General features: G+C 69.3%; 99 protein-coding genes and 1 riboswitch (1 of these 100 running past the window's edge). Of the genes, 42 read left to right on the top strand and 57 right to left on the bottom strand.

Annotated elements, in window-relative coordinates; genetic code table 11:
• Nucleotides 1-74: 74 nt before the first annotated feature.
• Both AC1C2S_RS13720 and AC1C2S_RS13715 read right to left on the bottom strand, forming a co-directional pair.
• Nucleotides 75-257 carry a YegP family protein gene (locus AC1C2S_RS13720; protein ID WP_495353072.1) on the bottom strand — a complete coding sequence of 61 codons (183 nt, stop codon included), beginning with the start codon at nt 255-257 and terminating at the stop codon, nt 75-77.
• A 171-nt stretch (nt 258-428) separates the two neighbouring features.
• Nucleotides 429-1,469: an LLM class F420-dependent oxidoreductase gene (locus AC1C2S_RS13715; protein ID WP_495353071.1), complete on the bottom strand. Its 1,041-nt coding sequence runs from the start codon at nt 1,467-1,469 to the stop codon at nt 429-431.
• Nucleotides 1,470-1,704: 235 nt separating this feature from the next.
• Between AC1C2S_RS13715 and AC1C2S_RS13710 the strand changes: the two genes are divergently transcribed.
• The 8 genes from AC1C2S_RS13710 (at nt 1,705) to AC1C2S_RS13675 (ending at nt 8,184) form a co-directional block, all read left to right on the top strand.
• The gene (locus AC1C2S_RS13710) at nt 1,705-2,883 is read left to right on the top strand and encodes a MarP family serine protease (protein ID WP_495353070.1); all 1,179 of its coding nucleotides are present in this window, start codon (nt 1,705-1,707) and stop codon (nt 2,881-2,883) included.
• Nucleotides 2,884-3,125: 242 nt separating this feature from the next.
• On the top strand, nt 3,126-3,533 hold the full coding sequence (locus tag AC1C2S_RS13705; RefSeq protein WP_495353069.1) for a hypothetical protein: 408 nt from the start codon (nt 3,126-3,128) through the stop codon (nt 3,531-3,533).
• Nucleotides 3,530-4,177 (top strand): transcriptional regulator, encoded by a 648-nt coding sequence (locus tag AC1C2S_RS13700; protein ID WP_495353068.1) that lies wholly within the window; start codon nt 3,530-3,532, stop codon nt 4,175-4,177. The genes AC1C2S_RS13705 and AC1C2S_RS13700 overlap by 4 nt, the downstream gene beginning before the upstream one ends.
• Nucleotides 4,177-4,782 (top strand): histidine phosphatase family protein, encoded by a 606-nt coding sequence (locus tag AC1C2S_RS13695; protein WP_495353067.1) that lies wholly within the window; start codon nt 4,177-4,179, stop codon nt 4,780-4,782. Before AC1C2S_RS13700 ends, AC1C2S_RS13695 begins: the two co-directional genes overlap by 1 nt.
• Nucleotides 4,779-5,999 carry a PEP/pyruvate-binding domain-containing protein gene (locus tag AC1C2S_RS13690; RefSeq protein WP_495353066.1) on the top strand — a complete coding sequence of 407 codons (1,221 nt, stop codon included), beginning with the start codon at nt 4,779-4,781 and terminating at the stop codon, nt 5,997-5,999. Before AC1C2S_RS13695 ends, AC1C2S_RS13690 begins: the two co-directional genes overlap by 4 nt.
• Before the next feature lie 119 nt (nt 6,000-6,118).
• Nucleotides 6,119-6,781 carry a tyrosine-type recombinase/integrase gene (locus tag AC1C2S_RS13685; RefSeq protein ID WP_495353065.1) on the top strand — a complete coding sequence of 221 codons (663 nt, stop codon included), beginning with the start codon at nt 6,119-6,121 and terminating at the stop codon, nt 6,779-6,781.
• Nucleotides 6,782-7,228: 447 nt separating this feature from the next.
• Complete coding sequence (locus AC1C2S_RS13680; protein ID WP_495353064.1) at nt 7,229-7,852, top strand: hypothetical protein; 624 nt, start codon at nt 7,229-7,231, stop codon at nt 7,850-7,852.
• Entirely contained in the window at nt 7,852-8,184 is a 333-nt protein-coding gene (locus AC1C2S_RS13675; RefSeq protein WP_495353063.1) for a DUF6262 family protein, read from the top strand. Before AC1C2S_RS13680 ends, AC1C2S_RS13675 begins: the two co-directional genes overlap by 1 nt.
• A 216-nt stretch (nt 8,185-8,400) precedes the next feature.
• Here AC1C2S_RS13675 and AC1C2S_RS13670 read toward each other — a convergent pair whose 3' ends face one another.
• Nucleotides 8,401-9,216: an ABC transporter permease gene (locus AC1C2S_RS13670; RefSeq protein ID WP_495353062.1), complete on the bottom strand. Its 816-nt coding sequence runs from the start codon at nt 9,214-9,216 to the stop codon at nt 8,401-8,403.
• Nucleotides 9,213-10,157: an ATP-binding cassette domain-containing protein gene (locus tag AC1C2S_RS13665; protein WP_495353061.1), complete on the bottom strand. Its 945-nt coding sequence runs from the start codon at nt 10,155-10,157 to the stop codon at nt 9,213-9,215. Before AC1C2S_RS13665 ends, AC1C2S_RS13670 begins: the two co-directional genes overlap by 4 nt.
• An 88-nt stretch (nt 10,158-10,245) precedes the next feature.
• On the opposite strand from AC1C2S_RS13665, the gene AC1C2S_RS13660 reads away from it, so the two are divergent.
• Nucleotides 10,246-10,989, top strand: coding sequence for a TetR/AcrR family transcriptional regulator (locus AC1C2S_RS13660; RefSeq protein WP_495353060.1), 744 nt, complete (start codon nt 10,246-10,248; stop codon nt 10,987-10,989).
• 768 nt (nt 10,990-11,757) lie between these two features.
• Here AC1C2S_RS13660 and AC1C2S_RS13655 read toward each other — a convergent pair.
• Together AC1C2S_RS13655 and AC1C2S_RS13650 are read right to left on the bottom strand one after the other, a co-directional pair.
• On the bottom strand, nt 11,758-12,690 hold the full coding sequence (locus tag AC1C2S_RS13655; protein ID WP_495353059.1) for an aldose 1-epimerase family protein: 933 nt from the start codon (nt 12,688-12,690) through the stop codon (nt 11,758-11,760).
• Nucleotides 12,687-13,532 (bottom strand): DeoR/GlpR family DNA-binding transcription regulator, encoded by an 846-nt coding sequence (locus AC1C2S_RS13650; RefSeq protein WP_495353058.1) that lies wholly within the window; start codon nt 13,530-13,532, stop codon nt 12,687-12,689. Before AC1C2S_RS13650 ends, AC1C2S_RS13655 begins: the two co-directional genes overlap by 4 nt.
• Nucleotides 13,533-13,672: 140 nt before the next feature.
• Between AC1C2S_RS13650 and galT the strand changes: the two genes are divergently transcribed.
• Together galT and galK are read left to right on the top strand one after the other, a co-directional pair.
• Nucleotides 13,673-14,779 (top strand): galactose-1-phosphate uridylyltransferase, encoded by a 1,107-nt coding sequence (gene galT, locus AC1C2S_RS13645; protein ID WP_495353256.1) that lies wholly within the window; start codon nt 13,673-13,675, stop codon nt 14,777-14,779.
• Complete coding sequence (gene galK / locus AC1C2S_RS13640) at nt 14,776-15,924, top strand: galactokinase (RefSeq protein WP_495353057.1); 1,149 nt, start codon at nt 14,776-14,778, stop codon at nt 15,922-15,924. Before galT ends, galK begins: the two co-directional genes overlap by 4 nt.
• A 52-nt stretch (nt 15,925-15,976) precedes the next feature.
• On the opposite strand, the gene AC1C2S_RS13635 is transcribed toward galK, so the two are convergent.
• Together AC1C2S_RS13635 and AC1C2S_RS13630 are read right to left on the bottom strand one after the other, a co-directional pair.
• Entirely contained in the window at nt 15,977-16,531 is a 555-nt protein-coding gene (locus AC1C2S_RS13635) for a helix-turn-helix domain-containing protein (protein ID WP_495353255.1), read from the bottom strand.
• Nucleotides 16,532-17,213: 682 nt separating this feature from the next.
• A complete protein-coding gene (locus AC1C2S_RS13630) occupies nt 17,214-17,846 on the bottom strand; it encodes a YbaK/EbsC family protein (RefSeq protein ID WP_495353056.1) in 633 nt (210 codons plus the stop codon).
• Nucleotides 17,847-18,045: 199 nt separating this feature from the next.
• On the opposite strand from AC1C2S_RS13630, the gene AC1C2S_RS13625 reads away from it, so the two are divergent.
• From AC1C2S_RS13625 to AC1C2S_RS13615, 3 genes are all read left to right on the top strand, one after another.
• Nucleotides 18,046-18,528 (top strand): hypothetical protein, encoded by a 483-nt coding sequence (locus AC1C2S_RS13625; protein ID WP_495353055.1) that lies wholly within the window; start codon nt 18,046-18,048, stop codon nt 18,526-18,528.
• Nucleotides 18,529-18,592: 64 nt separating this feature from the next.
• Nucleotides 18,593-19,906: an APC family permease gene (locus AC1C2S_RS13620; RefSeq protein WP_495353054.1), complete on the top strand. Its 1,314-nt coding sequence runs from the start codon at nt 18,593-18,595 to the stop codon at nt 19,904-19,906.
• A gap of 4 nt (nt 19,907-19,910) precedes the next feature.
• Nucleotides 19,911-20,447, top strand: coding sequence for a gamma carbonic anhydrase family protein (locus AC1C2S_RS13615; protein WP_495353053.1), 537 nt, complete (start codon nt 19,911-19,913; stop codon nt 20,445-20,447).
• A 40-nt stretch (nt 20,448-20,487) separates the two neighbouring features.
• On the opposite strand, the gene AC1C2S_RS13610 is transcribed toward AC1C2S_RS13615, so the two are convergent.
• The 6 genes from AC1C2S_RS13610 to AC1C2S_RS13585 all read right to left on the bottom strand — a co-directional run bounded on the left by AC1C2S_RS13610 (nt 20,488) and on the right by AC1C2S_RS13585 (nt 27,600).
• Entirely contained in the window at nt 20,488-21,801 is a 1,314-nt protein-coding gene (locus AC1C2S_RS13610) for a DUF6716 putative glycosyltransferase (RefSeq protein ID WP_495353052.1), read from the bottom strand.
• A gap of 11 nt (nt 21,802-21,812) precedes the next feature.
• Nucleotides 21,813-22,691 carry an N-acetylneuraminate synthase family protein gene (locus AC1C2S_RS13605; RefSeq protein WP_495353051.1) on the bottom strand — a complete coding sequence of 293 codons (879 nt, stop codon included), beginning with the start codon at nt 22,689-22,691 and terminating at the stop codon, nt 21,813-21,815.
• Nucleotides 22,688-24,034 carry a cytidylyltransferase domain-containing protein gene (locus AC1C2S_RS13600; RefSeq protein WP_495353050.1) on the bottom strand — a complete coding sequence of 449 codons (1,347 nt, stop codon included), beginning with the start codon at nt 24,032-24,034 and terminating at the stop codon, nt 22,688-22,690. Before AC1C2S_RS13600 ends, AC1C2S_RS13605 begins: the two co-directional genes overlap by 4 nt.
• Nucleotides 24,035-24,106: 72 nt before the next feature.
• On the bottom strand, nt 24,107-24,991 hold the full coding sequence (locus AC1C2S_RS13595) for a bifunctional methylenetetrahydrofolate dehydrogenase/methenyltetrahydrofolate cyclohydrolase (RefSeq protein ID WP_495353049.1): 885 nt from the start codon (nt 24,989-24,991) through the stop codon (nt 24,107-24,109).
• Nucleotides 24,992-25,000: 9 nt separating this feature from the next.
• The gene (gene glyA, locus AC1C2S_RS13590; protein ID WP_495353048.1) at nt 25,001-26,275 is read right to left on the bottom strand and encodes a serine hydroxymethyltransferase; all 1,275 of its coding nucleotides are present in this window, start codon (nt 26,273-26,275) and stop codon (nt 25,001-25,003) included.
• 67 nt (nt 26,276-26,342) lie between these two features.
• Nucleotides 26,343-26,423, bottom strand: a riboswitch (ZMP/ZTP riboswitch).
• A gap of 31 nt (nt 26,424-26,454) precedes the next feature.
• The gene (locus AC1C2S_RS13585) at nt 26,455-27,600 is read right to left on the bottom strand and encodes a hypothetical protein (protein WP_495353047.1); all 1,146 of its coding nucleotides are present in this window, start codon (nt 27,598-27,600) and stop codon (nt 26,455-26,457) included.
• Between the two features lie 97 nt (nt 27,601-27,697).
• On the opposite strand from AC1C2S_RS13585, the gene AC1C2S_RS13580 reads away from it, so the two are divergent.
• Together AC1C2S_RS13580 and AC1C2S_RS13575 are read left to right on the top strand one after the other, a co-directional pair.
• A complete protein-coding gene (locus AC1C2S_RS13580) occupies nt 27,698-29,437 on the top strand; it encodes a beta-N-acetylhexosaminidase (RefSeq protein ID WP_495353046.1) in 1,740 nt (579 codons plus the stop codon).
• 274 nt (nt 29,438-29,711) lie between these two features.
• Nucleotides 29,712-30,542, top strand: a complete 831-nt coding sequence (locus tag AC1C2S_RS13575; RefSeq protein ID WP_495353045.1) for an endonuclease domain-containing protein — start codon at nt 29,712-29,714, stop codon at nt 30,540-30,542.
• A 198-nt stretch (nt 30,543-30,740) separates the two neighbouring features.
• Here the strand turns inward: AC1C2S_RS13575 and AC1C2S_RS13570 are convergent, their stop codons facing one another.
• The 3 genes from AC1C2S_RS13570 to AC1C2S_RS13560 all read right to left on the bottom strand — a co-directional run bounded on the left by AC1C2S_RS13570 (nt 30,741) and on the right by AC1C2S_RS13560 (nt 33,953).
• Nucleotides 30,741-31,649 (bottom strand): carbohydrate ABC transporter permease, encoded by a 909-nt coding sequence (locus AC1C2S_RS13570; protein WP_495353044.1) that lies wholly within the window; start codon nt 31,647-31,649, stop codon nt 30,741-30,743.
• 2 nt (nt 31,650-31,651) lie between these two features.
• The gene (locus AC1C2S_RS13565) at nt 31,652-32,644 is read right to left on the bottom strand and encodes a carbohydrate ABC transporter permease (protein WP_495353043.1); all 993 of its coding nucleotides are present in this window, start codon (nt 32,642-32,644) and stop codon (nt 31,652-31,654) included.
• A gap of 64 nt (nt 32,645-32,708) precedes the next feature.
• Nucleotides 32,709-33,953: an extracellular solute-binding protein gene (locus tag AC1C2S_RS13560; RefSeq protein WP_495353042.1), complete on the bottom strand. Its 1,245-nt coding sequence runs from the start codon at nt 33,951-33,953 to the stop codon at nt 32,709-32,711.
• A 440-nt stretch (nt 33,954-34,393) separates the two neighbouring features.
• Between AC1C2S_RS13560 and AC1C2S_RS13555 the strand changes: the two genes are divergently transcribed.
• From AC1C2S_RS13555 to AC1C2S_RS13515, 9 genes are all read left to right on the top strand, one after another.
• Complete coding sequence (locus AC1C2S_RS13555; protein ID WP_495353254.1) at nt 34,394-35,263, top strand: SIS domain-containing protein; 870 nt, start codon at nt 34,394-34,396, stop codon at nt 35,261-35,263.
• On the top strand, nt 35,263-36,258 hold the full coding sequence (locus tag AC1C2S_RS13550; protein ID WP_495353253.1) for an ROK family protein: 996 nt from the start codon (nt 35,263-35,265) through the stop codon (nt 36,256-36,258). Before AC1C2S_RS13555 ends, AC1C2S_RS13550 begins: the two co-directional genes overlap by 1 nt.
• Nucleotides 36,255-37,220, top strand: a complete 966-nt coding sequence (locus tag AC1C2S_RS13545) for a 1-phosphofructokinase family hexose kinase (RefSeq protein WP_495353041.1) — start codon at nt 36,255-36,257, stop codon at nt 37,218-37,220. The genes AC1C2S_RS13550 and AC1C2S_RS13545 overlap by 4 nt, the downstream gene beginning before the upstream one ends.
• On the top strand, nt 37,217-38,065 hold the full coding sequence (locus tag AC1C2S_RS13540) for a class II fructose-bisphosphate aldolase (RefSeq protein ID WP_495353040.1): 849 nt from the start codon (nt 37,217-37,219) through the stop codon (nt 38,063-38,065). Before AC1C2S_RS13545 ends, AC1C2S_RS13540 begins: the two co-directional genes overlap by 4 nt.
• 67 nt (nt 38,066-38,132) lie before the next feature.
• A complete protein-coding gene (locus AC1C2S_RS13535; RefSeq protein WP_495353039.1) occupies nt 38,133-38,918 on the top strand; it encodes a DeoR/GlpR family DNA-binding transcription regulator in 786 nt (261 codons plus the stop codon).
• The gene (gene nagA / locus AC1C2S_RS13530; RefSeq protein WP_495353038.1) at nt 38,919-40,079 is read left to right on the top strand and encodes an N-acetylglucosamine-6-phosphate deacetylase; all 1,161 of its coding nucleotides are present in this window, start codon (nt 38,919-38,921) and stop codon (nt 40,077-40,079) included.
• A 380-nt stretch (nt 40,080-40,459) separates the two neighbouring features.
• Nucleotides 40,460-42,367 carry a sigma-70 family RNA polymerase sigma factor gene (locus AC1C2S_RS13525; protein WP_495353037.1) on the top strand — a complete coding sequence of 636 codons (1,908 nt, stop codon included), beginning with the start codon at nt 40,460-40,462 and terminating at the stop codon, nt 42,365-42,367.
• Between the two features lie 9 nt (nt 42,368-42,376).
• Nucleotides 42,377-43,249: a formyltetrahydrofolate deformylase gene (gene purU / locus AC1C2S_RS13520; RefSeq protein ID WP_495353036.1), complete on the top strand. Its 873-nt coding sequence runs from the start codon at nt 42,377-42,379 to the stop codon at nt 43,247-43,249.
• Between the two features lie 23 nt (nt 43,250-43,272).
• On the top strand, nt 43,273-43,641 hold the full coding sequence (locus AC1C2S_RS13515; RefSeq protein WP_495353035.1) for a YrdB family protein: 369 nt from the start codon (nt 43,273-43,275) through the stop codon (nt 43,639-43,641).
• Nucleotides 43,642-43,721: 80 nt separating this feature from the next.
• On the opposite strand, the gene AC1C2S_RS13510 is transcribed toward AC1C2S_RS13515, so the two are convergent.
• Nucleotides 43,722-44,777, bottom strand: coding sequence for a hypothetical protein (locus tag AC1C2S_RS13510; protein WP_495353034.1), 1,056 nt, complete (start codon nt 44,775-44,777; stop codon nt 43,722-43,724).
• A 101-nt stretch (nt 44,778-44,878) separates the two neighbouring features.
• On the opposite strand from AC1C2S_RS13510, the gene AC1C2S_RS13505 reads away from it, so the two are divergent.
• Nucleotides 44,879-45,469: a TetR/AcrR family transcriptional regulator gene (locus tag AC1C2S_RS13505; RefSeq protein WP_495353033.1), complete on the top strand. Its 591-nt coding sequence runs from the start codon at nt 44,879-44,881 to the stop codon at nt 45,467-45,469.
• Between the two features lie 56 nt (nt 45,470-45,525).
• Here AC1C2S_RS13505 and nagB read toward each other — a convergent pair whose 3' ends face one another.
• The 9 genes from nagB to AC1C2S_RS13460 all read right to left on the bottom strand — a co-directional run bounded on the left by nagB (nt 45,526) and on the right by AC1C2S_RS13460 (nt 56,815).
• On the bottom strand, nt 45,526-46,311 hold the full coding sequence (gene nagB / locus AC1C2S_RS13500; RefSeq protein ID WP_495353032.1) for a glucosamine-6-phosphate deaminase: 786 nt from the start codon (nt 46,309-46,311) through the stop codon (nt 45,526-45,528).
• Complete coding sequence (locus AC1C2S_RS13495; protein WP_495353031.1) at nt 46,290-47,222, bottom strand: ROK family protein; 933 nt, start codon at nt 47,220-47,222, stop codon at nt 46,290-46,292. The genes nagB and AC1C2S_RS13495 overlap by 22 nt, the downstream gene beginning before the upstream one ends.
• The gene (locus AC1C2S_RS13490; RefSeq protein WP_495353030.1) at nt 47,219-48,754 is read right to left on the bottom strand and encodes a glycoside hydrolase family 3 protein; all 1,536 of its coding nucleotides are present in this window, start codon (nt 48,752-48,754) and stop codon (nt 47,219-47,221) included. The genes AC1C2S_RS13495 and AC1C2S_RS13490 overlap by 4 nt, the downstream gene beginning before the upstream one ends.
• Nucleotides 48,751-49,635, bottom strand: a complete 885-nt coding sequence (locus AC1C2S_RS13485) for a carbohydrate ABC transporter permease (RefSeq protein WP_495353252.1) — start codon at nt 49,633-49,635, stop codon at nt 48,751-48,753. The genes AC1C2S_RS13490 and AC1C2S_RS13485 overlap by 4 nt, the downstream gene beginning before the upstream one ends.
• Before the next feature lie 71 nt (nt 49,636-49,706).
• A complete protein-coding gene (locus tag AC1C2S_RS13480; RefSeq protein WP_495353029.1) occupies nt 49,707-50,696 on the bottom strand; it encodes a carbohydrate ABC transporter permease in 990 nt (329 codons plus the stop codon).
• A 144-nt stretch (nt 50,697-50,840) separates the two neighbouring features.
• The gene (locus AC1C2S_RS13475; protein ID WP_495353028.1) at nt 50,841-52,085 is read right to left on the bottom strand and encodes an extracellular solute-binding protein; all 1,245 of its coding nucleotides are present in this window, start codon (nt 52,083-52,085) and stop codon (nt 50,841-50,843) included.
• 68 nt (nt 52,086-52,153) lie between these two features.
• On the bottom strand, nt 52,154-53,392 hold the full coding sequence (locus tag AC1C2S_RS13470; protein WP_495353027.1) for an ROK family transcriptional regulator: 1,239 nt from the start codon (nt 53,390-53,392) through the stop codon (nt 52,154-52,156).
• A 72-nt stretch (nt 53,393-53,464) separates the two neighbouring features.
• Nucleotides 53,465-55,342 (bottom strand): heavy metal translocating P-type ATPase, encoded by a 1,878-nt coding sequence (locus AC1C2S_RS13465; RefSeq protein ID WP_495353026.1) that lies wholly within the window; start codon nt 55,340-55,342, stop codon nt 53,465-53,467.
• Nucleotides 55,343-55,597: 255 nt separating this feature from the next.
• Nucleotides 55,598-56,815, bottom strand: a complete 1,218-nt coding sequence (locus AC1C2S_RS13460; RefSeq protein ID WP_495353025.1) for an NADP-dependent isocitrate dehydrogenase — start codon at nt 56,813-56,815, stop codon at nt 55,598-55,600.
• Nucleotides 56,816-57,095: 280 nt separating this feature from the next.
• On the opposite strand from AC1C2S_RS13460, the gene AC1C2S_RS13455 reads away from it, so the two are divergent.
• Both AC1C2S_RS13455 and AC1C2S_RS13450 read left to right on the top strand, forming a co-directional pair.
• Entirely contained in the window at nt 57,096-57,548 is a 453-nt protein-coding gene (locus AC1C2S_RS13455; protein WP_495353024.1) for a GNAT family N-acetyltransferase, read from the top strand.
• Complete coding sequence (locus AC1C2S_RS13450; RefSeq protein WP_495353023.1) at nt 57,517-57,912, top strand: MGMT family protein; 396 nt, start codon at nt 57,517-57,519, stop codon at nt 57,910-57,912. Before AC1C2S_RS13455 ends, AC1C2S_RS13450 begins: the two co-directional genes overlap by 32 nt.
• Here the strand turns inward: AC1C2S_RS13450 and AC1C2S_RS13445 are convergent, their stop codons facing one another.
• The gene (locus tag AC1C2S_RS13445) at nt 57,913-58,542 is read right to left on the bottom strand and encodes a TetR/AcrR family transcriptional regulator (protein ID WP_495353022.1); all 630 of its coding nucleotides are present in this window, start codon (nt 58,540-58,542) and stop codon (nt 57,913-57,915) included. It abuts the gene before it with no gap.
• A 58-nt stretch (nt 58,543-58,600) separates the two neighbouring features.
• On the opposite strand from AC1C2S_RS13445, the gene AC1C2S_RS13440 reads away from it, so the two are divergent.
• Entirely contained in the window at nt 58,601-59,329 is a 729-nt protein-coding gene (locus AC1C2S_RS13440) for an SDR family oxidoreductase (protein ID WP_495353021.1), read from the top strand.
• Nucleotides 59,330-59,338: 9 nt separating this feature from the next.
• On the opposite strand, the gene AC1C2S_RS13435 is transcribed toward AC1C2S_RS13440, so the two are convergent.
• Both AC1C2S_RS13435 and AC1C2S_RS13430 read right to left on the bottom strand, forming a co-directional pair.
• The gene (locus AC1C2S_RS13435; RefSeq protein ID WP_495353020.1) at nt 59,339-61,129 is read right to left on the bottom strand and encodes a sensor histidine kinase; all 1,791 of its coding nucleotides are present in this window, start codon (nt 61,127-61,129) and stop codon (nt 59,339-59,341) included.
• Nucleotides 61,129-61,794: a LuxR C-terminal-related transcriptional regulator gene (locus AC1C2S_RS13430; protein ID WP_495353019.1), complete on the bottom strand. Its 666-nt coding sequence runs from the start codon at nt 61,792-61,794 to the stop codon at nt 61,129-61,131. Before AC1C2S_RS13430 ends, AC1C2S_RS13435 begins: the two co-directional genes overlap by 1 nt.
• 281 nt (nt 61,795-62,075) lie before the next feature.
• Here AC1C2S_RS13430 and AC1C2S_RS13425 point away from each other — a divergent pair, with 281 nt between their 5' ends.
• The gene (locus AC1C2S_RS13425; protein WP_495353018.1) at nt 62,076-63,302 is read left to right on the top strand and encodes a type III PLP-dependent enzyme domain-containing protein; all 1,227 of its coding nucleotides are present in this window, start codon (nt 62,076-62,078) and stop codon (nt 63,300-63,302) included.
• 87 nt (nt 63,303-63,389) lie between these two features.
• Here the strand turns inward: AC1C2S_RS13425 and AC1C2S_RS13420 are convergent, their stop codons facing one another.
• Nucleotides 63,390-65,195, bottom strand: a complete 1,806-nt coding sequence (locus AC1C2S_RS13420; protein ID WP_495353017.1) for an ABC transporter ATP-binding protein — start codon at nt 65,193-65,195, stop codon at nt 63,390-63,392.
• Nucleotides 65,192-67,090, bottom strand: a complete 1,899-nt coding sequence (locus AC1C2S_RS13415) for an ABC transporter ATP-binding protein (RefSeq protein WP_495353016.1) — start codon at nt 67,088-67,090, stop codon at nt 65,192-65,194. The genes AC1C2S_RS13420 and AC1C2S_RS13415 overlap by 4 nt, the downstream gene beginning before the upstream one ends.
• 447 nt (nt 67,091-67,537) lie before the next feature.
• Between AC1C2S_RS13415 and AC1C2S_RS13410 the strand changes: the two genes are divergently transcribed.
• Genes AC1C2S_RS13410 through AC1C2S_RS13395 form a run of 4 tightly spaced genes read left to right on the top strand, consistent with a single transcriptional unit; the run spans nt 67,538 to nt 75,237 of the window.
• Nucleotides 67,538-70,579: a hypothetical protein gene (locus tag AC1C2S_RS13410; RefSeq protein ID WP_495353015.1), complete on the top strand. Its 3,042-nt coding sequence runs from the start codon at nt 67,538-67,540 to the stop codon at nt 70,577-70,579.
• On the top strand, nt 70,576-73,335 hold the full coding sequence (locus tag AC1C2S_RS13405) for an FtsX-like permease family protein (protein ID WP_495353014.1): 2,760 nt from the start codon (nt 70,576-70,578) through the stop codon (nt 73,333-73,335). The genes AC1C2S_RS13410 and AC1C2S_RS13405 overlap by 4 nt, the downstream gene beginning before the upstream one ends.
• 4 nt (nt 73,336-73,339) lie before the next feature.
• On the top strand, nt 73,340-74,542 hold the full coding sequence (locus tag AC1C2S_RS13400; RefSeq protein ID WP_495353013.1) for an ABC transporter ATP-binding protein: 1,203 nt from the start codon (nt 73,340-73,342) through the stop codon (nt 74,540-74,542).
• Nucleotides 74,539-75,237, top strand: coding sequence for an ABC transporter ATP-binding protein (locus AC1C2S_RS13395; RefSeq protein WP_495353012.1), 699 nt, complete (start codon nt 74,539-74,541; stop codon nt 75,235-75,237). Before AC1C2S_RS13400 ends, AC1C2S_RS13395 begins: the two co-directional genes overlap by 4 nt.
• Here AC1C2S_RS13395 and ddaH read toward each other — a convergent pair.
• The 9 genes from ddaH to AC1C2S_RS13350 form a co-directional block, all read right to left on the bottom strand.
• The gene (ddaH, locus tag AC1C2S_RS13390; protein ID WP_495353011.1) at nt 75,209-76,462 is read right to left on the bottom strand and encodes a dimethylargininase; all 1,254 of its coding nucleotides are present in this window, start codon (nt 76,460-76,462) and stop codon (nt 75,209-75,211) included. The genes AC1C2S_RS13395 and ddaH overlap by 29 nt on opposite strands.
• 64 nt (nt 76,463-76,526) lie before the next feature.
• Nucleotides 76,527-77,621 carry a Glu/Leu/Phe/Val dehydrogenase family protein gene (locus tag AC1C2S_RS13385; RefSeq protein WP_495353010.1) on the bottom strand — a complete coding sequence of 365 codons (1,095 nt, stop codon included), beginning with the start codon at nt 77,619-77,621 and terminating at the stop codon, nt 76,527-76,529.
• 217 nt (nt 77,622-77,838) lie between these two features.
• A complete protein-coding gene (purH, locus tag AC1C2S_RS13380) occupies nt 77,839-79,470 on the bottom strand; it encodes a bifunctional phosphoribosylaminoimidazolecarboxamide formyltransferase/IMP cyclohydrolase (protein ID WP_495353009.1) in 1,632 nt (543 codons plus the stop codon).
• Nucleotides 79,467-80,060 carry a phosphoribosylglycinamide formyltransferase gene (purN, locus tag AC1C2S_RS13375; RefSeq protein WP_495353008.1) on the bottom strand — a complete coding sequence of 198 codons (594 nt, stop codon included), beginning with the start codon at nt 80,058-80,060 and terminating at the stop codon, nt 79,467-79,469. Before purN ends, purH begins: the two co-directional genes overlap by 4 nt.
• Nucleotides 80,061-80,069: 9 nt before the next feature.
• Entirely contained in the window at nt 80,070-80,216 is a 147-nt protein-coding gene (locus tag AC1C2S_RS13370; protein ID WP_495353007.1) for a hypothetical protein, read from the bottom strand.
• A gap of 45 nt (nt 80,217-80,261) precedes the next feature.
• Nucleotides 80,262-81,809 (bottom strand): APC family permease, encoded by a 1,548-nt coding sequence (locus AC1C2S_RS13365; RefSeq protein ID WP_495353006.1) that lies wholly within the window; start codon nt 81,807-81,809, stop codon nt 80,262-80,264.
• Between the two features lie 68 nt (nt 81,810-81,877).
• Nucleotides 81,878-83,155, bottom strand: a complete 1,278-nt coding sequence (locus tag AC1C2S_RS13360) for a cell division protein PerM (RefSeq protein WP_495353005.1) — start codon at nt 83,153-83,155, stop codon at nt 81,878-81,880.
• Nucleotides 83,156-83,187: 32 nt separating this feature from the next.
• The gene (locus AC1C2S_RS13355; protein WP_495353004.1) at nt 83,188-84,711 is read right to left on the bottom strand and encodes a hypothetical protein; all 1,524 of its coding nucleotides are present in this window, start codon (nt 84,709-84,711) and stop codon (nt 83,188-83,190) included.
• 52 nt (nt 84,712-84,763) lie between these two features.
• The gene (locus AC1C2S_RS13350) at nt 84,764-85,351 is read right to left on the bottom strand and encodes a hypothetical protein (protein ID WP_495353003.1); all 588 of its coding nucleotides are present in this window, start codon (nt 85,349-85,351) and stop codon (nt 84,764-84,766) included.
• A gap of 414 nt (nt 85,352-85,765) precedes the next feature.
• On the opposite strand from AC1C2S_RS13350, the gene AC1C2S_RS13345 reads away from it, so the two are divergent.
• From AC1C2S_RS13345 to AC1C2S_RS13335, 3 genes are all read left to right on the top strand, one after another.
• Nucleotides 85,766-88,831 (top strand): glycoside hydrolase family 3 C-terminal domain-containing protein, encoded by a 3,066-nt coding sequence (locus tag AC1C2S_RS13345; protein ID WP_495353002.1) that lies wholly within the window; start codon nt 85,766-85,768, stop codon nt 88,829-88,831.
• A 75-nt stretch (nt 88,832-88,906) separates the two neighbouring features.
• Nucleotides 88,907-90,013 carry a glycoside hydrolase family 30 protein gene (locus AC1C2S_RS13340; protein WP_495353001.1) on the top strand — a complete coding sequence of 369 codons (1,107 nt, stop codon included), beginning with the start codon at nt 88,907-88,909 and terminating at the stop codon, nt 90,011-90,013.
• The gene (locus AC1C2S_RS13335; protein ID WP_495353000.1) at nt 90,010-90,486 is read left to right on the top strand and encodes a glycoside hydrolase family 30 beta sandwich domain-containing protein; all 477 of its coding nucleotides are present in this window, start codon (nt 90,010-90,012) and stop codon (nt 90,484-90,486) included. Before AC1C2S_RS13340 ends, AC1C2S_RS13335 begins: the two co-directional genes overlap by 4 nt.
• A 117-nt stretch (nt 90,487-90,603) precedes the next feature.
• On the opposite strand, the gene sucD is transcribed toward AC1C2S_RS13335, so the two are convergent.
• The 5 genes from sucD to AC1C2S_RS13310 form a co-directional block, all read right to left on the bottom strand.
• Nucleotides 90,604-91,506 (bottom strand): succinate--CoA ligase subunit alpha, encoded by a 903-nt coding sequence (gene sucD, locus AC1C2S_RS13330; protein ID WP_495352999.1) that lies wholly within the window; start codon nt 91,504-91,506, stop codon nt 90,604-90,606.
• A gap of 15 nt (nt 91,507-91,521) precedes the next feature.
• On the bottom strand, nt 91,522-92,688 hold the full coding sequence (gene sucC, locus AC1C2S_RS13325) for an ADP-forming succinate--CoA ligase subunit beta (RefSeq protein WP_495352998.1): 1,167 nt from the start codon (nt 92,686-92,688) through the stop codon (nt 91,522-91,524).
• Nucleotides 92,689-92,931: 243 nt separating this feature from the next.
• Complete coding sequence (locus AC1C2S_RS13320) at nt 92,932-93,474, bottom strand: NUDIX domain-containing protein (RefSeq protein WP_495352997.1); 543 nt, start codon at nt 93,472-93,474, stop codon at nt 92,932-92,934.
• On the bottom strand, nt 93,471-94,586 hold the full coding sequence (locus tag AC1C2S_RS13315; RefSeq protein WP_495352996.1) for an FUSC family protein: 1,116 nt from the start codon (nt 94,584-94,586) through the stop codon (nt 93,471-93,473). Before AC1C2S_RS13315 ends, AC1C2S_RS13320 begins: the two co-directional genes overlap by 4 nt.
• 2 nt (nt 94,587-94,588) lie before the next feature.
• Nucleotides 94,589-97,057: an ATP-dependent helicase gene (locus AC1C2S_RS13310; protein WP_495352995.1), complete on the bottom strand. Its 2,469-nt coding sequence runs from the start codon at nt 97,055-97,057 to the stop codon at nt 94,589-94,591.
• A gap of 147 nt (nt 97,058-97,204) precedes the next feature.
• Here AC1C2S_RS13310 and AC1C2S_RS13305 point away from each other — a divergent pair, with 147 nt between their 5' ends.
• Together AC1C2S_RS13305 and AC1C2S_RS13300 are read left to right on the top strand one after the other, a co-directional pair.
• Entirely contained in the window at nt 97,205-98,596 is a 1,392-nt protein-coding gene (locus tag AC1C2S_RS13305) for an MFS transporter (RefSeq protein WP_495352994.1), read from the top strand.
• Nucleotides 98,593-99,417: a ChbG/HpnK family deacetylase gene (locus AC1C2S_RS13300; RefSeq protein ID WP_495352993.1), complete on the top strand. Its 825-nt coding sequence runs from the start codon at nt 98,593-98,595 to the stop codon at nt 99,415-99,417. Before AC1C2S_RS13305 ends, AC1C2S_RS13300 begins: the two co-directional genes overlap by 4 nt.
• A gap of 4 nt (nt 99,418-99,421) precedes the next feature.
• Here AC1C2S_RS13300 and AC1C2S_RS13295 read toward each other — a convergent pair whose 3' ends face one another.
• Nucleotides 99,422-100,471, bottom strand: coding sequence for a glycerophosphodiester phosphodiesterase family protein (locus AC1C2S_RS13295; RefSeq protein WP_495352992.1), 1,050 nt, complete (start codon nt 100,469-100,471; stop codon nt 99,422-99,424).
• Nucleotides 100,472-100,627: 156 nt separating this feature from the next.
• Here AC1C2S_RS13295 and AC1C2S_RS13290 point away from each other — a divergent pair, with 156 nt between their 5' ends.
• Nucleotides 100,628-101,440: a Bax inhibitor-1/YccA family protein gene (locus tag AC1C2S_RS13290; protein WP_495352991.1), complete on the top strand. Its 813-nt coding sequence runs from the start codon at nt 100,628-100,630 to the stop codon at nt 101,438-101,440.
• 70 nt (nt 101,441-101,510) lie between these two features.
• Here the strand turns inward: AC1C2S_RS13290 and AC1C2S_RS13285 are convergent, their stop codons facing one another.
• Nucleotides 101,511-102,587, bottom strand: coding sequence for an FAD-dependent monooxygenase (locus AC1C2S_RS13285; RefSeq protein ID WP_495352990.1), 1,077 nt, complete (start codon nt 102,585-102,587; stop codon nt 101,511-101,513).
• 66 nt (nt 102,588-102,653) lie between these two features.
• On the opposite strand from AC1C2S_RS13285, the gene AC1C2S_RS13280 reads away from it, so the two are divergent.
• Nucleotides 102,654-103,190 carry a TetR/AcrR family transcriptional regulator gene (locus AC1C2S_RS13280; protein ID WP_495352989.1) on the top strand — a complete coding sequence of 179 codons (537 nt, stop codon included), beginning with the start codon at nt 102,654-102,656 and terminating at the stop codon, nt 103,188-103,190.
• A 60-nt stretch (nt 103,191-103,250) separates the two neighbouring features.
• On the opposite strand, the gene AC1C2S_RS13275 is transcribed toward AC1C2S_RS13280, so the two are convergent.
• The 8 genes from AC1C2S_RS13275 to AC1C2S_RS13240 all read right to left on the bottom strand — a co-directional run bounded on the left by AC1C2S_RS13275 (nt 103,251) and on the right by AC1C2S_RS13240 (nt 112,130).
• Nucleotides 103,251-103,700, bottom strand: coding sequence for an SRPBCC family protein (locus AC1C2S_RS13275; RefSeq protein ID WP_495352988.1), 450 nt, complete (start codon nt 103,698-103,700; stop codon nt 103,251-103,253).
• A gap of 52 nt (nt 103,701-103,752) precedes the next feature.
• On the bottom strand, nt 103,753-105,357 hold the full coding sequence (guaA, locus tag AC1C2S_RS13270; protein ID WP_495352987.1) for a glutamine-hydrolyzing GMP synthase: 1,605 nt from the start codon (nt 105,355-105,357) through the stop codon (nt 103,753-103,755).
• On the bottom strand, nt 105,354-105,872 hold the full coding sequence (locus AC1C2S_RS13265; RefSeq protein ID WP_495352986.1) for a DUF3817 domain-containing protein: 519 nt from the start codon (nt 105,870-105,872) through the stop codon (nt 105,354-105,356). Before AC1C2S_RS13265 ends, guaA begins: the two co-directional genes overlap by 4 nt.
• 9 nt (nt 105,873-105,881) lie before the next feature.
• Nucleotides 105,882-106,670 carry an SURF1 family cytochrome oxidase biogenesis protein gene (locus AC1C2S_RS13260; RefSeq protein ID WP_495352985.1) on the bottom strand — a complete coding sequence of 263 codons (789 nt, stop codon included), beginning with the start codon at nt 106,668-106,670 and terminating at the stop codon, nt 105,882-105,884.
• A gap of 11 nt (nt 106,671-106,681) precedes the next feature.
• On the bottom strand, nt 106,682-107,197 hold the full coding sequence (locus AC1C2S_RS13255; RefSeq protein ID WP_495352984.1) for a cation:proton antiporter regulatory subunit: 516 nt from the start codon (nt 107,195-107,197) through the stop codon (nt 106,682-106,684).
• 158 nt (nt 107,198-107,355) lie between these two features.
• On the bottom strand, nt 107,356-109,101 hold the full coding sequence (locus AC1C2S_RS13250; RefSeq protein WP_495352983.1) for a glycerol-3-phosphate dehydrogenase/oxidase: 1,746 nt from the start codon (nt 109,099-109,101) through the stop codon (nt 107,356-107,358).
• Between the two features lie 140 nt (nt 109,102-109,241).
• Nucleotides 109,242-110,366: a GuaB3 family IMP dehydrogenase-related protein gene (locus AC1C2S_RS13245; RefSeq protein ID WP_495352982.1), complete on the bottom strand. Its 1,125-nt coding sequence runs from the start codon at nt 110,364-110,366 to the stop codon at nt 109,242-109,244.
• Nucleotides 110,367-110,429: 63 nt separating this feature from the next.
• The gene (locus tag AC1C2S_RS13240; RefSeq protein ID WP_495352981.1) at nt 110,430-112,130 is read right to left on the bottom strand and encodes an ABC-F family ATP-binding cassette domain-containing protein; all 1,701 of its coding nucleotides are present in this window, start codon (nt 112,128-112,130) and stop codon (nt 110,430-110,432) included.
• Between the two features lie 128 nt (nt 112,131-112,258).
• Here AC1C2S_RS13240 and AC1C2S_RS13235 point away from each other — a divergent pair, with 128 nt between their 5' ends.
• On the top strand, nt 112,259-113,416 hold the full coding sequence (locus tag AC1C2S_RS13235) for a MalY/PatB family protein (protein ID WP_495352980.1): 1,158 nt from the start codon (nt 112,259-112,261) through the stop codon (nt 113,414-113,416).
• A 97-nt stretch (nt 113,417-113,513) separates the two neighbouring features.
• Here AC1C2S_RS13235 and guaB read toward each other — a convergent pair whose 3' ends face one another.
• Nucleotides 113,514-114,961: the 3' portion of an IMP dehydrogenase gene (guaB, locus tag AC1C2S_RS13230; protein WP_495352979.1), read on the bottom strand. It continues 55 nt past the right edge of the window; only the last 1,448 of its 1,503 coding nucleotides appear in the window; the start codon falls outside the window, past its right edge — the gene reads right to left on this strand; it ends in the stop codon at nt 113,514-113,516.

Here is a 114,961-nt window from a genome sequence, read left to right as displayed (position 1 = left end):
AGCGTCATTGTTCATACCGATGACACCCCCTCACTCTCGCGACGCTCCTGGCACCGCCTCGGCGGGCGTTCGAACTACTCGGCCTGGTCGACGAGCGGTACAGCGGGCGCGTTCCTGCGCACCGACTCGATGCCGCTCTTCGCGGCCGCCTTCGTCGTGCGGGCTTCGGATGCCGCCATCGTCTGACCGTTGCCGGTCTTCAGTCGGAACCTGAATCGCCCGCTCGCATCCTCGTAGAGTCCGAACGTTCCCGCCACGGCGGCTCCTCCCCAGGTGTCCCTTGCGCCCACGTCTTCGTGAGCACAATTTCACGGTAGACCTGCAGCGGCGCCCCGCGCCAGAGGCAGTCGGGAGTTGCCTCGGGCAATGTTCATGCACGAGGCATCCGCTCGCTCACCTGCAGGCGAGCGGATGTCGCGACAACAGGCTCAGCCGACGATCGAGCGGAACCCCGACATCAACGCCACCCGCTCGTCCGAAGTGCGGGCGAGTGGGGTCACGGCGAGCGTCGTGACCCCAGCTTCCGCGAACGCAGCCACCCGTTCGGCGACGTGCGACGCAGGGCCGATGAGGGAGACGGCACGCACGAGCTCGTCGGGCACGGCGGCGATCGCCTCGTCTTTGCGCCCCTCGAGATACAGGTTCTGGATCAGGGCCGCCTCGGCCTCGAAGCCGTAGTTCGAGATCAGCTCGTTGTAGAAGTTCTTGCCCCGAGCGCCCATGCCGCCCACGTAGAGCGCGAGTTGGGGCTTGACGAGCTGCAGCACCTGCTCGGGGTGGTCGGTGATCGCGAGCGCGGGGCTCGCGAAGATGTCGAGCGGTGCGAGCTCGGGCCCACGCTTGGCGGTGCCCGCGGCGAGCGCGTCGCCCCACACCCCGGCGGCACGCTCGGGGTGGAAGAACATCGGCAGCCAACCGTCGGCGATCTCGGCCGTCTGCTCGACCGATTTGAGGCCGAGCGAGGCGATCGTGATCGGGATGCGCTCGCGCACCGGGTGGTTGATGAGCTTCAGCGGTTTGCCGAGGCCCGTGCCCTCGCCTTCGGGCAGCGGGATGCGGTAGCGACGCCCATCGTGCACGACGGGCTCGCGGCGCCACACCATGCGGCAGATCTCGACGAGTTCGCGGGTGCGGCCGAGCGGCGCGTCGTAGGGCACGCCGTGGAATCCTTCGATGACCTGCGGGCCGGATGCCCCGATGCCGAGCTCGAACCGGCCGTCGGAGACGTAGTCGAGGCCGGCGGCGGTCATCGCCGTGAGCGTGGGCGTGCGCGTGTACAGCTGCAGGATGCCTGAGGCGAGCGTGATGGTCGACGTGCGGGCGGCGAGGAAGCCGAGCTGGCTGACCGCGTCGAACGAGTAGGCCTCGGGCACGGCGATCAGGTCGACGCCCGCTCGTTCGAGCTCGAGGACCTCGTCGGCGACCTCACGGAAGCCGCCCGCGTAATTCAGGAACATGCCGACGCGCATCCGAACTCCTCATCGTGTGGTGGGCCCGGCCGATCGGCCGCGGCACTCAGACCCTAACCGAGGTGCCGCGTCGACGCGGCATCCGTTGTCGCAGGTCGACTCTGCGGCGATGACGACGATCGGTTCGGTCGTGGGTTGCGGAGAACCCGCCCTGCCGTGTGCGCGCCTTCAGCACTCTCAGAGACGGATGCCGCAGGCTGGAGATCCCCGCCCGCCGCCGACGAATGGAGCCACAGTGGTCTGGAGCATCCTGCTCGACATCGCGCTCGTGCTCGTCTTCATCGGTGCCGTCGTGAACGGGTCGCGCGCGGGCCTGCTGCGCACGGCCGCCGGACTCATCGGGCTCGTCGCCGGCGGCATCGCCGCGTACTTCGTCATGCCGTGGATCGCCGGTGTCGTCGCCTGGCCCGAGTGGCGGGCACCCGCGGCGATCGCGGTCGCCATCGTGCTGCTCAGCCTCGGTGCGTGGCTCGGCGCGGTCGCGGGCCGAGCCCTCCGGCACGGAGCACGGGCAGTGAAGCTGGGGGTGCTCGACCGAGTCCTCGGTGCTCTCGGCAACCTGCTCGTCACGGCGTTCGTCGTCGCACTCGTCGCTTCAGGGGTCTCGGCGATGGGTGTCCCCGTGCTCTCCCCCGCGGTGGCCGGATCGCGGGTGCTGCAGACCCTCGACGCCGTCACACCGGCACCGACCCGCACACTCCTCGCCGAGATCCGCACCGCCGCGCTCGGCGAGGGCATCCCCTGGCTCGTCGACGTGCTCGACGGCCCGACGGAGAGCCCGGCACTGCCCACGTTCGAGGTCGACGATGCCGAGCTCGCCCGCGCCGCGGCATCCGTGGTGCGCGTCACCGGCAGCGCGTTCCAGTGCGGCTCGACCCTCTCGGGCAGCGGCTTCGTGGTCGCATCCGACCGCATCGTGACGAACGCCCACGTCGTTGCCGGCGTCACCGAGCCGATCGTCGAGGCACCGGGCCAGCCCGCGCTTCCCGGACGGGTCGTGGCCTACGACGACACGAACGACCTCGCGCTCATCGCCGTCGACGGACTCGCGACGCCGCCCCTCGCGCTCGCAACGGCAACACCGGGCCAAGAGGTCGCCGTCGCCGGCTACCCCTTCGGCGGGCCGTTCGAGTTGCGCCCGGCGAACGTCATGGCGAGTGGGCCACTCACGATCTCGGTCGCCGACGGCACCTCGACGCGCGACGTGATGACGCTCGCCGCCGACGTGGACCACGGAAATTCGGGCGGGCCGGTGCTCACGGGAGACGGCGCCGTGGGCGGGGTCGTCTTCGCGAAATCGGAGGCCGTCGACAACGTCGGATTCGCGATTCCCACATCGACGCTCGCTCCACTCGCGAGCGACGCGCCGAATCTCAGCAGGGCTGTGGACTCGGGTTCCTGCGTCGCCGGGTGAGGCCCGTGCCTTCTCGGCCGCGGGCGAAGAGCGCTCGCGCCGTTCGATGAGGGAAGCGGGCGGCCCGCAACGATCGTTATCTAGAGTCCTGGAGCGCAACCGCAGGCTATGACCTTCGGTTCCGTGTCGTGGACGGGTGTCCAGCTCGGGGTCTGGACTGAACAGGGTGCTCTGACCGATGAAGGTCCTCAGATATCAACAGGCTGTTGACAACGTGATGTTGGTGCTGTCAGGGTTGCTGCATGGTTCCTGCTGTTCCGAATGAATTTGATGAGTTGAACGAGCTGGACTCGGCGCGGCGACAGCTGTGCGAGTCCGGTGCCGACGGGTTGCCTCCGCTCCCGTGGCTGCCACCGGGGGCCATGCCCGACGATGTGACCCTGCTGCGGTTTGCCATGTGGCGAGCGAACTCGACTGTCGGGGAAGCTTCTCACGACGATCTTCGAGCCGCGTTGAAGCTGCTGGAGTCGGCACGAGCTGACCTCGATGCCCTCGAATCAGGTTTGATGCTGATCGCGAGGGCAGAGGGATTGACCTGGCCCGACATCGCCAAGCAATTGGGAGTGAAGTCTCCGCAGGCGGCCCAGCAACGCTTCCAGCGGGTGTCGACTCGCGCCCAGGCCGGCGACGTCGTGGAGCAACCAGAATGACAGCTGAACGATCCGATACGACGTGGCAGTCCCGTGACGAGTTGCTGGTGCTTCACGCGGTCCGCCTCGCCGGGTTCGCGGACACTGAGGCGGTCGCTGACCGCGTCGACCTGCCAGCCAACATCGTCCGTGACACTCTCCGCGTCCTCGAAGGGCAGCACCTGATTGAGCGCATGGCGTTCGCTGACTCCGGTGGCTGGATTCTCACGGAAGCGGGCAAGAGTCGCGACGGCGAACTGCTACAGGAAGAACTTGAGGCATCCGGAGCGCGACCCGTCCTCCAAGCCACGGCTGAGGACTTCGAGGGCAGCGTCAATCCCCGCCTCGTCCGGGCGGTGACCGACTGGCAGCTTCACTCTTCCGCTGACCGGACGGACCGCAGTGTGGAGGTGTTGCGGGAGCTGACGGACTTAGCCGATGCTCTCAGCGACCTCATAGCTGAACTGGATGCCCGGCTTCCGCGATTCAGCCGGTACCCGCGGCAGTTCTCGGCGGCCTTGGAGAAGGCTCGCGCGGGTGACCATCAGTGGGTGGCAGGCGTGGGCCGGCTCTCTTGCCACATCGTGTGGGCAGAACTCCATGAGGATCTGTTGTCCAGTCTCGGTCACGACCGTTCCTCGGAACCACATGAAGGAGGACGGTGATGGCTGCTCGCACTGTTTATTTCGTGCGCCACGGGGCGGCCGACGCCTGGGGCCAGTTGACCGACGAGGGTCGGGAACAGTCCCGATTGATCGGCCAGCGACTCGCCCGGTTGCCCATCGACGTCGTGTGGCATTCCCCGCTGCCACGGGCGGTCGAGAGTGCCGAGATTATCGCAGCGGAGATGCGGCGCGTACTGGTCAACGAGGCCGCCGAACTCGTCGACCATGTCCCGTTCGTCCCTGACCGCGAAGACCTCTCACCCTCATGGGTGGGATTCTTCGACGGCTACGACCGCAGCGAAGCCGATGCCGGTCGAAGGACCGCAGACGGCCTGGCGGCACGGTTCGGCACGCCGAACACGCGGGCACAGCGCCCGACCCACGAGGTAGCCGTGACCCACGCGTACCCGATCGCCTGGATGGTGCGCGATGCACTCAGTGCCCCACCTGCCCGATGGATGTCGCTGGCCGGTGTCGCCAACACTGGGCTCACGGTGATCGAACACACCGACGGGGAACCCCCTGGCGTGGTGATGGTCAACGACATGTCTCACCTGCCCGCCGAACTGCGGTGGACAGGCTTTGCCGGCGGGAGACAGCTGTGAACATCGTGGACCTCGTCGACGCCGATCACTTGACTGCCGGTGGCAAAGCCGCCCCCTTGGCCGGGCTGACACGGGCTGGCTTCAAAGTACCTACCGGTTTCGTGGTGCCAGCAACCACCTACCGAGCCGCGGCCACGGCACTTGGCCTCACCGAACTCTCCACCGATCACGCCGAAGAGGCTCGATCACGAATCCTGCGCTCTCGCCTCCCGGACGGCGTTGTCGATGACGTCTCCCGGGCGTTGGAGCGCATCACCGACGGGGCACCGACTGACTACGTGGCCGTGCGTTCATCCTCGATCGCTGAAGACAACGCCCACGCATCTGCCGCAGGACAGCATGACAGCTTCCTTGTCCTGCGCGGAACCGAGCAGGTATGCCAGGCGATCCTGAAGTGCTGGGCCTCGCTGTGGACCGATCGCGCTGCCGCGTACCGAGCCCGCCAAGCCCGGCAGGCACCAGTCGACATGGCCGTGCTCGTCCAACGGTTCGTGGATGCCAGCGTCTCCGGGATCATGTTCACCGGCACTACCAGCGTGATCGAAGCCTCGTGGGGCATCGGAGAACGGCTCGTCGCCGGCCACGTCACTCCGGATTCCTGGCGCGTCAGAGACTCTGGCATCGTCGAGCGCCGACTAGGACTCAAGACCGAGCGCACCGACCGCTACGACGGGTATCTCGTCACTCGATCCACAGTGCCGACAGAGCAGAAGGAGCCCTGTCTCACGGACCGCGACGTTCTGCGCTTGCACGCCCTCGGCAAAGAGGTCTCCAGCACGTTGGGTGGTCCCAGAGACATCGAATGGGCCATCACGGATGACACGACGTGGGTCCTTCAAGCCCGACCCGTGACGGCAGTCGTCCCTGACTCCACAGCACCGTCCCTGACGGCCGCCGGCGATGTCACCATCACCGGAGTGCCAGCCAGTCCAGGAGTGGCCTCCGGTCCCGTCCGCCTGGTCCGCGGACCAGGCGACTTTCCTAAGGTCAAGCGCGGGGATGTGCTGGTCTGCCGCCACACCGATCCTGCGTGGACACCGCTGTTCACCATTGCATCGGCAGTGGTGACCGAAATAGGTGGAGTGCTCTCCCATGCAGCGATCGTCGCCAGGGAAGTCGGGATACCCGCCGTACTCTCAGTCCCACGAGCGCCCGAGCTCCTCAACCCTTCGTCCGTGGTCATCGTCAATGGCAACACCGGCCACATCTCGCTGTGAAGCGGCCCGCTCTCCTGAGCGCGTTCTACCAGCACGCCGCCCGCCACGGCATCGACCTCGGGGAGCTGCTCAGGACGTGGCAGCCTGCCGGAGGCCGTAGCTCGGGGTGGAAGCCGTTCTTGCACCACATCAGCAAGGGCAAACCGCAAGCGCGGCGGGCCATCGTGCTGAGTGCGCAACGCAAGCTCCCGCGCGTGCTCAGCGCCGTCGAGGTGCAGACGATCCTCGATGCCTGTGCCCATCTGCGCGATCGGTTCCTGTTCGCCGTGCTTTTCGACACCGGGATGCGGATCGGGGAAGCGCTAGGCCTGCGACATGAGGACATCGCCGCGGCCGAGTCCCAGATCACGGTCCAGCGCCGGGTCAATGACAACGGTGCCCGCTCCAAGTCACGCAACCCGCGGACGGTGCCGGTCAGCGCGGAACTGATCCGGCGCTACGCCGACTACCTGCACCTGGAGTACGGCGACCTGGACTCCGACTACGTCTTCGTGAACCTGTGGGGCCGACCCCATGGTCACCCGCTGACCTACACGGCGGTCTACGACCTGGTCACGCGTCTGCGCCGGCGCACCGGGATCGACTTCGATCCGCACTGGTACCGCCACACCGCCGCCACCCGGATGCTGCGCGACGGCGTGCCGATCGAGATCATCTCCAAGCTGCTCGGCCACGCCGACATCACCACCACTGCCGCCGTCTACGGGCACCTGAGCGCCGAGGACGCCCGCAGGGCGCTGGAGGAAGCGGGCTGGTTCACCGGCCGGGAGGTGCAGTTGTGAGCTCGCCCATCCCGCTGGTGCCGGACCAGTCATCGAGGACCGGCCGCGAGCGGCGCCGAACGTCCCGTCAGGCCAGCAGCTGGGACGCGGAGTACGGCAAGGACGTCTGGCAGCTGCGTGAGCTCGGCATCAAGGACAGGCGGCTCGCCCGGATCACCTTCGAGGACATCCCGCAGCCCTGGCTGAAGGCCTTGGCGAAACGTTGGGCCCGGTGGCGCCTGGCCACGGGACTCGGGGTGGTCAGCGTCTCCTCCGGCACACGGGCGATCACGCACTTCGGGCAGTTCCTCATGGACGCCGCCCCTTCCGTCCAGGGGCTGGCAGACCTGGACCGGGAGATGTTGGAGCGCTACCTCGCGCACCTGCACACCCGGTTCTCGGGCACCGTGACCCACCACATGCTGAAAGGAAGCCATCCGGCAACCGCGCGCGCTGAGCGAAACCGTGATGGCCCAGCTGGAGAACCCGGACAACCTCGCCAAGTGGAACAACCCCAGCTACGAGCTGATCCTGATGGGGTGCGGGCTACGCATCACCGACACCGTCCGCCTGCCGACCGACTGCATCGCCTACGACGGTGAGGGAGCGCCCTACCTGCGCTACCTCAACCACAAGATGAAACGCGAGGCCCTGGTGCCCATCGACGCCGACCTCGCCCAGGCCATCACCGCGCAGCGCCGCCGGCTCCAGGAGCGGTGGCCGGCTGGTACGCCCTGCTCTTCCCGTGAGTCACCGACAACGACGACGGCCGCGAGTCGGTCGGTGACGGGGCCTACCGAAAGGCGCTGCACCGGTGGCTCAAGCGCTGCGACGTCCAACGGCTTCTGCGGGCTGCCGGTCCAGCAGTCCTGCCCACACGCGAACCCGTGCCTGAGCTGCCCGATGTTCATCACCACCTCGGAGTTCCTGCCCGAGCACCGCCAGCATCGTCAGCAGGTCGTGCAGATCATCACCGCGGCCGAAGCCCGCGGTCAGCAAAGGCTGATCGAGATGAACCAGCACGTCCTGGGAAACCTCGACCAGATCATCACCACATTGGAGAACGACCAGGACGGCGAGGCAAGCACCTGATGCATGCCGATAACAGCCATCACCTGATCGCCGCCGCCCAACTGCGTCACGAGGCCACGCGCGCCAAAGCCACCCAGGCTCTTCGTGACCTCGACCGCGAAGGCGGGGCGGTCACCTTCCAGATCGTCGTGCAGAAAGCGCAAGTCTCACGTTCCTGGCTCTACACCCAGCCCGACATCTGCGCCGAGATCCGCCGACTCCGCGACCTCCAGCAAGGAGCCAGCGACGCACCGCTGCCCGCGTCGCAACGTTCCACCGATGCGTCCTTACGACGCCGCCTCGACCACGGCACGGTGACGAGGCCGAGCCGCTTGATGGACGGCTCAAGATAACCGCGTCCACCAGGAAGACTTCCGATCCGCTGAGTCTCGTGCTGGACGTCATGACCACGTCTGACCCGACTCTAGATAACGACGGTTTGTGAGCGTGGTCGGTACCGGTCGTTATTGAGTGTGCCGATGATGCTGCCGGTCGAATGTGCCCTTCTGAGTCAGGGCTAGCACCGTTTTGTTTTGATTGGTGATTGGGAACGGCGACCACTTGAGAGTTCAGCGACCTCTGCGCGTGTAGGCGCGGAGCGACAATGGGACGAAGATCACCAGCAGCGCGGTCGACCAGAGCAGGACAGCGGTCACCGGATGCGCGAGGGGCCATGCCATGTCTCCGGATGGCGCGCCCGGGTTGCCAAACAGTTCCCGTGATGCTGCGGTAAGCGCGCTCACCGGGTTCCAGTCCGCCAGAAAGCGGAGCCACCCCGGCATACCGCCGGTCGGGACGAACGCGTTCGACAGCATCGTGAACGGCAGGCCCAAGGGCACCATCGCGTCAGCAACCTGCTCGTTCTTCACCGATAGGCCCACGCAGACGCCTACCCAGCTCAGCGCGTACCGCATCAGGATCATCAGAAGGAATGCCTGGGCCGTGGGGATCAGGCCATGGTGCGGCTGCCAACCAACCAGCAGGCCCGCGACCACCATGATGGCCAGCATCAGCAGACCGATGAGCAAGTCGCCGCCGGTCTGCCCGAACGGTACTGCCAAGCGCGTCATCGGCATGGAGCGGAACCGGTCCATCACCCCGCGGGAGGCGTCGTTCGCCATCCGCGTCATGACCGCCGTCACCCCGGAGAAGGTCACCATAGCGAACAGCCCGGGCATGAGGTACTCGCGGTAGTTGCCGCCATTCGGCACCTGGATAGCACTGCCGAACACGTACCCGAACAGCACCACCATGATGGCCGGAAAGATTAGCGCAGCGATGAGCTCCGCGGGCTCCTGGCGCAGTCGCGCCAGCTCGCGGCCGATCAGGGTCAGCCCGTCAGAGAATGTCCAGCGCAGGCTCCGCAACGGGGTGTGGGTCGTCATTGTACGGATTCCTTTCGGTCCGTGAGGCGCAGGAACACCTCATCGAGGGTGGGGTGACGTAGCCGCACGTCGGCCGCGGCGATGTTGGCGCGGTGGAGCTCACGCACGATATCGGCGAGGCGCACCGAGCCGCCGGGCAAGGCGACACTGAGCCCGTCGGTGCCCGTCAACGTCGGTTCGCTCCCCGTCAGCGCGTTCAGTACGGCTGCTGCTGGACGTAGCGCGGCAGGATCTTCAACGACAACGTCGAGACGGTCCCCGATCACCGCCTTGAGCTCGTCGGGAGTGCCCGTGGCAATAACCTGTCCGTGGTCGACGATGGCGATGGCGTCGGCCAGCTGGTCGGCCTCCTCCAGATATTGCGTGGTCAGCAGCACCGTGGTGCCGTCGGCCACCAACTCGCGAACGCTGTCCCAGATCTCGCCACGGCTGCGCGGGTCCAGGCCAGTGGTCGGCTCGTCCAGGAAGAGTACCTCGGGGCGCAGGATGAGACAGGTGATCAGGTCGAGGCGACGACGCATGCCTCCGGAGTAGCCGGCAACCTGCCGATCGGCGGCGTCCGTCAGGCTGAACCGGTCGAGCAACTCGTCGGCCCGCCTGTGCGCCTCACGTCGAGACAGATGGTAGAGGCGCCCAAACATGCGCAGGTTGCTGCGGCCGGTGAGCTTCTCGTCCACGGCGGCGTATTGACCGGCGAGTCCGATCCTCGCGCGCACCTGGCCGGCGTCGCGGACTACGTCATAACCGGCGATGCGGGCGTGCCCCGAATCGGGATCTGACAAGGTCGCCAGAATGCGAACCGCGGTCGTCTTCCCTGCACCGTTGGGTCCCAGCACGCCGCAGACCGTTCCCCGCGGGACGCTCAGGTTCAGGCCCCGTAGGGCGTGGGTGTCGCCGAACGACTTGTGCAGTCCCTCGGCAAGCACGATGGGATCCGACATGATGATGCCCTCCAGCTGGGTACGGTGTACGCGGTTATGCGTTCACACTAGGCTAGTGGGTACAATGTACGCAAGCGAGAGGGGAATGGTGACCGACGCCGAGTATGTGAGCATCTGGATGCGGCCCGAACAGCCCGCCCGCGGACCCAAGCCGCTGTACAGCCGTGCGCAGATCACGGCGGCGGCCGTCCGGCTCGCCGACGCCGAGGGGCTCGAGGCCGCCACCATGCGGCGGATCGCCGCCGAGATCGGCGCCAGCGCGATGTCTCTCTACAGGTACGTCCCGAGCCGAGACGACCTGGTCCAGCTCATGACCGACCGGGTGTTGGGTGAGATCGACGTCACGGACATGCCCTCGGGCGACTGGCGCGTTGACCTGACCCGCTACGCCGACAGGCTGCGGGCCATGTGGTTGCGGCACCCATGGATCGCCACCACCCAACGGTCACTCCCCAGCTTGGGCCCCAAACAGCTGCTCTTGATTGAACGGCTGATGGGCGTGCTTGACCCTGTGGTCTCCATCGACGAGAACCTCAGCCTCATCGCCATGCTGAAAGGCTACGTCGAGGGCACGGTCCGCGAGGAGATCAGCTCGGCTGAAGAAATGCGTCGCAGCGCGCTCAGCGAGTCGGAGTGGATGGCACAGAGCTCCCGGTACGTCGACCTACTAATCGAGAGCGGGCGGTTCCCGATCTTCACCAAGATCGTGATGGAAGCCCGCCAGCCGCACATGAGCCGCGGTGATCAGTTCGCAAGCGGGCTCCAGCGCGTCCTCGACTGCATCGCCGCGGCCCTCCCATCAAACGACCACGGTGATGCAGCTCTCGGGTGAGAACGCGAGGATCAGCGAATCCAAGGTTTCACAATCGACCGGTTCTGAGCACGCTCTCAAACCGTCGTTTCTGGACACAGATCGAGACGGCCAGTCACCCGGCAGATATAACGAATGCGATCACCCCGCAGCTGACCCCAACGACGATCATCGCGACAATACCCGTGGCATGAATCCCGTGCCTACGTTGCGGGATCCGTGAACCGATCAAGAGTGTCGCCATCGCGACCAGCACCACCGCGACGGCACCGGCCAGGCTCCAAGCAGTCTGTACGGCGTAGTCCGGCACTGGTCGTGGAGGCATCACGGGCGGGAGAGCGAATCGCAGGTTGGCGAGCCAGAGGAGCAGTCCGCTGAGCAGCATTGCGATAATCGCAATCGCCCACGGCCAATGGATTGGCTTCTTACCGCGTTGCCAGCCCGTCCCTGCCATCCTGGACTCCCCCGTCACACCCTGAGAGAGATCATCCCCGATGTGTTCGAGAGGTCGGAACCAGCCGCCAAGGTCGTTATATAGAAGCGATGCGCGATCGATGACGAACAGAAACGAGGGCGACCCAACGTTTCGCTCAGAAATGACCGTTTGTGAATGCTGCCTGCCGAGTGGTCATAGCGCTGCCAAATCGAGAGCCAATGCTCACGATCGAACGTTGCCTGCCAGAACCCGGGTCCTCGACTTCGCGACCCTCCGTTGCAGGCACGACCGTGATCGGATGCACCCGAATCCCCTCGAAGCGGAAGATGCCTCGTCGAGAGAGAGGCCTGCGCCTATTCCGCCGTGAACCCCTCGAAACGGATGCCCCACGAGACCTGCCACTCCTCGCCCGGGTCAAGCCAACGCAGGCCCCGGCCCGAGTTGAACGCCTCGGCGGGCGCCGTCATCGGCTCGACGGCGATTGCGACATCGCCGTCTTCGCCCGGGAACTCACGCGAGGTGTACACCTGCACGTAGTCGAACTCGTCGTCGGCCCAGATCGAGACGCTGCGGCCGTCGGGCGCGGTGAGCGTGTGCAGCACCTGGCCGTCTTCGCTCGCGAGCTCGCCGAAGGCGTCGTCGAGGGAGACATCGCCGACCCTGCGGCCCTCACGGAAGTCCCACTCGGTGCCATCAACGGGCACCTCGCCCGTGGGCAGCAGCCGGTCGTCGACCTCGATGTGACTCGCGGCGTCGAGACGCAGGGTGAGGTCGGCTGTCGGCACGCCGCCGATCTTCAGGTAGGGATGGGTGCCGATCGCGACGGGCGCGGTGTCGGCGCCGAGGTTCTCGACGAAGTGCGTGACTCGCAGCCCGTCGGCCACGAGCTCGTAGTGCACAGCCGTGCCGAGCAGGAACGGATAGCCGAGCTGCGGATACACCGTCGCCGCAAGGGTCACGGAGTCGCGCTCGCGGGAGATCGGCTTGTATTCGGTGTAGCGCAGCAGGCCGTGGATGGCGTTGGCTCGCGCCGGCTCGGTGATCGCGAGCTGGTGCTCGACGCCCTCGTGGCTCCACCGCCCGTCGCGGATGCGGTTCGGCCACGGCACGAGCACGATGCCGGCGCCCATGGGCGGCGCCTGGTCTTCTGGGAACGACGGCACGAGATCGATGCCGTTGATGCTGAGGGTGCGGAGGCCTGCGGCGACGGCGGTGATCGTCGCGCGGATGTCCCCGCTCGACGTCGACGTCTCGAGGGCGAATTGCTCGCCCGTGGGAAGGGTCATGGATCCACTCTAGAGTCTCGTGAGCAGTGCACCGCGAGCCCCTCGTCCTCGAGCTCCGCGACGATCGCCTGCGGCGCAGCGGCATCCGTGACGAGCGCGTCGAAGGCATCGATGGGAGCGACCCTGCCGAGATGGACTTCGCCGAGCTTCGTCGCGTCGGCGACGACGACCGAGCGCGCAGCGGCTCTCATCATGAGCGCCTTCACCGCCGCCTCGGGCAGGTTCGCGTTGGTCACACCGTGCACGGGGTCGACGCCGTTGCAGCCGATGAAGGCCAGGTCGACGTGCACCTCATCGAGCATCGAGCCCGCGAGGGGGTGCACGAGCGAGTGCTGCTTCGGCCGCAGCGTGCCGCCGGTGACGACGACCGTGAAGCGCGGGATCTCGGCCTCGAGCTCGAGCGCGATCGAGAGCCCGTTCGTGAAGACGACGACGTCGTCGAGCTCGGTGCGGGCACGCAGAGCACGAGCGACCTGCAGCGTCGTCGTGCCGACGTCGAGGATGATGCTCTGTCCGCTCTTGACGAGTGAAGCCGCGAGCTCGCCGATGAGCCGCTTCGGAACCACGGATGCCTCGAGCGCCTCTTCGAAGCTCGGCTCTCGTTCGGGCCGCGCGGTCGCAAGCGGCGAGGAGACCGGCACGGCCCCGCCGTGCACGCGCCTGATGCCTCCCTGGCGTTCGAGCGCGTCGAGGTCCGCGCGGGCGGTGACGGTGGTGACGCCGAATGCGGCGCTGAGCTCTGCGACGCGCACGAAGCCGCGTTCGGCGACGAGAGCCAGCGCGAGCTCCCGCCGCCGTAGCGCGTCGGGCTGCCCGCTCGCGCGCGCCGTTGCATCAGTCATAGGGGAATCATGCGGCCTGCCGGGCTACTTTGCAATACGAAACCAAGTTGTTTGCGAAACGAAAGGCGCGTAGGGTGTGCCGCGTGACCGACTCGAACGACGTCGCCGGAGCGGCATCCGCCCCGCTCGTCGACCCCCGCATCGCTGTGACCACGACCAAGCTGGGCGACGGGCGCGAACTCATCTACTTCGATGACGCCGACTCGACACTGCCGCCCGGGCGCGGCGTCGACGAGCGGGTGCTCGACCCCCGCCCGGCGAACGCCGAGATGCGACAGGACCCGCTGACGGGCGAGTGGATCTCGATCGCCGCAGCCCGGCAGAACCGCGTCTTCCTGCCGCCCGCCGACCTCGACCCGCTCGCGCCGCAACGACCGGGCAACCCCTCGGAAATTCCGAGCAACTACGACGTCGCCGTCTTCGAGAACCGTTCGCCGTCATTCGGGCCGGCGCTCGGCGAAGCGGATTCCTCGAATACCGACGCCCTCGCCGATCTCCGGCGCGTCGGACTCGAGCGCACGCACCCCTCGATCGGCCGCTGCGAGGTCGTCTGCTTCAGCCCCGAGCACGAGGGATCGTTCGGCACACAGACGCGCTCCCGTGCGCGCACCGTGATCGAAGCGTGGGCGCAGCGCACCGCAGCCCTCTCGGCGCTGCCGGGCGTGCAGCAGGTGTTCCCGTTCGAGAACCGCGGGCGCGAGATCGGCGTGACGCTCGGTCACCCCCACGGCCAGATCTACTCGTACCCCTACGTGACGCCGCGCACCGAGCGACTGCTCGCCTCGATCGACGCCTACGGGCCCACGCTCTTCGCCGACCTGCTCGAACGCGAACGGAACGGACCGCGCGTCGTGCTCACGGGCGAGCACTGGACCGCCTTCGTGCCGTTCGCCGCCCGGTGGCCGATCGAGGTGCACCTCCTCCCCCACCGCCAGGTGCCCGATCTCGCTGAGACGAGCCTCGCCGAACGCGACGAACTCGCGTCGATCTACCTGCGGCTGTTGCGCGGAATCGACCTGCTCTACGACACGCCCACGCCGTACATCGCCGCGTGGCACCAGGCGCCGGTGCACGAACGACGCGACGACGTGCGACTCATGCTGCAACTGACGAGTCCGCGGCGAGCCGCTGACCGGCTCAAGTACCTCGCCGGGTCGGAAGCGGCGATGGGAGCATGGATCGGGGACGTCCCCCCGGAAGCCCAAGCAGAGGCGCTGCGCGCCGCGATCGGAAAGGCCGAAGTATGAGCGAGGCGGCACACGGGTTCGCAGAATGGTTCGGCCGGAGCCCTGCCGGCGTCTGGTCGGCGCCCGGGCGAGTCAACCTCATCGGCGAGCACACCGACTACAACGACGGATTCGTCTTCCCCTTCGCGATCGACCGGCGTACCGCAGTCGCCCTCGGCGACCGCGACGACCGTGTCATCCGCGTCGCCTCGACATTCTCGCCTGAGGCCGTCACCATCCACCTCGACGAGCTGACTCCAGACGCCGTCACCGGCTGGGCCGCATACCCGCTCGGCGTCGCATGGGCGCTCGGCGAATTCGGTGCCGACCTCGAACACGTGCGGGGCGTCGACCTCTACATGGCGTCCGACGTGCCGATCGGCGCAGGCCTGTCGTCTTCGGCCGCGATCGAATGCGCCGTCGCACTCGCTCTCGACGAGCACTGGGGTCTCGGCTTCGACCGGCCCACGCTCGCGAAGGTGGGCCGCCTCGCCGAGAACCGGGCGGTCGGCGCACCGACGGGCATCATGGACCAGTCGGCATCGCTGCTGGGTGAAGCCGACGCCGGAGTCTTCCTCGACTGCCGCAGCCTCGACGCCGACGTCATCCCGCTCGGCTTCGACGCCGACGGACTCTCGGTGCTCGTGATCGATACCCGAGTCGCGCACGAGCACTCCTCGGGCGGGTACGCCGCCCGCCGGGCGTCGTGCGAGGCCGGGGCCCGGGCGCTCGGGGTCGACTCTCTCAGGGACATCCGACCCGCCGACCTCGAACGAGCTGCCGAGCTGCTCGACGACGAAACCTTCCGCCGCGTGCGTCACGTTGTCACCGAGAACCAGCGCGTGCTCGACACCGTGCGCACGCTGCGCGAACACGGTCCCGGCGCGATCGGGCCGTTCCTCGACGCCTCCCACGTCTCGATGCGCGACGACTTCGAGATCTCGGTACCCGAACTCGACCTCGCCGTCGCGACCGCGCAGGCCACCGGGGCGATCGGCGCTCGGATGACCGGTGGCGGCTTCGGCGGCGCGACGATCGCGCTCATGGTCGACGCACTCGTGCCGGTCGTGACGCGCGAGGTGCTCGCGGCGTTCGCCGAACAGGGCTACCGCGAGCCGTCGTTGTTCACCGTGCATGCCGCCCAGGGCGCACGACGCGACGCCTGACCGCTCGAGGATCGGGCCGGGCTCCGGTGAACCGCGCCGGGGCGGTCATGTTTCAGCCTCCGCAACGGCACGCGCACTCGTCGACACAGCCGCGGCTTGCCCAGCACGGGTCGGGGCATTCGCACGTCATCTCGATGAGTGCCGCAGCATGCTGTGCCGAGCTTCGCACTCGCGTGTCGAGCCGCGTTCGATTGAGCGTCTCGAGCGAGCGTCGCGTCGGCTGGTCGTCGATCGAATGGACACCCGACATGGATCGCCGTCGATCACGCTCAGCACGCTGGTGGTACCACGCCGTGCGCCTCGTCTCGTCTCGATGAGCCGTGAGCCACGCCGATCGCGGGCGGTCGGCCATTGTCCTGACATCCAGATGCGTGGGCAGCCGCCGACCTGCGCGATCGCGAATCGCATCGGGATCGATCGCTCGAACCTCGGTGCCGTCTCCGTCCATCACGGCGATGCGCATGCCCGCGACGCCGAGGATGCGCTGCAGCAGTTCGAGATCGACACCGGACCGCGACGCCTCGATACGCGCGATCTGCGACTGATCGCGCCCGACCGCCGCCGCGAGCTCTCGTTGGCTCAGATCGCAGGCGCGGCGAACGCGCATCACCATGCCCGCCACATCGATCCCCGATCGAATGCCGGGCACTCTCCGTTCGCCATTAGATTCGCGATCGGATTCGCGGCCAGATTCGCGATCACCAGCCCTCTGACGACCCCCAGTCGATTCTCCGTTCATGCGCGCCTCCTGGGAAGGAGCATGGCAAACCCCACCGACATCGACACCCGCGCAATGTCACAGGCACCCTCCGGCGCCCGCCGGCAACTCCCCGGCGAGGGCAGCCCCGAAGTGCTCGACGCATCAGACCGGCCCGGTCCACAACGTTCACACGTTGATGCGCTGGACGCATCAACACCAGAACAGACCCACCACGCTCACACGTTCACACGTTGATGCGCTGGACGCATCAACACCAGAACAGACCCACCACGCTCACACGTTCACACGTTCACACGTTCACACGTTCACGCGTTGATGCGCTGGACGCATCAACACCAGAACTGCTGTGCCGAAGGCGCCGTGCTCGCGATGTCGTTGACCGGGGCGAGCCACGGAATGGAACGGAACGGAACGGAACGGAACGGCACGGCACGGCACGGCACGAAGATGTCAGCCACGCGACGGAAGTGCGCACAGTTGGCGTCGAGGCGGGATCGGCGCCGAGGCGGCGCTGAGGAGCAGCGGAGGCGGCGCCGAGGATCCGTGGAGGCGGCGAGAAGCAAGGACGCTACGCAGCGCCCGTGTCGGCCCCGCCCGTGTCCGCCGCGCCCGTGTCCGCCCCGCCCGTGGTCGCCCCGCCCGTGCCCGCCGCGCCGGTATCCCGCGCGCCCGTACTCGTCGCGCCTCCATCCACCGTGCCCCTCGCCTTCGCAGGCTCGACTGTTGGAGGCTCGACCGAACTCGGCGTGCCGCCCGTGATGCGCACCAGCTCGTCGAACGAGGTCGGGAACACGGTCTTCGCGTGGCCCGCTGCAGCCCAAACGACCGGGAACTCAGCGAGCTGCACATCGACGATCGTGCGCACCGGCGAGGGGTGGCCGAGCGGTGCGACTCCGCCGATCACCTGACCGGTCGCCTCTTTCACGGTCTCTTTCGAGGCACGACGGATGACGCCGCCGAGGGTCTCGCCGAGCCAGTCGGTGTCGACCCGGTGCGATCCGGAGGTCAGTACGAGGATCGGCTCCTCGTCGAGCGTGAAGACGAGCGAGTTCGCGATCTGACCGACGACGACGCCGAGGGCATCGGCGGCGAGCTGGGCGGTGGTGACCGCGTCGTCGAACCAGACGATCTCGGGTGCGAGCCCGTGCCCGGCGAGGGCTTCGGAGACACGGTCGACAGCGGGGTGCACGGGTGACGGCATGCGGATGATCCTAGCGACGACGCCCGGGCGGGTTGCCCCGGTTGCCCGGTTGGGAGCGGCACGGGACATCCGTTCGCCGGTGCATGAAACGTTCGCGGGCATATGAAAGCCGGATGAAAGCGCCCCACGGCAGGCTCGTCTCCGCAGTGAAGGGACTGCCACGACGGATGGGGCACCGATGGGGATTGGGATGATTGGGATGCAGTTGGCGGCGGCGATCGTCGCGGGCACGATGACGTTCGGGGCGCCGGTGCCGGACCCGCACCAGTTCGACGACCCATGCGAGATCACGGGGATCGACGTCTGCGAGATGGGTGCCCGAGAGACCGGTGAGCGTGCGAACTCACGGGCCACGGCGGTTGCGCGGGTCGGCAACCTCGCATTCGACGTCACGGCCGAGATCAGCCACACCGAGTCTCGCGAGGGCGTCGCCTACTCGGCGGCGCTCATCGCGGGCACGAGCCGGCTCGTGGTGCACGACCGCTCGGACGACGGTCACGACGCCCGGGCGGAGGTGGTCGTCGACGGCCACTTCCGCACCCGCTTCGTCAGCCCCCCGACCGACGGCGAGGTCACGATCGACCTGAACGAAGAACTCGGACTCGTGGACGGCAGCGCCGTCGCAATCCGCGTCTGCATCGAACAGCATGCCTGCTCGCCGTGGGCCCGTGGCACCACGTGACGAGGCCACGACCGACGCCCTGAGCGGCACCCTGCGGGTCACCGATATGCCCTAAAGTGCGAGCGTGAGCCAACCCTCCCTCGCCCGTCGACTCGGATTGGGCGACGCCGTCGCGATCGGACTCGCGGCGATGATCGGCGCCGGCGTCTTCGCCGCGTTCGCGCCCGCTGCACAGGCCGCGGGCGCGGGCCTCATGATCGGCTTGGCGATCGCAGCGTTCGTCGCCCTCGCCAACGCGGGTTCGACCGCGCAGCTCGCCGCCCGGTACCCGGAGTCGGGCGGTGCGTACCGCTACGGCCGAGAACGACTCGGCGAATGGCCCGGATTCCTCGCCGGGTGGAGCTTCGTGATCGGCAAGACCGCGAGCTGCGCAGCGATGGCCATCACCTTCGCCGCCTACCTCGCGCCTCTGGAATGGCAGCGTCCACTCGCGGTGCTCGCCGTGATCGCGATCGCCGCCCTGAACCTGCGTGGCATCACCCGCACCGCCCGGGCGGCGACCGTCATCGTCATCGCCGTGCTCGCCGTGCTCGTGCTCGTCATCACGGCCGGTGCGGCCGCGACCTTCAACGGCACGGGCGCGATCACGAACGAGCCGACGGTGTTCGGCACCGAACTGCTCGACCATGGATGGTTCGGCATCCTGCAATCGGCCGGACTGCTCTTCTTCGCGTTCGCAGGGTACGCGCGCATCGCGACCCTCGGTGAAGAAGTGCGGGAACCGGCACGCACCATCCCCCGGGCGATCGGCATCGCGCTCGGCATCGCCGTGGTCGTGTACGCCGCCGTCGGGGCGGTCGCCCTCGGCACCCTCGGGGCCGAGGGGCTCGCGGCATCCGTTGCCCCACTCGTCGACGTCGTCGGGGCCGCAGGCTGGCCGTGGGCGGCCCCGATCGTGCGCATCGGAGCCGCCGTCGCCGCGCTCGGGGCGCTGCTCGCACTCATCGCGGGCATCGGTCGCACTGCCCTCGCGATGGCGCGCGACGACGAGCTGCCGCGGGCGCTCGCCAGGGTGCATCCGCGTTTCCAGGTGCCGCACATCGCCGAGATCGCCGTCGCGCTCGTCGTCATCGTGCTCGTCGCCACCGTCGACCTCCGCGGGGCGATCGGGTTCTCCTCGTTCGGCGTGCTGCTCTACTACTTCGTCGCGAATGCCGCGGCGCTCACCCAGCCGAGACAGGAACGACGGGTACCGCGGGCCCTCTCGGTCGCGGGGGCGATCGGATGCCTCGTGCTCGTCGCGACCCTGCCGCTCGTCTCGATCGTGGCGGGCGTCGCCGTGCTCGCCGTCGGCGCTGCGTACCGGCTCATCGCGCGAGGTGCGCGAGGTGCGCGGTCACGCCGGGGCGGGTCGCCCGATCGCCCGCGCGTAGGCTGACGGCATGACTGCAGACCCCTCGGCTCGCATCCTGACCATCGCCGGGGTGCCGGCACCCGTGCTCGACGAGACCGCCTTCGTTGCAGCCGGCGCAGTCATCGTCGGCGACGTGCGGCTCGCCGCCGGTTCGAGCGTCTGGTACAACGCAGTGCTCCGCGCCGAGGCCGAACCGATCAGCCTCGGCGAAGACGCGAACCTGCAGGACGCGGTCGTCTGCCACGTCGATGCGGGCTACCCACTCACCATCGGACGCGGCGTCTCGGTCGGCCACGGCGCGGTGCTCCACGGCTGCATCGTCGAAGACGACTGTCTCATCGGCATGAGCGCGACAGTGCTCAACGGCGCCGTGATCGGCGCCGGATCCCTCGTCGCTGCCGGTGCCGTGGTACTCGAGGGCACGGTCGTGCCGCCGGGTTCACTCGTCGCAGGGGTGCCCGCGAAGGTGCGCCGCGAACTCAACGACGTCGAACGCACGGGCATCAAGCGCAACGCCGCGGCGTACCTCCGCCATGTCGAGGCGCACTCCGCGCCCGTCGACTGAACGCTCGGCGCCCCGAAGGGATTCACGCCTCGACGGCGGGTCACGCCTCGACGGGACCGGTCCGGAATTCGATGACGCGACGGCGCACCTTGCGCACACGACGCACCACCCACCGCGCCGGAATCGCGACGAGCATCGACAGGGCACCCACGATCGAACGATCGTGCTCACCGAGCATGCGCTTGCGCTCGAAAGCTCGACGCAGCGCACCGCCGGTCAGGTTGTGCGCCCGATCACGCGGGGCGAGGGCCGTCGCCGCACGACGCGCGAGGAGCGCGTCGAGGTGCTGCACCCAGTCGTCGTGCTCGCGCCCGTGGAAGTAGTTCTCCGCGAGCCACCCCGAATCGGGGTGACGGGTCGACCAGTCGGCGAGCGCTTCCGCGTTGCCGAACAGGCCGCTGCCCTCGAACACCGTGTTGATGAGCTTCGGCTCCACCCCGAACTCGCCGACGAGCAGCGCGGGCAGGCCCGCCGCGACGGCCTCGAGCACTGCCGTCGAACTCACCGTCACGAGACCCGCGGCACGCGTTAGCTGCGCCGACATCGGCCCGTCCTCCACGACGAGGTTCGGCGGCAGCGTGCCGCCGAGTTCGCGTCGCACCTCGGTGTCGGCGAGCAAATCGGCGTAGTCGAACGCTTCGGCGTGCGTCTGCGCCTCACCTCGACGCGCCCGCACCTTCACCACAACCCGACGCGAGGGGCGTCGCCGCGCGGCATCGGCGAGCCAGCCGAGCAGCCGCACCCGATCCTCGCGCTCAGCGGGCACCTTCGCCTGCGCCGCGAAGACGAGGTCGGTTCGGGATTCGTCGGCCGCGACATCCGCCAGCGCCTCATCGGGGAGGAACGGGAGCGTCGCCAGACCGAACTCGACCTCGACGCCGAGGCTCTCGGCGTTCGCACGGAACTCGCGCACCTCACGGCGGCTGTGCAGCACGATGAGATCGACCTGCTCGCGATACACGATCGCCTTCGGCTCGGCGGGGATCGTCAGTCCGGGGAAGCCGCTCACGAGCACCGGTCGATCGGGGCCCCTCCCCACGAGCGGGGCGACGACCCGCACCAGCGGTCCGCGCAGCGCGAGCAGTACGACCTCGGGGCGAGCAACTGCGAGGCGCGACTCCAACTCATCGAGGCGAAGGGTTTCCACTCCCTCCGGCGTGAACGTCGAGCCGGCGAGCGCGGCGCGCAACTGGCGGGCGCTCGGCTTCACGGGCGTCTGCAGCACGACGATTTCGGCCTGCCACGTCGCGGGCAGCCTCGACGCGAACGCGGCGCCCCACTTGACGTACGAATCCGAGTCGGCGACGACGAGCAGGCGTCGGCCCGGGCCAGGGCTCACAGGGCCGGCGCTCACAGGGCCGCCGCTCACAGGGCGGGCACGCGCCGGAGCTTCGCGCGCGGCGCCTCTTCGCCGGGGAAGACGCGCTTGACGCCGTCGCCCATCGCCTCGGCGATCACTCGGATGTCGCGCACGAGGTGCTCGAAGCCCGTCGGCTCGAGCGACGCCGCCTGGTCGGAGCCCCACATGGCGCGGTCGAGCGTGATGTGACGTTCGACGGCGACCGCGCCGAGCGTGACCGCGGCGAGCGAGATCTGCAGGCCGCGCTCGTGCCCCGAGTACCCGATCGGCACGTCCGCGTACCGCCCGCGCAATGTCTCGATCGTGCGCAGGTTCGCCTCTTCGGGCGGCATGGGGTAACTCGAGGTCGCGTGCATCATGACGAGCCGGTCGGTGCCGAGCGTCTCGACGGCGCGGTCGATCTCCTCGATCGTCGACATGCCCGTCGAGAGGATCACCGGCTTGCCGGTCAGCGCGATCGCCTCGAGCAGTGCAAGGTCGGTGACGGAGGCCGATGCGACCTTGTGCGCCACCACGTCGAGCCCCTCGAGGAACTCGACCGACGGCACATCCCACGGCGAGGCGAACCAGTCGATGCCGGCCCGCAGGGCGTAGGAGGCGATCTCGAGGTACTCGGCCTCGCCGAACTCGACGCGGCGACGGTAGTCGAGGTAGCTCATCGTGCCCCACGGCGTCTCACGCGGCACGTCGCGCATGTGCTCGGGGGTTGCGATCTCGGGCGTGCGCTTCTGGAATTTCACGGCCTGCGCGCCCGACTCGACGGCGACGTCGATGAGCCGCTTCGCGATCTCGACATCACCGTTGTGGTTCAGGCCGATCTCGCCGATCACGTAGACGGGGTACTCGGCGCCGACCATCGATCGGCCGATACGAACTGACGTCATGCGTGCACTCCTGAGGTGTCGAAGGTGGTCTCGGTGAGGATCTGTGGCGGTTCGCCGTCGGCGCTCGCTCCCGCTCTCGCGGCGAGCACGAGGTCGGCGAGCTCTCGCACGGCGCCGTGGCCGCCGCGCTGCCCGAGCACGTGCCGGGCGGCGTCGAGCACGGCAGGTGCGGCATCGGCGACGGCGATCGGCCAGCCGACCTCGGCGAGCGCGGGCAGGTCGCCGTGGTCGTTGCCGAGGTAGGCGATGCGATCGAGGCGGATGCCGCGGTGCTCCGCCCACTCGCGAAGCACCGAACCCTTCTCGGTGATGCCCTGCGCGCACTCGACCCCGAGTTTCTCGGCGCGACGCCCGACCACGGGGTTCTCCTCGGCGGAGAGGATGAGCACGGGGATGCCGGCGGCCCTGAGGCGCGCGACGCCGTGACCGTCGCTGCGGCTGACTCGCACCGATTCCCGTCCGAGCTGGTCGACCATGACAGTGTCGTCGGTGTGCACTCCGTCGAAGTCGGTGACGACCGCATCGACGTCGACGACGGGCGACGGATGCCGCGGCGCGCGGTCGATCGCCCGCGCCAGCGCATTCGCACGAGCCAGGTCGTCGGCATCGTCGATCTCGATGGCATGGTCGCCGCTGACGCGCTGGATTCCCACCCGTCCGAAGAAGCGGTGCCCACCTTCGATGAAACCTTCGGTGCGCATCACGTAGAACGCTCCGGTCTCCGCGTACTCCGGCTCACGGTCCTGTCGTCGCTCGCGACGGGCTGCATCGTGGTTGACGCCGACAGCCGTGCCGCCGGCCTCCTCGCGCCAGAGGAAGACGTGCGTCGGCGTCGCCGAGAACACGACATCGCGCTCACCCCCGGCGACCGTCTCGATCGCTGCATCGAGGTCGGCGGGGTCGATGAAGGGCGACGTGGCCTGGATGAACACCGTGATCGAGTCGGTGTCGGCGAGGTCCGCCGCGGCATCGAGCTCTCCGAGCGCGTGCAGCAGTGCGGACTCGCTCGTCGCCGTGCTGCCTGCCAGCTCGGCGGGCCGCACGATGATCTCGGCGCCCTCGACGCGCGCGGCCTCGGCGATCGCCTCGTCGTCGGTGGTGACGACGACACGTCCGATCCGTTCGGCGGCGAGCGCCGCGCGCACCGCGCGCGAGACGAGCGGTACGCCGCCCACTCGTGCGATGTTCTTGCCGGGCAGCCCGATCGACCCGCCCCGGGCGGGGATGATCGCCGTCGCGAGGGCGATCGCGGCATCCGTTCGCTCGGCGAACCGGTGCTTCAGGGCGACCGGATCGGCGACGGGGCCGTCGACCGGCGTTTCGGCGAGGGTGACTCGTGCCATGGGCGCGAAGCTACGCGCGCAATGCGGCCGCCCGGTGCACACGTGGTGAACACCGGGCGACCGGGAGGTCGACTACCGGTGCAGGCGCTGCTCCGCGGCCTTCACGACGTTCGCGAGGAGCATCGCGCGGGTCATCGGCCCGACACCGCCGGGATTCGGCGAGAGATGACCGGCGACCTCCGCCACGGCGGGGTCGACGTCGCCCGTGAGCTTGCCCTTGCCGGTGTCGTCGTCTTGCACCCGCGTGATGCCGACGTCGAGCACGGCCGCGCCGGGCTTCACCCAGTCGGCCTTCACGAGATGCGGCACCCCGACTGCCGCGACGACGATGTCGGCGCGGCGCACCTCGGCCGCCAGGTCTCGCGTACGCGAGTGCGTGAGCGTGACGGTCGCGTCGAGCCCCTTGCGGGTGAAGAGCAGTCCGAGCGGGCGCCCGACCGTGAGGCCACGGCCGATGACCGTGACATGCTGCCCTCGGATCGGCACGTCGTAGCGCCGCAGCATCTCGACGATGCCCGCGGGCGTGCACGGCAGCGGCGAGTGCAGCTCCCCCTCGATGCCGAGCACGAGCCGGCCGAGGTTCGTGGGGTGCAGCCCGTCGGCGTCTTTCTCGGGATCGATGAGCTCGAGCATCGCGTTCTCGTCGTGCCCGGCCGGCAGCGGCAGTTGCACGATGTAGCCGGTGACCTCGGATGCCGCGTTGAGGTCGCGAATCGCGGCGCGCACGTCAGCCGTGGTGGCCGAGGCCGGCAGGTCGACCCTGATGGATTCGATGCCCACCTCGGCGCAGTCGCGGTGCTTGCCCGCGACGTACGACCGCGATGCGGGGTCGTCACCGACGAGGAGAGTGCCGAGTCCCGGCACGACCCCGTGCGCTTTCAGCAGTTGGATGCGGGAAGCGAGTTCGGACTTGACGGCCGTCGCGGTGGCGACGCCGTCGAGCGTGATGGCGGTCATGGGATCCCCCTACTGTGCGAGGCCCGGGTACAGCGGGAACGCCGCCGTGAGGGCTTCGACACGGGAGCGGAGCGTCGCGACATCCGCTTCGCCCTGCAGTGCGAGCGCGATGAGGTCGGCGACCTCGGTGAACTCGGTGTCGCCGAAGCCGCGGGTCGCGAGCGCGGGCGTGCCGATGCGCAGGCCCGAGGTGACCATCGGCGGCCTCGGGTCGAAGGGCACCGCGTTGCGGTTGACGGTGATGAGCGCCTCGTGCAGGAGGTCTTCGGCCTGCTGGCCGTCGATCTTCGAGTTGCGGAGGTCGGCGAGCACGAGGTGCACGTCGGTGCCGCCCGTGAGCACGTCGATGCCGGCTGCCCGCGAGTCGTCGGCGGTCAGGCGCGCTGCGAGGATCTGCGCGCCGCGGATGGTGCGCTCCTGGCGGTCTTTGAACTCTTCGGATGCCGCGATCTTGAACGCCGTGGCCTTCGCCGCGATGACGTGCATGAGCGGGCCGCCCTGCTGGCCCGGGAAGACGTTCGAGTTCAGCTTCTTCGCGAGCTCCATGTCGCGCGCGACGATGAAGCCCGAACGCGGGCCGCCGATCGTCTTGTGCACCGTGGAGGAGACCACGTCGGCGTGGGGCACGGGCGACGGGTGCAGGCCCGCCGCGACGAGACCGGCGAAGTGCGCCATGTCGACCCAGAGCTTCGCGCCGACCTCGTCGGCGATCGCGCGGAACGCGGCGAAGTCGAGGTGACGGGGGTAGGCGGACCAGCCGGCGATGATGACCTGCGGCTTGTGCTCGAGGGCCTTGTCGCGCACGACGTTCATGTCGACGAGGAAGGTCTCGGGGTCGACGCCGTAGGACACGGCGTTGTACAGCTTGCCCGAGAAGTTGAGCTTCATGCCGTGCGTGAGGTGGCCGCCGTGCGAGAGCTCGAGGCCGAGGATGGTGTCTCCTGGAGTGGCGATCGCAGAGAGCACGGCCGCGTTGGCGGTCGCGCCGGAGTGCGGCTGCACGTTCGCGTACTCGGCGCCGAAGAGCGACTTCGCGCGTTCGATCGCGAGCGACTCGGCGATGTCGACGTACTCGCAGCCGCCGTAGTAGCGGCGACCGGGATACCCCTCGGCGTACTTGTTCGTGAGGACGCTGCCCTGGGACTGCAGCACAGAGACGGGAACGAAGTTCTCGCTCGCGATCATCTCGAGATAGTCGCGCTGGCGACCGAGCTCGAGCTCGAGAACCTCGGCGATCTCGGGGTCGACTTCGGACAGGGGGGCGTTGAAAACAGACTCGGCCAAGACTGGCTCCTTCATGACAAACGGACCTATTTGGGTGCTGCCTCGCGCGCGCCAGCGCCGAGGTATGCGTACCGGCCCAGGCGTTCGGTCGGTCCGTGCCAGTCGCTCCCCGATGGTATCCATCTCAACGCCAGTCGCGACCCTCGAAGCTTAGCAACGGATGCCCCGTGCCGACGTATTCAGCGCGACACGATCCACGTCGACACGAGCCACCACGCGATCACGCCGATGACGCCGGCGACGCTCGCCCAGCGGATGCCGCCCCGCAAACGCCGTCCGCCGGGGGCGATGACGGGCGCGGCGGGCGTCGCGAACAGCTGCGCCGCCTGCGGCGCGGGAGCAGCGGATGCCTCGGGCGCGGCGGCGACCGCGCGCTCGTCCGCATATCGCTGCGTCCGTGAGAGCACCTTCGTACCGACGGCGTCGGCGACGCGGAGCGCGCGACCCCATGCCGCGGAGTCGAGCGGGTCGATGGGGTTCGGGGAGTAGCAGAGCAGCCAGCGGTCGATGAGCTCCACATCCCACTTGCCGGCCTCGTCGATCAGCACGGCCATGAGATCGGGCGTGAAGATGTAGAGCGCGTCCCGTTCGTACTCATGCGGGGCGTAGAGGGTGAAGTGGCGGTCGAAGTCGCCCTCGAGGCTCAGCACCTGGCTGCGCTCGAACGCCGCCGGCAGGCCGCTGCCGAACACGCCGTTGTTTGCACGGGCGTTGAGCAGCATGTGCGGCACCGGGCGGTCGATGGCCACGGCGATGTACCCCCACCGCGAGGTGCGCTCGTTCTTCTCGCTACCGGTCGTGTACTCGTACGATCCGAGATCGACGAAGCGACCGCGAGCGGACTGCAGCCGGTCGTAGGTCGCCCGGTTGCGACCCCGCCCGAACACGACGCCGGGATAGTTCGGATTCGCGGTGCGAATCGCGTAGCTGAAACCGTTCGCCGCGGCGAAGCCCTCGAGCCGGAACCAGCGATGCCACTTGCTGCCTCGCCGCACCCGTCGCACGACGGCGTTGATGCCGACGGCGAGGGCGACGATCACGAACACCGGCGCGATCAACAGCACGATCGGGAGGTCATCACCCGAGCTCGCGGCGGAGAAGTACAGGCCGCCGAAGACGATGCCGAGGATCGTGAAGACGACGACGACCATGATCACGGCGAAGACGGCGACGACCGTCGACGTGCCCGCCGTCGCATACGGCGACCCGGGCGCCTTCGCGGCCTGCTGGAACGCCTGCAGTGCAGCAGGGTCGATGGGGGCTTCGAGCGCGCGGAAGTCGACCTGGTCGACCGCGACCGGGAGCGCTGGCAGAGTGGTCGTCATTCGTCTCCGTTCCGGGCCCGAGCGTATCGCCGCCCGCCGACGAATCGTGCCACTATGTGGGAGTTAGGGCTCTTTACCTCCAGACGAGTGAGGACGCATGCACCGACGCAGCAGCTCCACCCGAATCGACCGCGGCGAGCGTGGCAGCCGCCGCATCGGCCACGCCATCGCCGGCCGACCGATGAAATCGGGCCGCGCTCACCTGATCGCCGCAGGCCTCGTCACCATCGCACTCGCCCTCGGCGGCTGCACCCCCGACCCGCAGCACGACGGAGGCCCCGTGTCCGGCGTCATTCCGGCCCTGGCCGAACTCGAACTCACCGGCGGCTCGCCCTTCACACTGACCGAGGAGTCCCGCTTCGTCGCGACCGGCGATGCCGCAGCCGTCGCCGAGACGTTCGCCGCGCGAGCGCGCATCGCCACGGGATTCGACCTGCCGGTCGTCGAGGGCGACGCCGCGGCATCCCTTCGACAGGCTCAGGACGGCGCCGACATCGCCCTCGTGATCGACGCCGACGCTGACGCCGACGCCGAGTCGTACTCGCTCACGAGCGGCGCCGATGGCGTCCGCATCGCGGCGCCCGGCCCGGCCGGACTCTTCTGGGGCACGCAGACGCTGCGACAGTTGCTGCCGGCCGAGATCGAGCGAGCGGATGCCTCGCGTGCGCCCTCTGGCGGATGGATCGTGCCCGCGGCATCCGTCACCGATGCCCCTCGCTTCGCCTACCGCAGCTCCGTGCTCGATGTCGTGCGCCACTTCTTCCCCGTCGAAGACGTGCTCGACCACATCGATCGCATCGCGCTGCTGAAGCTCAATGTGCTGCACCTGCATCTCACCGACGACCAGGGCTGGCGCATCCAGATCGATTCATGGCCCGAGCTCACCGGCATCGGCGCGTCGACCTCGGTCGGGGGCGACGGCAGCGGCTTCTACACGAAGGCCGACTACGCACGCATCGTCGACTACGCGGCCGAGCGCTTCGTGACGATCGTGCCAGAGATCGATCTGCCCGGGCACACGAACGCCGCGCTCAGCGCCTACCCGGAGCTCAACTGCGACGGAGTCGCGCCGAAGCCCTACGAGGGCATCGAGGTCGGGTTCTCGTCACTCTGCGCCTCGCCCGAGCGCGCAGCGGCGACCGACCGGTTCCTGGCCGACGTCACCCGCGAGGTCGCCGAGATGACACCCGGGCCATGGCTGCACGTCGGCGGTGACGAACCGCACGCGACGTCGCCCGAGGACTACCTCGATCTCGTCGCGCGGATCACCGCGGCGGGCGCCGCCACCGGCAAGACGGTGATCGCATACCACGAGATGGGCGTCTCGACCGAGTTGCCGCCGGGCACGGTGGGCCAGTACTGGGACTTCACCGAGCCGCGCGAGAACACCGCAGAACTCACGACCTCGTTCGTGGAGCAGGGCGGCGAAGTCATCCTCATGCCGGCCGACGTCACCTACCTCGACATGATGTACCCCGACGACCCCGAGGGTCCGCTCGGCGGCTCGCTCGGCACCCGGTGGGCCGACGGCCCGACGACGCTCGAAGAGGCGTACGCGTGGGAGCCGACGTCGACGATTCCGGGCCTCGACGAGGCCGACATCCTCGGCATCGCGGCACCGATCTGGACCGAGACGACAGCGACCACCGCCGAGCTCGAGTTCATGGTGTTCCCCCGCATCACCGCAATCGCCGAGATCGCGTGGTCGCCGGCGCCCGCCGACGGCGGCGCGCGCGACCAGGCGGACTTCCACGCCAGACTCGCGTGGCTCGGCACGCACCTCGATGCACTCGGCGTCTCGTACCACCGGGTCGGCGGGGTGCCCTGGGTCGAGTGACGCGCCGGGTGCGCCCAGACCGTGAGCCGCGGCATCCGCCCTGAAGCATCGCGTTCATCCGCGACATCGGCCCCCCGGTGGTGCCACGCATTCGTCTCACGCAGTTCAGGCGATAGGCCGCTGCTCAGGACGAAAGCGACGATTCCCACCTGAGCAGCGGCCTATCGCCTGAGCTGCGGGCCACCCCTCCTCCACCACAGCCCCCGGAGACCCGTTCTCCACGAACGATCGAACGCCGGCATGGCCTCCCGCGCGGGCCACCGATCCTGTCGGAATGAACATCACAGAATGGGTCACGAGTAGTGGCGGCATCCGTCACGTCGACGATGCCCTTCGCGCCGGGTTCACCCGATATGCAATCCGGGCAGCGATCACCGCAGGTGGCATTCGCCGAGTCCGTCGATGGCTTGCCACGGGGGATGCGCCCCCGCTCCTCGCGCGGGCGGCAGCGGTGAGTGGTCAGCTCGCCTGCGTCACGGCGGCAACCCATCACGGACTCTGGACCCTCGACGACGGACGCGCCCACCTCGCAGTCCCGCACGGCGCGTCGCGATTCGATGCGGGTGGCGCGATCGTGCACTGGAACTCCGGTCCGGTCGCGCCGCACCGCTACGAACTCGTCGAGCCGGTGGTCAGCGCTCTCGTGCACATCGCCGATTGCCGGCCACTCGACCACGCGCTTGCGACGTGGGAGTCTGCGATCCGCGGCGGCGTCGTCACACCGGAGATGCTCCATCAGCTGCCACTCCGGAGCGCGGCCGCCAAGCGTGCTCGACGTGGTGCCTCGCTGCTGTCGGACTCGGGAATCGAGACGATTCCTCGCACCCGACTGCAGCGGGTCGGGATTGCGGTGCAGCAGCAGGTGGTCATCGACGGCCACCCGGTCGATGGGCTGATCGGCGAGCGACTCGTGTACCAGATCGACGGATACGAGTTCCATCGGTCAGCTGAGCGACGCCGACGCGACATCGCCCAGGACCGTCGCTTGATGCTCATGGGCTACACGGTGTTCCGATACGACTACAAGCAGATTCTCTTCGAGTGGGACATGGTGGAGTCGGAGCTCCGGCACGCGGTTGCAGTGGGACTCCATCTGGCGGCGTGAGCCGGGACGCGGGCGACTCCGACTCACTCGTTCGGACGGGGTCGCACCGTCGATTCAGGCGATAGGTGGCAGCTCAGGCAGAAATCAGCGATTTCCGCCTGAATAGCGGCCTATTGCCTGAGCGGCGAGCGAGAGGCGAGCGGATGCCGCGAGGCCGGATGCCGCCGGGTTCGGTGACCCCGCGGCATCCGCTCGGCGCTACTTGACGCTGCCTGCGGTGAGGCCGCCGACGAGGCGCTTCTCGATGATCATGAAGAGGATCACGACGGGCACGATCGCGACGATCGAGACCCCGAACACGTACTGCCATGACGTCTCGTACTGGCCGACGAACTTCGTGAGGGCGACTGAGAGCGGCTGATTGCCGGCCGTCGAGAGGATCACGAGCGAGGCCGCGAACTCGTTCCAGCACGCGACGAAGGTGAACACGATCGCAGTCACGATGCCGGGCCAGACGAGCGGGAGGCTGATCGTGAAGAGCACTCGCAGCCGCCCGGCGCCGTCGATCTGAGCGGCCTCGTCGACCTCTTTGGGCACGCCGGCGAAGAACGAGTGCATGATCCACACGGCGAACGAGAGGTTGAACGCCGCATTGATGAAGATCATCGCCGCCCACGTGTCGATCAGGTCGAACGCGAGGAACTGGCGGAAGAGCCCTGAGGTGAGCACCGCGGGCTGCAGCATCTGCGTGACGATCACGAGGAAGAGGAACACCATGCGGCCGGGGAACTTGAACCGCGCGGTGTAATACGCCGCGGGCATCGCGACGAGCAGCACGAGCAGCGTCGCGACTCCCGCGATGATGATCGTCGAGATGAGGTTCTGCACGAGCGGCGTCTCGGGGGTCGACCACATGTTGATGTAGTTCTCCCAGTGCCACTCCGTCGGGAAGTAGGTGGGTTCGACCGAGCGGATCTGCGCCTTCGTCTTGACCGAGCCGAAGAACATGATCGTGTACGGCAGCACGAAGATGAGCAGCACGATGAGCCCGGCCAGCATGCGCCAGATCAGCTTGCCGAGCGGCACCTGGTCTTCGGTGTAGCGGCGCTTCCGAGCGGATGCCGCGGGCGGGGCGATCGCCTCGAACGCGGGTGCGGTGACGGCCATGCTCAGACCTCTTTCATGGGCTTGACCACGCGCACGTAGATCGCGACGATCACGATGACGATGATGAAGGCGACGACGGAGAGCGCGCTCGCGACGTCGACCTTGTGCTGGTTCTGGATGTACTTGAAGATCATCGTCATGATCGTGTCGGCGTCGTAGCCCGGGATCGACCCGGTCATCACCTTCAGGATCGGCAGCGAGTTGAACACGTTGATGATGTTGATGAGCACCGCGACCGAGAGGGCGCCGCGCAGTTGCGGCAGTACGACGCCCCAATACGTGCGAACCGGCCCTGCTCCGTCCATCTTCGCGGCCTCGAGCACGTCGCCTGGCACCGTCTGGAGTCCGGCGAGGATCGTGTACGTCGTGAACGGCAGCGACACGAACACCGCGACGACGATCGACCAGGCGAAGGCCGTCTCGGGGTTGCGGGTCCACCCGTAGCCCTCGGGCGTGTCGACGAGCCCCACGTCGACGAGGAAGGTGTTGATGATGCCAAAGTACGGCTCCAGACCGTAGTAGACGACCATCGTCGTCATGACGACGGATGCCGCCCACGGGATGATCACCGCCAGGCGCACGATGCGCCGGCCCGGGAACGCCTTGTTCAGCAGCTGGGCGAGGACGAGCGAGATGAGCACGGTGGCCGCGACGACCACCACGACCCAGACGATCGTGCGGCCGAAGATCGGCCAGAAATAGGGGAAGGAGAAGACCTCGACGTAGTTGTCGAAGCCGACCGAGCCCTTGTCGATCCCCGAGATCGAGATGTCGCGGGTCGAGTTGAAGAACATGACGACGGCCGGGAACAGCACGACGCCGAAGATGAGGATGAGGGCAGGGCCGATCCACGGGAGCGAGGCGAGGAACTGCCGCCCGCCTCGGTGGGGCTTGACCTGTTCGGCCCGCCCACTGGGCGCAGCCTGCCCGCCGGGGCGGGGGCGGCCGGTGGCCGCCCCCGCGGGGATCGATGACGTCTCGGGTGTCGTGCTCATGGTTCGGCGGTCACCGATCCCTCCGGATGTTGCGAAACGGACGTGCTGGTCGGCCCGGGCGGGATCAGCCCGCGTCGACCTGCGCCTGGATCTCCGTCAATACCTCTTGGGCGGGCTTCGTCTGCAGCTGCCCGAAGAGCGCCTTGAACGCGGCATCCGCGGCCGACCACTTGGGGTTGGTCGTCGGGTAGAACTGCGCGTCGGGCAGCACCTCGAGGAACGGCGCGAGCGCCTCTTCGGAGGCGAGCGCTTCGGCTCCCGACTTCGTGACGGGAAGGAAGCCCTCGGCCTGCACCCACGGCACGTACACGTCGGAGGTGTAGAAGTAGTCGAAGAACTTCGTGATCGCGTCTTGCTTGTCGTCGTCGTTCTGGAAGGCCATGAGCTGGTCCATGACGCCGACCGTCATCGGGCTGCCGTCTTGGGTCGGGATGGGCACGATCGAGTAGTCGAGTTCGGGGTTGTTCTTCTCGATCTGGCCCACGGTCGGCGGGAGGCCGACCTGCATGCCGATCTTGCCCTGGATGAAGATGTCCATGAGCGGCGAACGGTCGGTCGAGCCCGGGTCGGCCTGGGTGGCGCCCGCGTCGATCATCTTCTTGATCTGATCGGCACCGGGCAGGTTCGCCGGGTCGTCGATGGTGATCTCGCTCGCGTCGCCGAAGGTGCCGCCGCCGCCCCAGAGCCACACGGCTGCTTCGGCCTGCGCCTCTTCGGATCCGAGGGGCATGCCGTAGCCGGCGATGCCGCCGCCGAGGGCCGAGACCTTCGTCGCAGCGTCGAGCAGTTCGTCCCAGTTGGTGGGGGGCGCGGTGACGCCGGCCTGCTCGAGCAGGGCGTTGTTCACGAAGAGAGCACGTGCCGAGGCGATGAGGGGCAACGCGTACGCGGTGCCGTCGACCTCGGCGTTGGCGATGAACGAGTCCTGGAAATCGCTGAACGTGTCGGGCGAGACGACGTCTTCAGCCGGGTACAGCAGCTCGTCGGCTGCGAAGCCGGCGAAGGGGCCGCCGTTGTAGATGTCGGGTGCCTCACCGCCCTGGATCTTCGTGGCGATGACCGTCTCGAGGTTGTCCCACGACTGCACCTCGAGGTTGACGGTGATGTCGGTGTTCTCCGCTTGGAATCCCTTGATCACGTCTTCCCAGAGACCCTGGGTGTTGTCGGAGTAGCTGGGCACGAGCAGGTCGATCGTGGTCGTGCCGCCGGCTTCGTCACCCGACCCGCCGCCGAAGCCGCAGGATGCGAGCGTGAGCGATGCCGTGGCGGCGAGCGCGACGGCCGCGCCGAGGCGCAGAGACTTCTTCATTGGATGCTTCCTCACTGTGGTGGATGGTGCACCAGCGCCCGTGGAGAGAGCCTCGCGCGACAGTGCGTGTGTTCCGGAACCGCACTTGACGACCATGGCTGAGTGCTATTTCCTGAACGTTTCGGCGAGCAAACAATCACGTCCGTTCACTCGACGCACGAAATCTATGTCGGATGCCTCGGGCCCGTCAAGACGCGCAACAGATTCGTTATGAGATTTTGTTCAGATCCCTGACAAACTCCGATGCCCACACGGAGCCGCTCGAATCGAGCGCTCGAGTGATCGTTGGACACATGTTGCAATCATCTGCGATCATTGAGTGTCATGCCGCCGCGGGGTTGCCACGGCGGCCGTCGCACACCCGTCTGGAGCCCCACGTGACCGACCAACCGACCACCGCACACACGACCGGCGAAGCTGTTCCCGCCGCCGCTGAACACATGTCCGCCGAGCTGGCCTCGCAGCCCGAGACCTGGGCGCGCGCAGCCGAACTCCGCGCCGAGCAGTCGCTCCTGCCGGCCCGCGGCGCCCGCATCGCGGTCGTGGGCTGCGGCACGTCCTGGTTCATCGCGCAGTCCTATGCGTGGTTGCGCGAAGCCGGCGGCCACGGCGAGACCGACGCATTCGCGGCATCCGAAGCCTTCGTCGACCGCGGCTACGACGCGGTCGTCGCCCTCACCCGATCGGGCACGACCACCGAGGTGCGCCAGCTCGTCGAGGGGCTCCGCGGCCGCGTGCGCACCATCGGCGTCATCGGCGATGCCGCGTCACCGCTCGTCGACCTCGTCGACGAAGCCGTGACCCTCCCCTTCGCCGACGAGCGCTCGGTCGTGCAGACCCGGTTCGCGACGACCGCACTCGCCCTCTTCCGCGCCTCGCTCGGCGAAGACCTCACGGGCGCGATCGCCGATGCCGAGCGCGCCGTCGCCGAAGACCTCGCCCCCGAGCTGACCGACGCCGAGCAGTACACCTTCCTCGGTCGCGGCTGGTCGGTCGGCCTCGCCCACGAGGCGGCGCTCAAGATGCGGGAAGCCTCGCAGTCGTGGACCGAGTCGTACCCGTCGATGGAGTACCGCCACGGCCCGATCGCGATCGCAGCTCCGGGCCGGGTGACCTGGCAGTTCGGCGAGGCGCCCGATGGACTCGCCGGCGACGTCGCCGCAACCGGGGCGCACTTCGAAGCGGGCCGCCTCGACCCGATGGCCGAACTCGTGCGCGCACAGCGCGTCGCACTCGCCCGTGCCCGCGCGAAGGGCCTCGACCCCGACTCGCCTCGCAACCTCACCCGTTCCGTCATCCTCGACGCGTGATGAACGAGCACCCGTCTCACGACGCCTTCCCGCTCGGCCCGGGCGCGGCCGTGCTCGCGTTCGACGTGGGAGGCACCGACACCAAGTCGGCGCTCGTCGATGCCTCGGGCCGGGTGCTCGGACTCCGCCGCACGCCGACGCCGTTCGACCCGGCCGACGCCGACCCCGCCCGTGCGATCGTCGCCTCGATCGGCGTGCTCGCCCGTGAGCACCTGGCCGCGGCCCCCGGCATCGTTCCGGTGGCCGCGGGCATCAGCGTGCCCGGTCTCGTCGACGAGGTCACGGGTGTCGGCATGTTCGCGTCGAACCTCGGCTGGCGCGACGCCCCCATCCGTGACCTCGCCGAGCACGCGCTCGGCTTGCCTGTGGCGTTCGGCCACGACGTGCGCGCGGCGGGCGACGCCGAGCATCGCCTCGGCGCGGCTCGCGGCTACGGCGATGTCGTCGTGCTCGCCATCGGCACCGGCATCGCGAGCGCGCTCGTGCTCGGCGGCCGTCCCTACGCCGGCGGCGGCTACGCGGGTGAGATCGGCCACTCGCTCGCCGATCCGCTCGGCGAGCGGTGCGCCTGCGGGGCGATCGGATGCCTCGAGACGATCGCGTCGGCCGGCGCGATCGCCCGGCGCTACTCCGCGGCATCCGGTACTCGGGTGACCGGCGCTCGAGAGGTGCTCGACGCGGCGACCGCCGGCGACCCGCTCGCCAAGCGCGTCTGGGACGACGCCGTCGAAGCACTCGCCGAGGCCCTCGCCCGTCTCGTTGCGATCCTCGCCCCCGAAGCCGTGGTGATCGGCGGCGGCCTCGCGCAGGCGGGTCCGGCCCTGTTCGCGCCGCTCGGCACGCGGCTCGACGCGCTGCTCAGCTTCCACCGCAGGCCGGCGCTCCTCCACGCCGAACTCGGCGACGACGCGGGCCTGCTCGGCACCGCGCTCGCGGCCCGCGACCTCGCCGCCCGCGACCTCGCGGCCGCACGCCGAGACGACGGCACGCCGTGATCGTCACCATCACGCCGAATCCGGCGCTCGATCTCACCTGGCACGTCCAGCGCCTGCAACCGGGCGAGACGCATCGCGTCGACACCGGGGCCGCACGCGCCGGCGGCAAGGGGCTGAACGTCGCACGCGTCCTGCACGCCGAAGGTCACGACGTGCTCGCGCTCACGACCTCCGGCGGCGCGGTCGGTGCGGAGTTCACCGCCGAGCTCGAGGCGAGCGGCATCCGCCACCGCCTCGTGCGCGTCGCCGGCGCGACCCGCCGCAGCATCGCCCTCGTCGACAAGTCGAGCGGCGAGACGAGCGTGCTGAACGAGCGTGGCGCCGCGCTCTCCGCCGCCGAAGCCGGCGCGCTCACGGCGAATGCGCTCGAGCTCGGTCGCGACGCCGGCATCGTCGCCATCTGCGGGAGCCTGCCGCCCGGGTTCGGGCCCGACGAGCTCGGCGCACTCGTGAATGCGCTCAGAGCCGAAGGCGTGCCCGTCATCGTCGACACGAGCGGGCCCGGAGTGCTCGCCGCCGCCCGTGCGGGCGCGACGGTGCTCAAGCCCAACGCCGAGGAGCTTCGCGACGCCACCGGTCTCGACGACCCCGTGGCGGGCGCGACCGCGCTGCTCGAACTCGGCGCCGGAGTCATCGTCGCCTCACTGGGTTCGGAGGGCCTGATGGTCGTGACGACGGATGCCCCTGGCGGCATCCGTGCCCGGCTGCCCCGCACGCTGCACGGCAACGCCACCGGGGCCGGCGATGCCGCAGTCGCCGCGATCGCCGCCGCTCTGGCAGAGACGCCCCACCTCGCCGACGACACGCCGACGGCCGCTGCCGCCCGCGAGCGCCTCGCCCGTCGGGCCGTCGCCTGGTCGGCCTCGGCGGTGCTCGCGCCTCTCGCAGGCGAGCTCTCACCCGAACACACGGACCTCGAGCACGAGGTCGTCGTGAGCATCGACCCGAAGGAACACGCATGACCCTCACCCCCACACGCATCCTGCTCGCCCGCGCAGCCGACGGCGGTCGGGGCATCGGCGCGTTCAACGTGCTGCACCTCGAGACCGCGGAAGCGCTCGCTGCCGCAGCAGAGGCGACCGGGCTGCCCGTGATCCTGCAGATCTCCGAGAACGCGATCCGGTACCACGGCGGCTTCGAGCCGATCGCTCGCGCGACGCTCGCCGTCGCCGAAGCGTCGAGCGCTGCCGTCGCGGTGCACCTCGACCATGCCGAAGACGCAGAGCTCGCGCTGCTCGCGATCGACCACGGCTTCGGCTCGGTCATGTACGACGGCGCGAAGCTCAACTTCGCCGACAACGTCGCCACCACCCGCCGGGTCGTCGACCATGCGGCGAGCGCGGGCGTACTCGTCGAGGCGGAGCTCGGCGAGATCGGCGGCAAAGACGGTGCACATGCACCGGGCGTACGTACCGACCCCGACGAGGCCGCGCGATTCGTCGCCGAGACCGGCGTCGGGGCGCTCGCCGTCGCGGTCGGCTCCTCGCACGCGATGACCGAGCGGGTCGCCGCACTCGACCTCGAACTCGTGAGCCGGCTCCGGGCGGCGGTGCCGGTGCCGCTCGTGCTGCACGGGTCATCCGGAGTCTCAGACGAGACGATCGTGGCCGGCATCAGTGCCGGACTCACGAAGATCAACGTGTCCACGCACCTGAACGCGCAGTTCACCGGCGCGATCCGCCGATTCCTCGACGATCACCCCGGCGTCGTAGACTCGCGAAAATACCTCGCCGCCGGCCGCGATGCCGTCGAAATCGAAGCGGCACGTCTCCTCGACCTCTTCGCGCGGAAGGACCCCAACGGATGAACCGCGCCGAGCGCCCGGAGCACGGCAGTGCCGTGCTCGACCTCTTCGCGCGGAAGGACCCCGACGAATGAACCGCGCCGAGCGGCTGAGCGCTGTGCTCGACCTCCTCGCCGAAGGCGGGCAGGTCGACGTCGACCAGATCGTCGATCGCCTCCGGGTGTCGCCCGCGACGGCGCGACGAGACCTCGATGCGCTCGCCCAGCAGCAACTGCTCACCCGCACCCGCGGCGGCGCGGTCGCCCACTCGGTGGCCTACGACCTACCGATCCGCTACAAGAACCAGCAGAACCCCGGCGCGAAGGCGGCGATCGCACTCGCGGCGAGCGCGCTCGTGCCGCGCGGGGCCGTGATCGGCCTCTGCGGCGGCACGACCTCCACCGCGATCGCCGACGCGCTCATGTCGCGCGCCGACATCATGGAACCGGCGCCCGACCCCAGCCTGACCGTCGTCACCAATGCGATCAACATCGCCATGCAGCTCGCGATGCGCCCGCAGATCAAGACCGTCGTCGCCGGCGGCGTCGTGCACGCGAGGTCGTACGAACTCGTCGGGGCCTACACCGACGCAGTGCTCGGCAGCATCACCCTCGACCTCGCATTCATCGGTGTGAACGGCATCGACGCGGATGTCGGCCCGACCTCGCACGATGAGCGCGAGGCGGCCGTCAACGCGCTCATGGCCGCGCGCGCCACCCAGGCCGTGATCGTCGCCGACTCGTCGAAGATCGACAAGCGGGCGTTCGCCGCGATCGGTCCGCGACGGCTCTTCTCGACGATCATCACCGATTCGGGCGCCACCTTCGAGCAGCGCGAACGCCTCGCCGACGCGGGCTACGACGTTATCGTTGCTTGAGTGAGCACTGCAGCCGTCGTCATCCATTCCGCGCGTCTCGTGAGCGGCGCCGACACCGTCACCGACGCGTGGGTCGCCTTCGACGGCGACCGGGTGAGCGCACGCGGCATCGGCGATGGCTGGCGTAACGAGGTTCGGCTCGACTCGGTCGACGTGACGGATGCCGCGGGGCGGTTCCTCACCCCCGGATTCATCGACATCCACTGCCACGGGGCAGGCGGCGCGGCCGCCGATGAGGGCGACGAGGCCATCGAGACCCTACTCGCCGTGCACAACGCCCATGGCACGACCCGCACCGTGCTCTCACTCGTGACGGCATCCGTCGAGCGGCTCGCCGACGACCTGACGACGATCGCGCGATTCGCGGAGCGCGATCCGCGCGTGCTGGGCGCACATCTCGAAGGACCCTTCCTCGACCGGGAGTTCCGCGGGGCGCATGATCCCGGGCTGCTGCGCGGGGCCGACGCGGCATCCGTCGACCTACTGCTCGACGCGGCGGCAGGCGCACTGCGACAGATCACGATCGCCCCCGAGCACGCCGGCGCACTTGCCGCCATCCGCCGCTTCACCGAGGCCGGCGTCAAGGTCGCGGTCGGCCACACGGGCGCCGATTTCGCGACGGCACTCGCCGCCTTCGACGCCGGGGCCTCGATCCTCACCCATGCCTTCAACGGCATGCGCGGCATCCACCACCGTGCGCCCGGGCCTGTCGTCGCGGCGATGCACGCCGACCACGTCACCCTCGAGGTCATCAACGACGGCGTGCACGTGCACCCCGATGTCGTGAAGCTCGCCTTCGCCGGCGCGCCCGGGCGGGTGGCGCTCGTCACCGACGCGATGGCCGCGACAGGCTCGTCCGACGGCGTCTACGTGCTGGGATCGCTCGAGGTCGTCGTCGCCGACGGCGTCGCGCGGCTCCGCGAGGGCGGCTCCATCGCCGGTTCGACGCTCACGCAAGATGACGCGCTCCGGCGTGCGGTGCTCGAGTGCGGCATCCCGCTCGACGAGGCGGTCGGCGCGCTCACCGTCACGCCGGCCGCAGCGATCGGTCGGGCTCACGACCTCGGCCGGCTCGATCAGGGGTTCGCCGCCGATGCGGTGCTCCTCGACGACGAACTTCGCGTGAACGCCGTCTGGGCCGCGGGCGCACGGCTGCACTGATCGTCGCGACGGGGAACTCGCCGATCGGGCGGGATCCGGAGGCGTGTTCCCCTTCGCCTCCGAAACCCCCGCCCGTACGAGCGGCGCATCGTTTCCCCCGATGCTGACCGCTCAGGCGCCGGCCATGCCGGCATCCGTCTCAGGGTTCGGGACGCCTGAGACGGCGGTCGGTCAAAGCGAAATCGCCTTCACCCAGAGAGACGGCGGGCACACGCATCTATGACGCGCATTCCGAAGAAAATCTTCTGTGCGCGCGTCACGTGGATTTCTGCTGGAATGTACTCACCCCGTGACGCGCGTCATGAAAAGCGTTTCGACGCGTCTCTTCAGTGGGTGACTCCCGCGAACTCCGCGGTTCCCCATCACCCGAAGGAGGCGACGTGCCGCCGCTGCGCACCGACCGATCGGCCGACGCCGCGCTCATCGAGCGAACGCGCAAGGGCGACCGTTCGGCGTACGCCGAGCTGTGGGAGCGGCACTCCGCATCGGCGCGCACCGTCGCGCGCTCGTACAGTTCGCTCGACCCCGACGACCTCGTCGCCGAGTCGTTCACCAAGATCTACAGCACGATGCTCGCCGGCGGCGGGCCGACGGGTGCGTTCCGTCCCTACCTCTTCACGACGATCCGCAACACGGCCGCGGGGTGGGGCCGCGCCCGGCACGAGACCACGCTCGAGACCCTCGAGTCGTTCGAAGATCCGGCGACGAGCGAGTCCGCCACGCTCGAGGCGCTCGACCGGAGCGCGACGGCCCAGGCGTTCCGGGCACTGCCGACCCGGTGGCAGGAGGTGCTGTGGTACTCCGAGGTCGAGAACATGACCCCGCAGCAGATCGCCCCGCTGCTCGGCATGAGCGCCAACAGCACGGCGGCGCTGGCCTACCGCGCGCGCGAGGGCCTGCGCCAGGCATGGATCCGAGTGCACCTGCGCAACCCCTCCAACGATCCGGAATGCCAGTGGAGCATCGATCGCCTCAGCAGCTACACCCGCGGAAAGCTCCGCACTCGTGAGACGAACCGTCTCGAGGCGCACCTCGACGACTGCGCCCGCTGCACGATCGTCGCGGCAGAGGCACGCGACGTCGGCTCGCGCCTCGCGCTCGTGCTGCTGCCACTCACCGCGGGCATCGGCGGGGCGACCGCGTACTCGGCCTGGCTCTCCCAGGGAGCGCCGGTCGCCGAGGTCGCGATGGGAGTGGCTGGCATGCCCGCCGTGCTCACCGGCCATGGCGGCGCGGGCGGTGCGGGTGCCGCCGGCGGGAACAGTGCAGGCGCCGGCGGGGTCACGAGTGCCGGCGGCCTCGGTGCCACCGGCGTCGTGGGCGGCGTCGCGGCCGCGGTGCTCGTCGCCGCAGCGGCGGTCGCCGCGGTGGTCTTCCTCCCGGGGCTCGTGAATCCTCCCGAGCAGCCGTCCGAACCCGCTCCCGTCGCCGCGCCGTCTTCCGAATCGAAGACGGCCGACCCGACTGCAGAGGCGTCGTCACCGGCTCTGCCGCCGGCAGCTCCGGCGGTGCCGCCCAGGCTCGTCGAGCCAGAGCCAGAGCCAGAGCCGGGGCCAGGGCAGGGGCCGAATGCCGACGCCGATGCCGAATCGATCGAATCCGATGCGCCGGCGGTGGAACCGGGCGCATCGCAGCCCGCTCCTTCGCCGACGCCCACCCCGGAGCCCGTCGACGTTGTCGTGCAGCCCCCGGAGATCCTCGAAGCCGACACGGCGGGGGGCCTCGTCGATCCAGACCTGAGCGGCACAGCCGAACCCGGAGCCACGATCGTCGTCAGCATCGCGGCGGATGCGGCCGATGCATCCCCTGCACTCCTCAGCGCTTCGACGTCGGTGGCCCCCCTGCCCGAGACGGTGACTGCCGATGCGGCCGGACGATGGAGTGCTCACCCGCGCGGCCTTCCTGCCGGCCAGACGACGCTCGAAGTCGTGCAGACCGACCTTGCGGGCAAGATGTCCTCGGCCGCGGTCGTTTCGGTGAACCTGCTGGTTCCCTCCGTTTCACTGTCCCTCGGACGCACCGAGTTCTCAGGGGTCGGCGGGGCAACGGTCGTGATCGAGGTCTGCGGCGAGTTCGCCGGCAGGTTCCCCCTCGATGCGGCTGGCCGCGCTCACGATACGAACAAGGAGTCGTGGTTGTGGCCGCTCTTCTCCGACGACGTCGCGGCTCGCTATGAAGCCAAGGGCCGACTGGGACCCGCCGTCCCGACCAGCGTCTCGTCGCGCTCGTCCGAGCCACCCGCCGCTGAGGTGCTCACGTCCGCAGAGGCACCGCCCGTTGCCGGGTAATCTGGCCGAATGACCACGGATGCCGCAACCGAACACCTGTACCACTGGGTCGTGACGCTCAGCTGCACCGACGGCCCGGGCATCGTGCATGCGGTGAGCGGGGCGATCGTCGCCGCGCACGGAAACATCACCGAGAGCCAGCAGTTCACAAGCCTCGACACGGGCCGTTTCTTCATGCGACTGCAGGTCGAGTCATCCGCCGCCCGTGCCGAGCTCGAGCAGGCGCTCGAGCCCGTGACCGAGCGCTGGAACATGCGGTGGCACCTCGACGAGGTCGCTCGGCCCCTGCGCACACTCGTGCTCGCCTCGACGGCGGGGCACTGCGTCAACGACCTGCTGTTCCGCCAGCGCGCAGGGCAGCTGCCGGTCGAGATCCCGCTCGTGCTCTCCAACCACGGCACCCTCCGCGATCTGGTCGACTTCTACGGAGTGCCGTTCGAGTCGCGTGCGATCACGGATGCCGCGTCGAAGTCGGCATTCGAGCAGCGCGTGCTCACCGCGGTCGCCGAGCACGACATCGAGCTCGTCGTGCTCGCGCGGTACATGCAGATCCTCTCCCCCGAGCTCTGCGCGGCGCTCGAGGGCCGCTGCATCAACATCCATCACTCGTTCCTGCCGGGCTTCAAGGGTGCGAATCCGTATCGTCAGGCGCACGCGCGCGGCGTGAAGCTCATCGGTGCGACGGCGCACTTCGTCACGAGCGATCTCGACGAGGGTCCGATCATCGAGCAGAACGTCGTGCGAGTGGATCACTCCCGCAGCCCGGGCGAACTCGTCGCGATCGGTCAGGATGAAGAGAGTCGCACGCTCAGCCAGGCGGTCAAGTGGTTCGCCGAGCGTCGGGTGCTCGTCGACGGCGCACGCACGATCATCTTCCGCTGATCTCGCGGGTAGGCTTGAGCGTTGTGAGCGACGCACGACAGCACGAACAGCAGCCGAAGATCGGGCCGAACGACATCCTCCGGTTCCTCCTCGAACTCTTCGCGTTCGTCTCCCTCGGCATCTGGGGTTTCGCCGCTTTCCCGCTTCCGTGGCCCGGCGTGCTCATCGGAATCGGTGCACCGCTCCTCGCGATCCTGGTGTGGGCGCTCTTCGTCTCACCGAAGGCGGTGCTGCGGGTCGACACGTTCGGCAAGGCGCTCGTCGAGATCGCCGTCTTCTCCGCTGCGGCACTCGGCTGGTGGACCCTCGGACAACCTGTGGTCGCGATCGTGCTCGCGGTCGTCGCCGCGGTCAGCGGCATCCTGAACGGGCGCAAGGAACTCGCCCGCTGACTCCGCGTCGGTCAGTGCCGAGCCCGCTCGAAGCCGACGATGCGCGCACCTCGACTCTCGATGCGAGGCCCGCCTGACGATCAGACGGCGACGGATGCCTCGGCATCGGGTTCGGCTCCGCCTGCCGTGCGGAAGTGGCCGACGACCGACAGCAGCAACCCCCCGACGGCCCATGCAGTGAGCACGAGCCACGGGAAGCTCGTGTCGGCAGCCGGGAAGTACGACAGCTCGCGCACGAGCGTCGCGGCCGCTCCCGGCGGGAACCACTGCCCGACCTCGCCCCAGGGTGCCGGGTAGAACTCCTTCGGCACAGCCGCACCCGAGATCGGGTTCGCGAACAACAGCATGATGACGGGGCCGACGGCGATGCCGGCTCGGCCGATGAGCGCCACGAACCCGGTGATCGGCGCGGCGATCGCGCCGAGCGCAAGTGCGATGGCGGCGGCGTTCAGCCAATACTCGCCCTGCAGTGCGCCGAACCAGCCCTGCAGGATGCCGGTGAGCACGAGCCCGCCCACGGCGGAGTACACCACGACGGCGAGCACCCTTCGAAGCGCGCCGATGACGGCGATCGAGATGGCGATGCCGCCGAGCATTCCGCCGAGCACGAGCGGGAAGAGCGCAGCCGAGAGGCCGGTGCCGCGCGCGTCGCTGTCGGCCAGTGGCACAACGTCGGTCACCGTCACGTCGATGTGCGGCGGCGCGGCGGGTGCACCCGCCGCGGCTGCTGCCGCTGCGGCCTGGGCGTTCACGCCCTCTTCGAGGCCGCTCGCGATGCCCGCGAGCAGCTGGGCGACGATGAGGCTCGACGCCGATGAGGTGAGCACCTCAGGCTCCTGCCCGAGCACGATCGCCCCGTACGCCTCACGCGATGCGATGGCGTCGACGGCTGCATCGCGGTCGGCGACGTGGTCGAAGGCGATCGCTCCGGGCGACTGTTCATCGACCGTCGCCTCGATCGCTTCGATCGCCTCGGCGGGGCCGGCGATCGCGATCGGCAGGTCCTTCGCGTCGGCTGTCACGCTCGGCCATGAGAACGCGAGCACCACGACGGCGACAACGGCCGCGAGGGCGAGCGCGATGCCGACGACGCGGCCGATGGCGGTGTGCGGGTTGGCGGCGTCCGTGTGGGCCATTGTTCCTCCAAAGTAAAACGAATGTTCGTTCTTTATCATTTTGAGCGCCCGTCCTATGCTTGTCAAGAACGTTCATTCGTTTTCGACGGAGAGGCGGCGCGATGCCCAAGGTGACCGACGCCTACCGGGCTGCCCGGCGAGACGAGATCATCGACTCAGCGCTGCGCGCGTTCGCTGCGACCGGGTTCCAGCGCACGTCGATGGCCGACATCATCGCCGAGTCGGGCCTCTCGGCAGGCGCGATCTACGGTCACTTCTCGGGCAAGAAAGACCTCCTCGCCGCCGTCGCCGGACGTGTGCTCGACGCTCGGCGCGACGAGCTCGAACAGCGGCGAGGCGACGGTGAGCCGCTCGCACCCGGACAGATCATGGCCACGCTCCTCGACGGCATGCGCCGCGAACCGTTCGGCGACGTCATCGTGCAGATCTGGGCCGAGGCGGCCGTCGACGACGAGATCCGATCGCTCGTGCAAGGGGTGTTCACGAGACTGCGAGCGACGGTTCGCAGTCGGCTCGTCGAATGGGCGACGGCCGACCCGAGTCGCATCGACGGTGACCCCGAGGAGTGGGCGGCACGGCTCGCCCCCGTAGTGCTCGGCCTCGGGCCGGGATACATGGTGCAGCGCATGATCGTCGACGACTTCGACGATGAGGCCTACCTCAGCGCCCTCTCCGAGGCACTCCCCCACTGACGAGCGAGCGGATGCCGCAGCATCCGCTCAGCCGCGTGCGCGAATCAACCGCCGGATCAGATGCCCTGCCAGGCGGGCTTGTTCGCCCATGCGTGCCGGTAGTAGTCGAGGTTCGCGAGCTCGGAAGCCGCGGCTTCGTCGACGACGACCGTCGTGTGCGGGTGCAACTGGATCGCCGAACCCGGCTGACTGGCCGACACCGAGCCCTCGACGGCCGCCGCGACCGCGTGCGCCTTCGCCTCACCGAACGCGAGCAGCACGAGGTGCCGAGCACGGAGGATCGTGCCGATGCCCTGCGTGATGCAATGCATCGGCACATCGTCGGGAGAATCGAAGAAGCGGGCATTGTCGAGACGAGTGGCCGCGGTCAGCGTCTTCACGCGAGTGTGCGACGCGAGCGAGGAGCCGGGCTCATTGAAGCCGATGTGCCCGGTGCGCCCGATGCCGAGGATCTGCAGGTCGACACCGCCCGCCGCCTTGATCGCCCGCTCGTAGTCGGCGCCCGCGTGCTCGATCGTCGCCGGGTCGCCGTTCGGCACCCGCACGAGCTCGGGAGTCAACCCGAGCGGTTCGACCACCTCGCGCGTGATCACAGCCCGATAGCTCTCGGGGTGGCCCGCGGGCAGCCCCACGTACTCGTCGAGGGCGAAGCCGCGCACACCGCGCACGTCGATCGAGTCGTCGGCGATGCTGCGGGCGAGTGCGCGGTAGCTCGCGAGCGGCGTGGAACCGGTCGCGAGACCGAGCACGACATCGGGCTTCGAGCGGATGAGCGAGACGATCGTGTCGGCGACGAGGGCGCCTGCGGCATCCTCGTTCTCTACGATGACGATTTCAGCCATTGGTGTTCTCCTACGAGAGCGGCGCCGACAGCGGCCGCTGGGAATCCGAGTGGGATGACCTGCACGCGAGCCGCGAGGTCGGTCGATGCGAGGAAGGCCGACTCGGCCGCCCACCGATTCAGGATACGGCGTGTGCCGGCTACGAGCGGCTCACCGAGCGCGGCGAGCCCCCCACCGATGACCACCGCATCGACGTCGACGGCCAGCGCGAGCAGACGCACCGCCGCCGCGACACCCGTCAAGAACTGCTCCTGCACGGCGAGCGCCCGCTCGTCGCCGGCCTCCGCCGCATCGAAGAGCTCGCGCGCCGGGTGCTCCGACACGGTCGGCCACGTGCGCGCGATCGCCAGACCCGAAGCGATGGTCTCGAGGCATCCGAACTGCCCGCACCCGCACATGACTCCGGCCGGGTCGACCGGGATGTGCCCGATCTCGCCGGCGACACCGTGTCCGCCGCGCAGCAGGCGCCCGTCGAGAAGCACACCGGCCGAGAGGCCCGTACCGAGGTTCAGGTACGCCATCGACGTCGCCCGAATGCCATCGGCCACGCCGAGCAGGTGGTGCGCTCCGACCGCGGCCGCCTTCACGTCGTTCTCGATGCGCACCTCGACCCCGAGCCGATCGGCCAGGCGCGGGCCGAGGTCGAGCCCCTCGAGGCCCAGGTTCACGGCGTGCTCCACCCGGCCGGTCTCACTGTCGACGGCACCGGGGATGCCGATGCCGATCGACGTGAATGCCGAGGCGTCGACGCCCGCGAGCTCCGTCATGCGTTCGACCGTACGGATCGCGGTCGCGACGACCGCCTCGGCGCCGAAGCCGGTCGGCATCCGCACCTGGTCGCTCAGCTCTCCGTCGGCACCGATCGCCACCGCGGCCGTCTTGGTGCCGCCGATGTCGATGCCGAGCCTCACGGCGCGGCCACCGCGGCCCTGAGCGCGTCGTCGACGAACTCGATGACCGCTTCACCGACGAGGCGCGAGGCGCCGAAGGTCGACACGTCGGCGTACGCCCGATCGTTCGAAGGCCAACCCATGTCGATCGTCACGACGTCGTCGCGCACCGCTCGCAGCGCGTCGATCGCGGTTCGGGCGAATGGATGTCGGTGCAGATCCTTGCCCACCACGAGCACCGTTCCGGCCAGATCGGCCGCGCCGGCGAGCGGCTGCCGCTCCGAGACGGCGACGGTCTCGGCGCCGCTGAGCCACGACCTGTGCGCGCTGGCGTCCTCAGCGGCGAACGGGCCCCACGGGGCCACGCCCACGGCGATGTTCGCGACCGTGTCGATGCGCACCACCGTGCCGATGCGCGGCGCCTGCGCGAGACGTGCGCGCGCGACATCCGACACCTCGAACGCGGCGATGACGCGTCCGATCTCGTGCACATCGTGCGGCGGCTCGATCGACGACGCCGCGGCCGGCCCGCCGGGAACCGGCACGGCCTCGGCTGCGAGGGCGCGGACTCGTGCCGCCGACTCGCGGATGCGTTCGGCCGGAAGCCGGCCGGCCTCGACCGCTGCCTCGACGGCCTCGACGATCTCGGCCATCTGCGTGGCCGTGTTGCCGGAACCGATGCAGAGCAGGTCGCAACCGGCGGCGAGGGCGCGCACTGCAGCTTCGGGAATGCCGTGCACGCCGCTCGCCCCCTTCATGTCGAGGGCGTCGGTGACGATGACGCCGTCGAACCCCAGCTCCCCGCGGAGCAGGCCGTTCAGAATTTGCGGGGAGAGGGTGGCTGGATTCTCCGCGTCGAGCTGCGGAATGAGGATGTGCGAGGTCATGATCGTGCGGGAACCTGCCGCGATCGCCGCGCGGAACGGCACGAGCTCGCGTTCGCGGAGCGTCTCGAGCGGCACGTCGACGACGGGCAGGGCGAGGTGCGAGTCCGTCGCAGTGTCGCCGTGGCCCGGGAAGTGCTTCGCGCTGGCAGCGACGCCCGTCTGCTGCAGCGCCGTGACCCAGGCGGAGGAGTGCCGCGCTACGAGCTCGGGGTCGGCGCCGAAGCTCCGCACCCCGATCACGGGGTTGTCGGCGTTGGCGTTCACGTCGACGTCGGGCGCGAACGTCACGGTGCATCCGGTCGCCGCGAGCGCCTCGCCGACGGCCCGCGCGACGCGTGCGGTGAGCTCGAGGTCGTCGATGCGGCCGAGCACGGCGTTGCCGGGGAACGGCGCACCTCGGTCGTGGAAGAGCCGTGTGACGTCGCCGCCCTCCTCGTCGATCGCGATCACAGCGAGGGGGTTCGCCTGGCGCAGCGACGCGTTCAGGCTGCGCAGTTGCTCGGGCGATTCGACGTTCGACCCGAACAGGCAGACGCCGCCGAGCCCGTCGCGCAGCAGCTCGAGCACCCACTCAGGCGCGCTCACGCCGTCGAAACCGGGCAGCAGGGTCGTGAGGATGTCCCGGCGAAGGGCAGTGCCCGCGCCGGTCGAGTCGATGCCGGTCATCCCTTGACTGCTCCGCTCACGAGACCGCCGACCATTCGACCCTGCACGAACAGGAAGAAGATGACGACGGGCAGGGCGATGAGCGTGGACCCTGCCATGACGGCGCCCCAGTTCGTCGCTTCGGTCGCCGACTGGAAGGAGTTCAGCCAGGGCGGGAGGGTGAGATTGTAGCCCTTGAGCAGGAGGAGTGCCATCAGGAACTCGTTCCAGCTCTGGATGAACGCGAAGATACCGGTGGCGACGAGACCCGGTGCGAGTAGCGGGAAGGTGACCTTCCAGAACGCTTGCGCCTTCGTGCAGCCATCGATCTGGGCCGCCTCCTCGAGCTCGGCCGGCACGCCCCTGACGAAGCCACGCAGGGTCCAGATCGTGAACGGCACCACCGCGGCGAGGTGCACGATGAACAGCCCGAGGAGGGTGTTGATGAGGCGCCAGTCGTCGATCATGTTGTAGATCGTGAACATCATCGCCTCGCCGGGCACCATCTGCACGACGAGCACGCTCACGATGAAGACGACGCGGCCTCGGAAGGCGAAGCGGGCGATCGCGATCGAGGCGAGGAAGGCGATGAGCGCGCCGACCACCACGACGGCGAGGCCCACGGTGAGGCTCGAGACGAGTGCGTGCGGAAAGTCGGTCTGACCGGGCGCCGCCTCGCGGGTCCACGCCGTCACGTAGTTCTTGAACGTGAAGTCGAACGGCAGGAAGCTCGGGTTGCGGCTGATGATCTGGTTCGGCGGGGTGAACGACATGTTCACCATCCAGTAGACCGGGAAGACCGAGCAGACGATCACGACGAGCGCGAACACGTTGAGCCCGAACCGGCCGGCCCTCCCCTTGGCGCGGCGCGCGGGTCGGTCGAGACGACCGCCGTCGCCGATCGTGGAGGCGGCACGCGTGGACGTCGTGACCGAGCCGGGGTTCTCGGCGATCTGGATTCCTGGGCTGACGGTCACAGCTCTGCCTCATCCTTCAGGGAGGAACGGACGTTGAAGTAGGAGATGGCCATGAGCAGGATGACCATGAACACGCCGATCGCGGCGGTCACGCCGAACTCACCGAGGCCCTGCCTGAACAGGTAGGTGGGCAGGATGTTCGTCTCGCTCGCGAGCCCTCCCTGTTGCTGCAGCGCGTACACCTGCGTGAATATTCGGAGGTTCCAGATGGTCTCGAGCACCAGCACGGCGGTCAGCACGCCCCGCATGTACGGCATGACGATGAGCCGGAACCGCTGCCAGGCGCTCGCGCCGTCGAGCGATGAGGCCTCGAGTACTTCCTCGGGCACCTGACCGAGACCCGCGTAGAAGGTGACCGCGGCGAACGGCACGCTCTGCCAGACGACGATGATGACGAGCACCATCATGAACGACCACGGATCGATGAGCCAGGAGTGGCCGCGGAAGTCCTGCGTGCCCGTGATGGTGTTGAGCGCCCAGTTCACGAGACCGTAGTCGGTGTCGAAGATCCAGCCGAACACGACGGTCGCCGAGAGCGGGGGCATCGCCCACGCGAGCATCAGGCCGATCGACACGGCGAGGCGCCATCCCTTCGACAGTTTCGTCATGAGCAGAGCGATGATCATGCCGAGCACGACGATGAGCGCTGTGAGGACGACCATGAGCCCGAGGCTGCGGGCGAGCACCGCGGGGAAATCGGACTCGGTGAAGACCTCGATGTAGTTGTCGAAGCCGACGAAGTTCGGCGAGGTGCCGAGCATCTTGTTCTTGATCTGCAGGTCGGTGAAGGAGTTCACGAACATGACGATGGTCGGGTAGAGGACCATGACGCCGAGCAGCAGGATGCTGGGGCCGAGCAGCAGCCACGGTGCCCAGGGCAGCGGCTTCTTACGGGGACGATCGCCAGCGGAGCCCCGCGGCGAGAGGGGAGGTCTGGACTTCGGCGTGCGCGGCGCTGCGTCAGGCTCGGTGAGGGTTGCGCTCATGGCTGCTCCTCGGATGTGTCGCGGGGGATCGCGATTTGACTGATGGTACGTCTCGGGCGCGGCGGCGGCGACGTGCCGGAGGATGTCGTGGGAACGGGGGGCGGAGCTGTGTGGAACTCCGCCCCCCGCGCAGGGCTCAACAGGCTAGCTGTTGAGGATCTCCTCGATCTGCGCGTCGAGGTCGGCCGCGATGGCCGCCACGTCGCCGCCCTGGGCGATCTTCACGAGCGCCTCCTGGATGATCTGCGCAGCTTCGACCTCGGCCCACTTCGGGGTGGTCGGGGTCACCCTCGAGTTGGCGAGCGCGTCGGCCTGGGCCTTGGCGATCTCCGTGTCGGGCAGCGATGCAGCAGCTGCCGTGAAGCCCGGCGTCAGGCCGCCTTCGGCGAGCAGGATCTGGTAGTCCTCGCCAGCCATGATGTCGAGCGCGGCGCGAGCCTGCTCGGGGTTGGCGCTCTTCGTCGCGACGGCGATGTTGGAGCCGCCGGCGAAGATCGGCGCGGTCTCGCCGGCCTCGAGCCCGGGCAGCGGGAAGGCACGCAGGTCGGAACCGTAGGTGTCGGCGCAACCCGGCGCCTCGGCGTCGGCCGGAGCCGTGATCGACCACTGCACCCACGCGGGAGCGGAGAGCAGCGCGATCTCACCGGCGCAGAACGGCACCTGCGGGTCGGTCTCGTCGCCGTCCTTCGCCGCGTTGGACGCGTTCACGTACACGTCCTGCAGCTGGGTCAGGCCCTCGATGCCGCCTTCGCTCGAGAAGCCGGCCTTCCACTCGTCGCCGTCCTGCTCGGCGATGAAGCCGTCGTGCGCCCAGACGTAGGGAAGGGCGTTGTACCAGTCGCGGCCCGGAGCCCAGATACCCGAGCGGGTGTCGGTCTTCAGCGCCTTGCCGGTTGCGACGTACTCGTCGAGTGTCGTCGGAACCGGGGTGGCGCCGAGGATCTGCTCGCTGTAGAACACGATACGACCGCCCGCGTAGTACGGCGCTGCGTAGAGCTCGCCGTCGTACGTGGCGGACTCGACGAGACCGGGCAGGTAGTCATCGGCCGGGAAGTCGGTGAGCGGCAGGAACAGGCCCTGATCCGCGAAGCTCGCGGTCTGGGTGTTGCCGACCTCGACGACGTCGGGCGAGTCGTTCGACTGCAGTGCCGCCGCGTAGGTGTCACTCACGTCGGCCCAGGTCTTCTCCTCGACCGTGAGAGTCCAACCGTCGTTCTCCGCCTCGAAGGTGTCCTTGAGGTATTCGCGGGCTGTGTCGGGAGTGTCGGTGCCGACGACCCAGACGGTGATCTTGCCACTGTCGGCCGACTCGTTGCCGCCACCGGCGCTACAACCGGCGAGGGTCAGGGCAGCAGCAGCGCCGAGCGCCACAATGCCGAGTTTCCTCATTTGTCGTTTCCTTTCATGGGGTGGGGAGGCAGCGGGGGTTCGCTGTCACCCTTGGTGCGTGGAGTCCCTCACGAGACTCCAAGTTGTCCGGAGAGGACCATGACGGCCGCGCCGCGAAGGACGATGTCCTCCGCCTGCTCGGACATCCGGAGCCTCAGATCACGGTTGAACTCCGCCATCGTCCGCTTCCGGAGCGTGTCGACGGTCGCCTCGTGGAAGGCGCCGTCGAGCAGTTGGGCGGGGCCGCTGAGCACGACCTCCGACAGGTTGAGCGCACCGACGACCGGTGCGAGCACGATGCCGAGTCGGCGGCCGGCCTCGCGAAGAATACCATCGCGTGCGGATGCCACGGCGACCTCGTCGCCGGAGAGCTCGGCGAGCTGGGCGGTCAGCCGTGGCACGGCGAGCCAGGCTTCGAGGCATCCGTCTCTGCCGCATGCGCAGTGCGGGCCGCCGTCGGTGCCGACGACGACGTGGCCGATCTCGCCGGCCGCGAAGCCGCCGCCGATGACGGGCCGCCCGCCGATGATGAGGCCGGCGCCGACGCCGTGCCCGATCTTGATCAGCAGCAGGTCGTCGAGGTGGGAGGAGCCGTGTTCGGCGAGGACGCCGACGTTCGCGTCGTTGGCGACGTACACGGGCAGAGCGAACAGGGCGGTGAGTCGATCTTGCAGCGCGACGTCGGTCCAGCCGAGGTTGGGCGCCGACCTGACCACGCCGTGCTGGTCGACGACGCCGGGTGAGCCGACGCCGACGCCGAGCACCGGCGTGGAAGTGCGCTCGGCGAGGCTCGCGACGAGTCGCTCGACGAGGAGCACGGCCGCTTCGCCGGTCGAACCGCCACGCGGGATCTCGTCGCGGGCGACGATCTGGCCGTCGAGGCCGACGACGGCGCCGCGGAACAACTCGTGCTCCGAGAGGTCGACGCCGATGATGTGGAACGCATCGCGGTCGATGTCGATGAGCGTCGCCGGTTTGCCCGGTCGTACGTCTTCACGCTGGCCCAGTTCGACGACGAGCCCCTCGGCGATGAGGGCGGCGACGAGGTCGGAGATCGTGACGCGGGTGAGCCCGGTCTCGCGCGCGACATCGGCCCGGCTCTGCGCGCCGGCCGAGTAGAGGGTCTGCAGCACGAGTGCTCGATTGTGGGTGCGGGCGTGCTCGGGCAGGACCTTGCCTGTGGGACGGAGTGCGCGCGAACGGGTGAGCGCCGGCACGCCTGGGTTCGGCGCGATGAGCAACTCGGGCGCCACCGAGGAGGTGGTGGGCGTCGGCGCCGAGGTGACCGGGCCTCGCTGCGCATCCATTGCAGTCACGTTTGTTAGTAAACCTTACGAACAAACCTGGCCGCAAGAGCTTGCGGCCACTTCGCCCCGACGTTATCGAGTTGTGACCGGCGAGCGGCTGCTGCGGGAAGCATCCGCTCTCGCATCGAGCCGCCCGCCGATCGCGCGGAGCGCCGCGAGGATCGTCACGAGGTCGACCACTTCCTGCAACACCGCACCGAGGGTGGCCGGGATCACCCCGAACGCGGCGACGAACATCAGCCCGACGCTCACGAGAATGCCGAGCCAGATGCTCTGCAGTGCGATGCGCACCGTGTCACGGCCGATCTCGACCGCCTTCGCCGTGCGCGAGATATCGTCGACGAGGATCACTGCAGACGCGGACTCGCTCGCCGCCGTCGCGCCCTTCGCCCCCATCGCGATGCCGACATCGGCGGCCGCGAGTACGGGCGCATCGTTGACGCCGTCGCCGACCATGATCACCGGCCGCTCCGCGACCGCCGCGACCTCGTGCACCTTGTCGGCCGGAAGGCACTCCGCGCGCACGTGAGTGATGCCCAGTTCGGCGGCGACGTGATCGGCCGTCGCCTTCGCGTCCCCCGTGAGCATCATGACGCGGTGCACGCCAAGTTCGTCCAGGCGTGCGAGCGTGGCCTTCGCGTTCTCGCGCAGCCGGTCGCTCGCGAGCAGCGCCCCGGCGAAGCGACCGTCGATCGCGACGTAGACCGCGAGTTCTCCCGGCGCGATCTCGGTACGCTCCGCATCCGGCGCGTGCTCGAGCACGAAAGCAAATTTGCCGACGACGACCTCGCGCCCGCCGACCTTCGCCGTCACGCCGTTCGTCGCCGCCTCGCGCGCCCACTCGGCCTCGACGAGCGGGAGTCCGCGATCCTTCGCCGCCTGGATCATCGACGTCGCGAGCACGTGCGACGAATACTGCTCGGCCGAAGCCACCGCGCCGAGCAGCTCGTCGTCGCCGAAGCCGTTCTCCGGCCGGATCGCGACGAGCGTCGGCGAGCCGTACGTGAGCGTGCCGGTCTTGTCGAACACGGCCGTCTTCGCCGCAGCGAGCAGCTCGAGCACTCCCCCGCCCTTCACGATCACGCCGTTCTTCGCGGCGCGGCTCATGCCGCCGATGAACGCCACCGGCGCGGCGATGAGCAACGGGCACGGGGTCGCGAGCACGAGCACCTCCGCGAAACGCACCGGGTCGCCCGACAACCACCAGGCAACCGCGGCGAGCGCGAGCGAGAACACCGTGAACGGCACCGCGTAGCGGTCGGCCAAGCGCACGACGGGCGCCTTCGACTCGGCGGCCGCCGTGACCAGCGCCACGATCTGCTGGTACTGGCTGTCGGCTGCGGATGCCGCGGCGACGACTTCGACCGCGGCCTGACCGTTGATCGAACCACTCAGCACGAGGTCGCCCGCGTGCTTCTCGACCGGCACCGACTCTCCCGTGATGGAGGACTCGTCGACCGTCGCCTCTTGGGAGCCCAGGGTCGCGTCGACCGGCACGATCTCGCTCGGCCGCACGAGCAGCACATCCCCGACGCGCACGTCGCCTGCAGGCACCTCGACGATCGACTCCCCCTCGATGCGGTGCGCGTGCAGCGGCGAACGGGTCAGCAGCGCATCGAGTTCGCGCTTGGCGCGACGGTTCGCGTAGTCCTCGAGGGCGGCGCCACCGGTGAGCATGAGCACCACCACGAGGGCGGCGATGTACTCGCCGACGAGCACCGTCGCGACGATCGCGGTCACCGCGAGGATGTCGAGGCCCCAGTGCCCGCGCAGGATGTCGCGCACCATGCCGACGGCCTGCCAGGCCGCGACGCCGAGCGCGTAGATGCTGAAGATCCACTGCACGGCGGCGCCCGCGCCGGTGAGGGCGAGCACGATGCCGAGCAGACCCACGCCGAGCGTGAGGGTGACGACCCAGTACCTGCGGGCGAGCTTCAGGAGGCGTGCCATGCCCCCATCCTCCCCCCGTCGCGGGATGCGCCGGCCAGAAAGCTCTCGTGCGCCACCGTCGTGGCGCACAATGCGGCCGTCGCACGTGCGGAATTCAGGAACGCACGGGTGTGTCGCGGCGTGTTGCGGGCGCGAACGCGCGACACGCCGTTCGCCGACCTGAATTGCTGCGAGAGACGGGCGTGAACGGCGAGGCGGAAACGCGAACGGGGGTCGGATGCCGCGGCATCCGACCCCCGTCTCGAGGCGTTTCGACTACGCGGCGATGCGCGCCTTCAGGTTGTCGGCCAGTGTCGCGAGGAACTCCTCGGTCGTCTGGTAGCCCTGCTCGGGGCCGACGAGGGCCGCGAGGTCTTTCGTCATGGCGCCCGACTCGACGGTCGTGATGACGACGTCTTCGAGGGTCGCGGCGAAGTCGATGAGCTCCTGGTTGTCGTCGAGCTTGCCGCGGTGCGCGAGGCCGCGCGTCCAGGCGAAGATCGAGGCGATCGGGTTCGTCGAGGTCGGCTTGCCGGCCTGGTGCTGGCGGTAGTGCCGGGTCACGGTGCCGTGCGCGGCCTCGGCCTCGACGACCTTGCCGTCGGGAGTGGCGAGCACCGAGGTCATGAGACCGAGCGAGCCGAAGCCCTGCGCGACGGTGTCGGACTGCACGTCGCCGTCGTAGTTCTTGCACGCCCAGACGTAGCCGCCCTCCCACTTCATGGCCGAGGCGACCATGTCGTCGATGAGGCGGTGCTCGTAGGTGAGGCCGGCGGCGTCGAACGCCGCCTTGAACTCGGTCTCGAAGATCTCCTGGAAGATGTCCTTGAAGCGGCCGTCGTACGCCTTCAGGATCGTGTTCTTCGTCGAGAGGTACACGGGGTAGTTGCGGTTCAGACCGTAGTTCAGCGAGGCGCGGGCGAAGTCGCGGATCGAGGCGTCGAGGTTGTACTGCACCTGCGCGATGCCGTCGCCCGGGGACTGGTAGACCTCGAACTGCTGCGGCTCGCCGCCGTCTTTCGGGGTGAACGAGACCGAGAGGGTGCCCTCGCCCTTGAAGAGGAAGTCGGTGGCGCGGTACTGGTCGCCGAATGCGTGACGGCCGATGATGATCGGCTTGTTCCAGCCGGGCACGAGGCGCGGGATGTTCGAGATGATGATCGGCTCGCGGAAGATGACGCCGCCGAGGATGTTGCGGATCGTGCCGTTCGGCGACTTCCACATCTTCTTCAGGCCGAACTCCTCGACGCGCGCCTCGTCGGGCGTGATCGTCGCGCACTTGACGCCGACGCCGTGCTTCTGGATGGCGTGCGCCGCATCGATCGTGATCTGGTCGTCGGTCTCGTCACGCTTCTGGATCGAGAGGTCGTAGTACTCGAGGTTCACATCGAGGTACGGGTGGATCAGCGTGTCTTTGATGGCCTGCCAGATGATTCGCGTCATCTCGTCGCCGTCGAGCTCGACGACGGTGCCTGCAACCTTGATCTTCGACAAAGTGGATGTCTCCTTGATTCTGGTGGGGGAAACGGGAAGCTTTCGGGCGGTCGGACACGCCGCCTGCCAGCCTACCGCGTCACCGGATTATCTCCACATCGAGAGAGTTTCGGCTCCACATCGAGACGACGGATACCGCGGCATCCGCTCGATCGCGTCGTCGCAATGCCGGTTCGGCCGCTCAGATGCCGGCCGTGTCGCGGGTGGCGTCGGCATCGGCCGATGTCTTTGTGTCGTCTCGGCTACCGACGCGGAGCTCGCACGGGTTAGCCTTGGCTGCATGGCTGAGCTGAGACTGGAAGACCTGTCGGCGTCGAACATCGTTGCGGCGAACTCGCTGTCGCTGAAGCCCGGTCAGGAACAGTTCATCGCCCCGGTCACCTATTCGGCCGAGTCCTCGGTCGTGAACCCCGCGACCGCATGGCAGCGCGTCGCGCTCCTCGACGACCGAGTCGTCGGGTTCATCCACGGCAACTTCGATCCCGAGAACGAGCACGAAGAGTTCCGGGCGTGCATCTGGCGCATCAACGTCGACGCCGAAGTGCAAGGCAAGGGTGTCGGGCGCTTCCTCGCGACGGCGCTCGCCGAAGAGGCGAAGCGGCGCGGCTTCGACCGCATCACCGTGCTGTGGGAGCCCGGCGAAGAGGGCCCCGAGGCGTTCTTCCACCGCATCGGGTTCACCGACGTCGGCGAGAGCGCGTATGGCGACGTCATCGGTGCGCTCGAGCTCTGACGCGAGCCCCGATCAGGTCGAGCGGATGCCGCAACAGCCGACCGGGCGCAGCCGTGAGCCCGTCGAAGGGTTCGTCGCCGCCGTGCTCATCGTCGTCGCCGACATCCCCTCGGGGCAGGTCGCGACGTACGGCGACATCGCCGCGCTGCTCGGCTCCCGCGGCGCTCGCGCCGTCGGACAGGTGATGGCCAGGTACGGTGCGGATGCCCCGTGGTGGCGGGTCGTGCGCGCCGGGGGCCGCCCGCCTGCGGGTCACGCCGAGCGGGCCCGCGCGTACTACGACGCCGAGGGCACGCCGCTGCGCACGACCGACGACGACGACGGCTACCGCATCGACCTCGCCGCGTGCCGGTGGCGGGCCTGACTACCCTCCGGTCGTCACCGCGCTGTTGAGCGCGTTGCCGATGAGTCGGTCGATGAGGGCGTCGTCGATGTGCTCGTCGAGCACGAGGATGCGGTGATAGCAGGCTCCCCAGAGCTGGTCGACGAGGACGTCGAGCGGTGCGTCCGACCGGATCTGGCCGCGGTCCTGCGCGCGCTCGAGCGCCCGGACGGCTTCTGCGCGTCGTGGCCGGGAGTAGGTGGCCGCGAAGGCCTGCCGCAGCGCAGGGTCGGTCTGGGCGGCTCCGATGAGCTCGCGAACCGCGCGCCCGGCGTCTTCATGCTGCATGAGGCGGGCGAAGGCCCGAAGCTGCGCCCGGAGGTCGCCCGTGATCTCTCCGGTGTCGGGGAAGCCGAGCGCGTGCTCGACCCGGGTGAAGTAGGCCTCGGCGGCGAGGGCGCCCGGCGTCGGCCACCACTTGTACAGGGTCGTCTTGCTCGAGCCCGCAACGGCGGCGACCCGGTCGAAGGTGACTGCCGCCATTCCGCCGGCGAAGAGCAGATCGGCGGCGGCGGTGAGTACATCACCGCGTACTTCGGCGGCGGGGCGTCGCCCGCGCCCGCGCCGCACCTTGGTTGCGGAGGTCGATTCAGAAGTGGACACATTGTCCATTATGCCCTACGATCTCATTTGTGGACGAATTGTTCACATCTGACATCGAGAGGTTCCCATGAGTTCACGTGTTGCGATCGTCACCGGCGGTTCGGGCGGTATCGGCCGTGCCACCGCACTTCGGCTCGCTGCAGACGGCTTCGACGTCGTCGTGCAGTACCACGGCAACCAGGATCGCGCCGACGCGGTGGTACGAGAGATCACGGCAGCGGGCGCGAGTGCGCTCGCGGTGCATGCCGATGTCGGCGATGAGCAGGCCGTCGCCGTCTTGTTCGGTGAGGCGGAGTCCGCGTTCGGCGGCGTCGACACGGTCGTGCACACGGCAGGCATCATGCCGCTGTCGCCCCTCGTGGACACCGACATCGACACATTCGACCGGGTGTCGCACGCGAACATCCGCGGAACGTTCCTGGTGGCTCGCGAGGCAGCACGGACCGTGCGAGACGGTGGCAGCATCGTGCTGTTCTCCACGTCGATCACGCGCCTGCAGGCGCCGTCCTACGGGGTGTATGCGATGAGCAAAGGCGCCGTCGAGGCGCTGCCGTTGATCCTCGCCCGTGAGCTGGCCGGACGAGACATCACCGTCAACGCGGTCGCGCCCGGTCCGACCGACACCCCGTTGTTCCGTGAAGGCAAGCCGCAGGAACTCATCGACCGGATCGCCGGATCCAACCCGATGGGCCGGCTCGGCACCCCGCACGACGTCGCCGAGATCGTCTCCACCCTGGCGGGGCCGGCTCGGTGGATCAACGGGCAGGTCCTCTACATCAACGGCGGTGCGGCGTGAGCCGACTCGTCAGCCCGCGACGCTGACCCCGAGCGGCATGCGCACGGTGATCGTCGTGCCTGCTCCCGCCGGGCTCACGATGACGAACCGGCCGCCGACGGCGTCGACCCGGTCGGCGATGCCGAGCATGCCGGAGCCTGCGTCGACGGATGCCCCGCCCACCCCGTTGTCGCGCACGACGAGCTCGAGTTCGCCGCCGTCGATGCCGGCACGCACCCACGCCCGCGTCGCCTGGGCGTGCTTCGCGATGTTCGCGAGCGCCTCGGAGACGACGAAGTACGCGGTCGACTCGACGACCTCGGGCAGACGCCCCTCGGCCTGCACGTCGATCTCGACCGGCACCGGGCAGCGACCGGCGAGTTCCGGCACCGCGAGCGCCAGTCCGCCCGACGACAGCAGCGACGGGTGGATGCCGTGCGCGAGCTCGCGCAGGTCTCTGAGGCCCTGGTTCAGCATGCCGATCGTGTCGTCGAGCTCGACTCCGAGCGGCTCGACTCCGCGATCGCGCGCCTGGTTCGCCACGAGGCGCAACCGCATGCCGAGCGAGACGAGCTGCTGCTGCGCCCCGTCGTGCAGGTCGCGTTCGATGCGACGCCTCGCCTCGTCTCCGGCCTCGACGATGCGACTGCGCGACTGCCGCACCTGCTCGAGGGTGCGTTCGATCTCCGAACGCAATCGGCCGTTGTCGACCGAGAGTCGCAGGGCGCTCGAGACCCCGTCGAGCAGGCGCATGTTGTCGGTGAGCACCCGGTCGTGGCGGATGACCGCGATCGGGATCCCGGTCGGCGACGCGACCGGCAGCAGGCCGTGATCGGCACGCCGGTCGTCGGGGCCGTGCTCGAGCGGCTCCCCCGCGGCATCCGCATATCTGGCGCGCTCTTCGTCCCACCAGTAGACGCGCACCGAAGCGTCGCGCAGGGTGCGCGCGAGCGACTCCGCCCACAAGCCGCGGTCGGCGCCCTCGCGCGTGATGCGCATCAGGTCCGCGACCCGGGCGCGCATGTTCCGGGCGTGGGCGATGCCGGCGACGAAGCTGACGGGGATCGACGCGATCGCCACGAGTGAGACGGTGTCGAGCACGAGGTCGGCGGTGCCGGATGCCGCATAGTTGACGGCTTGGGCAGCGAGGGTGATCGCCCACGCGAACAAGGCGACCGGCATGAGGAACGCCACCGTACGGGCGGGAACGCTGCCGCGGACCCAACGCACGAGGAGCCGACCGGCGATCACGAGCGCGAGCAGCACACCCACGATGCGGTAGCCGATGTCGATCACCGCGAACAGGGCGGGCGCATCCGTGATGCGGTACGGATTGGGAACACAATCGCATACCTCAGCCGATGGCTGACCGAGCAGCAGCACCCCGAGCAGGTAGCCGACCGATGCAACGAGCGCGATTCCCGCGATCCAGCGATCGACCCGGTCGACCAGCCAGCCGCGCGGATACACGAGGACGAGGATGCCCGTGAGCACCGCCCACCAGAGGTGCAGGCCGTAGAGCAGCGGCCAGAGCCATCCGATGTCCTCGACGATGCGCAGGAACGACAGCGGTATCCACACCAGGGAGAAGCCGACCATCAGCCGCGCGGGCACCCGCGAGGGGCCGATCGACCACGCGATGCCGGCGCACGCCGCGAACACGAGCGGAACGATCGCGTGGAGGGTCGTCCATGACGCCTCGCGACGGTCCGCCGCGGGGGTGGCGAGGAATCCGGAGATCTCCATCGCGAGGCTCACCGCCACGACCACGGCGATGACGATGCTGCGTCTGATGATCCGGCCCTTACGGCCGGGGGCCATCACCTCGCGCCGAGGAGCGTCAGCACTGCGAGCACCCGCCGGTGGTGCTCGGGCGACTCCTCGAGATCGAGCTTCTGCAGTATGGAGCGGACGTGCGTCTCGACGGTCTTCAGGCCGAGGAAGAGCGACTGCGCGATGCCGCCGTTCGAGTACCCCTGCGCCATGAGTTCGAGCACGGATCGCTCGCGCTCGGTGAGTCGGGAGAGGGGGTCGTCGGCCCGGGTGCGCTGCACGAGTTGTTCGACGACCTCGGGGTCCACGACGGAGCCGCCCGAGGCGACCGTCTCGACCGCCCGCACGAGCGTCTGCGGCTCGGAGACGCGTTCCTTCAGCAGGTAGCCCGTGCCGCTGCCCGCGCCCAAGACACGCAGGGCGTACTCGGGCGTCGCGTACATCGAGAGCAGCAGGACGCCGATGGTCGAACCCTGTGCGCGCATCTCTTCGAGGGCGAGGATGCCCTCGTCGCGGTGGCTCGGGGGCATGCGGATGTCGAGCACGGCCGCGTCGAGCTCACCGCGAGCAGCGACTTCGAGCAGTTCGGCACCCGTGCCGACGGAGGCGACGACCTCGATGCCGCCGTCGACGAGCACCTTTGCGATGCCCTCGCGCAGGAGGAGCGCGTCATCGGCGATCGCCACGCGCAGGGGACGTGCGGTCGTCTCCATCGCTCCTCCATTCCGGGGCAGGCGTCACCGCCACCGGGTGGCCCCGTCTCCCGTGAGGGTACCGCGACACGCACTCGGCCGCGCGGCCCATTTCAGGGGGCACACCGGTGCGGGCGCGCCGGATCGCTGCCAAGCTGGAGAGTTCGTGTCCGTCGAGCGCGTGCCGGCCGCACTCAGTGCCTGCACCCTCGGCCGGCCGGTGGTCGCCCTGATCCCGCGCCCGCCGGCGCACGGCAGACTTCGGGGCATGTCCTGGACCGAGCGTTTGCATGGGCTGCTCGATGAGCGCGCACCGGCATCGTCGGGCACCGGTTCCGCGACCGAGCGGGTGGCGCACCGCGAACTCGTGCGCCGCGATCTGGCCGAATACGCCGAGCACATCCGGCTGGAATCTCGTGCGCCGTCATGGCACTCCGCTCCTCGTGATCGACACCGACCGGCTCACCATGCGGCTCCTCGAGCTGCGCCGGCAGCTGCCGACCGTCGGCATCCACGTCGCGGCGGGAGCGCTGCCGCACCCGGCGGCTGCACGCGCCGTCGACGCGTTCGGCGCGAGCATCGACGTCGCATCCCGAGCGCAGATCGCGTTCCTCGAGCTCCATGCCATCTCGGTGGATCGCAGCGTGCACACCCACCCCGTGAAGACGGTCGCCGATCTCACGAGCGCCTACCTCCGAGGCATCCGCACCTTCGTCGTCGACAATGCGGCCGAGGTCGCGAAGTTCGCCGGCCTGCCGAAGGATGTCTCGGTGCTCGTGCGCCTCGCGGCGGCCGCGCCGCCCGGCTCGGCCGGCCCGGCGGCGAAGTTCGGCGTCACCGCCGACCGGGCGCCGGAGCTCGTCGAGGCCTGTCGGCACGCCGGGCTGCGCGTCGCGGGGTTCACCGTGGACCTCGCGGTCGGGGCGACCGCCGTGACGTGGAGACGCACGATCCACGACGCGCTCCGCCTCGAGCACCGGCTGCGAAGGCAGGGCGTGCGCCGGAGCGTGCTGCACCTGGCCGGGGAGCTTCCCGTCGACCACGACGAGCGCACCGGGGCTGGGGCCGACGTCGTGCGTGCCATCCGCGACGCGCTCGCGGACGCTCCCGCAGACCTCCGCGTGTCGTTCGACCCGGGCCGCTCCGTGACGGCACCGGCGATGACACTCGTGACCCGTGTGATCGGCACGGCCGACCGCCCCGACGGGCGCTGGCTCCACCTCGACGGGTCGTTGTCCGGCGCGCAGCCGGGCGGAGCCGACGGCGACCCCGCGGAGCGGGTGTTCGCGGCGACGGAACTCGGCGCGGAGCCCGTGACCGGGGGCACGACGGAGCGCGCGGCCCGGCGGCGGCGGCTGCGTGAGCGCCGACAGGTCACCCTCACGGGTCCCGGTCTCGACCCCGGAGACGGGGTCGTGCGCGGCTGCCTGCTCCCCCCGCTCGGCGACGGCGACCTGCTCGTGAGCCCACTGGCCGGAACAGGGTTCGCGAACGATCCCGCGGCGCCGGTCGTCGTCATTCCGGGCTGAGGCACGGAGACACGGATGCCCTGCGCCGAATGTTCGGCGCGGGGCATCCGCTCGCTGCTCGCGTGTTCGCGTGTTCGCGTGTTCGCCCTAGACGAGGGAGTCCCGCCAGGCCGCGTGGAGCGCCGCGAACCGTCCGGAACCGCCGATGAGCTCGGGCGGGGTGCCGTCTTCGACGATGCGACCATGCTCCATCACGAGCACCCGATCGGCGATCGAGACCGTCGACAGGCGGTGCGCGATGATGATCGCGGTGCGGTCGGCGAGGAGCTTGGTCAGCCCGTCTTGCACGAGTCGCTCGCTCGGGATGTCGAGTGAGGAGGTCGCCTCGTCGAGGATCAGCACCGCGGGGTTCGCGAGGAACGCCCGCGCGAACGAGATCAGCTGACGCTGTCCGGCGCTCACCCGACCGCCCCGCTTGTTCACGTCGGTGTCGTAGCCGCCCGGCAGGCCCTCGATGAACTCGTGCGCGCCGACCGCCATGGCCGCCCGCACGATCTCGTCGAACGTCGCGTCGGGCTTGCCGAGCGCGATGTTGTCGGCCACCGAACCCGAGAAGAGGTAGGCCTCTTGCGTGACCATGACGATCGCTCGCCGCAGATCTTTCGGGTGCAGGTCGGCGAGTGAGATGTCGTCGAGCGAGACGACTCCGTCGCTCGGGTCGTAGAAGCGCGCGATGAGCTTGGCGAGCGTCGACTTGCCGGCACCGGTGGAGCCGACGAGCGCGATCGTCTGTCCGGCCGGAATGTCGAGGTCGAATCGCGGCAGGATCACCCGATCCTTCCTGTAGGCGAACTCGACGCCGTCGAAGCGCACGTGCCCCTCGGCGTTCCACAGGTCGGTCGGCTTGACCGGGTCCGGCACGCTCGGCTCCTCTTCGAGCACGCCCGAGATCTTCTCGAGCGCCGAGGAGGCCGATTGGTAGCCGTTGTAGAACATCGCCATGTCCTCCATCGGGTCGAAGAACCGCTTCGTGTACAGCACGGCCGCGAGCAGCACACCGACTCCGAGGCCGCCCTCGACCACACGGAAACCGCCGAGCACGAGGGTGACCGCCACCGCGGTGTTGCCGATGAAGGCCAGCCCGGGGTTGAACACCGCGAAGAGGCCCAAGACCTTGGCATTGACGTCGCGGTAGTCCTCGACGAGCTCGCCGAAGTCCGCCTCGTTGCGCTTCTGCTTGCGGAACGCCTGCACCGCTCGGATGCCGGTCATGGTCTCGACGAACTGCACGATGAGCTTCGCCGATGCCACGCGCGAACGCCGGAACAGTGATTGCGAGCGCACCTGGAACCACCGGGTGAGGATGGCGAGCGGAATGAGCGAGACGAGCAGCACGAGCCCCGACGGGGCGTCGACGATCACGAGCATGACGCCCGTGAACACCATGTACATGAGCCCGCGCACGAGGAGCGTGAGGCCCTCGTCCATGAGTTCGCGGATGGCGTCGAGGTCGCTCGTCTGCCGCGAGATGATGCGCCCGGAGGTATACGACTCGTGGAACTCGAGCGAGAGCTTCTGCGTGTGCAGGAACACCCTCGTGCGCAGGTCGATGAGCACGGCCTGGCTGATGCGAGCCGACATGCGGATGTACACCGAGATGAGGAACGCGCCCACGAGCCCGGTCAGAAGGTACGCGACGCCCGCGAACGCGGTGGGGTACCAGTTCTGCTCGATCAGCGCGGGGATGCCCTGGTCGATGCCGAAGGCGATGAGCGCGGGCCCGGCGACCTGCGCGGCCGACGACACGACGATGGCCGCCGCCGTGATCCACAGCTTGGCCTTCTGCGGCGCGAGCAGTGAACCGAGGAGTCGCCGCGAGCGAGCGCGGATCTGCGTGGATTCCGCCTTCGTGTAGTCCTGGCGTTCCTCGCCCTGGACACCGGTGACGCTCATGATGCCGCCTCCTCTCGGATCGTGGTGTCGACGTCGACGGCATCGACGCCGGTGTTCCTGCGCTCGTCGTCTTCGAGGCTCGAGATGACGAATCGGTAGTGCTCGCTCTCCCGGAGGAGCTCGGAGTGGGAGCCCACCGCGGTGATCCGCCCGTGTTCGAGCAGCGCGACCCGATCGGCGAGCATGACCGTCGACGGGCGGTGCGCGACGATGAGCGCCGTCGTCGAGGCGAGCACCGAACGCAGCTCCGCCTCCACTCGGCCCTCGGTCGCGACGTCGAGCGCCGAGAGCGGGTCGTCGAGCACGAGCACGGCGGGATTTGCCGCGACCGCGCGTGCGAGTGCGAGTCGCTGCCGTTGTCCGCCGGAGAGGCTCATGCCCTCTTCGCCGACCTTCGTGTCGACGCCCTCGGGCAGCTCGTAGACGAACCCGGCCTGCGCGATCCGAAGGGCCTCGTCGAGCACCCGTTCGGCTTCCGCCCGGGTTCCGGGGTCGTCGGCGGCGAGTTCGGGCCGCCCCAGCAGTACGTTGTCGCGCACCGAGGCACTGAAGAGCGTCGCGTCTTCGAAGGCCATGGCGATGTGGGTGCGCAGCTCTTCGCGGCTGAACGCGCGCACGTCGACGCCATCGAGCGTCACCGAACCCGCAGTGACGTCGTAGAGGCGCGTGGTGAGCGCCGTCATCGTGGTCTTGCCGCTCCCCGTGAGGCCGACGAGCGCCATGGACTCCCCTGGCTCGAGCACGAGGTCGACGCCGTCGAGGAGGTCGCCGAACCGCTCGGGCGAATCCTGATAGCGGAAGTGCACGCCCGTGAAGGCGAGCTCGCCGCGCGGGCGTTCGAGGGTGCGCGGTTCGGTCGGGTCGACGATCGTGTTCTCGCTGTCGAGGATGTCGAAGTACCGATCGGTCGCGGTGCGCGCGTCGAGGGCGAACGCGAGCATGAAGCCGATCGACTCGATCGGCCATGCGAGCACCGTGGCCGTCGCGAAGAACGCGACGAGCTCGCCGACCGTGAGCTGGCCCTGCGATGCCAGCCACACGCCGACCACGAGGCAGATCGAGAGCGCGACGGCGGGAACGACCATGATCCACACCCAGATGTTCGCGTCGAGACGCGCCTTCTCGATCTCGGTGCTGCGCAACGACTCGGCCTGCGCGCGGAACGTGGACAGGGCGTGCTTGCCACGGCCGAACGCCTTCAGCACCCGGATGCCGTGCACCGACTCCTCGACGGCGGTCGCGAGGTCGCCCGCCTGGTCTTGGCTCAGCCGCGACATCTCGGAGTACCGGCCCTCGAAGCGCCAGCCCGCCCACCAGAGCGGCAGCGAGCAGACGAGGAAGATGAGGCCGAGGAACCAGTTCATCGACATCAGGATGCCGACGCCCACGACGATGATCACGACGTTCGCGCCGGTCAGGACGAGCCCGAACGAGAGCCAGCGACGGATGAGGCCGAGGTCGCTCACCGCGCGGGAGAGCAACTGGCCGCTCGGCCAGCGGTCGTGGAAGCTCACGGGCAGGTCTTGCAGCTTCGCGTAGAGCGCGTTGCGCATGCGCGCCTCGACCCGCGTACCGGGGCCGACGACGAGCCAACGGCGGATCGCGTAGAGGATCGCCTCGACCGCGCCGAGGACGAACACGAGCACCGCGAGCGGGATGACCGCATCGGCCTCGCCATGGGCGAGCGGCCCGTCGACGATCTGCTGGAGTACCTGCGGGATCGCCAGGGCGATGAGGTGCGCCCCGATCGCAGCGGCCATGCTGCCGGCGAACGCGGGCATGGCAGGCCCGGCGTACTCGCGCAGCCGCCAGAGCGTGCGCAGAGTACCGAGCCGCTCAGGCCCTGTCGTCGAGTCGGGTGCGCCGTGCTCAGGCGTTTGGGGGGATTCGGACACAGCCGGTTCCAATCAGAAGGGGCGCCGAACTCCAGATCGAGTCTGAACGGCGAAGGTTTGGTGAAGAGAGTGACGCGGATCGCGAAAGCGCGTGAATCCGCGGGGCAGGCGAGGCCTGCGCGGCAGGAACGGGCGGTCTACCCGGCAAGCCCGACGACGAGGTACGCCGGCCGAACAGAGCCGTGGACCGCAATCGTGCGGGCGTCGGTTTCTGTCTGCATGGTGTCCTCCTGCAAGTCGTCTGCGAATCTCGAGGCCGGTCGGATCACTCACCGCGGCCAGCCCTACAGACTATGGGTTTTTCGGGGTGGCACGCAAGACCGCTCTCAACGCTAGGCTGTGCGAATTCGTCGCCGCGCGGGCGACGGCGGTCGTCTCCCCCGGGCGAGCCGCCCGGACCTGCCCCGTACGCCGCTGCGCGCGCGACCCGATCAACGAGGAGAACGCGTGGGTGCGGCACGAATGGCGTTCGCCCGTGCGAACGCCCGCGCCGGTGTGCTCACGTCGATCGCCGCCGTCGTCCTCCTGATGTCCGCCCTCGGCACCGGTGTCGTCGACTCGCTCGCGGGTTCGTCCTCGAGCGGCCTTCGCAGCGGTCTCGAGGCCGCCCAGGGCACGGCTGGAGCCGCGCGCTGGCAGATCCGTGTGGCGAACGACCCGGCGGCCCAAGCGGATGCCGCGGCATCCGTGCTCGATCGCACGCTCACGCCGCGCGGTGCATCGTGGAGCCGTACCGTCGAGACCGCACCGGTGGATGCCACGAGCGGCGAGACGGCCTTCAGCGCCGTGCTCCTCGCGGACGCCGACGCCGCGGCACGTTCCGAACTCGTCGACGGTGCCTGGCCCGACGCCCCCGAGTCGCTCGCCGCGGCCTCAGCCGACGATGCCGTGCCCGCTACCCTCCATGCGTCCGCGGCCGAGGCACTGGGCCTCGCACGGGGCGACGTCGTCGAGCTCGACGGCCCGTCGAACCCGCGTCTCCTCGTCGTGGGCACGTGGCTGCCGAGCGATCCCAACGATCCGGCATGGTTCGGCGAGGCCGTCGTGGCCTCCGGTGGCACGCTCGAGGGTGCAGGCCCCTTCCTCGTCGCCGAGGAGGCGACGCTCGACGTGCCCGCCGCGGTCGTCGTGCGCTGGACCGCCGTCGCCGACGCCGCCGCTGCCACGCCCGAGTCCGCGCAGGCCCTGCGCGCGGAGCTGCCCGACGTCGAGCCCGCGCTCCGGGCGGCGCCGGGGATCGGCACCGACGGATTGAGTTCGCTCGGCGGCCTCGACGCGACCCTGACGAGGCTCCTCGCTGGTCTCGGAGCGGTGCGCGCGATCGCGCCACTGCCCCTGCTCCTCCTCGGCTTCGCAGGCTTCGCAGCGCTCACCCGGCTCGCAACGCTCCTCGGCGCCGCCCGACGCGGCGAGACCATGCTGCTCCGCGCTCGAGGAGCCTCCACCGGCCGGCTCACGCGCGACACCGCGGTCGAGGTCCTCGCACTCGGCGTACCGGCAGCGCTCGCGGGTGCGGCCGTCGCCGAGTCGCTCCTCACGATCACCAGGCCCGGGGAGGCCCGCGACTGGGGCAATGCAGCACTCGTGGCATCCGCCTCGCTCGTCGGAGCCGTGCTCATCCTCGCCGGGGGCGCGTGGCTCGATGCACGGCGCCCGGTCGTGCGCGGATCGGGCGATGAGGTGGGCCGGATGTCCCGTGGTCTCGTCACCGGCGGCGTCGTGCTGCTCCTCGTGGTCGCGGCCGTCGCCCTCTGGCAGTTCCGTCTGTACGGCTCACCGCTCGTGGCGAGCGCGTCGGGCACGATCGACGTCGACCCGATCGCCGTGCTCGCGCCGGTGCTCGTGCTCGTCGCGCTCGCACTCGTCGCGCTCGGGCTCTCCCGACCGATCGGCGCCGTGCTCGAGCGGCTCGCCGCAGCACGGCCGACCCTCGTCCCCTCGCTGCCGATGCGCCAGCTCGCGCGGCGCGCGGCGCTCTACGCCTCCGCGTCGCTCGTCACGATGCTCGCCGTCGCGGGGCTCACCCTGACGGCCGCCTTCTCGGGAGCCTGGCACGACATCGACCGCACCGCTTCGGCGCTCGTCACCGGCGGCGAGGTGCGTGTCTCGTTCGCCGGACGCGACGTGGTGCTGGGCCCCGACGCGCTCGCCCTCGACGACACGGTCGCCGGCGCCGAGGGCGTCACCGCCGAGGCACCGGTCTTCCGCGGCGAGATGCGGGTCGGTTCCGACCGCTCGACCTTCGTGGCGCTGCCCAGTGCGAAGGTCGATGCGGTCGCCCCCGGCACCGGTTCGGCAGACGTGACCGCCGCCCTCGCCGACTCCGCTGCCGCAGCCGGTGCGGCACTGCCGCCCGGGGCCACGACGATCGACCTCGCCGTCGACGTCGATGCGCCCGGAGGCACGAGCGGCACGGTCGCGGTGACGGCGTGGCTCCTCACGGAATCGGGCGCGGCGACACCCGCGACTCCGACGGTCGTCGACATCGCCGCTGGCGGCGCCGACGTGAGCTTCGAGCTTCCGGATGCCGAAGGCCTCCGATTCATCGGTCTCGGCGCGTCGCTCGCCGGCGCCGACGGCGCCGACGTGCTCGTCTCGTTCGGCGCGATCTCCTTCGACGGCGCAAGCGTCGCCGCAGCCGAATTCGACACGGAACGCGAGCTGCGACTCTCATCGAAGACGCCGAGCGGGCGAGTCTCGCTCACGTCGGGAGGGAGCGACCCGCTGCCCGTCGTGCTCGGCTCCGAACTGGCCGAGCGCATCGCCGCCGAGACCGGCGACGAGTTCGCGTTGCGGGTGCTCACCGGCGGAGTCGCGGTCGACGCGGTCGTGGCCGGCATCCTTCCCGTGGTGCCGACCGCCGACAGCGGCGGCGCGCTCGCCGACCTCGGTGCGTTCGAACGGTACGCCTTCGATACGGGCGCGGGCATTCCCGCGTTCGGAGAACGGTGGGTCGCGGCATCCGACCCCGATCGTGTCGCGAGCGAGTTGAGTCGCGACCGCGGCTCGGCCGTCGTCGCCGACGCGCGGTCGGCCGCCTCCTCCGCGCCGTTCATCGCTCCCGCGATCGCAGCCCTGTGGACCGGAGCAGCCGGAGCCCTGCTCTTCGCACTGATCGCGGTCGTCGCGCTCGTCGCCACACTCTCGGGCACCCGATTCGGCGAGATCGTCGTGCTCCGCGTGCTCGGTGTGCCGGCGCGAACGCAATCGCGCGCCCGATTCGCCGAGTTGGCGGTGACGCTCGGCACCGCGATCGTGATCGGCGTTCTCGTCGGTATCGTCACGGCGTTGCTCACGGCACGCGAGCTCGCCCGGGCCGCAGTGGCGGGAGTGCCCGAGGTGATCCCGGTCGAATTCATCATCGACCCGGTGCCGTTCGTCGTGGGAATCGCCGCGTTCGTCGTGCTCGCTGCGGCGATCGCGGCCGGCGCCGCGGCATCCGTTCGGCGAATCGCATCACGCCCCGGGCTCAGGCAGGAGGAAGGATGACCGGCCTGCATCACTCACGACTCACCACTCCCGGTCTGCTGCGGCGCCAGTTCTTCGCGGGACCCGTGGCGTCGATCATGCTCGGACTGCTCGTGCTCGCCGGTGCGCTGCTCGCGACGGGGGTTCCGCGTGCGATCTCGGCGATGCACACCGCGGCACTCGAGGAAGAACTCGAGACGTTCCCGGCCCGCGAACTCGACGTCGTCACCTCCAGCCGCAACCTGCCGGAGCTCGGCGCCTCCGACGGCGACACGACCCTGACGCCCGAGGTCGACGCGGTCTGGGGGGCACAGGAGCAGCGCATGCTCGACATCCGTGCCGACATGCCAGAGCTGCTGAAACGGGTCGCGGGCGAACCATTGACCGTCCTCCACGCCGGGCCCACGAGGGCGAGCGTGCCGGGAGCTTCGGCCGACTCGACGTCGTACCAGCTCTTCACGGGGTTCGACCCGAGACTGCGCGAGCACATCACGCTCACCGGGGGCGAGTGGCCGGCGACCCTGACCGGCCCGGTGCCGGGCGACGCCCCGCTCGAGATCGTGCTCGCCGACGCCGTCGCTGAAGAGATGGAGTGGGCGACGGGGGAAGACCGCTCGATGCCGCTCGGCACGACAGCGCAAGACGTTCGACTGGTCGGCACCTTCGCAGCGATCGATCCCGACGACGGCTTCTGGACGCACGGACCGGCGGTGGCACTCGAACCGGCGGTCTCCTACACCCCAGGGGGAAACCTCGAGATCACGGGCCTCGGCTTCGCCGACCCCGTCTCGTGGGCGGGGCTGCAGGATTCCCAGCTGCCGACCGCGATGGACGTCTGGTTCCCGACGCTGCCCGAGCGCATCCGCGCCGCCGACTCGGCCGAGCTCATGACGCAACTCGGCGAATTCACGAGTCAGACGTTCGTGCTCGGCGGCGGCTCATGGGAGTTCTGGTTCGCGACGGTCGGCGACGTCGCCTTCACGAGCGGCCTGGCCGACGCCCTCGGTGACGCGGCCATCGCGGCGAGCGCGACCGACGCGGTGCTCGCAACGATCGCGTCCGGACCGATCGGCGTGATGGTCGCGGTGCTCGTGCTCGGTGCCCGAGTGGTGTTCGAGCGTCGGCGCACCGGACTCGAGCTGGCAGCCGCCCGAGGCGCATCGCCCGGCCAGCTCCGTGGCATCCTCGCGCTCGAAGGCCTGGCCATCGGCGTTCCGGCCGCCGTCGTCGGCGGGATCATCGGCATCCTGCTCGTCGCAGCCGACGCCGGATTCGGCGGGTGGGCGATCGCAACCCTCTTCGCCCTCACTCCCGCCGCCCTGCTCGTGGCCGCCGAGCCCGCACTCAGCCCGCTGCGGCGCGCCAGGTCGGACCTCGGCCGCGCCAGTGACGGACGCGTCCGATGGATCGCTGAAGTGCTCGTCGCGGTGCTCGCGATCACCGCGGTCGTGCTGCTGTTCCGCCGCGGCCTCTCCACCTCCGCCGCGACGACCGGCGTCGATCCACTGCTCGCCGCGGTCCCGCTGCTCCTCTCGCTGCTCGCGTGTCTCGTCGTGCTTCGGCTCTACCCGCTCCCGCTTGCAGACCTGGTGCGCCGAACGGCCCGTCGTGCAGATCTCGTGCCATTCCTCGGCTCGGCGCGAGCACTGCGCGACCCCTCGGCGGGGCTGGTCCCGGTACTGGCCGTGGTCGTCGGCGTCTCGGTCGCGGTGTTCTCCTCGGTGCTGCTCGGCACGGTGCAGGCCGGCGTCGATCGCGCAGCCGCCGCGCAGGTCGGCGCCGACGCCTCGGTGGGCGGCACTCCGTTCACGCTCGCCCAGCTCGACGAGTTCGCAGCGGTACCGGGTGTCGAGGCGATCGCACCGGTGTTCTCGACGAGTCCGACCAAGGTCAGCGCCGATGGACGCTCCCGCACCTCGACGCTCATCGTCATCGACGCCGAGCAGATGCGTCGCGTGCAGGCCGGCCGCGACGGGTCGACTCCCCTGCCCCCCGGACTCGAGTCGAGCGACGACGACGCGGTGCCCGTCGTGCTCTCGAAGACCGTCGCCGACATCGTCGCAGGCGCAGATGCGGCCGAGCTCGACGGCCACGAGTTCGCCGCGCTCGGGGTCGTCGACGGCAGAACCGCGTACTCGCCTCGCTCGAACTGGGTGCTCATGGATCGCGCGAACGCGAAGCCCTTCACCGACACGCTCGTGCCGCGCACGGTGCTCGTTCGTTTCGAGCCGGGCGTCGACGCCGACGCCGACGAGATCACCGCGGCACTCGCGGAGATCGCCGGCGAGTCGGCGACGGTGACGACTCCCGACGCGCTCCTCGAGGAGTTGCGCGCCAAGCCCACCACGCAGAGCCTCGTGATCTCGCTCATCATCGCCATCGTGCTCGCGAGCCTGCTCACCGCGCTCGCGATCGTGCTGACGCTCGTCGTCGGCCGGCCGGCGCGTGATCGCTTGCTGCCGCTCCTGTCGACCCTGGGTCTCGGCCGCCGCGGTGAGCGCTCGCTCGTCGGCTGGGAGATCGGACCGGTCGCGATCGTCGCCCTCGTCGCCGGGGCGTTCCTCGGCGCGGCGCTGCCGTTCGTGGTGCTCTCGGCGATCGACCTGCGCGCGTTCACCAACGGCGACGTACAACCGGCCGTGACGTTCGATCCCTGGCTCATCACCGCGGTGCTCGCGGGCAGCGTGCTCGTGACCATCGTCGCGGCTGCCGCGGCATCCCGCATCGACGGCAGTGTCAACGCCGCTCGCGCAATGCGCAAGGAAGAGGAAGGATGACCCCGTGACCCCGACCGACATCCAGGCGCAGCAGGCGCGACCAGCCAGGCAGGGGCAGCAGGCGACGCAGCGGCCGCACGCCTCGCCGGGCGCGCAACCGCACATCCTGTGCACCGACCTGGTGCGCATCTTCAGCGCCGACGGCGTCGAGGTGCAAGCGCTGCAGGGACTGAACCTCCGCGTCGATCCCGGCGAGATGGTCGCCGTCGTCGGCGCATCCGGCTCCGGCAAATCGACGCTGCTGACGATCCTCTCCGGCCTCGACACCGCCACAGCGGGTGTCGCCCACGTGGCCGGACACGACCTGCTCACCATGGGCGGGCGCGAACGCGTCGCGTACCAGCGGCACACGGTCGGCTTCGTCTGGCAGCAGACCTCCCGCAACCTGCTGCCCTATCTCACCTCCGCCGAGAACGTCGCCGTCGCGATGAACGTCGCCGGCACCCTCCGCGGTGCGGCCAGGGCGAGCCGTGTCGACGAACTCCTCGAGTTGCTCGACGTCGGCGATGCGCGCGATCGGCGTCCGGGCGAACTCTCGGGCGGCCAGCAGCAGCGCGTCGCGATCGCGGTCGCGCTGGCGAACTCACCGCACGTGCTGCTCGCCGACGAGCCGACTGGCGAACTCGACGAGGCGACCTCCGCCGCCGTGCTCGAGGCGATGCGCGGCGTCAACGAAGAGCTCGGGGTCACCACGCTCATCGTCACCCACGACCCGACCGTCTCCGACCATGTGCGGCGCACCGTGCAGATCCGCGACGGGCGCACCTCGACCGAGGTGCTGCGTTCGACGCGGCTCGACGAATTCGGCGAGGAGGAGCACATCGCCGAGGAGTTCGCCGTGCTCGACCGGGTCGGCCGCCTGCAGTTGCCGCACGACTTCATGCAGAGCCTCGAGCTGCGCGACCGCGTGCGTCTCGCACTCGAAGCCGACCACGTGGGCGTGTGGCCGGGCGACGAAGGGCGAGCGGATGCCTCGGCGCTGCCCTCCTCGGAGACGACCGACACCGCGCCCGCGAAGGCCACGGATGCCGACCGCGACGGCGACGGCGCATCCGGACCGGACGCGGCACCGGATGCAGCACCGGACGCGGCACCGGATGCAGCACCGGCGAGTCGGCGCGAACGCCGCGCAGCTGAACGGGCGGCCGAGGCCCCTTCGACAGGCTCGGACAACGCCGTCACCGACGAACCGGAGGAATCGCGATGACCACGCTTCGCGCGGAATCGATCAGTCGCGTCTTCGAGTCGAAGGCCGGCGCGGTACACGCCGTCGCCGAGGTCTCGCTCGAGGTGAAACCGGGCGAGCTGCTCGTGGTCACCGGGCCATCCGGTGCAGGCAAGACGACGCTGCTGAACCTGCTCGGCGGGCTGGACCGGCCGACAGCCGGTCAGGTCTTCCTCGGCGACGACGAACTCTCGGCTCTCGGCGAGGACGCACTCGCGACGGTGCGTCGTGATCGACTGGGCTACATCTTCCAGTCGTTCGGCCTGATCCCCGTGCTCTCAGCGGCTGAGAACGTCGAGGTGCCGCTTCGCCTGCAGCGCATGGCGCCCGACGAGCGCGACGCGCGCGTCGCCGAGTCGCTCGAACTCGTCGGCCTCACCGGCCACGCTGCGCAACGGCCATACGAACTCTCGGGCGGCCAGCAGCAGCGGGTGGGCATCGCGAGGGCGCTCGCCGCACGGCCGCAACTGCTGCTCGCCGACGAGCCGACCGGCCAACTCGACAGCGGCACCGCGGCGACCGTCATGGATCTCATCGGCGAACTCGTGCATGCGCGCGGCGTCGCCGCCGTCGTGACCACCCACGATCCGGCACTCGCCGGGCGCGCCGACCACGTGCTCGAACTCCACGACGGCCGGGCGGTGTCGCTCAGCGCACCCGCACCGACAGGCACGTGACGCAGCCCTCGAGCTTCTCGAACTCGCCGATATCGACGGTCACCACCCGGTAGCCGAGGCTGGCGATCATCGCCGCCGTGTGCGGCGCCGACGACGACATGAGCAGCGACTCGCGCGACAGTTCGACGACGGCGACCCCCTCGGGTTCGAACACCGGCAGGAAGCGCGGGAAGAGGGTCGCGACGTCGAGCAGAGCCGGCTCGCCGATGATCGTGCCGTCGGGCAGCGCCGTCGCGGCGCTCTTGAGGTGCAGCGCCTTCGTGATGGGCACCGCGACGACCGTGTAGCGGTGCGGGGTGAGCAGGGTGCGCAACTGCCGGATGCCCTCGGCGTTCGTGCGCTCAGATGCACCGACGTAGACCGTCGAGCCGACCTTCAGCACGTCGCCGCCGTCGAGCGTGCCCGGCAGTTCGATGCGGGTCACCGTGACACCCGGCACCGCGCGCACGGCACGTTCGACCGCTTCGACCTCTGGGCGCCGCGACTCGGCGCCGGGGCTCGCGAGCACCGCGAGGTCGCCGAACATCACGACCATGTCCTCGACGAACACCGAATCGGCGAGCTCGGGCGCCGCGTCGACCTCGATCGTCTCCCAGCCTTCGGCCACGAGCGCGGCGCAGTAGTTGTCCCACTGCTGGTCGGCGAGCGCCTGGTCGATCGGCTGCCGGTCACGGTGGGTGAGCACGGCTTCGTCGAGGTTCGACGCGGGGATGCGCACGAGCGCGATTCGCCGGTCGGCGACAGCGGGCGCATAACCGAGGATGCCGCGGAAGACCCGCGGAGCGAGCACCATTTCGCCCACGATGACCGCGATGATGAAGATGAGGTTGAGGCTCACGAGCGACCCGACCACGAAGAGGAAGATCGCACCCGAGAACGGGTTGCCGGCGGCACTGGCCGTCACGGTCGTTGCGAGCAGGGCCGCGAGGCATCCTGAAGCGAACCCGGTGATGAGGGTGAGGAACCATGCCCGCGTCGCCCCCACCGCATTCGCGATCGAGAGCAGCACCCACGCGACGAACCCTGCGAGCGCGAAGTGCCCGAAGACCTGGCCGAGCACCTGCGGCGACTGGCCGCTGCCGATGAAGAACGCCAGGAGTGCGACGAGCATCGCCGCGCACGAGACTGCCGCAGACGAGGCGAGCACCGCCGCCACCCGGCGTCCCGGGGTGATCGCCGGGGTGAACCGGGCAGGGGCGGTCGGAGGCATGGCGGGGGACGTCATGGCACGAGCCTACTGGCCGCGCGGACGCCGGGCGCGCCCCTCCAGCCGATGCCGCGCGGTCACCTCAGCGGCCTGCGTCGAGCCTCGTGCGCGCGAGCTGTTCGGCGGCCTCGAGCGTCGTCGTCCCGCTGTCGCGAGCACTGCCCAGCACGGATGCCACGGTGTCGCCGATTCCCGCGATGCGGGCGTCGAGGGCGACCTGGTCGGCGCCGGGGGCGCTCGCGACGTCGAGGTAGATGACCCCGCCCGCGTTCACCACGAAATCGGGCGCCCAGACGATGCCGCGCTCCTGCAGGAGTTCCGCGACGTCGCGCGAGGCGAGCTGGTTGTTCGCGGCGCCGACGACGGCGCCCGCCCGCAGACCGTGCACGACCTCGGGTGTCAGTACCCCGCCGAGCCCGCACGGCACGAAGACGTCGGCCTCGACGCGGTGGGCCTCGGCCGGATCGACCCAGGTCGCGCCGAGCTCGTCGGCGAGGGCGCGCTTGCCCTGCGCGACATCCGTCACGGTCAGTCGAGCGCCGGCGGCGGCGAGGCTTCGTGCCAAGCGACCTCCGACCTGCCCGAGGCCCGCGATCATGAAGTGGCGTCCGGCCGGATCGGCCGAACCGAACACCTCGTCGAGCGTCGCGAGGATGGAGGCGTGCACGCCCGCTGCCGTAGCATCCGCCGGCTCGCCGACGCCGCCCTGCTCTGGCGGGAGGCCGCAGACGTGCTCAGTGCGCTCGCGCACGACGGCCATCAGCTCGGCGCTCGTGCCGACGTCTTCGGCGGTCATGTACGCGCCGCCCAGGGACTCGATGGCGTCGCCGAGATCGAGCATCGCGTCGTGCTTCCCGGCCACATCGAGTGTTGTTCCGGCGGGGATCGCGATGACGGACTTGCCGCCGCCACGCGCGAGACCGGCTGCGGCGTTCTTCAGGGTCATCGCCTGCGAGAGGCGGAGCGCGTCGGCGAGGGCGTCGGTCCAGTGGCCGTAGTGCCAGAGGCGGGCGCCGCCGAGTGCCTGTCCGAGCCGGGTGGAATGCACGGCCACGATGATGGTGAGGCCCGAGCGGGAACCGCGGGTGATGAGCACCCGTTCGTGTTCGGGGGCCTCCGTCGGCAGTGCTGCGTTGACGCCGGCTGCGGGGTTCGCCGGGGCGTGGGTGATCGTCATCGACCGTTCTCCTTGAATCATCCGCTTCGTGGGCGGAACCTGGCCTCGCGCCTCATGAGCGCGGGTTCGATTCAAGGGTACCGCCGCCGCGCGAGCCCGAGTCACCCGGATATGGACAGAAATGGGCGACTCGATTGGACCGAACCTCTCGAGTTGCCCGACTCTGGCGAGAAATGGGCGACTCGATGAAGGAGAGGGGTGCTGAGCGCTGCCCGTGTCAGTGGAAGAAGTGGCGCTCGCCCGTGAAGTACATCGTGACGCCGGCCTCGCGGGCCGCGGTGACGACCTCTTCGTCGCGCACCGAGCCGCCGGGCTGCACGACCGCACGAACCCCGGCGTCGAGGAGGATCTGCAGCCCGTCGGCGAAGGGGAAGAAGGCGTCGGATGCCGCGACCGAACCCGCTGCCCGCTCCCCCGCACGCTCGACCGCGAGCTTGCACGAGTCGACCCGGTTCACCTGGCCCATGCCGACACCGACCGAAGCGCCGTTGGAGGCGAGCAGGATCGCATTCGACTTCACGGCGCGGCACGCCTTCCACGCGAACTCGAGGTCGGCGAGCGTCGCAGCATCGGCGGGCTCACCCGCGGCGAGCGTCCACTCCGATGCCGGCGCGAAGTGACGGTCGGCCTGCTGCAGGAGCATGCCGCCCGAGACCTGCCGCAGCTCGACGGCCGTCGGCGTGAACCCCTCGGGCAGGGTCAACAGCCGGATGTTCTTCTTCTTCGTGAGCAGCTCGAGCGCCTCGGCCTCGAATGCCGGGGCGATGAGCACCTCGGTGAAGATGCCCGACACCGTCTCGGCCATCTCGAGCGTGACGATGCGGTTGGCGGCGATCACGCCGCCGTAGGCCGAGACCGGGTCGCAATCGTGGGCACGGCGATGGGCGTCGGCGATCGGGTCGGCGCGCCCTGAGCCTGCCGAAGGGGCCCCGGCCGACGCCACGGCGATGCCGCACGGATTCGCGTGCTTGATGATCGCGACGGCCGGCTCATCGAAGTCGAACACGCTCCGCACGGCCGAATCGGCATCGACGTAGTTGTTGTACGACATCTCTTTGCCGTGCAGCTGCACGGCTTGGGCGATGCCGGGTCGGCCTCCCGTCGAGGCGTAGAGCGCGGCCTTCTGGTGCGAGTTCTCGCCATAGCGGAGGTCGGCGTCCTTGGTCCAGGTGCCGCCGACCCACGCGGGGAACGGCGACTCATCGGCAGGTTGGTCGGGCGCGACGACGCTGCCGAGCCACGAAGCGACCGCGACGTCGTACGACGCGGTGTGCCGGAACGCCTCGCGTGCGAGCCCGGTGCGCTGCGCGAGGGTCGTGCCGCCCGCGGCGACCGCTGCGGCGATCTCGTCGTAGCGATCGGGCGTGACGACCACCGCCACGTTCGCGTGGTTCTTGGCCGAGGCCCTCACCATCGCGGGGCCGCCGATGTCGATCTGCTCGATCACGGCGTCGGGCGACGCGCCCGCCGCGACGGTCTCGGCGAAGGGGTAGAGGTTCACGACGACGAGTTCGTAGGGCTCGATGCCGAGGCCCGCGAGCTCGGCCTCGTGGTGCTCGAGCCGCAGGTCGGCGAGCAGGCCCGAGTGCACGGCCGGGTGCAGCGTGCGCACGCGACCGTCGAGGTGCTCGGGATAGCCCGTCACCTCGGCCACCTGCGTGACCGGCAGGCCCGCGTCGGCAATGGCTTTTCCGGTGCCGCCCGTCGAGACGATCTCGACGCCCGCGCCCACGAGCGCAGTCGCGAGTTCGACGAGGCCGCGCTTGTCGCTGACGGCGATGAGCGCACGGCGCACCGGCACCAGGTCGCGCTCGCGGTAGAGACTCGGGTCGTGGGTGGGGCCGCTCATGATCGTGCGAGTTCCTTCAGGTCGAGGTGCGAGTTGGCGATGTCGAGCACGGTCTGGATGAGCAGGCGCCGCTCGACGGGCTTGATGCGGTCGTGGAGGCTCGACTCGGTGTCGCCCGGCAGCACCGGCACGCGCTCCTGCGCGATGATCGGGCCGCCGTCGACGGAGTTGTCGACGACGATGAGGCTCGCACCGGTCTGCGTGACGCCCGCTGCGAGCGCGTCTCGCACGCCGTGCGCACCCGGGAACTCGGGCAGGTACGCGGGGTGCGTGTTGATGAGATTCGGCGAGAACGCGTCGACGACGGCAGGCGGCACGAGCCGCATGAGGCCCGAGAGCACGACCACGTCGGGCTCCCAGCGGCGAATCTCTTCGATGAGCGCCGCACCCCAGCTGTCGCGATCGGGATACGCCGTATAGGGCACGGAAAACGTCGGCACACCGTACTCCTCACCGAGTGCGAGACCCTCGGCATCGCGGTCGGCACCGATCGCGACGATCCGGGCCGGGAACTCCGCATCGGTGGAGGCGTCGAGCAGGGCACGAAGGTTCGAACCGGTGCCCGAGATCAGGACGACGAGCTTCAGCACCCTCCGAGCCTACCGGCCGGCGAAGGTTCGAAACTGCGCCACCGCGACGCCCGAGATCAGGACGACGAGCTTCAGCACCCTCCGAGCCGACCGGCCGGCGAAGGTTCGAAACTGCGCCACCGCGACGCCCGAGATCAGGACGACGAGCTTCAGCACCCTCCGAGCCGACCGGCCGGCGAAGGCTCGAACCGCGGCATCCGCTCAGCCCAGGCCGCCGTCGACGGAGCGGATGACCTTCTGCTCGTCTTCGGGCACGAGCACCTCCGTCTCGCGGTTCAACGCCTCACCGCGGAAGAACGGTCGCGAGTCGGCGAAGAACGACCAGACGACCATGAGCACTGCGCCGAGCGCGAGCGATCCCACCCCGACGACGAACACCCCGCCCACGCCGAAGAGCACCGTGTACCCGTAGTCGGGGTCGAGCATGTCGATCGCCGAGAACACGAACGCGAAGATCAGCAGCACCGACCCCACGAGCGGGAACACGAGTCGGTTCCAGAAGTGGCGCCACGAGGTGAAGAGCGTCTTGCGGAAGTACCAGACGCACGCGAGCCCCGTGATCGAGTAGTAGAACGCGATCGCGAGGCCGAGCGAGAGGATCGTGTCCTGCAGGATGTTGTCGCTGACGAGGGTCATGCCGATGTAGAACACGATGGCCACGAAGCCCATGAGCAGCGTCGAGAACGATGGTGTGCGGTATCGCGGATGCACCGTGGCGAACCGCTTCGGCAGTGCCTTGTACACCGCCATCGCGAGCGTGCCGCGCGCCGTCGGCAGAATGGTGGTCTGCGTCGACGACACCGCGGAGATCATCACGGCGACGACCAGCAGCCAGGCCCACGGCCCGAACACCGCGTCCTTCAGCGCGAAGAACACGTCGTCGGCGTTGCCCTCGTTCGCGAGCCCGAGGCCCGTGTCGCCGAGGCCCGCATACGACATCGCCGCGACGGCGACGCCGACGTAGGTCACGAGCAGGATGAGGGTCGTCAGCACCGCGGCGCGCCCCGGGATGCGCTTCGGGTCGCGGGTCTCCTCGTTGAGCGCGAGGCAGGTGTCCCAACCCCAGTAGATGAACAGTGCGAGCAGCACCGCCTCGACGAGGCCGTCGAACGACTCGAACGCGAACGGGTTGAACCAGTCGGCGCTCGGCGCGGTCGAGCCTTCGGGCGCGGTGCCCGTCATCACGGCGACCGTCGCGAAGACCACGAAGAGCACGAGGGCGAGGTACTGCACCGCGAGCAGCACGTTCTGGATACGCTCGCCGATCTCGAGCCCGCGCCAGCTGATCCAGGTCATGAGCGCGATGAACACGACACCGGTCGCCGTGACGAGGGGCACGTTCTCGGCGAGCTCGGGCGAGACCAGCAACCAGAAGTAGATGCCGCCGATCTGCGCGAGGTTCGCGAGCACGACGGTGCCGGCGACCGCGACGCCCCATCCGCCGAGCCAGCCGACCCACGGGCCGAACGCCTTCGTCGCCCAGGTGAAGGTCGTACCGCAGTCGGGCACCGCCCGGTTCAGCTCGCGGTAGGCGAAGGCGATGAGCAGCATCGGCACGAACGCGATGATGAAGGCGATGGGCGCCTGCGCACCCACCGCGAGCACGACGAACCCGAGCGTCGCGGCCAACGAGTACACGGGCGCCGTCGAGGCGAGACCGATGACGGTCGAACCCCACAGGCCCAGTGTTCCTGCGGCGAGGCCCTTGCCTTCAGTTGCGGGTGGCGCAGTCTCGTTGGGAGCCGACATCGATCCTCCTCGATCATGCGGTCACGCGCAGAATAGCACTCGCGTGCCCGCCTCGGCAGCTCGGGATGTCAGCGCCGACCGCTCCCGACTCCCGCACCGGTGACGGCGAAGATGCCATCGTCGGCGCGAGGGCCACCCTGGCGGCCGGCATACCCGCCGACGATCGCACCGACGCCGACGGTCGCCGCCGCGATCACCGCAACCTCCCATGGGTTCGGGCCGACGTCGGCCAGTCGCCCCGGTCCGGCGGCGCCGCCGGACCACCATGCCAGCAATCCGAGCACGATTCCCGAGACGAGCGCCGCACCGGCGCCGACCACGAGCGGCGACCACCAGGCGTCGCGAGCCGAGGGGTGCACGGATGGCTCGCCGCCGAGGACGAGCCAGGCGCCGACGAAGCCCAGCAGCACCGGCACGATGAGCCAGAGCGCACCGAACGGCGCCGCCTCGGTCGGCAGCGCACCGAGCAGCGGGATGCCGGGCACGGGCCCGAGCAGGGTACCGGCAGGTGCCACCGAGGTGCCCGTGCCGAGCGCGAAGCCCGGCCCGAGCAGCCACGCCGCCGCCCACACGACGACGTTCGGCAGGAGGGCGAGCTCGGCGACGGTCAGCGCGATACCACCGTCGATGCCGGTGCCGAGCGACTGGTAGAGGCCCGCGATCGTCGCGTAGTCCGCGGCGATGAGCCCCGCGACGAGCACTCCCGCGACCGCGAGCACGCCGAACGCGGCGCCCGCACCGATCCGCACGGCGGCGCGCACGGTGCCAACGAGCACCGCGGGCAGCGCCGTGATTCCACGACGCACGACGCTGCCCGCGGCATCCGTCATCGGGTCGTCGCGCAGCGATTCGAAGACCGCACCCACCACGACACCGACCGCCATCGTGAAGGCCGGCAGCAGGGCCGCCTGCCACAGCGACGAGCGTGCACCGTCGATGCCGGCGGTCGCCGCGAGCGCGAATCCGGCGAGCCCGTACACGCCGATCGCCGCCAGACCGCCGGTGAACGAATGCCCCTCGGCGGCCGAACGGCGGCCGATGCGGCGGCCGAACGCGACGGAGACGAGCGCGAAGCCGAGCAGCGCGATCGTGATCGGGAACGGGTCCCCGGCGCCCGGCAGTCCGGTGCGGGCTGCCGTCACCGCGTCGAGCTGCAGCTCGAGGTCGACGCCGTGCCCGAGCAGCCACACGTCGGCCGCCGCGCGGAAGAAGATCGTCGCATCGACGGCGAGACCGAAGTGCACGGCCCAGAGCAGCATGAGCGGCACGAGCGCGATGCCGAGGCCGATGAGGGCGGCGACGGATGCCTCGAGGCCGGCGAGCAGGGCGATCGTCGTGCGTCTCATTCCGACGCCGAGCTTATCCCGGCCGACGCCGCTCAGTCGGCAGGACGTGCGGTGTCGGGCGGACTCGAGGTCGCGGCGTCGCCGCCTTCGATCACTTCGACACCGGGCTCGACGCCATCGGTTCCGGCGACGACGAGCACCTCGACCTCTTCGTCGACCGTACCGGCAGCGGCGGCGGCGGCGGCAACAGCGACGTCGGCAGCGACCTCACCCTGAGGTCGCCGGAGCAACTCGACGATGAGCAGGGCGACGAGGGCGACGAGAAGCGTCGTGACGACCAGACCGGCCGAGGCAGGCCGCGAGAACAACACGACGAGTGCGGCGATCACGGCGATTGCGACATACACGACCACTCGCCAGCGGTCGAGCCCGATGCCGAAGCGACCGGTCGTGATGCCGTGCGCGGCCGCGGCGCGGCGTACCGCCGCGAAGCCCGATTCGGCGAACCCGCGCAGTGCACGGGCGGGCCGCCACGGACCCGAGAACCAGGCCACCACGGCGACGAGCACGCCGAGCACGACGAGTGCCACGATCGTCGACATCATGATCTCGATGAGCCCCGAATAGATCGCCTCGGCCGCATCCGGCGGCATGACCGACGGGCTGACGGCGCCCACGAAGAACCAGCGGCCGACGCCGACACCGCTCGCGAGGATCAGCATCGAGAGCGCGAACCCGCCGGCGGTCCACACGAGCGCCCTCGTGCGCTTACGCGCGACGACGACGCCGATGACGAGGAAGGCCAGGATGATCCAGGGCAGCCAGGTGCCGACTCCGATGGCGAGCGCGTAGATCGTGCGGATCAACGCGAAGGCGTCGTCTTGTGCGATGACGACGGCCCGGTCGACCGTCGGGATCGCCTGGGCGAACCCGACGCCCTGCTCGATGAGCCGTTGCTTGACGGCCTCCACGATGGGGCCGAGCTGCACCGAGAGCGTGCCGTCGCTGCCGATGGCGAGTGCGGCGTCGGGGTCGCCCTCCATGGCGGCCACGAACTGCCGGTGGGTGATGCGCAGCGTCGACGCCCAGACATCTGCGAAGGCCGGGGACTCGACCACCCGATCGACGACGTCGGAGACGAGCGACTGGATGCCCTGCGTCGCGGGCACCTCGAGCAGGCCGAGCGCGGCCTCGGCACGGGGCGGCAGCCCGAGTTCCCGGATGCCGTCGAACAGGTCGGCCGTGATCCCCGGGATGTCGACCTGCTCCTCGATGGCGGCCGTGACCTCGTCGCCGAGGTACGCCTGCACCGCCGGGTCTTCGGCGAGCGGCGCGAACGTCGCCACGAAGCGATCGGTGTCGGCCAGTTCGAGGCGCGCCCACGCGGAGATCACCGCGACGGGTGCGAGCAGGAGCCCCACGACGATGAGCACCACGGCGGTGACGCTGCGGCCCCACCCGCGCTTTGCACGCTGCTGGGCGACGGATGCCGTGGCATCCGCCCCCGGTGCCTCCCGCGCCGTCTCGGCGTCGAGCACGCTCGCGCGCAACGTCTCGTTCTCAGCTTCGAGCGCCGCAATGCGTGCCTCGAGCTCAGCCTCGTTCGTGCCGGCCATGGCTCCCCCTTTTGTGAGCAACCTAGCGCCAGTGGCGGCTCGCCGCACGGATTCAGTGGATGAAGGCCTTCAGGGCGATCATCGCGACGCCGAACATCGCGGTGACGAGCGAGCCTGCGAGCCGGATCGGCCAGCGTGCTCCGCGCCGTGCGAAAGCGATCCAGCCCAGCACGGCGAGCACGGCGACGCCCGCCCAGAGTGCCGTCCAGATGGCGACGGCATCGGGAACGACCCGCGTCGCACCGAGGAGCAGGATGAGCGACGGAATCATCGCCGAGGCGAGCAGCCCGAGCGCACGATTGAACGATGCGCGGAACGCATCGCGCAACCCGATGACGTGCCCCTCCTCGAGACCGTGGCGCGCCACCGTGCCGGCGTAGACGTGCGCGGCCCAGAAGACGATGACGGTCCCGACCACCTTCCAGAACACCTCGAAGGCGTTCGTCCCCGGTCCGCCGGCGACGACGATCATGCCCGAAACGAGGATGACGCCGTACACGCTCTCTTCGGTGACGAACGTCGTGCGCACGAGTTCGTTCGCGATCGTCCGACGCGCGCGTCCTCGTGGCATCGCGTCCGCGGCATCCGGTGCCGGCTCGACCACGGAATCCCGTTCTGTTCGCGCCGAGTCTTCGCTCATGCTCCCACTCTGGCACGACATCGGTCAGAGCGACCGAGACGGGCCCGCCGGTCAGTGCGCGGGCCGCGTTGCTGACGAATTGCGTCGCCGCCGCGCCGTCGCGATGCCGTTGGAAATGGGGGCTTGCGGCTGTCGAGGGTGGATCTACAATGCCCTTAACGCTCTCCCGAATTCATCGAAGCGCGACCGCGATCCGAATCGGATCGTGTGAAGTCATCCCCCTCGCTAATAAGTACGGCTCGCGCCGATCACGGTCCCGTGACATGCGCCCGACTTTCGAGAAGGGAGGCTCCGTGCCATCGACCGCGATGCCCCACATGGCAGCGATCACGGCACCACAGGAACGGCGGGCGCGGCTCCGAGCCCGGGAATCTCTGCTCGCATCTCGCAACACCTCGTGATGAGGAAACGGACATGCGCATCCACATCGATCAACGGAGATCGAGCACGACCTCGATCGCACTCATCGCCGCTGGGGCCCTCGTCGCCGCAGTGGCCGTCGTCTCAGGCTCGGGAGCGGCACTCGGCGCCCCAGTGGATTCTCCCGAGGCGCGCGCCCAGGCGCTGCTGGAACAGATGACGCTCGACGAGAAGATCGACATGCTCGAGGGCGAACTGAACAACTTCTACGGTTTCTACAATGCTCCCATCGAGCGTCTCGGAATTCCCGCGCTCACCATGGCCGACGGCCCCGCCGGAATCCGAATCGCCAACCCGAACGTGAACGGCAAGCGTTCAACGGCATTGCCGGCCCCCATCGCGCTGGCCGCCACGTTCGACGTCGCCGATGCGGCGGCGTACGGCGACGTGATGGGCGACGAAGCCTTCAAGACCGGTCACAACGTCTCACTCGGCACCGCAGTCGACATGGCGCGAGTCGGCGTCGCAGGTCGTGGCTTCGAAGGCTACGGCGAAGACCCTCTGCTGTCGGGAACGCTCGCGGCGGCGCAGCTCAGCGCCATCCAGTCCCACAATGTCGCCGGTGACATCAAGCACTACGCGGCGTACAACCAAGAGGAGGATCGCCTGAGCGGCGGGAATGCCATTGTGGGCGAACGGGCGCTGCAGGAGATCTACATCCGGCCGTTCGATATCGGCGTCAAGGGAAGCGACCCCGCCACGGCGATGTGCTCGTTCAACAAGATCAACTTCATCTACGCCTGTGAGAACTCCGAACTGTTGAATGGCATCCTGCACGACCAGATCGGCTTCCGAGGTTTCGTGATGAGCGACTACGGCGCGACCCACAGCTCGGTTCCGGCGTTCCGCGCCGGCCTCGATCAGGAACAGCCGAGCTTCGGATTCTTCCTCGCGCTCGAGGACGCAGTGCTGAGCGGCGAGGTGGCCGAGTCGGAGATCGATGTGGCGGTACTGCGCATCCTGACCGCCATGTTCCGCATCGGACTGTTCGATACGCCTCCGGTCGAGCAACCGTTCGATGAGGCAGGCCATGCGCTCGAATCGCAGCGGATCGCCGAGGACGGCATGGTGCTGCTGAAGAACGACGGAATCCTTCCGCTCGATTCGTCAGCGATCGACTCCGTTGCGGTGATCGGCGCTGACGCGGACAACGTCACCGCCGGCGGTGGCAGCTCACTGATCCAGATTCCTACCTCGACGATCTCTCCGCTGCAGGGCATTCGCGACATGGTGCCGGGGGCCACCGTCTCGTTGGCGCGTGGTACCGACTTCGTCACCTCCTCGACGCTCCTGCCCGGCATGGACGCCATTCCGTCGGACTACCTCCGAAGCTCGAATGGCAGTCCGGGCGCCGACGTGATCGTGTACGACGCGGGCGGAAACGTCATCGACCAGGAGACCCTGCAGGACATCTCGATCAACGGCGGGTTCTTCTACTTCGAAGGGTTCAACGCGCAATCGCCGCTGCTGCCGACGCTTCCGGGTGGTGGCATCGCCGCGACGTCGTACTCATCGACACTGACCCCGCCTGCCTCCGGCAGATACGAACTGGAACTCGTCGCGGCAGGCGAAGCATCGGTGACCCTGGACGGCGCGACGATTCTCGAGACGACGACGACAGCGCTCACCACGGACACGGTGACGCTCGATCTGGTCGGGGGGCAGGACTACACCGTCACCGCGACCCACGACGCGAGCGGTGCCACCGGCGATCTGGGTCCGCGCATGAAGCTGGGCTGGACGAAGCCGGCGGGTCTGGTCGACCCGAAGGCGACGGAGGCAGCGGCCCTGGCAGCTGAATCCGACGTTGCGGTCGTCGTCGTCAGGGACTACTCGTCGGAGGGCGGTGACAAGGCCGACATCGGACTGCCCAGCGGGCAGGAGGCACTCATCGACGCGGTCAAGGCGGCCAATCCGAACACCGTCGTCGTGTTGACGACCGGTGGCCCGACCACGGTCGAGTGGGAAGACGGCGTCCCCGCCATCCTCGAGGCGTGGTTCGGCGGTCAGAATCAAGGGGCGGCGATGGCGAGGATCCTCTTCGGTGAGGTGTCACCGTCGGGCAAGCTGCCGGTCACGTTCCCCGTCTCAGAGGGTGAGACGCCGATTTCGACACCCGAGCAGTATCCAGGCATCGGAGTCGACTCGTATTACACCGAGGGTGTCTTCGTCGGCTACCGGGGATACGAGGAGTTCGGCATCGCGCCGAAGTATCCGTTCGGGCACGGCTTGTCGTACACCACGTTCGAGTACTCCGACCTGAAAACGAAATCGCGTGGCAACGCACGCGTCTCGGCCACCTTCACCGTCACCAACACAGGCGACACGGCGGGAACCGAGTCACCGCAGGTGTACGTCGGGGCTCTGCCGACGAACGTCGTCCAGTCGGCACCGAAACAACTGGCGGGATACGCCAGCGTGTACCTGGAGCCGGGCGAGTCGGAGGAGGTCACGATCGACCTGTCACGGGAGTCCTTCTCGTATTGGGATTCGTACACCGACGCCTGGGTCACGCCACGCGGCACGCTCGACATCCTGGTCGGTTCGTCCTCACAGGACATCCGTCTCGATGACGCAGTGAAGGTGAGGTCGGCGGACAAGGAGGAAGCCTCCGGCATCTCGACCCGGGCGGTCTACACGATCGTCAACGAGGGCTCGGGAGCCTGCCTGGATGCGGTGGACCACGGCACGGCCGTCGGCACCCCGGTGCAGCAATGGTCCTGCCCCGCACCGCAGGCGAACGCGGAGTGGACGCTGACGAAGGTGAAGCGCGATGTCTATCGCATCAGGAACGTGAACGCACCCCTGACGCTCGAGATCGCGGACGCATCGAGGGCGAACGGAGCGCCGGCGGAGCTCGGGAAGTGGACGAGGGATCGCCACCAGCAGTTCGAGCTTCGTCGCATCGGCGACGGCAACTACCAGTTCGTGGCCGTGCACAGCGGCCGCTGCCTGGCGGTCGACGGCGGAGTGCGCGACGACGGTGCCCGGATCGTGCAGCGTTCCTGCAACGCCGACGATCCGGCTCAATCGTTCGCACTGCAACGGCAAGCCGGCTGAGCACTCGCCTGCACACGAGATGGGTCCGGCGCTGCCGGGCCCACCTCGTCCTCACCGCCCGCGAGAGGAGCACAGATGATCAGCACGCGACGACCTGGTGCCGACTGGCTCCACCAGCGGAAGGTCGGGTGGGTCATCGCGGGTCTGGTCGTCGCCGGACTCGTGGCCGTCGTGGTCATCACGATCGCGACCTCCACCGCATCACCACCGACGGGAGGCACAGAGAGTGCGGAGTCGAGTGCACCGGAGCGCAGTCGACCGGTCGCAGTGACGACGAGCGCGAACGGCGGTCAGCGACTCCAGGAGATCAGCGTGGAAGTCACCTCGTCGGCCGGCAACGAGCCGCCGGATATCCGCGTCGATTCAGCCACGACAGCACAGGAGATCCGCGGATTCGGGGCTGCGATGACCCATGCCTCCGCAGACCTGCTCGCACAGATTCCGGAGGCTGTGCGGGCGGCGCTGATCGACGAGTTGTTCTCGCCGCAAGGGCCGGTGCGGCTGACGGTGCTGCGTCTGCCGATCGGCGCCTCGGACTTCGTCGCAGGTGACGCGTTCACCTTCGATGATCTCCCGCCGGGCGAGACGGACTGGTCGCTCGACGGCTTCGACATCGCACCCGACCGAGCGTCCATGATCCCGGTCCTGCTGGAAGTGCTCGCCATCAACCCGGACATACGCTTGATCGCATCGCCGTGGAGCCCGCCGGCATGGCTCAAGACGAGCGGTTCGCTCGAGGGAGGTCGTCTCATCGACGAGGACCGGGCCTACGACACGTACACGGAGTATCTGGTGCGATTCGTCGAGGCATACCGCGATGCCGGTCTCGACATCAGTCTGCTCACGGTGCAGAACGAGCCGCAGTTGCGCCATCCCGACGGCTACCCCGGCACCGACATGCCCGTCTGGCAGGAGGCGAAGCTGATCGAGCGGCTCGGCCCGGCGCTGGCCGACGCCGGGCTCGACACCGGCATTCTCGGATACGACCACAACTGGACGTTGAGTCCGGCCGACGCCGCCTCGACTCCCGAAGGAGAGGACCCGGCTTCTCAGTATCCCGCCGACCTCTTGCGCACGACAGCCGCCGAATGGATCGACGGCATCGCCTACCACTGCTACTTCGGGGATGCCTCGGCGCAATTGCAGTTCTGGGAGCAGTTCAGCGACATGAGATCTGGGTGACCGAGTGTTCAGGGTCGGGCGCGCCAGGTGATGCCCCCGAGAAGGTCTTCGCTGACACGTTCTCGTGGCAGTCGACGAACCTGCTCGTCGGTGCGCTCGAGAATCAGGCGACGGGCGTGCTCACGTGGAACCTGGCTCTGAACGAGCAGAACGGGCCGCATCGAGGCGGCTGTGAGTCGTGCTCCGGCGTCGTGACCATCGCCGATGACGGCACGGTGACCCGCAATGCCGAGTACTACGTTCTCGCGCACGCCGGCTCGGCGGTGCCGCCCGGTTCCGTGCGGGTGGAATCGTCGTCGGATGAGACGGACCTGCGGCAGATCGCCTTTCGCACCCCAGCCGGCTCGCTGGTCGTCCTCGTCTGGAATGGCGCCGACCAGCCTCGGTCGGTGCGAATAGAAGCTCGGTCTCAGGAGTTCGTCCTCGAAGTGCCAGGACACTCGCTCACGACCATCACGCATCGGGTGGGTTGACGTGAGAGGTGATGACGAGTCGTTCGTTCATGGCACGAGTCCCAACCGACATCCGCCCGCCGACCGAAACGGCCCCGCAGGTCGAAGCCTGCGGGGCCGTTCGTCGAGCGGAAGTGTCTAGAGCGCGGCGTACACCTCGCGGAGCAGCGCGGCGGTCTCGCTCGGCGTCTTGCCGACCTTGACACCGGCTGCCTCGAGGGCCTCCTTCTTCGCCTGAGCGGTACCGGCAGAGCCGGAGACGATGGCGCCGGCGTGGCCCATCGTCTTGCCCTCGGGAGCCGTGAAGCCGGCGACGTAGCCGACGACCGGCTTCGTGACGTTCGACTTGATGAACTCGGCCGCCCGCTCTTCGGCGTCGCCACCGATCTCGCCGATCATCACGATCGCCTTCGTCTCGGGGTCGGCCTCGAACGCGGCGAGCGCATCGATGTGCGTCGTGCCGATGATCGGGTCGCCGCCGATGCCGATGGCGGTCGAGAAGCCGAGGTCGCGCAGCTCGTACATCATCTGGTAGGTCAGCGTGCCCGACTTGGACACGAGGCCGATCGGCCCCTTGCCGGTGATGTTCGCCGGGGTGATGCCGACCAGGGACTCACCGGGGCTGATGATGCCGGGGCAGTTCGGCCCGATGATGCGAGTCGTGTTGCCCTTCTCTTTGGCGTACGCCCAGAACTCGGCCGAATCGCCGACGGGAACACCCTCGGTGATGATCACGAGGAGCGGGATCTCGGCGTCGATGGCCTCGACCACGGCGTCTTTCGTGAAGGCCGGGGGAACGAAGGCGATGGAGACATCCGCCCCCGTCTGTGCGATGGCCTCGGCGACCGTGGCGAAGACGGGCAGCTCGACCGAGTTGCCGTCTTTGTCGGCGTGCAGCACCGTGGTGCCGGCCTTGCGGGCGTTCACTCCGCCGACCACTTGGGTGCCCGCCGCGAGCATACGCGCCGTGTGCTTGGAGCCTTCGCCGCCGGTGATGCCCTGGACGATGACCTTGGAGTCCTTGTTGAGGAAGATAGTCATTCTTCGATTCCCTAACTACGCGGCGTTCGCCAGCTCGGCGGCCTTGTCGGCGCCCTGGTCCATGTTCTCGGCGAGGGTGACGAGCGGGTGCGCCGCCTCCTCGAGGATGCGGCGACCCTCGACGACGTTGTTGCCGTCGAGACGCACGACGAGCGGCTTGTTCGCCGTGGAGCCGAGCTCGGCGAGCGCGCCGACGATGCCCTTCGCGACCTCGTCGCACGCGGTGATGCCGCCGAAGACGTTCACGAAGACGCTCTTGACCTGCGGGTCGCCGAGGATGATGCCGAGGCCGTTGGCCATGACCTCTGCCGAGGCGCCGCCGCCGATGTCGAGGAAGTTGGCGGGCTTGACGCCGCCGTGGTTCTCGCCCGCGTAGGCGACGACGTCGAGCGTCGACATGACGAGGCCCGCGCCGTTGCCGATGATGCCGACCTCGCCGTCGAGCTTGACGTAGTTGAGGTCGAGCGCCTTCGCGGCGGCCTCGAGCGGGTCTGCGGCGTCTTTGTCTTCGAGCAGGGCGTGGCCGGCGTGACGGAACTCGGCGTTCTCGTCGAGCGTGACCTTGCCGTCGAGCGCGACGATGTTGCCCTCTTCGTCGAGGATCAGCGGGTTGACCTCGACGAGGGTCGCGTCTTCGCCCTTGTAGACCTCGTAGAGCTTCACGAAGACGTCGGCGACCTTGTCGACGAGCTCGGCCGGGAAGTTCGCGGCGACCGCGATCTCGCGGGCCTTCGCGCCGTCGATGCCGGCGATCGGGTCGACCTCGACGCGAGCGAGCGCCTCGGGCTTCTCGACGGCGAGCACCTCGATCTCCATGCCGCCCTCGACGCTCGTGAGCGAGAGGTAGGAGCGGTTGGCCCGGTCGAGCAGCACGGAGAAGTAGAACTCCTGCGCGATGCGTGCGCCACCGGCGACCATGACGCGCTTGACGACGTGACCCTTGATGTCGAGGCCGAGAATCGCCTTCGCGGCCTCGTAGGCCTCGTCGGGGGTCTTCGCGACCTTGACGCCGCCGGCCTTGCCGCGGCCACCGGTCTTCACCTGGGCCTTGACGACTACGACGCCGCCGAGCTGCTCGGCCGCCGCACGCACTTCATCGGGGGTGTCGGCGACGATGCCCGGGAGCACCGGGACCCCGTATCGCTCGAACAGGTCTCTGGCCTGGTACTCGTAAAGATCCACGCTCTACTTCCAATCGGTCCGCACGCGCGAAAGCGCACAGTGGCTGGTGGGTGTCGGCCCGACGCCCCGAAGAATCTCGACGTCAAGATAAGTGGGCCATCTTCCATGCTACTCCCCCCGTTCGGCGCGGCCGAACCGGCGGCGGGCTCCTCAGGTCGTGGTGCGTGCGTCGGAATGCGACACGATGGCAGCTCGCTCCGAGTACGAGCCGAGATGGGAACACGCCGAACGCCGTGACGCCGATCAGCCGATGCGGCCGAGCGCCGCTGCCGCGTAGAAGAGGGCCGCGACGGTCTCGCCGTCGGTGATCTCGCCGTCGCGCACCATGCGCACGGCCTCGCGCCACGGCACCGCCTGCAGGCGGCTGATTCCCTCTTCGGCCTGAGACTCAGTGACGGATGCCGCGTGGCGCAGCCCGGTCGCGAGGTAGACGATCTCGTCGGCGCGGCAGATGCCGTTCAGTGCGGTCATGCGCCCGATCTCGCGCCACTCGGCTGCTTCGTGGCCGGTCTCCTCGAGCAGCTCTCGGCGTGCGGCCGAGAGCGGGCTCTCACCGTCGGTGCCACCCGCCGGCACCTCGATGGATTCGCCGACCGTGTGCCGGTCGATCGTGACGAGGAGCACCTCGTCGTCGTCGGTCATCGCGACGACGAACACGGCGTCGTTCCTGAGTTCGACGACCCCGTAGATGCCGTCGCGACCGTCGGGACGCACGACCTCGTCTTCGGTGACGGTGATCCACGGGTTCTCGTACACGGTGCGTCGGGCGCGGGTCGGCCAGGTCATGGTTCCTCCATCGGTCGGATGCTCGGTGTGGCGGCGGTCGGCGGCGGCATCGGCACGCGCTCGACGAAGCCTCGGGCGAGGAGCACCGCCACGACGCCGATGGCCGCGCCGACGACGGTCTCGATCAATCGGTCACCGAGCAGCACCGGCAGCGACGTCGAGCCGGCCAGGCTCGCGACCACGAGTGCGAGCGGCGTGACGAAGACGAGCGCAGCCCCGTAATGCCGACCCACGAGGATCTCGGCGGCGAACTGGCAGATCGCAATGACGATGACGAGCACCCAGATCGGCGGATCGGGCCAGAGTACGAGCCCGGCGACGCCGACGCCGACGGCCGTGCCGATGACCCGATGCCACGCGCGCTGCACGGTGTGGGCGGATCTCGCCGGAGGAATCACGGCGACGGCGCTGACCACCGCCCAGTACGGGTGGCCGATGCCGAGCAACACGGCGATGCCGCCGGCGACGAGGGCCGCGACGACACTCTGCACCACGTTCAGCCACACCCGAGGGTCGGCGTACGCCCGCACCCGAACCGGCGCCGTGCGAGGCAGCGACTTGAAGATCGCCTCCCCGCGGGTGCGCACGGCGCGGCGGAGGAGCCATCCCGACATCGCAAGCAACCACGCGAACGCCGCCGCGGCCGCAGCGACGCCCCAGCGGAGCCATCCGCTGCCGTCGTCGACGGGCTGGGCCGCGCAGACGAGCACAGCGAAGACCGCGAACAACGGCCCCGACGGCGTTACCCCGAGCGTATTGAAGAGCACGATCACGAGGGCGATCACCGCGGCGAGCGCGGCGGCCTCGACTGCGAGCGGCGCCTCGGCGACCGACAGCAGGATGCCGACGCCCACCGCACTGAGCTGCACCGCCCCTGCGGCCGTGACCGTGCGCAACCGCGTGCGGTACGGCTCGTTGCGCCCGAAGATCGCGGTCATGCCGCCGAATGCCGCGTACGCGGCGAGATCGACGCGGCCGAGTACGACGAGCACCGTGAGCGGGATGCCCGCCGCGAGGGCCGCCCGGAGCGCCACCTCGAGGTCGAGTGCGCGCAGCGACCGCAGTCGCGCGACGAGCCCTTCGGGTCGCGTCGAGTCGAGCGGTTCGCCCATTGCTAGAGCTTCTCGATGGGCGCGATCTTGATGAGGAGCTTCTTCTGCCCGGCGGTGTCGAAACTGACGTGCGCGATGCGCTTCGTGCCCTCGCCCGTGACCTGGGTGACCTTGCCCTCGCCGAAGTCGACGTGGCGGATGCGGTCTCCGGCTTCGAGCGTGAGGTCGCCGTTGTCGCGCACCGTGCCGGTGACCCGATTGGCCCACTCGGTCTTCGGCTTGTCGGCCCTGGTGACGCTGAACCGCTCGAGGTCGCGGTCGCGCGTGCCCCATGCTCCGCCAGGAGCACCGCGACGGGCGTTGAGCGCGCGCGGCTGCGTGCCCCCGCGCGACGTCGCCATGCCCGGCGACTGGCGCCAGTCGATGAGGCCCTCGGGGATCTCCTGCAGATAGCGCGACGGCATCGCCACCGCGACCTCGCCGAACTGCGCCCGGCTCATCGCGAGCGAGAGGTAGAGCCGCTTGCGGGCACGCGTGATCCCCACGTAGAAGAGCCGTCGTTCTTCAGCGGGCCCACCCGGTTCGGAGGCCGACATCTGGTGCGGCAGCAGGCCCTCTTCGATGCCGGTGAGGAACACCGCGTGGTATTCGAGGCCCTTCGCCGTGTGCAGCGTCATGAGCGAGACGGTGCCGGATGCGTCGTCGAGCTCGTCGGCCGCAGCCACGAGCGAGACCTGCGTGAGGAAGTCGACGAGCGTGGCCCCGGGGTTCTCGCGGTCGAAGTCGCGCGTCTGCGCGACGAGCTCTTCGACGTTCTCGGCGCGGGTCTCGTCTTGCGGGTCGCGGCTGTTGCGGAGCGCGTCGAGCAAGCCCGAATGCTCCATGAGGTACACGAGCACGTCGGAGACCTTCGCCGCACCCACGTTCGTGCCGGCGGCGATGCCCTCTGCCGAGGGCACGAGCATCGCGGCGGCCTCGTCGAGCACCTTCGCGAGCGCCGCGATCGCCCCGGTCACCTTCGGACCGAGGCCGAGCCCGTCGACCGCGCGCATCGCCTGCCGGAACGTCAGTTCGTTCTGCTCGGCGAACGAGGCGAGCGCCGTCTCGGTGGCCGGACCGATGCCGCGCTTCGGGGTGTTCAGGATGCGGCGGAGTGCGAGCTCGTCGACGGGGTTGGCAACCGCGATGAGGTAGGCCATCGCGTCTTTGATCTCGGCGCGCTCATAGAACTTCGTGCCGCCGACGACGCGGTACGGCACTGCCGATCGCACGAAGATCTCTTCCAACGCGCGGGTCTGCGCGTTGGTGCGGTAGAAGACGGCGATGTCGCGATAGGCGACGCCCTCGCGGTGCAGCGACTCGATCTCGTCGGCGATGAACTGCGCCTCGTCGTGCGCGGTGTAGCCCGTGTAGCCCGTGATCTGCGCGCCATCGCCGTCGGCCGTCCAGAGCTTCTTCTCTTTGCGGTCGAAGTTGTTGGCGATCACGGCGTTCGCCGCGGAGAGGATGTTCTGGGTCGAGCGGTAGTTCTGCTCGAGCAGCACGACCTTCGCGCCGGGGAAGTCGCGTTCGAACTCCGAGATGTTGCGGATATCGGCGCCGCGGAAGGCGTAGATCGACTGGTCGGAGTCGCCGACGACCGTGAGGCTCGCGCCGGGGATCGACCCCGAGGCATCCGTGAGCCCTCGCACCAGGATGCCGTGCTCGTCGAGTTCTTCGACGAGCTCGCGCGCGACGGGCCGGGTCAGCTCGTGGATGAGCGAGTACTGCGCGTGGTTCGTGTCTTGGTACTCGTCGACGAGGATGTGCCGGAAGCGGCGCTGGTAGAGCGCCGCGACCTTCGGGAAGGCACGGAAGAGGTAGACCGTCTCGGCGATGAGGTCATCGAAGTCGAGGGCGCTCGCTGCTCGCAGCCGCCGCGTGTACTGGCGGAAGATCTCGACGAACATGGCCTCTTGCGGGTCGTTCATGTTCGCGTTGCGCGCGTGGGTGTCTGCGTCGGCGAGCTCGTTCTTCAGCTTCGAGATCTTGGCCTGCGCACTCGCGGGGGTGAAGCCCATGGTGTCGGCCGCGAGTTCTTTGATGATGCGCTTGAGGATCGTGCGCTGGTCGGCTGAGTCGTAGATCGTGAACGTCGACGACATGCCGATCGACTCGGCCTCGCGGCGCAGGATGCGCACGCACGCGGAGTGGAAGGTCGAGATCCACATGCCCGACGCGCTTTCGCCGAGCAGCGCCTGGACGCGCTCGCGCATCTCGGCCGCGGCCTTGTTCGTGAACGTGATCGCGAGGATCTGGCTCGGCCACGCCTCGCGGCTCTCGATGAGGCTCGCGATGCGGTGCGTGAGCACGCGCGTCTTGCCCGAGCCTGCGCCCGCGACGATGAGCAGCGCGGGCCCGCGGTACTCGACGGCCTCGCGCTGTTCGGGGTTCAGCCCGTCGGTCAGTCGGGAGCCGGAGTGGCCCTCGGATGTCGCGGGCTGGGCCTCGCGCCAGCCGGCCGGTTCGTCGGGGTCGAGGATCAGCGTCATATCCCCTCAAGTCTAAGCGCGACCGCCGACATCGCCCCTCGCGGTGCGCCCACGCGACGGCCGTTCCGACGCCGTGGGAGGCGGCGGCCCATCGACGAACCTCCTCAGAATGTCGTAACATTTGCGCAGCCCGAGCGAAGGACGACGATGACCGAACGCGCTGAGACGACACCTCCTCCTGCCACCGCCCCATGGCGATATGCCATCGGCATGTTCGGCACCTCGATCCCGATCAACATGATCAAGGGGTCGATGATCCTCTACTACGTCGACATCCTCGGCCTCGACGTGCGCGTGTATGCGGGAGTCATGATCGTCTACGCCGTCATCGACGCCGTCGACAACCCGGTGCTCGGCTTCCTCTCCGACCGCACCCGCACCCGCTGGGGCCGCCGCCGGCCGTGGCTCGTCATCGGCGCACCGCTCCTCGCCGCGAGCATGATCGCCTTCTTCTCCGCGCCCGACTCGCTCGAGGGACTCGGGCTCGTGCTCTGGTTCGCGATCTTTGCGATCCTCTGCGAGGCGTTCGACTCGATGCTGAACGCGAACTACGGCGCCTTGCTTCCCGAGCTCTTCCCGCGCGAGCGCAAGCGAGCCGTCGCGAACTCGCTTCGGCAGGGCTTCCAGCTCGTCGCCCTCGTGATCTCGCTCGCGATCACGCCGCTGCTGACGACGCAGGTGTTCGGCACCGAAGACACGACGGTCGGCTTCACCACGACCGCGATCATCTACGGAGCGATCGCCACGGCGGTCATCCTGTTCATGGCGTTCAGCGCGAAGGAGAACCCCCGTTACGCCGAGGGCGCGCGGCCGCGCTTCTTCGCGACGCTCCTCACGATCATCCGCAATCCGAAGTTCTGGTCGATCGGGGTCGCGGGCGCGTGCTACGCGAGCGCGATGGCGCTCGTGCTCGCCGGACTCCAGCTGTTCGTGCGCTACTCCCTCGGCCTGCCCGTCGCGAATGCGCTCTACCTGCAGGCCACCGTCATCCTCTGCTCGGCAGGCGGCCTCGTGGTGTGGACGCGCGTGATCCGCCGCAAGGGCGCGGCGTTCACCTGGCGACTCGCATTCTTCATCCTCGCGATCAGCTTCATCCCGCTCTTCTTCGCGGTCGACCTCGTCACCGCCCTGCTCGCCGGCCTCCTCGTCGGCGCCGGCTACTCGGGCATGCTCGCCACGAACGATCTCATCGTGGCTCGCGTGCTCGACGACGACGCCCGTCGGCACGGTCAGCACCGCGAGGGACTCTTCCTCTCGGCGTTCGGTTTCTTCGGTCGGCTCAACGGCATCATCACGGGCCTCGCACTCGCCTCGCTCGGCATCTTCTTCGGCTACAACTCGGGTGACGACCCCGGCAGCCAACCGGATGTCGCGTTCCGCTTCTATCTCTGCGTGTACCCGTTCCTCCTCTGCGTGGTCGGGGCGATCCTCGCCCGGTTCATCCGGGTGCCCGATGGCCTCACCGAAGCCGAGGCCGACGGCGCGACGACCCTCGAGTCGGTGCGCACCGCCGCTGCCGACGACGAGACGGCGCAATGACGCGCCGACTCGTGCTCACCGCCGACGACCTCGGGCGTGAGCCCGAGAGCGCAGTGGAGATCGCACGTCTCGCCGCCGAGGGCGCCATCACCGCGGCGACGGTCATCGTCGTCGCGCCCGGAGCCGGGGCCGCGGCGAGCGCCGTCGCCCACGCCGGCGTCACGCCTCGGCTGCACGCGACACTCTCGAGCGAACGCGGCCTCGCCGGATGGCGGCCGATCGAAGCCGCCGCATCGCTCGTCTCGGACGACGGCATGCTGCCGTTCGATCCCGAAGAGGTGGGCACCCGGGCCGACCCCGGCGAGGTCGCCGCCGAGCTCGGCGCACAACTCCAGCGGTTGCTCGACTGGGGCATCCGACCGCTCGCCCTCGACTCGCATGCCGGCACGCTCTACGGACTCACCGGACGCTCGTTCACGGGCGAGGCCCTCGAACTCGCGGCGCGCCACCGACTGGGATTCCGGCTCCCGCGCGACCCGACGCTCTACATCGGCAGCGCCCTTCCCGCCGAAACGGCGGCGGCGCACGCCACGGCGGTGGCTGCCGCTGACGCACTCAGCGTGCCGATTCCCGCAGCGATCGCGACGAACCGCAGCTCGGCGGCACAACTCGGCGGTTACGACGCACTCCTCGACGGCTACCTCCGCATCCTCGGGGCACTGCCCGAGGGCACGAGCGAGATCTTCATGCACCCCGCGCCCGAGCACGCCGTCGCAGGCCCCGACGGCATCGTCCGCGCGTGGGAGCTCGCGCTGCTCCGCGACGATCGGTTCCGTGCGGCGATCGACACGGAGGGCATCGAGCTCGTCGAGGCGTGGTGAACCGTCAGAGGGTCGCAGCCCGACGTGCCTCGAGCCCGAGGTCGGGCTGGTCGACGAACACCCCGTCGACACCCATGCGCATGACCTCGACGAACTCGCCGAGCCAATCGCCGTAGGCCGCACGGGCGGTGCCGCGCCGGAACGGAGCCGACAGGAAGCGGTTCTCGGGGCGCAAGGTCCAGGTGTAGATCTCGAGGCCCGCGGCGTGCGCCGCATCGACGAGGTCGGCCCCCGTGAGCGGCTGGCTCGAGGCATCCGCTGCCCGCTTCACGCGAGCCCCGCCGACGAGCCGCGCCTTGCCGACGCTCACCCCGTCGAATCTCCCGGTGAGTCCCAGCAGTCCAGCCTCGGTCACGAACGAGTCGTAGCGGGGCGCAGCTCGGCCCTGCTCGAGCACGAGATCCCACGGCGCACTCGCGCCCTCGATGAGGAACACCCGCTTGCCCCGGATGCCGCGTGCCCCGAGCCGGTCGAGCAGTGTCGGTTCGAACGCCTCCATGATGAGCCGCTCATCGCCGCGGCCCCAGCCGGCCGCGTCGAGCTCGGCGGCGAAGAGCTCGTCGAGCGGGAGCCCCAGCGCATCGAAATGCGCGGCGTGCTTGAACTCGGCGACCATCCGCAGCAGCCGCCGCTGCTCCCCCGCGGCGAGGTCGATGATCTCGAAGAGTTCGCGCAGCCGGATGATCGGGAATCGTCCGTCGAAGCTCGCGCTCGCCTGACGGAGCGAGCCGAGGCGCTCCCGCGCACGCAGTGTGGCGAGTTCGGCCCACGTGAAGTCTTCAGTGAACCAGCCGGTGAGGGCCGTGCCGTCGATCTCGCGCGTGGTGCGGCGACCGGCGAATTCAGGGCGGCTCGCGACATCCGTGGTGCCCGAGATCTCGTTCTCGTGTCGCAGCACCAGCACGCCGTCGCGCGTCGCGACGATGTCGGGCTCGACCGCGTCGGCGCCGAGCGCGAAGGCGAGTTCGTAGGCCGAGCGAGTGTGCTCTGGGCGGTAGCCCGGTGCGCCACGGTGACCGATCACGAGAGGGCGCGGAGTCTCGTCGTGCAGCATGCGATCCAGCGTAGTCAGGGCACGCGACGAAAACCGCGGGAATTCCGCGAGAACTCAAGGCGTTGTCACGGGTAACTCGGGTAGGTTTGTTCTGGCAACGGATGCCACGTGCAGCCGCCGCCCGAGCAAGATCACAGCCGAAAGCAGAGGAAACCCATGGCTCTCGACAACCCCGCCTTCGCGCGGAACTCCGCGTTCTCCGCCAAGGGAGGCGTGGCCGCCGCGCCAGACATCTCCGCGCAGCAGCTGCAAGAGATGTACAACCAGCCCGCCACCCCGCCCGCCGGCGAGACCATGGCGGTCGACACCACGATCCAGAAGGCGGCCGTCTCGTTCGGCCTGCTTCTCGTCGGTGCCGCGCTCGGCTGGGTCACGACCGAGGCCGTGCCGTTCCTCTGGATCGGCGCCGGCATCGTCGGCTTCGTGCTCGCCCTCGTCAACATCTTCAAGAAGGAGCCGTCACCGGGCCTCATTCTCGCTTACGCGGGCGTGCAGGGCGTCTTCGTCGGCGGCATCTCGTCGTGGTATGAGACGGCGTTCGGCGGCGGCATCGTCGCACAGGCGGTCATCGCGACGCTCGTCGTCGTGGGCGTGACGCTCGCACTCTTCGCCTCGGGCAAGATCCGCGCGTCGAAGAAGGCGACGAAGATCTTCCTCATCGCGATGGTCGGCTACGGGGTCTTCTCGCTCGTGAACTTCGGCCTCATGATCTTCGGCGCGACCGACGACGCATTCGGCCTCCGTTCGGTTCCGGTCTTCGGCATCCCGCTCGGCTTGATCCTCGGCGTGCTCGTCGTCATCATGGCGGCGTACTCGCTCGTGCTCGACTTCGACTTCATCCAGCAGGGCGTGCGCAACCGCGCCCCGAAGAAGTACGAATGGTCGGGTGTCTTCGGCATCATGGTCACGGTCATCTGGCTGTACCTCGAGATCCTGCGCATGCTCGCGATCGCCCAATCGGGCGACTGACGCGCAACCCGCACCAGCTCCATCGAACGGCCGCCCTCGGGCGGCCGTTCGTGTTTCCGTCCACTCGTGCTCAGCCGACGATGCTCGCGTCCCGACGGTGCGGCGTGGTGCGACTCGTGGCGCGGCTGCCGGCGAACGCCAGCACGCGATCGCGCAGGGGCTGGGCGCGTTCGGCGAGCGCGAGATGCATGAGCGCTCCGGATGCCGCACGCAGACGCTGCGACGATCGAACGCGAGCCCGGTCGTACGCGTTCAGCGCCTCGTCGACCGGCAGCTGCCCGAGCAGCCGCCCGAGTGTGACGGCGTCGAGGAGCGCCTCGCATGCACCTCGACCGAGATTCGGCGTCATGGCGTGGGCCGCGTCTCCGACGAGCACGAGTCGTCCGTTCACGTACGAACGCAGGCGCGGAACCGTCCAGACGCGCTGCACGAGGGTGGCCTCGGGCGCAGCCGAAGCGAGCACGTCGGCGAGGCCCGGGGCGAGCTCGTCGAGACCCTGCCGCGCGAGCTCGAGCGCGGCGGCGACATCGATGCGGCGCGGCCCGAGGTCGGAGCGGAACGCGGCATACCAGTTGGTGCCCGAACGGTGCGGCCCGACGCCGTAGAGGCGACCGCGACCCCAGTACTCGCCCATCGCCTCGGCCGGTGCGGAGTCCGGCATGACACCCCGCACCGCGAGGTACGGCGTCAGCGAGGCATCCGCTCGACTGCCCCAGCCCGAGCGCCGCACGACGCTGTGCACGCCGTCGGCCCCGACGACGAGCTCGTGGGCCGCCGCAACCACGCTGTCGACGCGCTCGGTGGTGCGAACGACGGATGCCGGGACGGCCGCGTCGAGCGCGGCGAGCAGGTCATGGCGGGCGACGAGCACTGCCACGGGCGTCGGCAGCTCCGTCCAGGTGCGTCCGGCGGAGCTGCGCAACGGGAACCGGTCGATGGATGGGCTCGAGCGACGCAGCCCGTCGGCGATGCCGATCGACTCGAGCGCGTCGACGGCCTGGGGCCACATCGCCAAGCTGGTGCGGATGCCGGCCAGCTCGGTGCGTTGCTCGACGAGCGTGACGTCGAAGCGGTCGGGGTCGAGCGAAGCTGCGAGGGCGAGCCCGGCGATTCCGCCGCCGACGATGCGGATGCGGATGCGAGTCATGCGCGCCACGCTACTACAAAAATAGTATTGACACTACTTTTGTAGTCGGCTCGGTACACTCGCGCTATGGACCGCCGCATTCTCGTCGCCGACGCCGCCCTCGATGTCGTCGCCGCAACCGGCATGAAGGGACTCACGCACCGCGCCGTCGACACGGCATCCGGTTCCCCCGCAGGCACCGCCTCGAACTACTACCGCACGCGTGCGGCGCTCGTGGCGGCTGCAGTCGAGCGCCTCGAGCAGCGCGACCTCGAGCTCTGGTCCGTCGGCGCGCAGCTGCCGCCCCCGGCCGACGCCGACGCCCTCGCCGACCGCCTCGTGGCCACCCTCGCCGCGTTCGTCACCGAACAGGCGGACCTCACGCGTGCCCGTCTGGTGCTCGCACTGTCGGAGCCCGATGCCGTCGTCGCAGGACACCGTCGATTCGTGGACGTGGCGCGCGCCTTGGTCGACGCCGCGGGCGTCGACCGCGCAGAAGAGCGAGCGCGCTGGCTCGCGGACTACTCGGACGGCGTGCTCCTGCACCAGCTCACGACCAGGAAGGGCGAGCCGCTCGACGTCGAGTCGCACCGCCGTGCCATCCGTCGACTGCTGCTCGAGTGAGTTACGCCCGATGATACGGGCATGAGGGCCGACGCGGGGGGCACTTCGCGGGGTCCGACCTCAGTCGCACACGAGCCGTTCCAGTCGCCGGATGTCCGCCCGGATCGCACGCGCGAGCATCCACCGCAAAGGCAGGGCGAACCAGCGCTCCACGCCGCGGGGCCGGATGTGCACGTGGAACGTGAACACGCAGCGCAGCCCGTCGATCGGCTCGACGGACCGCCCTCCCTCCGCATCGATGCCCGAGGTCGTCCGCCACGTGAACGACCGCCCGTGCTCCACGGTCCTCACGATGCCGCCGTTGCGAAAGGTCGTGCCCGCGAATCGCATGACCTCTCGCGTCGTGGTGCCGACCCCGACAACTCCCGAAGGGTCGGGGTCCATCGTCGCAACGCCGGCGCGCCAGAGCGGGTCGTTGCCGTAGTCGGCAACCACCGCCCAGACCTCGTTCGCGGGGCGGCCGACCTCACGCGCGACCCGGAGGGAGATCCGCCTCCCGGCCGTCGCCATCAGCGGCCGAGCGTTTGGAACGACGCACGGCTCGCATCGGGCCGCCGCAGCATCATTCCCATTCGATGGTGCCCGGCGGCTTCGACGTGATGTCGAGCACGACCCGGTTGACCTCGGCCACCTCATTCGTGATGCGGTTGCTGATGCGAGCGAGCACGTCGTAGGGCAACCGAGTCCAGTCAGCGGTCATCGCGTCTTCCGACGAGACGGGCCGCAGCACGATGGGGTGGCCGTAGGTGCGGCCGTCGCCCTGCACGCCCACCGACCGCACGTCGGCGAGCAGCACGACGGGGCACTGCCAGATCTGCTCGTCGAGGCCCGCGGCGGTCAGTTCGGCACGGGCGATCGCATCCGCCGCGCGGAGCAGATCGAGACGATCACGGGTGACCTCGCCCACGATGCGGATGCCGAGGCCGGGCCCCGGAAACGGCTGACGACCGACGATCGCCTCGGGCAGGCCGAGCTCGCGCCCGATCGCACGCACCTCGTCTTTGAAGAGGGTGCGCAGCGGCTCGACGAGCTCGAACTGCAGGTCTTCGGGCAGGCCGCCGACGTTGTGGTGGCTCTTGATGTTCGCAGTGCCCGTGCCGCCGCCCGATTCGACGACGTCGGGGTAGAGCGTGCCCTGCACGAGGAACTTGATCGGTTGTCCGTCGGCGGCGGCCTCGGCGACGAGGTCGTGCTCGGCCTGCTCGAACGCGCGGATGAACTCCCGGCCGATGATCTTTCGCTTCTCCTCGGGGTCGGTGACCCCCGCGAGCGCGTCGAGGAAGACGTCGGCGGCGTCGACCGTGATGAGACGCACGCCGGTCGCGGCCACGTAGTCGTTCTGCACTTGCTCGCGCTCGCCCTGGCGAAGCAGCCCGTGGTCGACGAAGACCGCGGTCAACTGGTCGCCGACCGCCTCCTGCACGAGCGCGGTCGACACGGCCGAATCGACGCCGCCCGAGAGCGCGGAGATCACGCGAGCCGAGCCGACCTGCTCGCGGATGCGGGCGACCTGCTCGGCGATGACGTTGCCCGAGTTCCAGTCGGCCGGGATCCCGGCAGCGCGGTGCAGGAAGTTCTCGATGACCTGCTGCCCGTACTGGGAGTGCTTGACCTCTGGGTGCCACTGCACCCCGTAGAAGCGCTTCTCATCGTTCGCGAACGCGGCGACCGGTGTCGACTCCGTCGAGGCGAGCACCTCGAAGCCCTCGGGAGCGCGCGAGACCGAGTCGCCGTGGCTCATCCACACGGTCTGCCCGGCGGGCTGACCTTCGAGCAGAACGTTGACCTCGGCCCCTTCGACGGGCTCAGGGAACGCCGTCAGCGTGGCGGCCGTCGCGCCGTACTCGCGGAGACCGGTGTGCGCGACCTCGCCGCCGAGCTGCTTGGCCATCACCTGGAAGCCGTAGCAGATACCGAGCGTCGGCACGCCGAGCTGCAGGATGCCCTCGTCGAGCGCGGGCGCACCTTCTTCGTAGACCGACGACGGCCCGCCGGACAGCACGATGCCGATGGGGTTCTTGGCCGCGACCTCAGCGGCGGTGATGGTGTGCGGCACGATCTCGGAATAGACGGATGCCTCGCGCACCCGCCGAGCGATGAGTTGCGCGTACTGCGCTCCGAAGTCGACGACGAGCACCGGCCGCTGCTCGGTGGGCTGATCTGTCACTGCTGGGCCTCCACGGGGTTGGAAGTGTCGGGGGTGTCGGATCTCGCCACGGACGGAGTCGCATCGGCCGCATCGGCCTCGCGGACCTCGCGGGCGTCGAGGTAGCCACGCACCTCGCGCCCGATGCGCGCCTCGAGGAAGAACGAGAGGAACGGCACGACGCCGCCGAGCGCGATGATGATGAACCGGCTGAACGGCCAGCGCATGAGGCTCCAGAGGCGGAAGTCGCTGAAGAGGTAGACGACGTAGAACCAGCCGTGGGCGATGAGGATGCCGGTCGACAGGTTCACACCCGTGCCGGTCGATTCGAGCCCGGCCGCCGTCTCGATCACCGGGGTGAACGCGAGCACGCCCTGATCGCCGAACGCGAAGAGCTCGAGGTGGAACACGTACTTCAGGATCATCTCGGCGCACAGCAACAGCAGCATGACACCCGTGATGACCGAGGCCACCTGGTAGAACTTCAGCGCCCCGCGAATGCGCGGCAGATCGGCAGATTTCGGCTCGAGCGGCATGGCACCAGTCTACGTGGCGTCACTGGGCGTGCGATCGACGGATGCCGCGGCCTCGGCCTGCTCGTCTCGCTCCCGCTCGACGGCATCGCGCACGAGGCGGTACCAGAGGTAGATCGCGAAGCCGGCGAAGACGACCCACTCCGCGGCATAGAAGATGTTGAGCCAGTTCAGCTCCGCCTCCTGCTCGGGCGGCGGAGAGACGATGGCTTCGAGTCCGGCGACCGGCTCGGCTGCGGTGATGTAGCCGAAGTAGACGGGCCGGTCGTCGAAATCCGCCCACACGTTGATGAACTGCGCGACAGCGACGGCCTGCATCGAGAACGGGTCGGCTTCGTCGTCGGGGGCGATCGGCGCTTCGCTCGGCAGGAACCGCCCGACGAGTGTGATGGGTTCGAGGGAGTCGAGGCCGGCCTCGAACCGATCGGCCGCCTCACGAGCGGTCTTCTCGTCGGCCGCCCAACCGAGCGCGACGGGCAACCCGCCCGGCGTGCCATCCGTCACCTCGAGATGCACGACCGGCCAGAAGCCCGCGACGCCGTCGTTCAGTCGCCCTTCGACGATCACCGTGTCACCCGGTACGACGGTGCCTGTCACCTCGACGATCTGGGCGGTCGCGGCTTGCTCGGTCGGTTGGTCGGGCTCGGCGACGCCGGCGAACGGTCGCACTTCTTCGGTGGGCCGCTCGACCACGACCGACTGCTCGACCGCACGCTCGAGCTGCCACTGGCCGAGCAGTGCGAAGGCCGCGGCGATGCCGAGGGCGAGGAGCAGTGCGAGCACCCACCGTGGGCGCAGCATCATGTGGAGCATCAGGCGCTGGGGTCCTCGCCGCGCTCGAGTGGCGCCGCTCCGTGGCGGAACGCGCTGAATGCGGCGTCGACGCGCTCCTTCGGCCCGATGGCGACGATGGTGTCGCCGACCTGGGTGACGAAGTCGTCGGACGGCGTCGGATAGGCGTGGTCGTCGCGCACGACCGCAGCGATCACGACCTCACCGGGTCGATCGAACTCGCCGAGCGGACGGCCGCGCACAGCGTCGTCGGCGTCGACGACGAACCAGTCCATGGGCACGCCCGGCAGCTCGTCGAGTTCGGAAATCGACGTCACGATGCTCGTGCCGCCGAGGAGTTCGGCGACCACGCGTGCCTCGTCGTCGCTCAGCCGCACGGTCGTGGCCGGATGATCCTCGCCGCTTCCGGCCGGTCGCGTCATGAGGTCACTGGCACCCGTTCGGTGCGCGACCACCGACACCTCGACGCCGTCATCGGTCGTGAACGAGTGGAGCACGCCGACTCCGGGGAGCGCCACCCGGCGGACGTCGATCATGGCGCGGTCACCTCCGGGTCGAGCGGGATCGTCCCTAGTCTATCGACGTCCACACCTCTCGACGCCCAAGCGCCCAGGCGCACGGCCTCTGCGCCCTCAGCACCGACAGCGGGCACGTCGTCGAGATCTGCCCCGGCAGCTTGGAGCGTTCTGAGCGCTCAATCCACCTTCACGATGTCGGGCGCCTCGAGCCGCACACGGTCGGCCGACTCGTCGTCGGGCTGCTCCTGCGAGGCGCGCTCTGCAGCGACCCGCTCGAGGTAGCGCTCGACCTCGAGCGACTGGCGAGCCGTGTCCCAGCCGAGCACCTCGCCCATCAGCCGTGCAGCAACGGGCGCAGCCGAGACTCCGCGATCCCACGCCTCGATCGAGATGCGGGTGCGCCGGGCGAGCACGTCGTCGAGGTGCAGGGCGCCCTCATGCGAAGCCGCGTACACGACCTCGGCGCCGAGGTAGTCATCGGCCCCCGGCAGCGGTTCGCCGAGCGCGGCGTCATCGCGGATCAGGTCGAGCAACTCGTCGGTCATCGTGCCGTAGCGGTTCAGCAGGTGCTCGATGCGCACCTCGTGCACGCCGAACGCACGGGCGATCTTGCCGCGCTTGTTCCACGCGGCTTGGTAGCCCTCGGCCCCGAGGAGCGGAATGTCTTGCGTCGTCGACTTCGGCACCTTGTCGTCGAGCGCGTCGGCGGCGGCGTCGATCGCGTCCTTCGCCATGACGCGGTAGGTCGTGAACTTTCCACCTGCGATGACGACGAGGCCGGGCACGGTGTGCGCGACGAGGTGCTCACGCGAGAGCTTCGAGGTCTGGTCGCTCTCCCCGGCGAGCAAGGGCCGGAGGCCCGCGTAGACGCCCTCGACGTCTTCTCTCGTGAGCGGGATGCCGAGCACGGCGTTCACATGCTCGAGCAGGTAGTCGATGTCGGCCGCGGTCGCCGCAGGGTGGGCTTTGTCGAGGTTCCAGTCGGTGTCGGTCGTGCCGATGAGCCAGTGCCTCCCCCACGGAATCACGAACAGCACGCTCTTCTCGGTGCGGAAGATCATGCCCATCGCCGACTGGATGCGGTCGCGGGGCACGACGAGGTGCACGCCCTTCGAGGCGCGCACCTTGAACGTGCCGCGCTCGCCGACCATGCGCTGCGTGTCGTCGGTCCACACGCCGGTGGCGTTCACGACCTGCTTGGCCCGCACCTCGAAGTGCTCGTCGGTCTCGAGGTCGTGCGCCTTCACGCCGACGACCCGTTCGCCGACCTTGATGAAGCCGTCGACCTTGACACGACTCGCAACGTGCGCGCCGTAGAACGAGGCAGTACGCGCGAGACTCGCCACGTAGCGGGCGTCGTCGACCTGCGCGTCGTAATACGTAAGTCCGCCGACGAGTGCGTCCTTCGAGAGCGACGGGATCGCCCGCAGCACCTGCCGCTTCGACAGGTGCCGGTGGTGAGGCACCCCGGGTGGCCGCCCTCCGGTGTAGCTGAAGATGTCGTAGAGCAGCATGCCCGCACCGACGTACAAGCGCTCGAAGATGCGCTTCTGCACGGGGTAGAGGAACCGCACGGGCTTGACGAGGTGCGGCGCGATGCGCTGCAGCAGCAGGCCGCGTTCGATGAGCGCCTCGCGCACGAGCCGGAAGTCGAGCTGTTCGAGATAGCGGATGCCGCCGTGCACGAGCTTCGACGATCGACTCGAAGTGCCCGACGCCCAGTCACGAGCTTCGAGCATCCCGGTCGAGAGCCCTCGCGTCACGGCGTCGAGCGCCGCTCCGGTGCCGACGATGCCGCCGCCGACCACGAGGACGTCGAGCTCTTTCTCCTTCAGCCGCGCGATCGCGGCCATTCTCTCCTCTGGTCCGAGCTTGGTCGAACGCGTCACCGACTTGAGCCTCGCCGACTTCTGAGTTGCCATCGTGCACCCCATCCCCGCGGCCTCACGGCCGGGCCGCGTGATCCGTTTCCACGCTACCCGAAGCGAGACACGTTGGCACCGCGGGTTGAGGCGGTGCGCCAGTGCCGTCTCGAAACTCGCCTCGGAGCCACCCGGTTCGGTTACAGCCCTTGATACGGCGCGACGACGACCTCGACGCGCTGGAACTCCTTCAGGTCGGAGTACCCGGTCGTCGCCATCGAGCGGCGGAGCGCCCCGATGAGGTTCGTGACGCCGTCGGCCGACGGTGCCGGCCCGTAGAGCACCTCTTCGAGCGGGGCGACCTGGCCGACGTGCACGCGCTGCCCGCGCGGGAGCTTGGGGTGGTGCGCTTCGGCGCCCCAGTGGTATCCGCCGCCCGGGGCATCCGTCGCCCGCGCGAGCGCCGTTCCCAGCATGACCGCGTCGGCGCCGCATGCGATCGCCTTGACGATGTCGCCCGACTTGCCGACGCCGCCGTCGGCGATGACGTGCACGTAGCGGCCACCGGACTCGTCGAGGTAGTCGCGGCGCGCGCCTGCGACATCCGCGACCGCCGTGGCCATGGGTGCGTGGATGCCGAGCGTCGCTCGGGTCGTCGAGGCCGCTCCCCCGCCGAAGCCGACGAGCACACCCGCAGCCCCGGTGCGCATCAGGTGCAGGGCTGCCGTGTAGGTGGCTGCACCGCCGACGATCACGGGCACGTCGAGCTCGTAGATGAACTTCTTGAGGTTCAGCGGCTCTTGATTCTTCGAGACGTGCTCGGCCGACACCGTCGTGCCGCGAATGACGAACAGGTCGACGCCGGCGGCGACGACGGTCTCGTAGAGCTCTTGCGTGCGCTGGGGCGAGAGCGCACCGGCGACGGTGACGCCCGCGGCGCGGATCTCGGCGAGACGTGCCGTGACGAGCTCAGGCTTGATCGGCTCGGAGTAGAGCTGCTGCATGCGCGCGGTCGCGTGCTCGGGCGTGAGATTGCGGATCTCGGCGAGCACCGGCTCGGGTTCTTCGTAGCGGGTCCAGAGACCCTCGAGGTCGAGCACGCCGAGACCGCCGAGCTGCCCCATCATGATCGCGGTCTGCGGCGAGACGACGGAGTCCATCGGCGCCGCGAGGAACGGGATGTCGAATTGGTAGGCGTCGATCGACCAGCCGACCGAGACGTCTTCGGGGTCGCGGGTGCGCCGACTCGGCACGATCGCGATGTCATCGAATGCGTAGACGCGCTGGCCCCGCTTGGAGCGGCCGATCTCGATCTCCTGAGTCACCACTCAACCCTACCCAACCGGCACTTCGCCGGTTGAGGATGATCGACGTCTCGAACCCGCGCCCTAACGGGCCCGCGCGACGCGCTTCTCGTCCCACACCGGGGCATCCGACTCGTAGACCTCGCCGTCGCCGCCGAACACGAGGAACCGATCGAACCCGCGAGTGAACCAGCGATCGTGCGTGACCGCGAGTACCGTGCCGTCGAAGCGCGAGAGCCCGTGTTCGAGCGCCTCGGCCGAGACCAGGTCGAGGTTGTCGGTCGGTTCGTCGAGCAGTAGCAGTGTTGCGCCCGAGAGCTCCAGCAGCAGAATCTGCAAGCGCGCCTGCTGGCCGCCCGAGAGCGAGTCGAAGGTCTGCTGAGCGGATGCCACGAGCCCATACCGATCGAGGGCGGAACTTGCCGCCTCCCGTGCCATGCCGTCACGGTTCGCATCACCGCGATGCAGGATGTCGAGCAGGGCGCGACCGCGATACTCGGGATGCTCGTGGTTCTGCGCGAACCAGCCGGGCACGACCCGCGCGCCGAGCACCGCCCTGCCCGTGTGCGGCACCCGTGCGAGCGTCTCGCCGATGGTCGTGATGTGCCCGAGCGTACGATCGGGCTCGGTGCCGCCGCCCGCGAGCAGGCGCAGGAAGTGCGACTTGCCCGAACCGTTCGAGCCGAGCACCGCGACCCGGTCGCCGTACCAGACCTCGAGGTCGAACGGCTTCATCAGGCCCGTGAGTTCGAGGCGCTCCCCGACGACCGCGCGCTTGCCGGTGCGCGAACCCCGGAGTCGCATCGAGACGGCCTGCGCGGGCGGTCGTTCCTCGGGCGGACCGGCCTCTTCGAACCTGCGCAGCCGGGTCATCGCGGCGTGGTACCGCGACGCCATGTCGGCGTTGTACGTCGCCTTGACCTTCAGCGTTGCGACGAGGGTCTTCAGTGCGGCGTGCTGCTCGTCCCAGCGGCGGCGGAGTTCGTCGAGCCGCTCGAATCGTTCCTCTCGTGCGCGGTGGTAGCCCTCGAAGCTGCCGCCGTGCACCCACGCCGTGTTGCCCGCCGCGCCGAGCTCGAGCGTCACGATGCGGTCGGCGGCACGAGCGAGCAGCTCGCGATCGTGCGAGACGAGCAGCACGGTCTTGGGAGTGGCCCGCAATTGCGACTCGAGCCAGCGCTTGCCCGGCACGTCGAGCGAGTTGTCGGGCTCGTCGAGCAGCAGCACCTGCTCGGGGCCGCGGAACAGCGCCTCGAGCGCGAGCCGCTTCTGCTCGCCACCCGAGAGGGTCGAGAGCTCACGCCACTTCGCACGCTCGAACGGGATGCCGAGGGCCGCGATCGTGCAGTGGTCCCACACGACCTCCTGCTCGTATCCGCCCGCTTCGGCGTACTCGGCGAGCGCGGTCGCGTAGCGCATCTGCGCTGCGGTGTCGTCGCGTTCGATGAGGGCGTTCTCGGATGCCTCGAGCTCGATCGCCGCCGCTCGCACGCGGGTCGGCGCGACCGAGACGAGCAGGCCCGCGACCGTGGCATCCGTGCCCTCCACCGTCTGCCCGGTGCCGACGAACTGGTCCATCACGCCGAGACCGCCATCGACCTGCACGCTGCCCTCGTCGGGGCGCAACTCGCCGCGGATGATGCGCAGCAGCGTCGACTTGCCCGCGCCGTTCGCGCCGATGAGGGCGGTGGTCGCGCCGTCCGTCACCCGGAAGGCGAGGTCGGCGAGCAATGGCCGGCCGTCGGGCAGCGAGAATGAGACGCCGTTGACGTCGATGAAACCCATGGGAGTGTCCGTTCGGTACGCGGCTGGGCGCATTCACCCGGTGCCGCACCGCCCGTTGGGCAGCCGACCAGACTAGCGCCTCTGCGCTCGCCCTGCCAACGCGGGCCGATCTGCGGCAAGCTGGAGGCATGCAACGCACCGCAGCAGAGCCCCTCGACGCACTCCGCACGAGAACCAGTGCGAAGTGGCGCCTCTACGCCGATGACGTGCTGCCGCTGCCGGTCGCCGAGATGGACTTCCCGCTCGCAGAGCCGATCGCGGCGGCCCTGCACGCGGCGATCCGCCGCTCCGACACGGGGTACACGGCGGGGAGCCTGCCCGTCGCCGAAGCGTTCCAGGGCTTCGCCGCCGCGCGACTCGGCTGGGACGTCGATCCGGCTCGCGTCACGTGCACGGCCGACGTCAGCATGGGCATCGTCGAGGTGCTGCGCCGGGTCACCGTCCCGGGCGACGGCGTCGTGATCACCCCGCCGATCTATCCGCCGTTCTTCGACCTCGTCACCGAGGCATCCGGGCGAGTGGTCGAGGTGCCGATGCTCGGCGGCATCGACGAGGGCTGGTCCCTCGATCTCGACGGCATCGACGCGGCGTTCGCGGCCGGTGCCCGGGCGATGGTGCTCTGCAACCCGCACAACCCGATCGGCCTGGTTCCGGATGCCGCGCAGCTGGCCGCCCTCGCCGCGATCGCCGCCCGGCACGGCGTCACGATCGTCTCCGATGAGGTGCACGGACCGCTCGTGCAGCCGGGGGTCTCGTACACGCCGTTCCTCACGGTCTCCGACGAGGCCCGCGAGCACGGCGTCGCGGTGACCGCCGCGAGCAAGGCGTTCAACATCGCCGGCCTGAAGGCGGCGCTCATCGTGACAGCGAGCGAACGCGGCGATCTCGTGCGCGCCGCACTGCCGTACGAGGTCGAGTGGCGCATGAGCCAGTTCGGGTCGATCGCCTCGATCGCGGCGTTCCGCGAGGGCGGGCCGTGGCTCGACGGCGTGCTCGCAAGCCTCGACGACAACCGGCGGCTGCTCGCCGAACTCATCGCCGACGAGCTGCCGGGAGTGCGCTACCGCATGCCCGACGCGACCTACCTCGCCTGGCTCGACCTCTCAGCTCTCGGCTGGGGCGACGACCCCGCCGCCTACGCGCTCGAGCACGCCAAGGTCGCCCTCGGCATCGGCCCGACGTTCGGCACGACCGTCGGCCGCGGGCATGCCCGGCTCAACTTCGCCTGCACACCGGAGGTGCTGAGCGAGGCGGTCACGCGGCTGGCGGACGCGAGGGTCGGTTGAACGGTGGTCGCGGCGCTGCGCGCCGGCGCTTCGCGGCGCTACGGCTACCGCCTTTGTGAAGGAAGCGCGTCGCAGCTCCGCTGCGCCGCGCTGACCTTCACCTCGTGTAGTTCGGCGCCTCGACGACGATCTGCACATCGTGCGGGTGGGACTCCTTGAGCCCCGCCGGGGTGATGCGCACGAACTTGCCCTTGGTCTTCAGCTCTGCGATCGTGCGCGCCCCGACGTAGAACATCGACTGGCGGAGGCCGCCGATGAGCTGGTACGCCACGGCCGACAGCGGGCCGCGGTAGGGCACCTGGCCCTCGATGCCCTCGGGAATGAGCTTGTCGTCAGACGGGACATCCGCCTGGAAGTAGCGGTCTTTCGAGTACGAGGTCTTCTGGCCGCGCGTCTGCAGTGCGCCCAGCGACCCCATGCCTCGGTACGCCTTGAACTGCTTGCCGTTCTGGAAGACGAGCTCCCCCGGGCTCTCGGCCGTACCGGCCAGCAGCGAACCGAGCATGACCGTGTCGGCGCCGGCGACGAGCGCCTTCGCGATGTCACCCGAGTACTGCAGGCCGCCGTCGGCGATGAGCGGCACGCCGGCGGGCCTCGTGGCCTTGGATGCCTCGTACACGGCGGTGATCTGGGGCACACCCACCCCCGCGACGACGCGCGTGGTGCAGATCGAACCGGGACCGACGCCGACCTTGACGGCGTCGGCGCCCGCGTCGACGAGCGCCTGTGCGCCCTCGCGGGTCGCGACGTTACCGCCGATGACGTCGATGTGCGCGAACGTCGGATCGGTCTTCAGACGGCGGATGATGTCGAGCACGCCGGCCGATTCACCGTTGGCGGTGTCAACGACGAGCACGTCGACCCCGGCGTCGCGCAGCGCCTCTGCACGCTCCCACGCGTCGCCGAAAAACCCCATCGCGGCGCCGACCCTGAGCCGACCCTCGCTGTCTTTCGTGGCATTCGGATACTGCTCCGACTTGTCGAAGTCCTTGACGGTGATGAGGCCCGTCAGGCGACCGTCGTCGTCGATGAGGGGCAGCTTCTCGATCTTGTGCTTCGCGAAGATCGCGAGCGCCTCGTCGGGGTTCATGCCCACGCGGCCCGTGATGAGCGGCATCTTGGTCATGACCTCGCTCACCGAGGTGGAGGGCTTCTCGAAGTCGGAGACGAAGCGCATGTCGCGGTTCGAGATGATGCCGACGAGCTTGCCATCGGCGTCGACGACCGGCAGTCCGCTGACCCGATACGTCGCGCAGAGGGCGTCGACGTCGGCGACGGATGCCTCGGGCGTCGTCGTCACCGGATTGGAGACCATGCCCGACTCGCTGCGCTTGACCCGGTCGACCATCTCGGCCTGATCGGCGATCGAGAGGTTGCGGTGCAGGATGCCGATGCCGCCCTGGCGTGCCATCGCGATCGCCATGCGCGCTTCGGTGACGGTGTCCATCGCAGCCGAGAGCAGCGGCGTCGCAACGCTGATGCGACGGGTGAGGCGCGAGCTGGGGTCGGCTTCGCTCGGAATCACATCGGTGTGGCCAGGCAGCA

The organism is Agromyces sp. Y782 (assembly GCF_059445405.1).
The sequence above is the reverse complement of the archived record's forward strand: the minus strand, read 5'-3'. Positions and strand labels throughout refer to the sequence as shown.

Excerpts from the sequence above, each read along its gene's own strand:
- AC1C2S_RS13305 (WP_495352994.1), top strand. The coding sequence starts at position 97,205 with ATGACCGAACGCGCTGAGACGACACCTCCTCCTGCCACCGCCCCATGG.
- AC1C2S_RS13425 (WP_495353018.1), top strand. The coding sequence starts at position 62,076 with ATGAGCGCGCACCGGCATCGTCGGGCACCGGTTCCGCGACCGAGCGGG.
- AC1C2S_RS13600 (WP_495353050.1), bottom strand. The coding sequence starts at position 24,034 with ATGGCACGAGTCACCCTCGCCGAAACGCCGGTCGACGGCCCCGTCGCC.
- AC1C2S_RS13420 (WP_495353017.1), bottom strand. The coding sequence starts at position 65,195 with ATGAGCGTCACCGGTGTCCAGGGCGAGGAACGCCAGGACTACACGAAG.
- AC1C2S_RS13540 (WP_495353040.1), top strand. The coding sequence starts at position 37,217 with ATGACCCTCACCCCCACACGCATCCTGCTCGCCCGCGCAGCCGACGGC.
- AC1C2S_RS13290 (WP_495352991.1), top strand. The coding sequence starts at position 100,628 with ATGGCTCTCGACAACCCCGCCTTCGCGCGGAACTCCGCGTTCTCCGCC.
- AC1C2S_RS13280 (WP_495352989.1), top strand. The coding sequence starts at position 102,654 with ATGGACCGCCGCATTCTCGTCGCCGACGCCGCCCTCGATGTCGTCGCC.
- AC1C2S_RS13580 (WP_495353046.1), top strand. The coding sequence starts at position 27,698 with ATGCACCGACGCAGCAGCTCCACCCGAATCGACCGCGGCGAGCGTGGC.
- AC1C2S_RS13480 (WP_495353029.1), bottom strand. The coding sequence starts at position 50,696 with ATGAGCGCAACCCTCACCGAGCCTGACGCAGCGCCGCGCACGCCGAAG.
- AC1C2S_RS13715 (WP_495353071.1), bottom strand. The coding sequence starts at position 1,469 with ATGCGCGTCGGCATGTTCCTGAATTACGCGGGCGGCTTCCGTGAGGTC.
- AC1C2S_RS13510 (WP_495353034.1), bottom strand. The coding sequence starts at position 44,777 with ATGGCCCACACGGACGCCGCCAACCCGCACACCGCCATCGGCCGCGTC.
- AC1C2S_RS13465 (WP_495353026.1), bottom strand. The coding sequence starts at position 55,342 with ATGGCACGCCTCCTGAAGCTCGCCCGCAGGTACTGGGTCGTCACCCTC.
- AC1C2S_RS13440 (WP_495353021.1), top strand. The coding sequence starts at position 58,601 with ATGAGTTCACGTGTTGCGATCGTCACCGGCGGTTCGGGCGGTATCGGC.
- AC1C2S_RS13630 (WP_495353056.1), bottom strand. The coding sequence starts at position 17,846 with ATGCCGTCACCCGTGCACCCCGCTGTCGACCGTGTCTCCGAAGCCCTC.
- AC1C2S_RS13475 (WP_495353028.1), bottom strand. The coding sequence starts at position 52,085 with ATGAGGAAACTCGGCATTGTGGCGCTCGGCGCTGCTGCTGCCCTGACC.
- AC1C2S_RS13490 (WP_495353030.1), bottom strand. The coding sequence starts at position 48,754 with ATGACCGGCATCGACTCGACCGGCGCGGGCACTGCCCTTCGCCGGGAC.
- AC1C2S_RS13265 (WP_495352986.1), bottom strand. The coding sequence starts at position 105,872 with ATGCCGCTCGAGCCGAAATCTGCCGATCTGCCGCGCATTCGCGGGGCG.
- AC1C2S_RS13405 (WP_495353014.1), top strand. The coding sequence starts at position 70,576 with ATGACCGGCCTGCATCACTCACGACTCACCACTCCCGGTCTGCTGCGG.
- AC1C2S_RS13655 (WP_495353059.1), bottom strand. The coding sequence starts at position 12,690 with ATGACCCTTCCCACGGGCGAGCAATTCGCCCTCGAGACGTCGACGTCG.
- AC1C2S_RS13625 (WP_495353055.1), top strand. The coding sequence starts at position 18,046 with ATGCAGTTGGCGGCGGCGATCGTCGCGGGCACGATGACGTTCGGGGCG.
- AC1C2S_RS13295 (WP_495352992.1), bottom strand. The coding sequence starts at position 100,471 with ATGCTGCACGACGAGACTCCGCGCCCTCTCGTGATCGGTCACCGTGGC.
- AC1C2S_RS13235 (WP_495352980.1), top strand. The coding sequence starts at position 112,259 with ATGCAACGCACCGCAGCAGAGCCCCTCGACGCACTCCGCACGAGAACC.
- galK (WP_495353057.1), top strand. The coding sequence starts at position 14,776 with ATGAGCGAGGCGGCACACGGGTTCGCAGAATGGTTCGGCCGGAGCCCT.
- purU (WP_495353036.1), top strand. The coding sequence starts at position 42,377 with ATGACCACGGATGCCGCAACCGAACACCTGTACCACTGGGTCGTGACG.
- AC1C2S_RS13695 (WP_495353067.1), top strand. The coding sequence starts at position 4,177 with ATGGCTGCTCGCACTGTTTATTTCGTGCGCCACGGGGCGGCCGACGCC.
- AC1C2S_RS13550 (WP_495353253.1), top strand. The coding sequence starts at position 35,263 with ATGAACGAGCACCCGTCTCACGACGCCTTCCCGCTCGGCCCGGGCGCG.
- AC1C2S_RS13430 (WP_495353019.1), bottom strand. The coding sequence starts at position 61,794 with ATGGAGACGACCGCACGTCCCCTGCGCGTGGCGATCGCCGATGACGCG.
- AC1C2S_RS13360 (WP_495353005.1), bottom strand. The coding sequence starts at position 83,155 with ATGAGACGCACGACGATCGCCCTGCTCGCCGGCCTCGAGGCATCCGTC.
- AC1C2S_RS13575 (WP_495353045.1), top strand. The coding sequence starts at position 29,712 with ATGAACATCACAGAATGGGTCACGAGTAGTGGCGGCATCCGTCACGTC.
- AC1C2S_RS13585 (WP_495353047.1), bottom strand. The coding sequence starts at position 27,600 with ATGACGACCACTCTGCCAGCGCTCCCGGTCGCGGTCGACCAGGTCGAC.
- AC1C2S_RS13505 (WP_495353033.1), top strand. The coding sequence starts at position 44,879 with ATGCCCAAGGTGACCGACGCCTACCGGGCTGCCCGGCGAGACGAGATC.
- AC1C2S_RS13675 (WP_495353063.1), top strand. The coding sequence starts at position 7,852 with ATGCATGCCGATAACAGCCATCACCTGATCGCCGCCGCCCAACTGCGT.
- AC1C2S_RS13705 (WP_495353069.1), top strand. The coding sequence starts at position 3,126 with ATGGTTCCTGCTGTTCCGAATGAATTTGATGAGTTGAACGAGCTGGAC.
- AC1C2S_RS13605 (WP_495353051.1), bottom strand. The coding sequence starts at position 22,691 with ATGACGTCAGTTCGTATCGGCCGATCGATGGTCGGCGCCGAGTACCCC.
- AC1C2S_RS13260 (WP_495352985.1), bottom strand. The coding sequence starts at position 106,670 with ATGCTGCGCCCACGGTGGGTGCTCGCACTGCTCCTCGCCCTCGGCATC.
- AC1C2S_RS13240 (WP_495352981.1), bottom strand. The coding sequence starts at position 112,130 with ATGGGTTTCATCGACGTCAACGGCGTCTCATTCTCGCTGCCCGACGGC.
- AC1C2S_RS13650 (WP_495353058.1), bottom strand. The coding sequence starts at position 13,532 with ATGACTGATGCAACGGCGCGCGCGAGCGGGCAGCCCGACGCGCTACGG.
- AC1C2S_RS13565 (WP_495353043.1), bottom strand. The coding sequence starts at position 32,644 with ATGAGCACGACACCCGAGACGTCATCGATCCCCGCGGGGGCGGCCACC.
- AC1C2S_RS13470 (WP_495353027.1), bottom strand. The coding sequence starts at position 53,392 with ATGGATGCGCAGCGAGGCCCGGTCACCTCGGCGCCGACGCCCACCACC.
- AC1C2S_RS13320 (WP_495352997.1), bottom strand. The coding sequence starts at position 93,474 with ATGACCTGGCCGACCCGCGCCCGACGCACCGTGTACGAGAACCCGTGG.
- AC1C2S_RS13535 (WP_495353039.1), top strand. The coding sequence starts at position 38,133 with ATGAACCGCGCCGAGCGGCTGAGCGCTGTGCTCGACCTCCTCGCCGAA.
- AC1C2S_RS13665 (WP_495353061.1), bottom strand. The coding sequence starts at position 10,157 with ATGTCGGATCCCATCGTGCTTGCCGAGGGACTGCACAAGTCGTTCGGC.
- AC1C2S_RS13275 (WP_495352988.1), bottom strand. The coding sequence starts at position 103,700 with ATGGCGACGGCCGGGAGGCGGATCTCCCTCCGGGTCGCGCGTGAGGTC.
- AC1C2S_RS13570 (WP_495353044.1), bottom strand. The coding sequence starts at position 31,649 with ATGGCCGTCACCGCACCCGCGTTCGAGGCGATCGCCCCGCCCGCGGCA.
- AC1C2S_RS13635 (WP_495353255.1), bottom strand. The coding sequence starts at position 16,531 with ATGCGCGTTCGCCGCGCCTGCGATCTGAGCCAACGAGAGCTCGCGGCG.
- AC1C2S_RS13255 (WP_495352984.1), bottom strand. The coding sequence starts at position 107,197 with ATGATCGACGTCCGCCGGGTGGCGCTCCCCGGAGTCGGCGTGCTCCAC.
- sucD (WP_495352999.1), bottom strand. The coding sequence starts at position 91,506 with ATGACTATCTTCCTCAACAAGGACTCCAAGGTCATCGTCCAGGGCATC.
- AC1C2S_RS13395 (WP_495353012.1), top strand. The coding sequence starts at position 74,539 with ATGACCACGCTTCGCGCGGAATCGATCAGTCGCGTCTTCGAGTCGAAG.
- ddaH (WP_495353011.1), bottom strand. The coding sequence starts at position 76,462 with ATGACGTCCCCCGCCATGCCTCCGACCGCCCCTGCCCGGTTCACCCCG.
- AC1C2S_RS13445 (WP_495353022.1), bottom strand. The coding sequence starts at position 58,542 with ATGGACAATGTGTCCACTTCTGAATCGACCTCCGCAACCAAGGTGCGG.
- purH (WP_495353009.1), bottom strand. The coding sequence starts at position 79,470 with ATGAGCGGCCCCACCCACGACCCGAGTCTCTACCGCGAGCGCGACCTG.
- AC1C2S_RS13340 (WP_495353001.1), top strand. The coding sequence starts at position 88,907 with ATGATCAGCACGCGACGACCTGGTGCCGACTGGCTCCACCAGCGGAAG.
- AC1C2S_RS13670 (WP_495353062.1), bottom strand. The coding sequence starts at position 9,216 with ATGACGACCCACACCCCGTTGCGGAGCCTGCGCTGGACATTCTCTGAC.
- AC1C2S_RS13350 (WP_495353003.1), bottom strand. The coding sequence starts at position 85,351 with ATGAGCGAAGACTCGGCGCGAACAGAACGGGATTCCGTGGTCGAGCCG.
- AC1C2S_RS13450 (WP_495353023.1), top strand. The coding sequence starts at position 57,517 with ATGGCGACGTCATCGGTGCGCTCGAGCTCTGACGCGAGCCCCGATCAG.
- nagB (WP_495353032.1), bottom strand. The coding sequence starts at position 46,311 with ATGGCTGAAATCGTCATCGTAGAGAACGAGGATGCCGCAGGCGCCCTC.
- AC1C2S_RS13355 (WP_495353004.1), bottom strand. The coding sequence starts at position 84,711 with ATGGCCGGCACGAACGAGGCTGAGCTCGAGGCACGCATTGCGGCGCTC.
- AC1C2S_RS13385 (WP_495353010.1), bottom strand. The coding sequence starts at position 77,621 with ATGACGATCACCCACGCCCCGGCGAACCCCGCAGCCGGCGTCAACGCA.
- AC1C2S_RS13555 (WP_495353254.1), top strand. The coding sequence starts at position 34,394 with ATGTCCGCCGAGCTGGCCTCGCAGCCCGAGACCTGGGCGCGCGCAGCC.
- AC1C2S_RS13300 (WP_495352993.1), top strand. The coding sequence starts at position 98,593 with ATGACGCGCCGACTCGTGCTCACCGCCGACGACCTCGGGCGTGAGCCC.
- AC1C2S_RS13315 (WP_495352996.1), bottom strand. The coding sequence starts at position 94,586 with ATGGGCGAACCGCTCGACTCGACGCGACCCGAAGGGCTCGTCGCGCGA.
- AC1C2S_RS13365 (WP_495353006.1), bottom strand. The coding sequence starts at position 81,809 with ATGTCGGCTCCCAACGAGACTGCGCCACCCGCAACTGAAGGCAAGGGC.
- AC1C2S_RS13560 (WP_495353042.1), bottom strand. The coding sequence starts at position 33,953 with ATGAAGAAGTCTCTGCGCCTCGGCGCGGCCGTCGCGCTCGCCGCCACG.
- AC1C2S_RS13345 (WP_495353002.1), top strand. The coding sequence starts at position 85,766 with ATGCGCATCCACATCGATCAACGGAGATCGAGCACGACCTCGATCGCA.
- AC1C2S_RS13615 (WP_495353053.1), top strand. The coding sequence starts at position 19,911 with ATGACTGCAGACCCCTCGGCTCGCATCCTGACCATCGCCGGGGTGCCG.
- AC1C2S_RS13250 (WP_495352983.1), bottom strand. The coding sequence starts at position 109,101 with ATGGCAACTCAGAAGTCGGCGAGGCTCAAGTCGGTGACGCGTTCGACC.
- AC1C2S_RS13285 (WP_495352990.1), bottom strand. The coding sequence starts at position 102,587 with ATGACTCGCATCCGCATCCGCATCGTCGGCGGCGGAATCGCCGGGCTC.
- AC1C2S_RS13700 (WP_495353068.1), top strand. The coding sequence starts at position 3,530 with ATGACAGCTGAACGATCCGATACGACGTGGCAGTCCCGTGACGAGTTG.
- AC1C2S_RS13455 (WP_495353024.1), top strand. The coding sequence starts at position 57,096 with ATGGCTGAGCTGAGACTGGAAGACCTGTCGGCGTCGAACATCGTTGCG.
- AC1C2S_RS13680 (WP_495353064.1), top strand. The coding sequence starts at position 7,229 with ATGGCCCAGCTGGAGAACCCGGACAACCTCGCCAAGTGGAACAACCCC.
- AC1C2S_RS13310 (WP_495352995.1), bottom strand. The coding sequence starts at position 97,057 with ATGACGCTGATCCTCGACCCCGACGAACCGGCCGGCTGGCGCGAGGCC.
- AC1C2S_RS13595 (WP_495353049.1), bottom strand. The coding sequence starts at position 24,991 with ATGACCGCCATCACGCTCGACGGCGTCGCCACCGCGACGGCCGTCAAG.
- AC1C2S_RS13435 (WP_495353020.1), bottom strand. The coding sequence starts at position 61,129 with ATGGCCCCCGGCCGTAAGGGCCGGATCATCAGACGCAGCATCGTCATC.